Origin of the sequence: Pseudomonas sp. RIT-To-2, from assembly GCF_029623465.1 — a bacterium.
Taxonomy (GTDB): Bacteria; Pseudomonadota; Gammaproteobacteria; order Pseudomonadales; family Pseudomonadaceae; genus Aquipseudomonas; species Aquipseudomonas silvicola.
On sequence record NZ_JAPYKM010000004.1, the window covers coordinates 114317 to 229659 of the forward strand.

A 115343-nucleotide genomic window follows, 5' to 3' on the forward strand; every position below is an offset into this window, starting at 1 on the left:
TGGACACCTGGGTAGAGGTGATGTCCATGTTGATGTAGCCACGGTCCAGGTAATACGAGCGCAGCTTTTCCAGGTCGCCGGAGAGTTTTTCCCGGGCGTATTTGTCATCGTTCTTGAAGAACGACAACCAGTTGCTGGTCTTGAGCTGAAACTGGTCGGTCAGCTCTTCTTCGCTGAACACCGTGTTGCCCACCACGTTGATGTGCTTGATGGCAGCCACGCTGCCCTCGTCGATCTTGATCTTGAGGCTGACGCGGTTGCGCGGCTGGGGCACCACGTCGGCGTCCACGGTCGCCGAATATCGGCCTTGGGCCACGTACTGGCGTTGCAGTTCGTTGCGCACGCCTTCGAGGGTGGCGCGCTGGAAAATCTCGCCCTCGGCCAGGCCCGACTGCTTGAGGCCCTTCATCAGGTCTTCGGTGCTGATGGCCTTGTTGCCCTCGATTTCGATGGAGGAAATGGACGGGCGCTCCACCACGTTGATGATCAGCACGTTGCCGTCGCGGGCCAGGTTGATGTCCTGGAAAAAGCCGGTCTTGAACAGGGCCCGGGTCGACTCCACCAGGCGGCCGTCGTCAGCCTGGTCGCCCACGTTCAAGGGCAGGGCACCAAACACACTGCCGGCGGATACCCGTTGCAGGCCGTTGATACGAATATCGGAAATCTTGAACGCTTCAGCCTGTGCGAGCGTGGCATTGGCCACCAGCACAACCGAGCAGAGCAGGCGCGACAAATTCATCAGGATCGGTTCCAGGACGCTTCGACAGACAGCCCAGGCGCACCGCACGGGCTCGCGGTAAGGCAAGGCGCCAGGCGGTCGCTTGGCTTGGGGGGTGAAGCATAAAAGGCCGGGAAGTTCGGTGCGGTTAACCCAATGTCAAGTTAGGTAAAGGTTGTGCGCTTGCGGTGACGCGCGGCGGGACTAGGGTAATAATGGCCCGATGCCCCTTCACGAGTCCGCCATGATTTCCGTACTGCTTGTCGACGATGACGAGGAACTGACCGAGATGCTCAGCGAGTATCTGCAGCGCGAGGGCTTCCACGCCACCGCCGTGCACACCGGCGAGGAGGGCGAGGTACAGGCGTTGTCCGGGCGCTACAGCATCGTGGTGCTGGACGTGATGCTGCCGCGCCTGTCGGGCATCGAAGTGCTGCGCCGCATCCGCGCCACCAGCCAGGTGCCGGTGTTACTGCTGACCGCCCGCGGCGACAATATCGACAAGATCACCGGCCTGGAACTGGGAGCGGACGACTATGTGCCCAAGCCCAGCTCGCCCGGCGAGCTGGTGGCGCGCCTGCGGGCGATCATGCGCAGGGTGCAGCCCCAGGACGCGCCGGCCACCGATGCCATTCGCACTGGCCTGCTGGCCTTGTGGCCGGCCAAGCGCCAGGCCACCTGGCAAGGCAGCGAGCTGGACCTGACCAGCACCGAATTCAGCTTGCTTGAAGAGTTGGCGCGCCACGCCGGCCAGGTGGTGAGCAAACAGAACCTGTCCATCAACGCCCTGGGCAGGCCGTTGACGCGCTATGACCGGCGCATCGACGTGCATATCAGCAGCATCCGCCAGAAACTGGGGCCGCGTTCCGATGCCAAGGCCTGGATTCAGAGTGTGCGCGGCCTGGGCTACCTGTTGATCGCCGAATGATCAGGCCCAGCCGGCTATTCTGGAAGCTGTTCCTGGCGTTCTGGCTGGCCACCAGCCTGACGTTCCTGATGGGCCTGGCGATCTTGTTGCTGGGCCGCTTCTTTCCGGGCGACCCGCAGATCGGCACCGTATTCTTCAATACGCAGCACGTCATCGAGCGGTTTGGCGTGGACGCGGGCAAGCCGCTGTTGACGGTGTGGGCCGACGAACTGCACGGCAAGCAGGTGGGGCTGTATGACCAGCAAGGTCAGTTGCTGGCGGGCAAGCCGGTGCCGCCGGACGCCTTCAGCCTCGCTGTGACCGCCAGCGATGGCCAGCGGGTGACGCTGCGCACCCCCCAAGACCCTGGTGCGCCTGAAGGCAGGGGCCCTGGCCACGCCGTCCCGCTGCTGGTGGGCACGGTGATGAGCGCGCTGTTCAGCTGGTACCTGGCCTATTACCTGGTATGGCCCCTGGTGCACCTGCGCCGGGCCATGCGCAATGTCGCCCAGGGGCGGTTCGACACCCGGGTCAAACCGATCATGGGCCGGCGCCGCGATGAAATCGTCGACCTGGCCGAAGACTGCGACCGCATGGCCACCCAACTGAAGTTGCTGGTGGACGCCCAGCAGCACCTGTTGCATGACATTTCCCACGAATTGCGCTCGCCGCTGACGCGCATGCGCGCTGCCATTGGCCTGTTGCTGCAGGACCCTGACCGCCTGGAGATGCTGGGGCGCATCGAGCGTGAGTCGGAACGTATCGACACACTGATCGAGGAGCTGCTGACCCTGGCCCGGGTGCAGGGGCGCCCGGAGAGCCTGGGTAGCGAGCGGCTGGATGTGATCGAGCTGCTGGCTGATATTGTCGAGGATGCGAAGTTCGAAGCGGGCATCAAGGGCTGCCAGGTGATACTGGTGGCGCCGGCGACTTTTGTCAGTCAGGTGAATGGCGAACTGCTGTATCGCTGCTTCGAGAACGTGGTACGTAACGCGGTACGCTATACCGCGCCCGGCACACAAGTGTGCGTGACGGCCACCACCGGTGAGCCCTGGGACTGGTTGCATGTGCGAATCACCGACCAGGGCCCAGGTGTGGAGCCCCACCGCCTGCGCAGCATCTTCACGCCCTTCGAGCGTGGCGCGGAGCAGGCCCAGGCCGGCTTCGGCCTGGGGCTGGCCATTGCCCAGCGCGCAGTGGAGATGCATGGCGGGCAGATCGTCGCCAGCAACGGCGCCGAGGGTGGGCTGATCGTCGATATCGCCTTGCCCCGCAAGGCCTGAGCCAGGCCCGCGCAGTCCGTTGGCACCGCGATTCCCGTGGTTGATCTTTACCCAATATTACATCGCCTTGACCGCCTTGAACCTGCCCTCCGCGTAAGCTTTTCCCACGGCGCCAGTTGCGCAAGGAGAGCTGGATACGCTGGATACTCAGTGATCGAGGCGATGATGAAAGACCTGATACGTTCTGTTGGTTTGACCTTTCTGCTGGACCATAAAGTGATGCGCAGCCCCTGGTGCGTCGATCCGGTTACCCCGGTGTTCGTCAGCGCCTGTGACTTCAATGTGGTGCAAGGCCAGGTGGCTGCCTACACGTTCGCGTTCCCCCACCCGGTGGCGGTGCAACTGCCCTGGCAGGCCGTGGAGGGCGGGCGATGAAACTCAAGCGCAAGGCCCTTCGTGCCCGCCCGGCCAAGCCCCTGGCCGAAGAGGTGCCCGTGGCCATCCAGGATGCATTGCAAGACCAACTGCGCGCCTACCTGGGCCGCGGGTTCACCCCGGTGCTGCTGGGCAGTGGCGGACGCGACGGTTCGCGGCGCTACCACCTGCAGATCCATCACGACAAGAGCGGCCAGTTTCTGGAATTGCACGGCGACTTCAACAGCCGCTGCGCCGAGGATATCTTCAAGGTGGCCCACCAGATGAAGACGCTATTGGCGCCCGCGCCCAGCCCCCTGGGCGCCAATGTGCGGCTGATCGCGCGCATCACCGACCTGCCATGCCCCGACACGCTGAAGGCAATCGCCCGCCAGCTCACCGGCGACAAGCGCACCTTCCGGTTCGCCGAAGACTGACCTCGGCGAACTGGCACTGCGGTTCCAACCCGATAAACAAATCACATACCTGCTTAAGGAATACCCGGAGGCGCGCTTCGGGTATTCGCCCGTAAAGTCACGCTCATCGTAGTACCCCGATGGCCCGCAGAGGTCACGGCAACCTTACAAAAACAACAAGGTGATAAAACATGCGCAACACCTCCGTCGACATCAAGGCGTGGATCGACAATCGCCCTGTGGGTGCTTATCAATGGCTGATCATGGTGCTGTGTTTCCTGGTCGTCGTGTTCGACGGCCTGGACGTAGCCGTGATGGGCTTCATCGCGCCGTCGCTGACTCAGGAATGGGGCTTGAGCAAAGCCGCGTTCGGCCCGGTCATGAGTGCCGGTATGATCGGCCTGGCCATCGGTGCCCTGACCGCCGGCCCCTACGCGGACCGCCTGGGTCGCAAGAAGATCCTGTTGATTGCCGTCACCGGTTTCGCGGTACTGAGCCTGGCCTGCGCCTTCGCTCGCAACCCGTGGGAACTGGCCGGGCTGCGCCTGTTGTCCGGGGTGGCCCTGGGCGCGGCGATGCCCAACACCACCACGCTGCTGTCGGAGTTCCTGCCACAGCGCAACCGTTCGCTGTTCATCACCGTGATGTTCACCGGCTTCAACCTGGGCTCCGGTGGCGGCGGCCTGGTGGCAGCCTGGTTGATTCCGGCGCATGGCTGGCAGTCTGTGCTGCTGGCAGGCGGCCTGCTGCCGTTGGCGTTGCTGCCGTTCCTGTGGCTGTTGTTGCCAGAGTCGCCACGTTTCCTGGCCACCCGCAATGCCCCGGCCGCCAGCATCGCCAAGGTGCTGAACAAGCTAGGCGGGCGCTTCGATGCCGGTACCACCTTCACCCTCAGCGAGCCACCGGCGCAGAACAAGGCGCCCATCAGCCAGTTGTTCACCACGACCTACCGCACCGGCACCCTGGCGCTGTGGGCGACCTACTTCATGGGCCTGATGGTGATCTACCTGACCATGGGTTGGCTGCCGACCTTGCTGCGTGACGGTGGCCTGCCCATCGAGCGTGCGGCCACCATCACCGGGCTGTTCCAGATCGGCGGCACTGTGGGCGCCATTATGGTGGGCTGGATCATGGACCGTCGCAACCCCAACCGGGTCATCGCCACCTCGTACGCCTTGGGAGGGGTGTGCATCCTGTTGCTGGGCGCCTTCAGCCTGGAGTCGAGCTTGCTGGCGGTGGGCGTCATCGCCGCGGGCTTCTTCATGAGCGGTGCGCAAACCGGCCTCAACGCCTTCGCCCCCAACTACTACCCCACCGACTTCCGTGCCACGGGCGTCAGCTGGATGCTGGGCATCGGTCGCTTCGGCGCGATCTTCGGTTCGCTGATCGGCGGCGCCGTGCTCAGCATGGGCCTGAGCCTGCCGGCCCTGTTTGCCATGCTCGGCGTGCCGGCTTTCTTCGCCGCCGTGGCGATCCTGGCCAATGGTGTCGCCCGGCGTCGCGCCGCTCAGCCGCTGGCGGCCTGAGCCTCTGGCCGGGTAAGAGCCCGGCCAGCTCCCTCCTTATCGCTTCACCTCCGGCGCCCTGCCGCCTGGGCGCAGGGGCCCGCTTGTCCTCATGAAATGGAAAACAATAACAATGAAAATGACATTCAAGCCTCGTCTGGTCGGCACCCTGGCACTGCTCGCGAGCCTGCCGCTGGACGCCATGGCCGAAGGGTTTGTCGACGACGCCAGCGTCAACCTCAACCTGCGCAACTTCTACCTGAACCGCAACTTCACCAATCCCGGCTATGGCCAGAACCAGGCGGAGGAGTGGACCCAGAGCTTCATTCTCGACGCCCGCTCTGGCTTCACCCAGGGGGTGGTGGGCTTTGGCGTCGATGTGCTGGGGCTGTATTCGGTCAAGCTCAACGGCGGCGGTGGCAGCGGTGGTTCGCAGTTGCTGCCGGTGGACCATGACGGCGACCCGGCCTCCACCTTCGGCCGCCTTGGCGTGGCCGGCAAGATGAAGATCAGCCAGACCGAATTGAAGGTCGGTGAGTGGATGCCGGTGCTACCTATCCTTCGCTCCGATGACGGCCGCTCGCTGCCCCAGACCTTCCAGGGCGGGCAGATCACCTCGAAGGAAATCAGCGGCCTGACCCTGTACGGCGGTCAGTTCCGGCAAAACAGCCCGCGCAATGATTCGAGCATGACCGACATGTCCATGCAGGGGAACACCACCGGTACGTCAGACCGTTTCAACTTCGCCGGTGCCGAATACACCTTCAACGACAAACATACGCTGATTGGCGCCTGGAACGCGCAGCTCAAGGATGTGTACCAGCAGCAATACGTGCAGTTGCTGCACAGCCAGACGGTAGGGGCGTGGACCCTGGGTGCCAACCTGGGCTACTTCTGGGGCAAGGAGGATGGCAGCGCCCTGGATGGCGACCTCGACAACCGCACCATGTCCGGGATGTTCTCCGCGCGTTACGGCGGCGGCACCCTGTGGGTGGGCCTGCAGAAGCTGACCGGCAAGAACGCCTGGATGCGCGTGAACGGCACCAGCGGCGGCACCCTGGCCAATGACAGCTACAACTCCAGCTTCGACAGTGCCCAGGAGCATTCCTGGCAACTGCGCTATGACTATAACTTTGCGGCGCTGGGTATTCCCGGGCTGACCCTGATGAACCGCTACATCAGCGGCAGCAATGTGCACAGTGGCACCATCACCGATGGCAAGGAGTGGGGGCGCGAGAGTGAAATCGCCTACACCCTGCAAAGCGGCACCTTCAAGGACCTTAACGTGCGACTGCGCAACTCCAGCATTCGCCGCGACTACAGCACCAACGAGTTCGACGAAAACCGCTTGATCGTCAGCTACCCGTTGTCGCTGTTCTGACCTGAGGGCGCGGGTTGCGGTACCATGGGCGTTTTTCCTGCATCACGGAACCGCGCCCATGGCCGCCACCCACAAGCAAGACAAACGCGCCGCCCGCGCCAAGACCAAGGCCAAGCAGAACCGCGTCAAGCGCGCCGCGCCCGAAGTAGAGTTGGACCCCGACGACCAGCGCATCGACTTTGAGTCGGTGGATTTGACCGAGCTGTTCAAATTGATGCGCGACGCTGAACAGCAAAGCCAGCAGGCCTTGTGCGTGGCGTTCCTGGCCCACCCGTTGCTGACCCTGGTGTTCGAACAGGAAGGCGAGGAGGGCGCCATGGATTTCATCCTCGCCGCCTTGCTGGAATACCGCCAATGGTCGGCGGGCGCTGACGAAGCCCAGGCCCTGGCCTGGATCGAATCCGCGGCCTTCCAGGCCGATTACCTCGCCGCTTCCGAGCAGGTCGCGCAGCAGGGCTGAGTTGCCCTGTTCTCTGGGAACGAGGCGGCGCTGTGACCCGCGTCGGCAGCGCAGCCTAGAATTTCGGGTTCTGAGGCGCTTAGGGCAAGAATCGTCGCAGGACGGGTAGCACATTGCCATCCACGAGATGCTCCGCCACCATCAGGCACTTCCCATCATTCTGAATGGCGATGGCAGGGACATTATACGCACTGGGGAACAGGAGATATCCCTCATCGCCAAAGCTGCTATCGGGCCGTCCATCCGGCAAGAACCGGGCTAGTACCGCCTGGTAATTGCCGCGCGCCATCACTTCTCCTGTCACCCAACGCTCCCCAGCGGTGGGTGTGGCTGCGATGCTGCGAAACCGGAATGGGTGAGGGAGAAATGATTTTTGCGTGGCGGTGAAGGTGCCATCCAATTGGCCCGTTGCCGTGTAGCCAAGGATGATGCCCTCGGCGAGAGGCTCTTGAGTCTCAAGCCCGAATTTGCCGACGACAATGATTCGCTGGTCGGCTGTCACCATTACCCCGCTAATCCGGGTTCCGACCCCCTTGTCGATCACCGTCATGCCGTCTTCGCCGAAATCGGAGGCAGGGTTGCCTTGCTCGTCAATCACGGCCAGGATTGCCTTTCCGAGGCGCTCGCCGCTGATCACCCATCGGTTATTGGATAGCGGCACCCGTCTGGTGAAGTCCACCAGCTCACTACCGATACGAATCTCTGTATAGCCATCGCCATGAAAGTCCTTGTCATAGGAGCCATCGTGGTTGAGCCTGATCAGGTAGGTATGGGATCTCGGTCCGTTAATCTGCTGATGTTTGTAAAATAGAATGATCTTGTTTTCTTGCGTTTCCCAGGCCCCAATGAGCGGGTCCGCAGGTGGTGGGGAGTCCTTCTCGCTCGGTAGGGCAGCCAGGGGCGGGAGGTTCAGAATAAGCTTGCCGCCGTCGCTGAACGACGTGTCCCTGTTTCCATCAAGGCCATAGGCGGTACATCCCAAGAGGTATTGGTTGCCTTTGAGGTCCAGTATGAGCCATGACAAAAGCAAGCGGTCACCCAGCAGGCTCACCGCATAGGGAACGCCGTGATAGTAGTCGTTTCCGTTTTCGGTCACATCGTCCTGGATATAGCCCTTGCCCTGTCCAAACGTGGGGTCCAGTTTTCCTGCTGAAGTCAGCTTGAACAAGTACCCCCCGGTGGCCGCGGGCCCCAAATATGACTCTGCCGCTACCAGGATCGAGCCATCAGACAGCGGAAGAAGTGCGAGCACGTGACCCACGTTCGTAAGGCCTGGGGTGTCTTCCATCAGTTTGGTGACCCAGAGTTCGCCGTCAACGCCGAAGTCTGGGTCAAGGTGCGGGAACGGTAGCGAAGAGGAAGTGGTCATGGTCGGGCTCATTCATGGGGGGGGTGAATGGCCAGCTTAGGGGGAGGGCTTGACGCCATCTACTGTCATATTTGACAGTTTAATTTTTGTCACCGCTCCGCTTTCTGAAAGGAAAAGCCCAGTGCGTGGGCGTCACCTGTGCGTCCAGCCTCCTACCGCAACGTATCATTTCTGAAAAACAAGCAATTGCATTTGCGATTGTTATTGAGAGTTATTACCATCAACGCGCCGCGACAGGTTGCACCTCGTTGAACAGCGCTGAATAGCGCGGGCATCAGCCCTTTACGCCTCGCCCGATCGTTTCGCTCACGCCTGCAAAAGCTTGGCCGGCCGACGTTCGCCCATGAGAAGTGGTGGGGGCCACTGGCGACGCTTACGGGGCAGGGTGCCTGGAAAGACGATCTGCAAGGAGCGGTGCGAGTCATTCAAAGGCTGCGCTTCAAGGCGCAGGAAAAGACATCTGTCATCAACAGATCATGCAAAGGAAGTGGTATGAACGGAAGTAAACGTAGCGGTGCCCTGCGGCGCACCCATGGCTTGATCCTGGCAGGGCTGCTGGCGCCATTCCCGCTCAGCGCCCTGGCCGAGACGGTGGCCCAGACCGCCGCGCCGGTGGAGCTGGAGAGCCTGACCATCGAAGGCAACAAGCTCTACGACATGCCGCCGTCGGAACAGACCGGTGGCTACACCGTGCAAGGCGCCACCGTGGGCACCAAGACCCCGGCACCGCTCAAGGACATCCCGCAATCCATTTCCACCTTCACCAACGAGTACATCAAGGACCGCAAGTTCGTGCACCTCGATGACCTGGCCAAGTACACCGCCGGCCTGCGCGTGCTGACCAACGACAGCGGTCGGTCGTCCATCTACTCGCGGGGCTACGAGTACGACGAGTACCAGATCGACGGCCTGCCAGCGCCCATGACCAGTATCTTCGGCACCGTGCCATCGCTGGCTGCCTATGACCGCGTGGAAGTGATGCGCGGCCCCTCGGGCCTGTTCAGCAGCACCAGCGAGCTGGGCGGTATCGTCAACATGGTGCGCAAGCGCCCCACCGCCGACTTCCAGGGCAGCGTCGAGGCCAGCTATGGCACCTTCGACACCAACCACGAGCAGGTGGACGTTTCCGGCCCGCTAGACTCCCAAGGTCGCGTGCGTGGCCGCTTCATCGCCTCGCGTGACGATACCAACGGCATGGTGGACTACAACGCCAGCGATAGCGAAACCTACTATGGCGCTCTGGACATCGACCTCGACGACGCCACCCAGTTGTCGTTCGGGCTGAACCACGAGGTCAAGAACATCACCCCGAACAACGGCTACCCGACCGACCTGAAGGGCAATCTTCTGAACTTCAGTCATTCCAGGTTCCTGGGCGCCGATTGGAACTACTTCGACGGCAAGACTACCGACTTCACTGCCGAGCTGACCCACCATTTCGACAATGGTGGCAACGGCCGCATCGCCCTGCGCACCTCGGACCGCGACGCCGACTACCTGTACGCCTTTACCCGCGCTGGCGTATCGACCGCCGGTACGGCGACCGAAGGGTACACCGGGCGTGAATTCACCGAGAACACCGTCTCGATGGATGCCAGCTACAGCCAGCCGTTCGAGACCATGGGCAACGTCAGCGAGTTCGTGGTGGGTACGGACTACAAGAACTATCACAACTACTACAAGAACGCGGCCGGGGTGCTGGGCACCATCAACGTCAACACCTACGACCCGACGCAGTTCGCCAAACCAAGCAACATCTACGGCAGCAGCACGGCCACCATGGTCGGCACTCAGTCCGAAGAATACGGCCTGTACTCCAAGCTGACTTTCCGCCCCATCGCCGACCTGGCGCTGATCGGCGGCGCGCGCCTGAGCTACTACAAGGGCAGCGGCTATACCACCACCATCAAGACCGGTGCCCAGACGGACTACGACCAAACCATCAGCGCTCACGTGACCCCATACGGCGGCGCGGTCTACGACCTGGACCCGAACAACTCGCTGTACTTCAGCTACTCCCAGGTGTTCAAGCCGCAGACCGAAACCAACCAGGCGGGCAATGTGCTCAAGCCACGCACCGGCGAGCAATATGAAGCCGGTATCAAGGGCAGCTACTTCGGCGGCGACCTGAACACGCGCGTCTCCGTGTTCCAGCTGACCGACAAGAACCGTGCGACCAGCCCTGAAGACGACCCTACCGCCACCTATGACGTGGCCTCTGGCAAGACCCGTATCCGCGGTGCCGAGTTCGAGGTCAGCGGCAAGCTGCTGCCGAACTGGGACATCATGGCCGGCTACACGTACATGGACACCAAGATCCTCAGTGGCGACGCGGTCAGCACCTTCCAGACCATGCCCAAGCACTCGGCCTCGCTGTGGAACAAGTACACCGTGGCCAGCGGCCCACTGGAAGGTCTGGCGATCGGCAGCGGCGTGACGGCCATGAGCGACTTCTACATGACCACCAGTACCTATACCGTCGCCGCCCCCGGCTACGCCACCGTCGACGCCAAACTCTCCTACCCGATCACCAAGAAACTCACCGCCACCCTGGACGGCACCAACTTGCTCAACCGCGATTACTATTCGCGTGTAGGCTCGGCGGCAACGTTCAACTTCCTGGGCCAGTCACGTGCATTCAGCGTCGGCGCCCGGTACGAGTTCTAAGAGGACCCCATGCACGAGCTCCTGGCACGCAAGGACCTGGGCAGCGATACGTGGTGGCAGGCGCTGGCCGAGCAGGGTACCCCCCTGGTCGGCCCGGCGCAGGCCGGGGAGCACGCCGTGACGTTTGTCTGGCGTGACCCCCGTGGCAGCGCCGCGACATCGCCCACCCGCCGCGTCTGGATCAACATCACCGGTCTCACCGACCACCACCGCCAGTGCCCGCCGCAAAGCCTTGCGCGGGTCGATGGCACCGACCTCTGGCTGTGGCAGACGCGTATCGACGCGAACTGGCGCGGCAGCTACAGCTTCATGCCCAGTGACGAAGACCGCGACTACGACGGCTTCGACGCTCAGGGCAACCTCGATCTCAACGCCCTGCGCCCCTGGTGGCGCGCGACGTTTCCCCTGGCTGAACACGACCCCCTGAACCGCACCCGGCCCTGGACTGGCGGGCGAGGGCTGGGCGTGTCCGCCTTGCACATGCCCCAGGCGCCGGCTCACCCGGCCTGGGCTGCGGTGGACAGCGGCCTGGCCGCCGCCGCGACGTTGCAGTGCCACACGTGGGACAGCGCTCGGCTGGGTAACAGCCGCCGCGTGTGGCTGTTCAGCACCGGCCGCGACCAGGACCCCGGCCGGCCGCTGGCCGTGCTGCTGGATGGCGCCTTCTGGACGGGCGCCTTGCCCCTGGCTGCCCCCCTGCAAACCCTGACCGACGCCGGCCAGTTGCCGGGCGCGGTGTACCTGTTCGTCGACAGTATCGACACTGCCCACCGCAGCCGTGAGCTGGCCTGCAACCCTGAATTCTGGCTGGCCCTGCAGGATGAACTGCTGCCCCAGGTGGCGCAGTGGCAGGCGCACTCGACAGCGGCAGCGACCACCGTGGTGGCCGGGCAGAGCTTCGGCGGCCTGGCGTCGCTGTATGCCTGCCTGCAATGGCCACAGCGCTTTGGCTGTGTGCTGGCCCAGTCCGGTTCGTTCTGGTGGCCGCGTGGCGAGCTCGAGCAGCAACTTCCCCAGCGTGTGGCGGCAGGCCTCGGCCACGGCCAGGCACTGAAACTGTTCATGGAGGCCGGGCTGCGCGAGCCGGTCATCCATGCCGCCAACGACCACATGGTCGAGGCGCTGCGCGCCGCCGGGCACCACCCGCAATACCGCGTGGTCAATGGCGGCCATGACGCCCTGTGCTGGCGTCAAGGCCTGCTCGATGGTCTTGGCGCCCTGTGGGCCGATCTTTTGCCAGCGGCCTAGGCCGCTGGGTCATTCTTCAAAACAAGGAACACCGCGTGGAGCACCTCAACCCCTTCGACGACCCGCAGCAGGCTTGCCATGTGCTGATCAACGCCCAGAGCCAGCACAGCCTGTGGCCGGATTTCTGCGACGTGCCGCCGGGCTGGACCATCGTCCACGGGCCCGCCAGCCGCGAGGCCTGTGGCCACTGGCTGGAAGCCCATTGGCGTGAACTGCGTCCCGCTTCGCTGCGCCGCCTGCTGGCGGCCGACGCCTCTTGAACTGGAGCCACGCATGAACCTGTCAAACCCGAATTCGGTAACCCCCATGCCCACGTCCCTGCGTGAAATGCCGCTGGTGGCGGCCCAGTCCGGCATCTGGATGGCCGACCAGCTGTCCCCTCATCACAATGCCTATGCCGTGGCCCACTACGTGGAGCTGCAGGGCGAACTCGACAGCGCCTTGCTGATGCAGGCTATCGCCGCGGGCCTCGCCGAGGTCGACACCCTGCACATGCAGGTGGCGGAGCGCGACGGCCAGGCGGTGCAGTGGTTCGACCTGAGCCAGCCCTTGGCGGCCCCGACCTGTGCCGACCTGCGCAGTGAAACCGACCCCGTGGCCACCGCCATGGCCTGGATGCGCGCCGACCTGCAGGGCGACCTGCGGGTGGCCAGCGGCGGCCTGGCCTGCATGAACCACCTGATGCAGGTGGGCGAGGGCCGCTGGTTCTGGTACCAGCGCTATCACCACCTGGCCGTGGACGGCTACAGCTTCGCCGCCATCACCCGGCGCATCGCCGAACGCTATACCGCCCTGCGCCGTGGTGAAGACGCGGGGCCGTCGCCGTTCACGCCCTTCAGCCGCGTGGTGGAGGAATACCAGGCCTACCAGCAGAGCGCTGTGTGCGCCCGCGATGCCCGGTTCTGGCAGGACAAGGGCCGCCAGTTGCCGCCGCCGGTGACCCTGGCCAGCGCCCCCTTGGGGGGGCAGGCCGCCAGCAGCCGCGTGTTGCGCCATACCCTGAAGCTGGATGCCCAGGCGTTCGACCGGCTGATGGCGGCCCAAGCCGGCACCGTCAGCCGCGCCGACATGGCCCTGGCACTGGTCAACCTGTGGCTGTCGCGCCTCAGCGGCCAGAGCGCGTTCACCGCCGGCTTTATCTTCATGCGCCGCATGGGCTCGGCCGCCGCCAGTACCAGCGGCGCGGTGATCAACGTGCTGCCCCTGCAAGTGCAGGTGCCGCCCGAGGCCACCCTGGACGAACTGGCCCAAGGCATTGCCGTGGAGCTCAAGCGCCTGCGCAAGCACCAGCGCTATGATGCCGAACAGATCCAGCGCGACCTCGGCCGCCTGGGCGATGCCGAGCCGTTGTATGGCGCGGTGTTGAATCTCAAGTTGTTCGAGTTCGCCCTGGACCTTGACGGCATCGCCGGCATCACCCACACCTTGGCCTCGGGGCCGGTACGTGACCTTGAAGTGGCGTTGTTCCTCAATGACCGTGGCGAAGTCAGCCTGGAGTTGCTGGCCAACAGTGAACGCTATGACGACGCTACCCTGGCCCGCCACTTGCGCCGCCTGACCTTGCTGCTGGAGCAGTTTGCCGTCAACCCGCACCTGAGCTGCGAAGCGGCCAGCCTGCTGGACAGCGATGACCTGGCGCTGCTGGAGCGCGTCAACGCCACCGCTCACCCGCTGACCGACGACACCCTGGTCAGCCTGATGGCCGCCCAGGCGCTGCTCACCCCCCATGCGCCGGCGCTGTCCGACGCTCAATACCGTTTCGATTACCAGCAGGTGCGCGAGCAGGTCCAGGCCTTGGCCCAGCGCCTGGTGGCCCAGGGCGTGGTGCCGGGGGATATCGTCGCCGTGGCGCTGCCGCGTTCGGTGTTCCTGTCGCTGGCGCTGATGGCGATCCTGGAGGTGGGGGCCGCCTATCTGCCGCTGGACAGCGGCTACCCGGACGACCGCCTGCAGTTGATGCTGGAGGATGCCCAGCCTCGGCTGATCATCACCGAGCGCAGCCAGGCGCCGCGGTTCCCTGCCAGCTGCCCGGCGTTGCTGCTGGAAGCGCCGCTGGCCCTCGACCCCGCGGGGCCGTTGCAGTTCGCGGGCCCGAGCCCTGAGCACGCGGCCTACATCATCTACACCTCCGGCTCCACCGGCCGGCCCAAGGGCGTGGTGGTGGGCCATGAAGCCATCGTCAATCGTCTGTTGTGGATGCAGCACCAGTACCCACTGGGCGCCGATGACGTGGTCCTGCAGAAGACCCCGTGCAGCTTCGACGTGTCGGTGTGGGAGTTCTTCTGGCCACTGATCACCGGCGCGCGCCTGCACATGGCGCCGCCCGAGGCGCACCGTGATCCGGAAGCGCTGCAACGCCTGTTCAGTGAGCAGGGCGTGACCACCACCCACTTCGTACCCTCGATGCTGGCCGCTTTCGTCAGCGCCCTGAACGATGACGTGGCCATCGCCCATTGCCGTAGCCTGCGCCAGGTGTTCTGCAGCGGCGAAGCCTTGCCCACCGACCTGTCGCAACTGTGGCAGCGCCGTACCGGTGTGCCCTTGCACAACCTCTATGGCCCGACGGAAGCGGCAGTGGACGTCAGCTGGTACCCGGCCCATGGCGAAGCCCTGGCGGGCGTCGAGGGTGCCAGCGTGCCCATCGGTTTCCCGGTATGGAACACCGGCCTTCGCATCCTCGACCGTCGCCTGCGCATGACCCCGCCCGGTGTGGCCGGTGACCTGTACCTGACCGGCGTACAACTGGCCCACGCCTACCTGGGCCGCCCGGACCTGACCGCCAGCCGCTTCATCGCCGACCCCTATGGCAATGGCGGGCGCATGTACCGCACCGGTGACGTGGCGCGCTGGCTGGACAACGGCGCGGTGGAGTACCTGGGCCGCAGCGACGATCAACTGAAGATCCGCGGCCAGCGCATCGAGCTGAGTGAGATCGACCATGCGCTGCTGGCCCTGCCCGGCGTCGAGCAGGCGGTGACCCATGCCCGGGTGCTGGGCGAAGCCCAGGTGGGCGGCGGTGACGCACGCCAATTGGTGGGCTATGTGATCGCCCAGCAAGGTCGCGAACTCGACCTGGCGGGCCTGCGCCTGGCCCTGACCGATCGCCTGCCGGCGCACATGGTGCCGGTGGCCCTGGTGCAACTGGACAGCTTCCCCCTGGGCGCGACCGGCAAGCTCGACCGCAAGGCCTTGCCGATGCCTCAGGCCAGCGTCAGGAGCCAGGGGCGTGCGCCGCAACCCGGTCTTGAAAGCCACATCGCCGAGGCCTTTGGCGTAGTGCTGGAGCGCGAAGGCGTGACGGCCGAAGATGATTTCTTCGCCTTGGGCGGCCATTCGCTCCTGGCCATGAGCCTGGCGGCGGTGTTGCGGCGCGAGCTGCAACGGCCGGTGTCGGTGGGCCAGGTGATGATCGCCTCCACCGTGGAACGCCTGGCCGCGCTGCTGGCCAGCGAGCAGAGCGAAGACGCCAGCCGCCGTGCCGGTTTCGAAACCGTGCTGCCCCTGCGTCAAGCCAACGGCCCGACGCTGTTCTGCTTCCACCCAGCGTCGGGGTTTGCCTGGCAATTCAGTGTGCTGCAACGTTACCTGGACCCGCACTGGTCGCTGGTGGGCATTCAGTCACCGCGCCAGGGCGGCCCCTTGCAGGCCTGCGAAAACCTCGACGCCGCCTGCGACGCGCACCTGCGCACCGTGCGCGAACTGCAGCCCCACGGTCCGTACCATTTCGCCGGCTATTCCCTGGGCGGCACCCTGGCCCAGGGCGTGGCGGCGCGGTTGCAGGCTGCGGGTGAAGAGGTAGCCTTCCTGGGCTTGCTCGACACCTACCCGCCGGAGACTCAGAACTGGGACGAACGCCAAGGCCGCAACGTGCTCAAGCAAGAGGTACTGGACGAAGTGAACCGCGAGCGCGAGCTGTTCCTGGCGGCCCAGCAGGGCTTGCAGGACGCGGCGATGGCCGCGGGTGGCGGCGACATGTTCGACGACATCGAAGCCAACTATGCCGATTCCGTCCGTCTGCTGGCCACGGCGCGCAGTTCAGCGTTCAAGGGCGAAGCGACGCTGTTCGTGGCTGAAAACACCTTGCCCGAAGGCATGGACGTACGTCAGACCTGGGGGCCATTCGTGGGTAGCCTGAACGTCCACCGGTTGCCGTGCGCGCATGTGGACATCATCTCGCCGGCCTCGATGGCGCAGGTGGGGCCGTTGATCAATCGGGCGTTGAAGGGGCTGTAAAAAGCGAGCGCGTCACAGATCCGAAGCCGAAAAAACGGAGCTCGGGAAGCGCCGCGCGGGCGGCGCACGGTCTCAAGGGCGCCGAATATCTCCAGCCATGCACCTGGCGGCCCTGACCCAATCTCAAGCCAGACAAACAAGGCGGTCCAGGCAATGGCACAGGCATAACTGGCCCGAAACAGATGTAGGAGCGGGCTTGCTCGCGAAGCGCCGCGCGGGCGGCGCGCGGTCTCAAGAACGCTGTAGAAACCCAAGCCATGCACCTGGTGGCCCTGACCCAATCCCAAGGCGAACCAACAAGGCGGTCCAGGCAATCCCACAGACATAATTGGCCCGAAACAGATGTAGGAGCGAGGGGGGCGCCGAGCCCTTGCTCGCGAAGCGCCGCGCGGGCGGCGCACGGTCTCGAGGACGCTGGAGAAACCCAAGCCATGCGCCTGGCGGCCCTGACCCAATCCCAAGCCAAACAAAAAAGGCGGACCAGGCAATGGCCCAGACATAACTGGCCCGAAACAGATGTGGGACCGGGCTTGCCCGGGAAGCGCCGCGCGGGCGGCGCACGGTCTCAAGGGCGCTGTAGAAACCCAAGCCATGCACCTGGTGGCCATGATGCGATTTCATGACAGGCTTTCAGGGGCCCGCTAGAGATCTCATCATGGCCACCAAGCGCTAGTCGATGGTTTTGTAGCGCCCTCGAGACCGTGCGCCGCCCGCGCGGCGCTTCCCGAGCTTCGCCCGGTCCCACATCTGTTTCGGGCCAGTTATGTCTGTGGGATTACCTGGACCGCCTTGTTTGTTTGGCTTGAGATTGGGTCAGGGCTGCCAGGTGCAGGGCTCGGGTTTCTCCAGCGCCCTCGAGACCGAGCGCCGCCCGCGCGGCGCTTCGCGAGCAAGCTCTGCTCCTACATCTGTTTCGGGCCAGTTATGTCTGTGAGATTGCCTGGTCCGCCTTGTTTTTCCGGCTTGAAACCGTATCAAGGCCGCCAGGTGCATGCCTCAAGGTTTCCGGCGCCTTTGCGACCGTGCGCCGCCCGCGCGGCGCTTCGCGAGCAAGCCCGCTCCTACATTTGTTTCGGGCCAGTTATGTCTGTGCCATTGCCTGGCCCGCCTTGTTTTTCGGCTTTGGATTTACGGTGTCACCGGCGCCGTCATACCCGTCCCTCCTTCATTTCCTGCGCAATGTAATCCGCCTGCCGTATCGCCAGCGTCACTATCGTCAACGTCGGGTTCTCGGCTGCGCTGGTGGTGAACTGGCTGCCATCGCTGATGAACAGATTCGCTACCTCATGGCTCTGCCCATGTCCGTTGCATACGCCGTCCTCGGCCTTGGCGCTCATGCGGCAGGTGCCCAGGTTGTGGGTGGAGGGGTAGGGCGGGACGCGGTGGGTCTTGAGTGCACCGACCGCTGAATACAGCGCCTGGCCCTGGGTGAAGGCGTGCTCGCGCATGGCCAGGTCGTTGGGGTGGTCGTCGTAGTGGACGTTGGCCACCGGCATGCCGAACTGATCCTTGACCGCGTCGTTAACGGTCACGCGGTTGGTTTCGCGCGGCATGTCTTCGCCCACGATCCACAGGCCTGCCAGGTGCGTGTACTGGTCCATCACGCGGGTGAAGTCCGGTCCCCAGGCACCGGGGTTGAAGAACGCACCCAGGAACGATGGGCCAAGCGAGATCGTCTCCATCTCGTAGCCGCCGACGAAGCCCCGCTCGGGCTTGAACTTGACCTCGTCGCTGATGATGCCGGCCATGATGGTGCCGCGGTAGAAGTGCACCGGTTCGCTGAACTCGGCGAACACGGAGCCAGTGGTGTGCCGCATGTAGTGTTTGCCGACCATGCCCGCGCCGTTGCCCAGGCCTTGGGGGAACCGGCTGCTGGAGGAGTTGAGCAGCAGGCGCGGGGTTTCGATGGCGTTGCCGGCCACGGCCACCAGCCGGGCTGCCTGGCGCATCTGCTGGCCGGTGGCGTCGGCGTAGACCACGGCGCTGACCAGGCCCTTGTCATTGTGCTCGATGTGCAGCACCTGCGAGGAGGGGCGCAGGTCCAGGTTGCCCGTGGCTTCGGCCGCAGGAATCTCGGTGTACAGGGTCGACCACTTCGCGCCCATCTTGCAGCCCTGGAAGCAGAAGCCCAGTTGCTGGCACGAGGCGCGGTTGGCGCGCGGGCGGCTGTTGATCGCCATGTGGCCGGTGGAGCATTCGGTATAACCCAGTTTCTGCGCGCCGTTGTACAGCACCTTGAAGTTGTTGTTTCCCGGCAGCCCGGGGATGTCATGGGTGCGGGTCACGCCCATCTTGTCTTCGGCGCGGGCGTAGTAAGGCTCAAGTTCCGCCAGGGTCACGGGCCAGTCCAGCAGATTGGCGTCTTTCACCGCGCCATAGGTGCTCAATGCATGGAACTCATGTTCCTGAATACGCAGGCTGGCCCCCGCCCAGTGGGTAGTGGTTCCGCCCACGGTTTTGCAGATCCAGGCAGGCAGGTTGGGGAAGTCCTTGGCCACCCGCCAGGTGCCCGAAGTGGTGCGGGTGTCGCCCCAGGACAATTGGGCGAAGGAGGGCCACTCGTCGTTGATGAAGGTGCCCTGGTTCTGGCGCGCACCGGCTTCCAGGAGCACCACCTTGATGCCCTTCTGGCACAGTTCATTGGCCAGGGTGCCGCCGCCTGCGCCGGACCCGATGATCACTACCACCGAGTCGTCATCATGTTTGAAGTCAGCCATGTGCATGCATCCTCAGGAGAAGGGATTGGGGCTCGCGGAGGCGGGCGGGTTCGGTAACCAGGACAGGTCGTTGAACCCACGCATCAGGTAGCCACCCTTGGGAAAGGAGGCGCCTTCGTAGCCAAAGTGCAGGTAGGCCAGTTCGTTGCTGTACAGGGTGTTGACCGCGTTGCCGCGCACCAGGGCAAAGAACGGCGTGTCCTGGATGTCCTGGAGGATGGCGAACTGCTTGTCGGCGTCGATCTTGCGCCAGTCTCCGCCGGCCTTCTGGTCGAGCATGGCGACGCCTTGCCTGAGCGTATCGGCGACACCGGGGTCGGTACTGGCTTTCTGGTCCAGTGCCTTGACGGGAAAGGCGTAGACCGCGTCTTCCATGGTGTCGTGTGGAAAGGTGCGGCGCACCATCAGCAGCAGCTTGTCGCCGCTGTCACTGTCCAGGGTGGTCATGGGCAGGGCCCAGCTCAGGCTGGGGGCCATCAGGGCAATTGGACCGCTGGTAAACAGCAGCGTACCGAGCAGCAGGCCGCCGCTGCCCTGAAGAAACCGGCGACGGTCGAGTGTCAGGTTACTCATGGCGATGTCCTTCTTATTGTTGTTGTCACGCAACCCATAGTAGTAACGCCAGCAGGGGGCAGGTAATAGGCGCCTACTACGTTGGAATAAGCTTAGACGCGTAGTAGGCGCCTATTACCACCGCCGGGCGCGCGCTTCCTAGAATGGGTTCACTGCCCCCCAGAGAACCCTGTCATGTCCTTCATCAGCGAAACCCAGCCCGGCGTGTGCATGGCCCCCGATGCCGAAACCCAGGCCTACGTGTTCAACCACAGCATGATCCGCGTCAAGGACCCGCAGCGCTCGCTGGACTTCTACACTCGGGTGCTGGGCATGCGCCTGCTGCGCCAGGTGGATTTTCCCGAGGCGAAGTTTTCCCTGCTGTTCCTGGCGATGACCGCCGGCGAAACCGTGCCTGAAGAGCGCGGCGCCCGCCAGGTGTACACCTTCGCCCGCCAGTCGGTGCTGGAGCTGACCCACAACTGGGGCACCGAGAGCGACGACTCCCAGTACCACAACGGCAACAAGGACCCGCGTGGCTTCGGCCATATCTGCTTCAGCGTGCCGGACATCGAAGCCGCCTGCGCGCGGTTCGAGCGGCTGCAGATACCCTTCGTCAAGCGGTTGGACAAGGGCATGAAGCACGTGGCGTTCATCAGTGACCCGGATAATTACTGGATCGAGATCGTTCAGGCTGATCTGCTGGCTGATCTGGGGCAGTAACGCCGGTCCCAACCCTGTGGGACCGGGCGAAGCTCGGGAATGGAACACCACCGGTGGCGCGTCAGAACACCGACCAGTTGATCCGCTCGCTCAACAGCTCGAGCGCTTTCATGCCCACCAGCGAGTTGCCCGCCGGGTTGAGCTCCGGCGACCATACGCACACGGTGAACTGCCCCGGCACCACGGCGATGATGCCGCCACCCACGCCGCTCTTGCCGGGCAAACCGACGCGGTAGGCGAAGTTGCCGGCTTCGTCGTACAGGCCGCTGGTGGCCATGATCGAGTTGACCTGCTTGCTCTGCCGCGGCGTCAGGATCTGCTCGCCGCTGTGTTTGCAGAACCCGTCATTGGCCAGAAAGCAGAAGGCCTTGGCCAGGTCGATGCAGTTCAGGCGCAGGGCGCAGTGGCTGAAGTAGCTGCGCAGCACCGCTTCCACGTCGTTGTGGAAGTTGCCGAAGGACTGCATCAGGTAGGCCATGGCCGCGTTGCGCGAGCGGTGCTGGTATTCGGACTCGGCCACCTTGCTGTCCACCAGCACATTCGGGTTCCCAGACAACCGCCGCACGAAGTCGCGCATGGACAGTGCCGGGGCGGCGAAGCGCGACTGGTTGATGTCGCAGATCACCAGGGCGCCGGCGTTGATGAACGGGTTACGCGGCCGCCCGCGTTCGAATTCCAGTTGCACCAGGGAATTGAACGGCTGCCCCGAGGGCTCGTGGCCAAGGCGCTCCCAAATGGCTTCGCCGGAATGGCCGATGGCCTGGACCAGGCTGAAGACCTTGGAAATGCTCTGCACCGAAAATGGCGTGTCGGCGTCGCCAGCGCTGTACAGGCTGCCATCGTTGCCGTAAACGGCGATGCCCAGCTGGTTGGCGGATACATCGGCCAGTGCCGGGATGTAGTCGGCGACCTTGCCCTGGCCGATCAGCGGGCGGACTTCGTCGAGGATCTGGTTCAGCAGTGCTTGCATGGGTGGGCCTGTGCCTGTGGTGAGGGTGGCTGTTGCCTAGACGTCGGCGGGCAGCCCGGCATCACACCGGTGTATGATGGCGGCTCATGAACCGGAGCCAGTCCATCGCGATGCCCAGTATCACCCTGTTCCAGACCCCGCCCCCCGAGTCGTTCCAGAGCCAGATCCAGCAACTGGTGATCGACAACCTCACCACCATCAGCCAGGTGGCGCTACCGGCGTCCAACCGGCTGTACCCCTTGTACCAGTACGGCGTGGGCTATGAGGTGCACCTGTACCTGCAGGCCATGGACGGTTCGCGTGGTTTCCCTGTGGAAGTGGTGGCAGCACTGGACGACGATGACCCCTCGCAGGTGCTGGGTTTCGTGCTTTACCTGCCACTGACCAACGACCCCCAGGCGTGCACGCTGCTTTACCTGGCGGTGCAGGAAGGCCACCGTCGAAAGGGTATCGCCCGGGCGATGCTGGCCAGGGTACTGGAGCGCTACCCTCATGCGGAGTTGGGCTGCACCGTGAGCCAGGTGGCGTTCGGCCAGGCCCTGGGCTTCCAGGTGCTGGGCACCCGCGGTTCACAGGTGCTGATGAATACCCGTGACCACGCCAGCGCCGGCCTGACACCCGTGCTGGATACTGCGCCCATCTACCGCTCGGTAGAGGTACGGCAGATTCACGCCTACCTGCTCAAACAGCATGGCGAGCAGGCCATGGTGAATGCGGAAAGACAGCGTGACCGCCACCTGGACCAGTTGACGAACGACGCCCAGGCATTCGTCAAGGTGCACCTGGGGCGCTGAGCCGCGTTTTTCGAGGCCATCCAGCGAGCGTCCAAGCAGGAGAATGAAATGAACATGGAAGGACACCAGGCGCGCCTTCGCGCGCACTTGGTCGAGTTGCTCAAGGTCGACCCGCGCCTGGATGCGGTGTATGCGCTGGCGGGCGATTTTCCGCCACGGGTGCGCGAGCCTGGGTTCGCCGGGCTGGCCCGCATCGTCTGCGGCCAGCAAGTATCAGTGGCCAGCGCCGACGCCATCTGGAAGCGCTTGGCAGCGCTGCCCCACGCCACCACGCCACGCGGTTTTCTGGCCCTCGGCGAAGCCGGGTTGGCCGGGGTGGGGCTGAGCCGCGGCAAGTTCAAGACCCTGACGGCCCTGGCCACCGCCGTGGAACAGGGCGACCTGGACCTGGCCCACGTTGCCGGCTTGCCCGGCGAGGCGGCGCTGGCCGAACTCACCCGTCACCCGGGCATTGGTCCGTGGACGGCGGAAATCTACCTGATGTTCTGCGCCGGCCACCCGGATATTTTTCCTTCCGGTGACCTGGCCCTGCAAAAGGCCGTGGCCCACGCCCTGCAACTGCCAGCGCTGAATGCCCGACAACTGGCTGACCTGGCCCAGGCATGGGCACCGTACCGGGCCACGGCGGCGCTGCTGTTCTGGCGGTTGTACGCGGTGATGCGCGGCCGCCAGGCTTTACCGCTGTAGCCTGAGACTGGCCAGGGCCAGCAGCGCCAAGGTGGCGATCAGCGCGGCCAGTACGGTAACGCCGGTGGTGATGCCGTGCACATCGATCAGGTAGCCGGCCACCACCGGTAGCGCGCCGGCGGGCACATAGCCGCCCATGTTGAATACGCCGTTGGCTTCGGCGCGGCGGGCCGCTGGCACATGCAGGGCGATCAGGCTCAGCCCGCCCAGTTGCCCCATGCCCTGACCCGCCCCGGCCAGCAGCGCCGACACCACCAGCCACGCTACCGACTGGCTATTCAACGCCAACCACAGGGTGGCCATGGACAGCACGGTGGCAAGGCCGCTGAGCACGAAAATACGCGCCACCGCCAGACGCTGCACCAGCAGCTGCACGGCCACACCTACCATGAACATCGCAAACGCGGTGCCGCCGGCGATCAGCGGACTGCTGACGTGCACAAAGCTGGCGAACAGGCTGGGGCCCAAGCTGAGCACGAATGAAGTCGAGGTGATACCCGGCCCGAAGAAGGCGATGCCGCGCAGCACATGGCCGACACTGTCCCGGGGTACCGAGGGCAGCCGCAGCTTCAAGGTGCCCGGCGCCCGCGGTTGTGCAGGCTGTGCCAGCACCACGCCCAGTGCCAGGGCCAGCAGCGCCAGTTCCAGGTTGAAGACAATGGCCACCGGGTGCTCGCTGAACCGCGCGATGAGCCCCGCCAGCAAGGGGCCGGTGCCAGCGCCCAGGACCATGGCCACCGAGGCCAGCAAGGAGGCCTGGCGCTTGTGGGTGTCGGCGGCCTGATCGACCACGTTGGCCATGCCGGCTGACACGATGATGCCCACCGCAATGCCGGTGAGCAGCCGCGCCAGCATCAGCACCGTGACGCTGCTGGCCAGCTGGAACAGCACGGCGGCGCTCATCGCCAGCCCTAGGGCCGGCAGCAGCAGCGCCTTGCGGCCGAAGTGGTCGGCCAGTTGCCCGGCCACCAACAGCGTGCCGAGCAGGCCCAGAATGTAGCAGGTGAAAACAGTCGCCAGGGTCGCGGCGCTGAAGCCCATCTGTTGTTGCCAGTGCCCGTACAGGGGTGTGGCGGCATTGGAGAGGATGAACACTGCCGTCACGACCCAGGCGGCGCGCAGCACCGGCAGGGACGAGGGCGGGGTAGCCGTCAGGGCTGAAGGGGAAGGGGTCATGGGCGAGGTGCCATTGCAATCAATCGAGGGGGGTGATGCTAGTGCGGGCAGGCGCGGTTTTGAATTCCCCACGGGCGCAGGCCGCTTGTGCAAAAATTCACACCTCGCTTCAAGAGCGGGCGTTTGCGCCAGGAAATGGGGTCAGGCCGAGGTGACGCAGTCGGCGATAAAGTCCATCACGGTACGAATGGGGGCCGCGTTGCGCACGTCTTCGTGCACCGCCAACCAGACTTCGCGCACCAGGCAGGGACCGGCAGGGTCCAGCAACTGCAAGGGGTGCTGCGAGGCCATGAAGGCGGGGAGCGATACCACGCCAGCACCCCCAGCGGCGGCGATCGCCTGGATGCGCAGGTCGTTGCTGGTGAACGCAAGGGGCCGGCCGGCGGCCTGTTCCAGCAGCCAGTCCTGCTGCACCGAGCCCTCCATGCTCTCGTCGTAGCCAATGAAGCTGTAGTCGGTGGTGTGCGCCAGGTAGTCAGGGCTGGCGTACAGGCGAAACTCCATTTGGCCCAGGCGCCGGGCCACCAACGTCGGCTCACTGGGCCGTACCAGGCTGACGGTGATATCGGCTTCACGGCGTGTGAGGGAGGCGCGGGACTTGGTGCCCACCAGGCGTACTTTCAACAGCGGGTGGCGCTGCATCAGGGTGCCCAGCCGAGGGGCCAGCAGGGTGCCCGCCAGCGCGGGTGGCGACGACACCACCACCTCGCCCTGCACCTGGTCCTGCTCGCCACCGGCGAAGCGTTCCAGGGCGAAGGAGGCCAGGTTCATCTGCTCGCCGAACGCCGTCACCCGCAAGCCGTCCTCGGTCAGCACGTAGGCGCGCTGACGCCGGTCCACCAGCTTGAGGCCCAGCGCCGCCTCCAGTGCCGCGATACGCCGCGCCACGGTAGCGTGGTCGACCCGCAGCACCTTGGCCGCCGCCGACAGCGAACCGGCCTGGGCGAACAGGCAGAAATAGCGGAGGTCTTCCCAATCGAACATGATGTATCCCGTGCAGAGCGAGCAGGGATGATAGCGCCCCGAGGGGCGCAACGCACAGGGCAGGAGCTGGCGTGCCGGCAGGCCAGCTCCCGAGGGGGCAGGGTTATCGCAGGGTCAGTATTTCCAGGTCACCGAGGCCATCACGTTGCGTGGGTCGCCGTAGTTGCTCTGGGCGTAGCGCACGGTCTGCAGGTACTTGCGGTCGGTCAGGTTGTTGACGTTGACCTGGGTGCTCCAGTGGCTGTCGATGTCGTACTTGCCCATCAGGCCCACCAGCGCATAGGCGCCCTGGTCGGCGAGGGGAGTGTCGTCGTTGGCGATTTTGCTCTGCCAGGTCAGGTTGGCACCCACCTTGAACTGCGGAGCCATCGGCAACTGGTACGTTACCGACCCATTCATCTGGTGGCGAGGAATGAAGCGGCGGGCGCGGCTGTCGTCGGCATCGGTGATGTACACGTAGGTGTAGCCACCGCTGACCTGCAGCCCAGGTGCCAGTTCGCCGGAGACTTGCAGTTCCAGGCCGTCGCTCTTGTACGACATGCCGTTATACAGGTAGCCGCCCAGGCTGGCGTCATAACCGGCATAGGTCGCCACGTTATCCTGCTTGGTGTGGAACACGGCTGCTGAAACGTCGAGCTTGTTGTCCAGCAGGTGGCCCTTGATGCCCGCTTCATAGCTCTTGCCCTGCAACGGGTCCAGCACCTTGCCCTGGGGGTTAAGGGAATACTGCGGGTTGAAGATCTCGGTATAGCTGGCGTACAGCGCATACTGCGGGGTCAGGTCATAGACCAGGCCTGCGTATGGGGTCACCTTGCCATGGATGCGCACATCGCGCGGGCTGTCGTAGCTGTCGCCGTCGCTGTCGGCGCTGAGCATCCGCGCACCGGTGATCAGGTGCAGGTCATCGGCCAGGCTCCAGCGTGCCCCGGCGTACAGGCTTTTCTGCCGGTCGACGTAGTTGGAGGTGGCGGCGGCGCTGGCGATGTCCCAGTCTGTGGTGCGCGGAATGCTGCCGGCCAGGGCATCTTGCAGCGACACTGCGGTGTAATCCGACGACGTGCCGTACAGCGAGGTTTCCTGGTTGTGCGAGCGCGCCACGTTGGCGCCGAAGGTGAACTGGTGCTCGCGGCCGAACAGGGTGAGCGGGCCGCTGAACGACACGTCGCCGTCCAGCTCGCGGTTGTCGTCCTTGTATTTGGAAGCCAGGCCGGTGTACCCGGTGCTGGAAGCGGCATTGCTGTAGATGTAGAACATCTCGGTGTCTTCGCGGTGCTCCATGCCGGTCAGGGTGACCGTGGACTTCCAGTCATTGGCGAACTGGTGCTGCCACTCGGCGAAGGCGCGGGTGGTGTGCACGTTCCAGTACACCCACGGCTGCGAGATGTTGCTGGAACGGCTGCTGTAATGAATGGCGTTGCCATTGCGGTCCACCAGCGGCAGCGCGCCCCAGCTGGAGCCGTTGGCGTTGGTTTTCTGGTCTTCGTAGCCAACGGTCAAGGTGTCGCTATCGGTCAGGTCGAACGCCAGCGTGCCGGCGAACACGTTCTTCTCCCGGGCGTAGCGGTCCAGGTAGGAGTTGCCCTTTTCATAGGCGTAGACCAGGCGGCCGCGTACGTTGCCGGTCTCGGTGAGCGGGCCTGACACGTCGATGTCCACTCGCCGGTCGTCCCATGAACCACCGCTCACGGTAACCGACGCCTGCGGGTCATACGTCGGGCGCTTGCGCACGAAGTTGACCGTGGCCGATGGGTTGCCGTTGCCGGTCATCAAGCCGTTGGCGCCGTGCAGGATGTCTACCTGCTCGTAAGGCGCCATGTCATAGTCGCCCACCAGCAGGCCATTGGTCAGGGGCATGCCCATGCCGTCATACTGGAAGTTGGTGATATCGAAACCCCGGGCGGTGAAGTAGGTGCGGTCAGTCTCGACTTTCTGCACGTTGACGCCCGGGGTGTTGCTCAGCACATCGCGGATGCTGTTGAGTCTGAAGTCGTCCAATTGCTCGCGCTTGACCTCGGTCACCCCTTGCGGCGTCTGTTGGGCGGTGAGGTTCAGGCGGGTGGTCGTGCTGCTTGGCTTACCCTGGTAGCCCGGTGTCGGCGCGTCGTCCTGAGCGTCGGCGGTGGTGCTGATGGTGGTGGAAGGAAGATTCAGCGTGCTGTCCTCAGCATACGCGTGGTCAAGGATGCCCAGGGCGATCAGCGAAAGAGCCGATACGGCCAGGGGAGAGGGTTTACGCATGGACGACGATTGCTCCTACAGGTTTTTTTAAGTGATATTGTTTCTCAATCATGCCAGTGGAAACAAATGGTAATCAATATCATTCCGTCGTTTTGTTGACATATTTTTCACATCTGTTCAGGAAAGGTTCATGAGCGGCTATCGCGAGTTGTTTGAGAAGGGCTTGGGGTTCGCGGCGTTTGTCGCCACGGGGCTTGATGCCGAGCAGGAAGGCGTGGTGCGTGCAGGGCAAAACCTGGCGGCAGCCGGCTTGAGCAAGGTCACTCGTCAGCGCCTGGCTGCCTTGGTGGGCGACTATTACCTGCTGGTGGCGGGCGAAATGTGGTGCCCGGACTGCCAGGTGAACCTGGTGGCACTGGATGCCCTGTGCGCTGCCCAGCCCCGGGTGCGCCTGGCGGTCATCAGCAAGGCCCGGGCTGAACAGCAGTTGCGCGAGCGGTTGGGGCTGACCAAGGTCTCCATCCCGCTGGTGGTGGTGCTCGATGCCGGTTTTGAACCGGTCGGTCTATTCGTCGAACGCCCCCAGGTAGTGATCCAGGGCGATGAGCAAACCCTGGCCGCGTACAAGGCTGCCCAGCTGCTCGAAGCCACGGTGACCGATGTGCTGGCCCTCATGGAACGGGCCGAAAAAAGCCGATAGCCCGGCAAACGTAGGGGAAAAGCCGCCGGACGGTCTCACCCCGCGCAAAAGCTCGCCGATACTCTCCATACCACATGGAGGTCGTCGGTTTATGTTCAACAACCAACTGAAGAAGCAACTGGCTGATCAACACGCTGAACTGACCGAGTTGCGCCAACTGGTCGGCGGCTTGCAACAGGAAATGCTGACCCTGGATGTCGACCCCCACCTGCGCATCCTGGGGTGCAACGAGCGCTTCGCCAAGGCGCTGGGTTACAGCCCGGCGCAATTGGCCGGGCGGCCCATGGCCGAGATCGTCCCCAGCTACGTGTCGAAGCTGCCGTGCTACCACCAATTGATGGCGGCGATTTCCGGCGGTACCTCCATCACCGATGACTACCGTTTCCTGCGCGCCGATGGCGTGCTGGTGTGGATACGCGCCCATTGGCAGCCGGTCAAGGATGCCCAGGGTGTGCTGCAGCATGTGTGCTGCTTTGCCAACAACATCACGGTGAACGTCGAGAAAAGCGCGGAAAGCACCTCGTTCATGGAGGCTTTGCTGAGGTCAACCGCGGTGATCGAATTCGACCTCAAGGGCGTGGTGTTGTCGGCCAACGACCAGTTTCTGCGGGCCATGGGCTATAGCCTCAGCCAGGTAAAGGGGCAGCACCACCGTCTGTTCTGCACGCCGGAAGAAACCGGCTCAGCCAAGTACCAGGAGTTCTGGGCCACCCTCAACCGCGGGGAGTTCGTGGCCGGGCGGTTCAAGCGTGTCGACGCCCATGGTCAGGTGGTGTGGTTGGAAGCCACTTACAACCCGGTATACGACCCCGAGGGAAACTTGAGCAAAGTGGTGAAGTTCGCCACTGTGGTCAGCGACCAGGTGGCCCGGGAGGAGGAGGTCAATGCCGCGGCCCACACGGCCTATGACATCTCCCAGCAAACCGACGTCAGCGCCCAGCGGGGCGCCGTGGTGGTCAATGATACGGTGCAGACCATGCGCAAGCTGGCCGACGACATGCAGTCCGCCGCCAGCGGAGTTGAAGCGTTGGGCAAGCAATCGTTGTTGATCAACTCGATCATCCAGACCATCAGCAGCATCGCCCAGCAGACCAACCTGCTGGCCCTCAACGCCGCCATCGAGGCCGCGCGCGCCGGGGAGCAGGGGCGTGGCTTCGCCGTGGTCGCCGACGAAGTGCGCCAATTGGCCGGGCGAACCAGCACCGCCACCGAGGAAATCGCTGCGGTGGTACAGCAGAACCAGACCCTGGTGGAAGGCACCGTGCGCGAAATGGCCAACAGCAAGCACCAGGCCGAACAGGGCGTGCAACTGGCCAGCCAGGCGGGCGAGGTAATCGTCGAGATCCAGGAGGGTGCGCGCAAGGTAGTGGACGCCGTTGGGCGCTTCGCGAACCAGTTGGGCTAAGTGCGATGCCTGGCCTTGCTGGTGTGAACAAGCTTGCGGTCAGATCTCATCATGGCCACCAAGCGGTAGTCGATGGTTTTGGGGCGCCTTTGAGACCGCGCGCCGCCCGCGCGGCGCACGGTCTCAAGGGCGCCGGAAAAACCAAGACATGCAGATGGAGGCCCTGATGCGGTTTCAAGCCGGAAAAACAAGGCGGACGAGGCAATCCCCCAGACATAACTGGCCCGAAACAAACGTAGGAGCAGAGCTTGCTCGCGAAGCGCCGCGCGGGCGGCGCACGGTCTCAAGGGCGCCGGAAACCTTGAGCCATGCACCTGGCGGCCTTGATACGGTTTCAAGCCGGAAAAACAAGGCGGTCCAGGCAATCCCCCAGACATAACTGGCCCGAAACAGATGTAGGAGCGGGCTTGCTCGCGAAGCGCCGCGTGGGCGGCGCACGGTCTCAAGGGCGCCGGAAAAACCAAGACATGCACCTGGCGGCCCTAACCCAATCTCAAGCCAAACCAACAAGGCGTTCCAGGCAATCCCACAGACATAACTGGCCCGAAACAGATGTAGGAGCGGGCTTGCTCGCGAAGCGCCGCGCGGGCGGCGCACGGTCTCAAGGGCGCTGGATATCTCCAGCCATGCACCTGGCGGCCCTGACCCAATCCCAAGCCGGAAAAACAGGGCGGTCCAGGCAATCCCACAGACATAACTGGCCCGAAACAGATGTAGGAGCGGGCTTGCTCGCGAAGCGCCGCGCGGGCGGCGCACCGTCGCAAGGGCACCGGAGAACCCAAGCCATGCACCTAGAGGCCCTGATGCGATTTCATGACAGGCTTTTGGGGGCCCCGCTGGAGATCTCATCATGGCCACCAAGCGGTAGTCGATGGTGTTGTAGCGTCCTTGAGACCGTGCGCCGCCCGCGCGGCGCTTCGCGAGCAAGCTCTGCTCCAACGTTTGTTTCGGGCCAGTTATGCCTGTGCCATTGCCTGGTCCGCCTTGGTTGTTCGCCTTGGGATCGGGTTAGGGCCGCCAGGTGCATGGCTTGATGCTTCTGGCGCTCTTGAGACCGTGCGCCGCCCGCGCGGCGCTTCGCGAGCAAGCCCGCTCCTACATCTGTTTCGGGCCAGTTATGTCTGTGCCATTGTCTGGACCGCCTTGTTGGTTTGGCTTGGGATTGGGTCAGGGCCTCCATGTGCATGGCTTGGTTTTTCCGGCGCCATTGAGACCGTGCGCCGCCCGCGCGGCGCTTCGCGAGCAAGGGCTCGGCGCCCCCCCTCGCTCCAACATCTGTTTCGGGCCAGTTATGTCTGCAGGATCACCCTGTCCACCTTCTTTTCCCGCTGCAGATCAGTGAAAGCTGGCCTTCATCAAGGATTCACCAGGTTCTGCGGCCGCTCGCCCCGTAGCGCCGCCAGCAGGTTGTCAACCGCGCAGCGGGCCATGGCCTCGCGGGTTTCATGGGTGGCAGAGCCGATGTGGGGGGTGGCCACGACATTGTCGAGGGCGAGCAACGGCGAGTCCGTCTGCACCGGTTCGCGTTCGAACACATCAAGGCCCGCCGCGCGAATCTGGCCGGTTTGCAAGGCGTGGATCAAGGCCTTTTCATCGACCACCTTGCCACGGGAAATGTTGATGAAGATGCTGTCCCTGCCCATCAACTCGAACTCCCGCGCCCCGATCAGGCCGGTGGTTTCCTTGGTCAAGGGCAAGGTCAGGCAGATGAAGTCAGCCTCGCGCAGCAGTTCATCCAGCGTGCAGTGACGGGCCCCGAAACGCTGGTCCACGGCGGGCTTGGCCGAGTGGCTATGGTAGATCACCGGCATGTTGAAGCCGAAATGGCCGCGCTGGGCCAAGGCTTCGCCGATGCGGCCCATGCCGATGATGCCCAGGGTCTTGCCGTGCACATCGGTGCCGAAATGCCGGGGGCCGATACTGGCGGTCCATTGGCCGGCGCGTACCAGCGTCGCCAATTCGACCACCCGCCGGGCGGCGGCCAGCACCAGGGCAAAACCGGTGTCGGCGGTGGTTTCGGTGAGCACGTCGGGGGTGTTGGTCAGCATCACCCCGCGGCGGCTGAGGTCGGCGATGTCGTAGTTATCCACGCCTACCGATACGCTGGCCACGGCCTCAAGGCGCGGGGCCAGGTCCAGCAGCGCCGCGTCCAGCTTCAGGCTGGCGCCCAACAGGCCCTGGGCTTGGGGTAGGGCCTGGCGCAGGCGCGCCAGGCCGTCGCTGGCCGGGTCGTCGATGTAGGTCACGTCCACTTCGTTTTCCAGGCGGGCCAGCAGGGCCGGGGAGAGTTTCTTGTACAGCACCACATGCTTTTTCATCGGGAATGCTCGTGTTCAGGAATGGTGGGCGGTGAGCGGTCGGGCGCCGGCCTTGGGCAGCACCCGGTCACAACCACCGGGTGCCAGGAGAATGGTCAGCACCGCCGAAACCACCAGGGCGCCACTCATCAGCAAGTAGGAGGCGCCAGGGTTGCCGGTGGTGCTGTTGAGGTAGCCCACCAGGTAGGAGCCGGCGAACGAACCCAAGGCGCCCATGCTGTTGATCAACGCCATGGCGCCGCCGGCAACGTTGGCCGGCAGCACTTCGGGGACAATGGCGAAGAATGGCCCGTAGGGTGCATACATGCACGCGCCGGCCAACACCAGCAGGCCGTAGGACCACCAGAAATGCTCGGTGCCCAGGGCGTAGGAGCCGTAGAACGCCAGCGCCGCCAGCAGCAATGGCGGCCACACGAAGCGCTTGCGCCGCTGGATGCGGTCCGAGCCCCAGGACACCGCCAGCATGGCGATGGCCGCGGCGAGGTAGGGCAGCGCCGACAACCAGCCGGCTTCGACCATGTCCATTTCCTGGCCTTGCTTGAGGATCGACGGCAGCCACAGCACGAAGCCATACACGCCGATGCTCCAGCAGAAGAACTGCACTGACAGGATGATGACCTTGCCCGAGCGGAACGCCTCGGCGTAGTTCTTCACCGGCTTGATACTTTCCTGTTCAGCTGCCAGCGTGGCTTCCAGGTCTTTTTTCTGCTGGCCGCTGAGCCAGGTGGCGTTAGCCGGTTTTTCGTCGGCCAGGCGCCACCAGATGAACGCCCAGAGAATGGCCGGCAGGCCCTCGATGATGAACATCCAGCGCCAGCTGAAATGCTGCACCAGGTAGCCGGACACCACCGACATCCACAGCATGGTCACCGGGTTGCCCAGGATCAGGAAGGTGTTGGCCCGCGAACGCTCGGCGCGGGTGAACCAGTAGCACAGGTACACCAGCATCGCCGGCATCACCACCGCTTCCACCACGCCGAGCATGAAACGGATGGCGATCAGCCAATAGGCGCTTTCCACCATGCCCGTGAGGCTGGCCAGCGCGCCCCAGGCGATCAGGCTGACGAAGATCAGTTTCTTCACACTGCGCTTTTCGGCGTAAATGGCCCCTGGCACCTGGAAGAAAAAATAGCCGAGGAAGAACAGCGCCCCCAGCAGCGATGAGAGGCCCGGCGTCATGGCCAGGTCCTTGGCCATGCCGGAGGCCGCGGCGAAGCCATAGTTGGCCCGGTCCAGGTAGGCCAGGCTGTAGGTGATGAATACGATGGGCATGATCACCCACCAACGGCGGGTCGCCAATTTCAGGTTGTCCATGGCGTGCTCCTGAGCATTTTGTTGTTGTCGCAACAGGCCAGTCGGGTAAAGGATTCAGGCGCGGCGCAGGGCCACGGCATCGAGCAATTGGTCGCGGCTGGGCAGGCCCTCCATGTCGCCCTGGCTCTGCACCGCGCGGCTGCCGATCCAGTTGCCACGGTCCACGGCCTGTTCGATGGTCAGGCCTTCAAGCAGGGCACTGATCACGCCCACGGCGAAACCGTCGCCAGCGCCCACGGTGTCCACTACCCGGGCGACCGGGTGGGCGGCCACGAAACCTTCACCCAGGGCCGTGCGGTAGTAGGCCCCTTCGGCACCCAGCTTGATGGCCACGGCCTCGGCGCCGTGGTCCAGGTAGAAGGCGGCAATGTCGCCGGGCTCTTCATAACCGGTGAGCAGGCGGCCTTCGGACAGCCCCGGCAGCACCCAGTCGGCATGGCTGGCCAGGGCGTTGACCTCGCTGATCATGCGCGTCTGGCTGGACCACAGCGAAGGCCGCAGGTTGGGGTCGAAGGACACGCTGCGGCCCGCGCCGCGCATTGTTTGCATCAGGTGGCTGGACAGTTCCTGAGCGCTGGCCGACAGCGCCGGCGGAATGCCGGTGGCGTGCAGGTGTCGCGCGCTCAGCAGGTCGTCATTGAGGTCGGCGACGCTCAGGTGGCTGGCCGCAGAGCCACGGCGGAAGTACTCCACCACCGGGTCCTGGCCGTCGTCCTCGCGGGACTTGAACTGAAAGCCGGTCGGGTGGGCTGGGTCCACCGCGACATGGCGGCAGTCCAGGCCTTCACGCTGCAGGGTATTGACCACAAAGCGGCCCAGGGAATCATCGCCCACTCGGCTCAGCCAGGTGACGTCGAAGCCCAGGCGCGACAGGCCGATGGCGACGTTGCTGTCGGCCCCGGCAATGCGTTTGTGGTAGTGAGTGACGGCGGCCAGGTCGCCGGTCTGTTCGGCGACCAGCATCGCCATGGTTTCACCGAAGCACAGGACATCAGCCATGACGGGCAGCCTCCGAATGTGGTTGGCCCAAGCGGGCAAGGGTGGCCACATGGCCACGGGTTACCTGCAGTAGATCCTCACCTTGCAGCGGGAATTCCGCAGCGCGCATCACGCCAGGCGCCATGCGCAGGATCAGTTCATCCCAGGCTTGCAGGTCCTTGGCGCTTGGCGGTATCGCAACCAGCTTGCCCGCGCTGGTGCGCTCCACCGCCTTGCAGTGCACGTATTCCACGTACTGGCCCAATTGCACAGCGGCGCTGAACACCGATTGTTCCTGCCACTGCCAATTGCCGATGTCGAAGGTCATGGCCACGGGCACCTGATGTTCCTTGGCGCGGCTAAAGAAACGCACCAGCGGGTCGATGCGCCCACCCTGCACCGTCTGGTCGTTTTCAACCAGCAGGCGCACCGGCTGGTCGGCCAGGGAGCGGTTGAGGGCGTCGAAATCGTTGTGTGGGGCGAAAAAGCCGAGGGACACCTTCAGCCAGCGCGAGCCACAGGCTGCGGCGTTGGCCAAGGCGTCAATCAATGCCGGGTTGGGTTCGGCGCGGCCTTGTTCCCAGAGTTCCAGGGGGGCGGAGTACACGCTGCTCAGGCCTTGAGCCTGGGCGGCGTCACGCAGGTGTGTGGGTTCAAACGCAGTGAACAGCTCTTCGCGCCATTCAATGACGTCAGCGCCTGATTGCTTGAGCAGGCTGGCGAAGGGTGCTTGGCCCTTTTCGCGGATCAGGGTGGCGCCGTAGCTGGACAGGCTGATGGACACGGGGTAGAGATTCATTGTTATTGGTCCTCTGTAACCGGTTTCATTTTTGTATGAGTCAAAGACCCCTGGAAGCGGGGCGGGTTCATTTTTTCAACGGGGCGCAACGGTGCACGGCGAGGACGGCGCAGAAGGGCCGGCACCGGCAGGGATGAGCGAGGGCTGGGAAAATACCAATAGGTTTCATGGCCTGTTTTCCTTTTTGGAATTGTTGTTGCCAGGCGGCTGGACGTGCGGGTCTGAAATCGGTTTCAGCTGTGAGAACAGGAAACACCTTTGGTCGAGGCTCGTCAAGTTCCACAGCAGTTTCACCGCCGACGCGGCCCACGGCTGCCGCAGAGCCATGGCAACCTGCCGGACCGGGCGAAGCTCGGGAAAAGCCCTGCCAGATCGACCGCGTTGTCCGCTTCCCGAGTGTGCGCCCCGTCTTGCAACGGCGCGCTCTACAAGGCCTTTTGCCGGGTGGAGCCGCGTACGATCAGCTCGGCCGCGAAATCAAACCGCTGCGCCGGACCGGTGTCGCCGCGCAGGCGCTCCAGCAGGCATTCGAAGGCGCGTACGCCAATGGCGTGGGTAGGCTGGGCCAAGGCGGTGATGCCGCTGCCCACCAGCGGGTACCAGTCCAGGTCGTCGAGGGCGATCAGGCCCACGTCGTCGAACAGGATGCAGTTCAGGGTGCGCAGTGCCTGGGTTGCCGCCAGGGCGGCGAGGCCGTTGGCGCAGAACAGCGCCTTGGGGCCCGGGCCCGGCGCGTCGAGGTATTCCTGCAGGCGGCTTTCCAGATCGGCGCCGGTCTGCAGCAGGCTGCCGCGCAACTCGCGGTCCTGGGTAACCAGGCTATCGAAGGCGCTGATGCGTTCGTTGCGTGAGCTGGTGCCATCCTGAGGCTCGCTGACCAAGGCCACGTCACGGTAACCACGCGCCTTCAAGTGCACCAGGCCCATGCGCATGGCGCCAGCGTTATCCAGCCCGGCGATGTCGCTATGGAAGTCCTCCAGCTTGCGGTCCACCAGCACCATGGGCCGCTCACCCTGCAGTTCGCGCAGTTCGTCCATGTGCTTGCCCAACGTGTTCACGATCAACCCTTCGATGTTGTACGAACGCAGCGCCGCCAGTTGCTGGCGCTCCTGCTCGCCATCGCGGTCGGTGTTGCACACCACCAGGCTGTAGCCGTGGCGCCGGCAGGCGGTTTCCACGCCATGCATCACGGCGATCGAATAGGGGTTGCGGATATCGGCCATCAGCATGCCGATCAGGCGCGTGCGTCCGCGTTTCAGGCCGCGGGCCATCTGGTTGGGCCGGTAGCCCAGGTCATCGATGGCTTTCTCGATGCGCAGCGCGATGGCGTCGGACAGCAGGGCGCGGTCGTCACCGATGAAGCGCGATACGCTGGCTTTGGAAACGCCGGCGCGCTGGGCCACGTCCAGCATGGTCACGCGGTGGCGGGGCAGGGCGGTGGAACTGCTCACGGGCCTGTGGTCCTTTTGGAATTGTTGTCGCCAGGCGGCGTTGGCTCAGGCTGAAAACGGTTTCAGCGTGGGGATAGAGAACACTGTCGGCGAGGTGTCGTCAAGTGTACCGTTTGTCGGTGGGCAGGGGAAACGCGGCGCTGCCTGGCAGCCCGACACGTGTGTCGCCCGCTCAGTTGATCAGCCCTGCAGCGATGTTGATCGAGAAACCCAGGATGGCCGTGTTGAACAGGAAACCAATCAGCGAGTGCCCCAATACCACCCGCCGCAAGGCTTTGGTCGCCACCCCCACGTCCGAGGTCTGCACGGCGACGCTGATGGTGAAGGAAAAATACAGAAAGTCCCAGTAATCGGGTGCTTTTTCGCCATCGGCGAAGCGCAACGGCGGCTCATCGCCCCGGCTGAGGTAGAACAGCCGTGCGTAATGCAAGGCGAACACCATGCCGGTCATCAACCAGGAGCCCACCACGGTCACGCCGGTAAAGGCATAGTGCAGGCCGCGGATGCCCGGCGGCAGTTGTTTGCCCCCGGCGAGCTCGAACCCGATGGCCGCGAGGCTGGCGATGGCGGCGATGCACACGGTCACCAGCACGAGGCCGGCGTTTTCATCTTCCTGCTGGGCCGTCTGCTGCACTTTTTCCGGGCTGGCATGGGTGGCCAGCCACGCCATCAACAGCAGGTAACACCACACTCCTACGTTCCAGCCGATGAGTATGCGCATGACAGCGTCGGCAGGGGCCAACAGGCTAGCGACCACGCCGACGGCGACGGCGCTGGACAGGCGAGGATGGGTGCGGGGCAGGCTGGGCAGGGCCATGGAGATCCTTGATGGGGCTGTGCCAGGAACACAGCCGGAGAGTTTTCAGAGGGGCGTACGCTTTTTTTCAAAGCGTGTCACCTGTCAAATCTACCAGTAGCCAAGCGGTTTATTTCCCCGTTGAATGTAGGACGAATCCTACATGGAGCGTACGAAATGAACACAATAGGCACGTTTAAAGAGTCCTCGTTGCTGCTGGGGATGATGAGCCAGGCAAGGCTGTTCCAAGGTGCGCGCGATGCCAGCCGGCCAGCGAGCAACCAGGCGGCGTTCGACGCGCTGCCGGTTCCGGGCCCCAGCGAGCCCCGGCCCCTCCAGCCGCCCGAACCTCGATAAATACCCGGGTGACAACGCTTTGAGCGTCGACCGCTGGCAATGGTTCTTTCCAGGCGCTGCGCTTTTTACCAGTTACGTGGCGGGTGTCGAGGCCCTTCAATGACGATTCCCCCGTCTATTGGAGCGCTTCATGGATTTTTTCACCTTTACCCTCATTGGCCTGTTCACGGGTGCGATGGGCGGCTGGGCCGCCTTCGCGTTCGGCAGCAAGACCGGCAAATTCATCGCCGGCTCGGCGAGCCTCAGCGCGGCAGCCCTTGAGGCCGACTCGGCGCTCAAGGGTTTTATCGGTTCAGGTCACGACTCGGGCGAGCTGGTGTTCAGCCTGTGTGGTGCCTATATCACCGGATTCATCGCCACCATCGTGCTGCTGACCCGCATGCTATTGCAGCAGGACTCGCGCTACCGCATTACCCTGATCGACGTCGTGTTTGGCAATAACCGTGCGCTGGACGCTTACCATGAAGCCAAGCGTGTAGAGCTCGATAGCCTGCTGGAGCGGGAGCTGAACGTGGGCGCCCTGCAGCAGGAAAGCCAACTGCTGGAGGCACGCAAGCGGGCGCTGGATGAGCAGGCGCGTGCGTTGCAGCTGGAAACGGACGAGGCCAGGGCGGTACTGCAGGCACGTGATGAACTGGTGGGCGGCCAACCCAGCATCAGCCTGCCGCATGGCTATCGGCTGCCGATAAAATCCGTGTTCCTGCAACTGCTTCCGCATCATGTTGCCCGGGCGTGCCAATGCCACCTGGGGCTTCAGCAACTGAACGCTCGATTCCTCGCGGACGCGCCCGCAGCCGTCAACGGCATGGACCTGTTCGATGCCTACCTGATGGAGGTGGCGGGCTGCATCAAGCAACATTTGTTCGATCAACATGGGGCGGCCGTCGACGATGAGGTGCGGGTGCATTTTCGCCGCTTCGACCCCGGGGACCGGTTGTACAAGGGCCACGTGGTGCATGGGCAGGTGGGCCGCCAGCTGACCGCGCTGGCGGCGGGCAGCGGGCTGATCGGTTTGTCCCGCCAGACCGGCCGCAGCCTGGTTTATTCGGTCAACCGCCAGGCAGCGGTGAGCACCGCGAGTGCCCACTGGTGGCAGGACTACCTGACCTATGTGTTCGATGGCATCCTGGAACACGGCGAGCCGACCTACACCCTGGGGATTTCGGTGCGCCATGGCGCGGTGCATTCCGGCATGCTCTATTTTCTCAGCTTCAACCAATGGGAGCACGGCCTGCAGCAGGACCTGATCACGGTCCATCGGGCGTTGTGCCCCTCGCGTGCCGATGCACCTCAAGCGGCCGAGGTGCAGGGGTTGTTTTGAGAGGTATTACCGCAGGGAATCCACTACATAAAAAACATGAATTTTATTTATGCAGGGGCTGGCGGTAGCGTAGGGCGACCTGAGAGGAGAGCACTACATGGATTTCCCCGACAACGAACAACACTGGCAGCGCAACCTGGCAGTGTGCGTGTTTGGCGCCTTCACCACCATTGTTGCCATGACCCTGCTGCTGCCGTTCCTGCCCCTGTATGTGGAGCGCCTGGGTGTGACCGACCCCGCGGCCATCGTGCAATGGTCTGGCGTGGCCTTCGGCGCCACCTTTCTCTCCGCGGCGTTGACGGCGCCACTGTGGGGACGGTTGGGTGACCGCTACGGGCGCAAGCTGATGCTGATTCGGGCCAGCCTCGGCATGGCCATCGCCATGTCGCTGATCGGCCTGGCCGAGACTATCTGGCAACTGGTGCTGCTGCGGCTGTTGGCCGGGCTGCTGGGTGGTTACGCTTCGGGGGCGACGATCCTGGTGGCCACTCAGACACCCAAGGCCCGCTCGGGGTGGGCGCTGGGGGTTTTGTCGTCGGGCATCATGGCGGGCAGCCTGGCCGGGCCTTTGATCGGTGGGGCGTTGCCGCCGCTGGTGGGTATCCGCAACACGTTTTTCCTCGCCGGCGCGGTGATCTTCGTGGCTTTTCTGGCCACCACTTTTCTGCTCAAGGAAGTGCCGCGGCCCAAGCGTGAACCCGGGGCCAGGGCGAGTGCGCCGGTGGACCGCGTGGCCAACCTGGCGCCGGTGCTGGCGATGTTCGTGGTCGCTTGCCTGGTCACCTTTTCCAACATGTCCATCGAGCCCATCATCACGGTGTACCTGATGCAACTGGGCACCGCCAATGTCACTGTGGTGGCCGGGCTGGTGATGTCGGCGGCGGCACTGGGCAGTATCCTTTCGGCATCACGCCTGGGCAAGCTGGCCGACCGCGCAGGGCACTGGAAGGTGGTGATCGCCTGCCTGGTCGCCGCCGCGGTGTTGCTCATTCCCCAGGCGCTGGTGACCCAGCCTTGGCAACTGGTCGTGCTGCGCCTGCTGATGGGCCTGGCGCTGGGCGGGTTGTTGCCGTGCATCGCCAGTATCATTCGCCATTCGGTACCCGAAGGCGTGGCCGGGCGCATGCTGGGGTATTCCACGTCCTGCCAGTATGTGGGGCAGGTGCTGGGGCCGTTGGCAGGGGGCTACCTGGGGGGACATGTGGGCATGCGTGTCGTATTCATCGTTACCTGCGTGCTGATGGCGCTGGGGGCGGTGATCACCGCCCTGGCGCGCCCACGGCCTGCGGTATCAGAAGGACATGGCGACGGCGAAGAACACGCCGCAGGCCACCACCACGTAAAGTGAAAACCTGATCAGTTCCTTCACGCCGAACTCTTGCATCGCTTGAACTCCCGTATCGCTGTGCTGGTGAGTTCACTATGCGCTGCGAGAGGTAAAGGACACCAGATTCAGAAACGCGATAAAAAACCGGATCAGATGTCCCGCACCGGTTGCCGCTGCTGCAGGGCCATGGCAATCCTGAACTGCGGTAGCGGGGTTTGCCTGTGGGACCGGGCGAAGCTCGGGAAGGGGCCCGCCAGATCGACCGCGTTGCCGGCTTATCGAGCTTGCGCGTTGCCGGAGCGGCGCTTGTCCGATACTGGTTGCTGCTACGTGCTGCGTTACACCAGGCTGTCGACCACGCCGCCATCCACGCGCAACGCCGCCCCGGTGGTAGCGCTTGCCTGGGGCGACGCGATGTAGACGACCATGTTCGCCACCTCTTCCATGCTCGCCGCCCGCTGGATGATGGAGGTGGGGCGGTTTTTCATGACGAAGGCGGCCGCGGTTTTTTCCAGCGACTCACCACTGGCCGCTTGCTGGTCCTTGAGCATGTCCTGCAGGCCCTCGGAGAGGGTAGGCCCCGGCAGGATGGCGTTGACCGTCACCCCGGTGCCGGCCATGCGCTTGGCCAGGCCACGGGACACGGACAGGTTGGAGGTCTTGGTGAAACCGTAGTGAATCATGTCCGCCGGAATATTCAGCGCCGACTCCGAGGAAATGAACAGCACCCGCCCCCAGCCACGTTCGGCCATGCCGGGCAGGTAGGCACGTGACAGGCGGACACCGGACATCACGTTGACCTGGAAGAAGCGCTCCCATTCATCGTCCGGGGTCTCGAAAAAGTCCTGCGGCCCATACACGCCGACGTTATTGACCAGAATATCCACCCTGGGCAACTGTTCAATGGCCTGCCGGCAGCCTTCGGCGCTGCCGACGTCAGCCGTCAGGCCCTGTACCTGGGCGCCGCTGACGGCCTGTTGCAGCTTGGCCACGGCTGCGTCCACCGCCGGGGCCTTGCGGCCGTTGACCACTACATGGGCGCCGGCTTCGGCCAGCCCCAGGGCAATGGCGAAGCCAATGCCCTGGGTAGAGCCGGTGACGAGGGCAGTCTTGCCGTGCAGATCGATGTTCATGGGCTGTCTCCAAGCGAATGGGCGATAGCATCAAGACCGGTGATGGCCGCCAGCGTTCCCTCGGGAAGGCGAGTATCAGGCGGCGCGCAAGGTCTTGATGATGGCCTTGGCATTGGGGGTCAGGCGCAGTTCATGCAATTGCCGGCGGTGCTGCCAGCGGCATTCGGCGATCTCGTTCTGGGCCTTGGGCTGGGCGTTGTCCGCCAGGCGGGCTTCAAACAGGTGGTGCAGGGTGTCGTCGCTTTCATACGCACCCAGGAACACTAGTTCGAGCACGTTCAAGCCGGTTTCTTCCTGCAGTTCGCGGGCGGCGGCAGCGGCCGGGCTCTCGTTTTTTTCGATCTTGCCGCCTGGCAGGTTCCAGCGCGACTTGGCTTTGCGCACGTAGAGGATCTGGTCTTCACGGCGGCAGATGAGGGTGGCGCGCTCTTTCATGGTGCGGGTTTCCTTCTTGCCTCAACGCTTTGCCCGGTGATGGGCACTGGCGCTGTCACAAATTCGTCATATCCTTGACTCAAGCATTAAGAATGCCAAGTAATTATGACAAAGACTCGGTCGCCTGCCTGTCGTTCGGCCATTTGCCCAAAAAAAACCATGACCGGTGGGCCGCTGTCACACAATTTGCAGGTGCTCAGCGTTAAAGTTAAGAAAAACAACAAGAAGGAGGCCGCCCATGAGCTGCTTGATATGCGCGGGAAGCGCGGAAGATCTGCAGTGCGATGGTGAGTGGGAAGAGCGTCATTGCCCCGACTGCGGGCGCTACCGCATGTCCCATGAGTTGGTACTGACCCTGATGGAGCAGGGGCAGATATTCGACGTGCACAAGATGCGTGCCTGGTTGCAGGCGCAGCGGCACCATTGTCAGGTGCCGAGCGTGGAGATCCATGAAGCGTTGCTGGTGCCGTGACGTGGGAAAGCCAATAGCGGCTTTCCGGGCCTGTAGGCGGGACAGCGGGGTGCCTGGAAGGCGGCGTTCTTGACGCGGCCAGGTCCGCTGCGGGGTTCAGTCCTTTTTGCCGGGTAACAGGGCGCCCAGTACCTGCTTGGCGGTCTGGGTGATGATGCCGGCTTCGTCGGGGTCGCCCTTGAACAGCGTGGTGGCGAATTTCTTCGCCTGCTCCAGGGTGATGTGGGGCGGCAGTGGCGCCACGTTGGGGTCGGTCTTGAACTCGATCAGCACCGGCGTGTCCGAGGCCAACGCCTGCTCCCAGGCGGCGGCGACCTGGTCTTCACGGTCGACGAAAATACCTTTCAGGCCAATGGAGATGGCGAACAGGTGGTACGGCACGTCGGGAATGTCCTGAGAAGCGGCGAATTTCGGGCTGCCTTCCATCACGCGCTGTTCCCACGTGACCTGGTTGAGGTCTTCGTTGTTGAACACTGCGCAAATCCACTGGGGGCTGTCCCAGGTTTTCCAGTATTTGGCCACCGTGATCAGTTCGGCCATGTTGTTCATTTGCATGGCGCCATCGCCCACCAGGGCGATCACCGGCTTGTCCGGGTGGGCGAACTTGGCGGCGATGGCATACGGGACTGCTGCGCCCATGGAGGCCAGGCCGCCGGACAGCGAGCATTGCATGCCTTTGCGGATCTTCAGGTCGCGGGCATACCAGTTGGCGCACGAGCCCGAATCGCTGGTGATGATCGCCTGATCGGGCAGGCGCGGTGACAGTTCGTAGACTACCCGCTGAGGATTGATCGGTTTGGCACTGGCCAGGGCGCGCGCGGTCAGTTTTTTTTCCCAATCGTCACGCCAGCCCTCGACCTTGTCACGCCAGGCACCGCCGCTTTTTTCGTGCAGCAGCGGCAGCAGGGCGCGCAGGGTTTCGGTGGCGTCGCCCGTCAGGTTGACTTCCATGGGGTAGCGCAGGCTGAGCATGTCGGGGGCCAGGTCAATCTGCACGCCCCGTGCCTGGCCCTCCTTGGGCAGGAATTCGGCATAGGGGAAGCCCGAGCCGATCATCAGCAAGGTGTCGCACTCGGTCATCAGTTTGTAGCTGGGCTCGGTGCCCAGCAGGCCAATGCTGCCGGTGACCCAAGGCAAATCATCAGGCAACACCGCTTTGCCCAGCAACGCCTTGGCCACGCCGGCGCCCAGCAGTTGCGCCACCTGGATGACTTCGTCCGCGGCGCCCAAGGCGCCGGCCCCCACCAGGATGGCGACCTTCTTACCCTCGTTGAGCACATCGGCGGCCCGTTGCAGGTCGGGCGGGTAAGGCAGCACGCGCGGTTTGCTGTAGCCCACACCGGAATGCACGGTGCCGTGAGCGCGGGCCGGTTCCTGGTAGGGCAGTTCCTGCAGGTCGTTGGGTAAAATCAGCGCAGTGACCCGCCGTTCACCCACCGCCGAGCGCACCGCGCGGTCGAGCAGGTGACGCACCTGGGACGGCACGCTGGCTTGCTCGACAAAGGTGCCGGCGACGTCCTTGAACAGTGACGCCAGGTCGACTTCCTGCTGGTAGTGACCGCCCAGCGCGCCCCGGGCCTGCTGGCCGACGATCGCCAGCACTGGCATGTGGTCCAGGCGTGCGTCATACAGGCCAGTGACCAGGTGGGTGGCGCCTGGGCCGGACGTGGCGATGCACACGCCCAGCTCACCGGTGAACTTGGCGTGGGCCGAGGCCATGAAGGCGGCCATTTCCTCGTGGCGGGCCTGGATGAACTGGATCTTGCCGAAGCGCTGCAGTGCCCCGAACACCCCGTTGATGCCGTCGCCAGGGTAGCCGTAGATACGGGTCACGCCCCATTCGTGCAGCCGTTGAACCAGGAAGTCGCCTACTGTCTGAGCCATGTGAACCTCGCCTGTCTAGGGATCTAAGGTTCTGGACCCGGCGCCTGGCGCGATAGTTTCATCGCATCCCGGTGGGGGGGCTCAGCGTAGCGGGCGGAAGAACGCGCGGATGTCTTCGGCCAGGGCGTGGGGGCATTCCATGGCGGCGAAGTGGCCGCCGCGGTGCATGTGGGTCCAGTGCTGCACGTTGTAGCAGCGCTCTACCCAGCTGCGCGGCGGCATGGGCAGTTCGGCGGGGAACCGGGCCACCCCCAGGGGGGGCAGCACGCGTTGGCCGGGGCTGAAGTGCAGCGGCTTGCGGCGGCTTTCCAGGTACAGGCGAAACGAGGCACCAATGCTGCCGGTGAACCAGTACAGCGCGATATTGGTCAGCAGGGCATCGAGGCCGAAGGCCTGTTCCACGTCGCCCTGGCAATCGCTCCAGGCCTGGAACTTCTCCAGGATCCACGCGGCAAGCCCCGCGGGCGAGTCGTTCAGGCCCACCGCGAGGGTTTGCGGGCGGGTGCCCTGGATCTGCCCGTACGCACCGTGCATCTGGCTCCAGGCGCTGGCCTGGTCGAGAAAACGCTGTTCTTCACTGCTGACCGGCGCCTGGTCCGGCCCCAGCGGTGGGCGGTAGGAGCCTGGCAGGAAATTCAGGTGCAGGCCTTTGACCCGTACCGGGTAACGGTAGGCCAGCCAGGTGGAGACGCTGGCGCCCCAGTCCCCCCCCTGAGCGCCGAAGGTGTCGTAGCCCAGGGCGGTCATCAACTGCGCCCACAGGCCGGCGATTTCAGACGGGCCCGTGCCCTTGCTGACGGGGGCCGGCGAAAAACCATAGCCGGGCAAGGACGGTACCACCACGTGGAAGGCGTCGGCGGCGTCGCCGCCGTGGCTGGCAGGATCGGTCAGCAGCGGCAGGATGGCTTCCATTTCCACGAACGAGCCAGGCCAGCCGTGGGTCAGCACCAGGGGCAACGGCGCCGGCCCCTGGCCGCGCTGGTGCAGGAAGTGGATGCGTTGGCCGGGCATGTGCGCCATGAATTGCGGCAGGGTGTTGAGCCGGGCCTCCTGGGCGCGCCAGTCGAAATCCCGTTGCCAGTACTGCACCAGCCGGTGAAGGGTGGTGCTGTCGGTACCCTCGCTCCAGCCATTGCCTTCCACGCCCGTGGCCCAGCGCGTGGCGCCCAGGCGCTGGCGCAGGTCCTGCAGCGCCTCGTCGCTGATGGCAATGCTGAAAGGCTCGATCCTCATCCGTCCTACTCCCTGGCGCTGGCGGTGGCATGGGGATGATAAAGGACTACGCTCAGAAATGGTAATACACCCCCACCGACAGGTTCTGCGGGTCGTCGCCCGTCTGTTCCACCGGGGTACCTGCATACGTCACCGCCGAGTTGCGCTGGTTGCTGATCATGCCCAGGTGCACGTAAGTCGCCAGGCGAGGCGTGAAGAAGTGGTCGTAGCCGATCATGGCACCGTAGGCATCCTTGGCGCCAAACTCCACGCTGCGCTTGACCAATACCAGGCGGGTCAGGTCGCGCTTGCCCAAGGGCATGATGAAGCCTGCGGTGACTACCGTTGTGCTGGGGGTGGCGCTCTGGTCCACGTCCTGGCGCTGCCAGGTGAGACTGCTGGAGAATGGCCCGAAGTCGTAGAACGCCGACAGGCTCTTGTAGTAGTTGGCGGTCTGCTTGAGTTGGCCGTCGTCTTCCCAGGGGTCGCTGAGGTAGCGGTTGAACGATGCCAGCAGAATGAGGCGTTTATCCGTGTACTGCAGCTTCGCGCCGGCACCGCGCAGGGTGCGTCCTTCGCTGGCATGGTCGTCCAGGCCGAGGCTGGCGGCGGTGGCGATGCTCCAGCCATGGAAGGTAGGGGTGGTGTAGGCCACGGTATGCTTGGGGCGCAGGTCCAGGTAGTAAGCGCCTTTGCCCGCCGCTGGCACGGCCAGGTAGGTGTAGGGCGAGCCATAACTGGCCAGGAACGGGTCGGCAAAGGTGGGGGTGCCCATGCCGTAGGTCTTGCCGACCTCGAGTTTGCCGTACTCCCTGGAGCGCAAAGCCGCGACGGCCAGGCGCAGGGTACCGATGCTGCTCCAGTTCTTCCCTACGGTGTTGCCATTGACGTTGAAGCCTTCCTCGACGTCCATTTCCAGCACGGTATCGGTGGCCACCGGGGTGCGTGCATACACCCCGAGCTTGTTGGTCCACGCGCCGCCACCGCCCAGCTGGGTACCGGTGGAGTGGCCTGAGTCGTGGTAGCTGGCGAAGGCGTCGAGGGTGCCGTAGGCCTTGAGTTTGCTGTCAAAACCGCTGTCGATGCCGTAGTAGCCGAAGCCGGGGGCGATCATGGCAATACCGGGAAAACCATCGGCCTGGGCGGTAGATGCCAAGGCAAAGCCCTGGGCGAACACGGCCAGTGACGCGGCGGTAGCATAACCTTTGTTCATCGACGACTCCTTGGGCAAGACCGGGAGCGTCAGGGTCGCGGACGACGGGCCGCGAGGGGAATTGCCGATTGGTGCAGGCCATGCGTTTTGCGCAAGGACGGCCTGGGCCCGTGAATGCATCGGGCCAGAGCCCGCGCCGCTGCAGGAAGCAGGGCTGCAGGGTGCAAGCGCGGTGCGCCATCGTGGGTCAAGGGCAGGGGAATCGCGTAGCAACCCGGCGGTGCTGGGGCAGGCCGTTGTGCGCAACGGCCAGGGCATCAACCGATGGTCAAGCCCTTGCCCAATTGGCACGGCGGGCGCGCATTTGCGACGTCGCTTACAGGCACTCGCGCACGGCTTTGTTCAGCGCGCCGCGGTTGAAGCTCAGCGGTTCGCGCTGGTACCAGGAGACTTCGCTGCCGTTCTGGGTCTTGTAGATATCCAGGATTTCATCGGCGGCCATCTTGCTGCTGACGGTCAGCCGGTAGTGGCGCTGGTTGCCGGTGTTCTCGGTGTCCGGGCGCAGGGCCTGCCATTTGGGCAGGATGCAACTGCCCACTTCCTCGGGGGACTTGCTGCTGGTGAATGTCTTGGAAGGGGCGTTGGGTGCCGACGCACAGCCGGCCAGGCCGATGACACAGAGCAGGGAAAACAAGGGTAGTCGCATTGAACGGGATCCTGAAGCGCGGGCGCAGCCGCGGGACGGCGTGAGGGTATAAGCACGCAACGTTCAATTATATCGAGAAAGTACGATATGGGCATATTTTTTAAGCGTGGTTCAGCGCTGCGACAGCTCCCGCAGCTGCTGCACCTGTCTGTCGCTGCGTCCTGGACGCCGGGTCATGGCTGGCGGCCAGGTGGCTCGTCCCAGGGCGCGGGCACACGTATCCAGCCTTCCATCAACACCCGTGCGCTACGGCTCATGATGGCCTTGACCACCGCCCACTGGCCGTCGACGAACTCGGCCTGGGCGCCGACGCGCAAGGTGCCCGAAGGGTGGCCGAAGCGCACGCTGTGGCGTTCGCCACCCCCTGCCGCCAGGTTCACCAAGGTGCCGGGGATGGCGGCTGCCGTGCCGATGGCCACCGCCGCGGTACCCATCATGGCATGGTGCAGCTTGCCCATGGACAAGGCCCGCACCAGCAGGTCGACGTCTGCGGCCCCCACCGCCTTGCCGCTGGAGGCGGTGTAAGCGGCGGGGCCGGCGACGAACGCGATCTTGGGGGTGTGCTGGCGGGTCGCGGCTTCGTGCAGGTCCTTGATCAGGCCCATGCGCAGCGCCCCATGAGCCCGAATGGTTTCGAACCGGGCCAGGGCCAGCGGGTCGCCGTTGATGGCGTCCTGCAGTTCGGTACCGGTGTAGCCGATCTCGGCGGCATTGAGGAAAATGGTCGGGATGCCCGCGTTGATCAGGGTGGCTTTGAAGGTGCCGACGCCGGGTACCGGCAAGTCATCGACCACGTTGCCGGTGGGGAACATGGCGCCGCCACCGCCGTCCTCCTCGGCGGCGGGGGCCATGAACTCCAACTGCACCTCGGCAGCGGGAAAGGTCACGCCGTCCAGTTCGAAGTCGCCGGTTTCCTGTACCGCGCCCTCGGTGATCGGCACGTGGGCGATGATGGTCTTGGCGATGTTGGCTTGCCAGATGCGCACCGTGGCCACGCCATTGCGCGGCATGCGGCTGAGGTCTACCAGGCCATTGCTGAGGGCGAACGAGCCTACGGCAGCGGAGAGGTTGCCGCAGTTGCCGCTCCAGTCGATGAAAGCGGAGTCGATGGACACCTGGCCGAACAGGTAGTCCACGTCGTGCTCGGGCCGTGTGCTCTTGCTCAGGATCACCGTCTTGCTGGTGCTGGACGTGGCGCCGCCCATGCCGTCGATCTGCTTGCCATAGGGGTCGGGGCTGCCGATCACGCGCAGGAGCAGCGCGTCACGGGCCGGGCCTGGCAGCCGGGCTTCCTCAGGCAGGTCATCGAGCTTGAAGAACACGCCCTTGCTGGTGCCGCCACGCATGTAGGTGGCGGGTATTTTCAGTTGTGCGGGGTAGCTCATGGGGTGAAGTCCTCAGGCGGCGGGCGCTTGTTCAAGGAAGTCCTGGGCAAAGCGCTGCAGCACGCCACCGGCTTCGTAGATGGACACTTCCTCCGCCGTGTCCAGCCGGCAGGTCACTGGCACCTCCACGCGTTGGCCGTCGCGGCGGGTGATCACCAGGGTCAGGGTAGCGCGCGGCGTGCGCGCGCCCAACACGTCGTACATTTCGCTGCCGTCGATGCCCAGGGTGTGGCGGTTCGTGCCCGGCAGGAACTCCAGCGGCAGCACGCCCATGCCCACCAGGTTGGTGCGGTGAATGCGCTCGAAGCCTTCGGCAGCGATGGCTTCCACGCCGGCCAGGCGTACGCCCTTGGCCGCCCAGTCGCGGGAAGAGCCCTGGCCGTAATCAGCCCCGGCGATGATGATCAGTGGCTGCTTGCGCTGCATGTAGGTCTCGATGGCCTCCCACATGCGCATCACCTGGCCTTCAGGCTCGACGCGGGCCAGGGAACCCTGTTTCACCTTGCCATCCTCCAGCACCATTTCGTTGAACAGTTTCGGGTTGGCGAAGGTGGCGCGCTGGGCGGTCAGGTGGTCGCCACGGTGGGTGGCGTAACTGTTGAAGTCTTCCTCGGGCACACCCATTTTCGCCAAGTATTCACCGGCGGCGCTGTCGAGCATGATGGCGTTGGACGGCGACAGGTGATCGGTGGTGATGTTGTCGGGCAGCACCGCCAGCGGGCGCATGCCCTTGAGGGGACGGGCGCCGGCCAGGGCGCCTTCCCAGTAAGGAGGGCGGCGAATATAGGTGCTTTGCGGGCGCCAGTCATACAACGGCGCGACCTTGGGCCCGGTGTCTTCGTGGACGGCGAACATGGGAATGTAGACCTGACGGAACTGCTCCGGCTTGACTGACGTTTTGACCAGGGCGTCTATTTCGTCATCACTGGGCCAGATGTCTTTCAGGCGGATTTCCTCGCCGGCAGGGCCATGGCCCAGGACGTCCTTCTCGATGTCGAAGCGGATGGTGCCGGCGATGGCGTAGGCCACCACCAGGGGCGGCGAGGCCAGGAATGCCTGCTTGGCGTAAGGGTGAATACGCCCGTCGAAGTTGCGGTTGCCTGACAGCACGGCGGTGGCGTACAGGTCGCGGTCGATGATTTCCTGCTGAATGGCCGGGTCCAGGGCGCCGGACATGCCATTGCAGGTGGTGCAGGCGAAAGCCACCACGCCAAAGCCCAGTTGTTCCAGTTCCGGCAGCAGGCCGCCTTCCTCCAGGTACAGTTTGACGGTCTTGGAGCCGGGGGCCAGGGACGTTTTCACCCACGGCTTGCGGGCCAGTCCCAGACGGTTGGCGTTACGCGCCAGCAGGCCCGCGGCAATGACGTTGCGCGGGTTGCTGGTGTTGGTGCAACTGGTGATGGCAGCGATGATCACCGCACCGTCGGGCATTTGCCCCGGCGTCTCGGTCCATGGTGCGGCGATGCCCTTGGCGGCCAGGTCGCGGGTGGCCAGGCGAGCGTGAGGGTTGCTGGGGCCAGCCATGTTGCGCACCACGGTGCTCAGGTCGAAGCTCAGGCTGCGTTCGTATTCGGCGGTCTTCAGGCTATCGGCCCACAGGCCGGTTCGCCGCGCGTAATCCTCGACCAGCTGCACCTGCTGGTCTTCTCGGCCGGTGAGCTTGAGGTAGTCGATGGTCTGCTGGTCGATGTAGAACATCGCCGCGGTGGCGCCGTATTCGGGGGCCATGTTGGAAATGGTGGCGCGGTCGCCCAGGGTCAGTTTCGAGGCGCCGGCGCCGAAGAACTCCAGCCAGGCCCCCACCACTTTCTGTTGGCGCAGGAATTGGGTCAATGCCAGCACCATGTCGGTGGCGGTGATGCCGGGTTGCAACTGGCCGGTGAGTTCCACACCGACGATGTCCGGCAGGCGCATCCATGAGGCACGGCCCAGCATCACGCTTTCGGCTTCCAGGCCACCGACGCCGATGGCGACCACGCCCAGAGCGTCGACATGGGGGGTGTGGCTGTCAGTGCCCACGCAGGTGTCGGGAAAGGCCACGCCGTTCTGCACCTGGATCACCGGTGACATTTTCTCCAGGTTGATCTGGTGCATGATGCCGTTGCCTGGGGGGATCACGTCGACGTTCCTGAAGGCTTTTCTGGTCCAGTCGATGAAGTGGAAGCGGTCTTCGTTGCGACGGTCTTCGATGGCTCTGTTCTGTTCGAACGCCTGGGGGTCGAAGCCGCCGCGCTCCACGGCCAGGGAGTGGTCGACGATCAGTTGCGTGGGCACCACCGGGTTGACCTGGGCCGGGTCGCCGCCTTGCAGGGCAATGGCATCGCGCAGGCCGGCCAGGTCCACCAGGGCGGTCTGGCCGAGAATGTCATGGCACACCACGCGGGCAGGGAACCAGGGGAAGTCGAGGTCGCGCTTGCGCTCGATCAGTTGCGTGAGCGACGCCGTGAGGGTGGCGGGCTCGCAGCGGCGCACCAGGTTCTCGGCCAGCACCCGCGCCACGTAGGGCAGGGTGGCATAGGCGCCTGGCGTGATCGCGTCCACGGCGGCGCGAGTGTCGAAATAGTCCAGGGCAGTGCCTGGCAGGGGCTTGCGGTACTGAGTATTCATGGTGCTGGACTCGATCACGGTTAAGTCGCAGATCTGGGCCTGCTCAATTCCCTGTGGAACCGGCGGCGAGGCGAGGTGTGGTTGTTCAACGCTGCTCTATCGGCACATACGCGCGCTGTGCTGCGCCCACATACTCTGCACTGGGCCGAATGATGCGGTTGTTGGCCCGCTGTTCGAACACATGCGCGGCCCAGCCAGTCAGGCGTGAACACACGAAAACAGGCGTGAACAGCTCAGTGGGCAGGCCCATGAAATGGTAGGCCGAGGCATGATAGAAGTCGGCGTTGGGGAACAGTTTCTTCTGCTCCCACATGGTCTTGTCGATGGCCTCGGAAACGGGAAAGATCACGGTGTCGGCGACTTCCTGCGCGAGCTTTTTCGACCAGACCTTGATGACCTCGTTGCGCGGGTCATTGTCCTTGTAGATGGCGTGGCCGAAGCCCATGATCTTGTCCTTGCGCTCGAGCATGGCCAAAGTACCGCGAACCGCTTCTTCCGGGCTCTTGAACTTCTCGATCATGGCCATGGCCGCTTCGTTGGCCCCTCCGTGCAGCGGCCCGCGCAGGGTGCCAATGGCGGCGGTGATGCAGGAATGCAAGTCCGAGAGGGTCGAGGCGCACACCCGGGCCGTGAAGGTCGAGGCGTTGAATTCGTGCTCGGCGTAGAGGATCAGCGATACGTTCATGACCTTGCGGTGCAGCTCGCTCGGGGTCTTGCCATGCAGCAGGTGCAGGAAGTGCCCGGCGGTGTCTGGCTCGTCAGTGCGGCAATTGATGCGCACGCCATGGTGGCTGAAGCGGTACCAGTAGCACATGATCGCGGGGAACGCGGCCAACAGGCGGTCGGTGACATCGTGCTGCTGGTCGAAGTTTTTCTCCGGTTCCAGGTTGCCCAGGAACGAGCAACCGGTGCGCATCACGTCCATGGGGTGGGCATTGGCCGGAATGCGTTCCAGCACTTCCTTCAGCGCCTGGGGCAGGTCGCGCAGGGTGGCGAGCTTGTGCTGGTAGTGGTCCAGGTCCGCGTGGTTGGGCAACTCACCGTACAGCAGCAGGTAGGCCACTTCCTCGAACGTGGCCTGTTCGGCCAGTTCGCGCACGTCATAGCCACGGTAGGTCAGGCCGGCGCCGGCCTGGCCCACCGTGGACAGGGCAGTCTGCCCGGCCACCTGGCCACGCAGGCCAGCACCACTCAATACTTTTGCTTCGGCCATGGTTCTCTCCATTCTTGAATTTATTGTCTGGATTCACGGTAAAAAACGTTGTGAGCACTTCCGGCACGCGGCGTGGCGGCCGCTGCTAAAGGGCTGTCTTCGTCTGGGCAAACAGCGCGTCAAGCTTCTGTTCGAACAGGTGGTAGTCGATGGCGTCATACAGCTCCATGCGAGTCTGCATGGTATCGATGACGTTTTTCTGCGTGCCATCGCGGCGGATGGCACCGTAGACGTTCTCCGCGGCCTTGTTCATGGCCCGGAAGGCCGACAGCGGGTAGAGCACCAGGGCCACGTCCACGCTGGCCAGTTCCTCGGTGGTGTACAGCGGCGTGGCACCGAACTCGGTGATGTTGGCCAGGATAGGCGCGCGCACTCGCTCGGCGAACTGCTTGTACATGGCCAGTTCGGTGATGGCCTCGGGGAAGATCATGTCGGCACCGGCTTCCACGCACGCCTCGGCGCGGTCCAGGGCAGCCTGCAGGCCTTCCACTGCCAGGGCGTCGGTGCGTGCCATGATCACGAAACTGTCATCGGTGCGGGCGTCCACCGCGGCCTTGATACGGTCGACCATTTCCTGCTGGCTGACGATTTCCTTGTTCGGCCGGTGGCCGCAGCGCTTGGCGCCCACCTGGTCCTCGATGTGGATGGCGGCGGCGCCGAACTTGATCATCGACCTCACCGTGCGCGCCACGTTGAACGCCGAAGAACCAAAGCCCGTGTCCACGTCCACCAGCAAGGGCAGGTCGCAGACGTCGGTGATGCGGCGCACGTCAGTGAGCACGTCGTCCAGGCCACTGATGCCCAGGTCCGGCAGGCCCAGGGAACCGGCCGATACCCCGCCGCCCGACAGGTAGATGGCCTTGAAACCGGCCCGCTTGGCCAGCAGGGCATGGTTGGCATTGATGGTGCCCACCACTTGCAATGGGTGTTCGCTGGCTACGGCATCGCGGAAACGCTGGCCTGGGCTGTTCTTGTTATTCATGACTCACCTCGAGGGTTGGTGGCGGCGTCCGGGTAGTGACGCTCGATATTGCGGCGGGACGCGCCGATATGGCGGCGCATCAGCAATTCGGCCAGTTCGCCGTCGCGGTCGGCGATGGCGTCCAGAATGCGATGGTGCTCGGCAAACGCCTGGCGCGGGCGGTTGGGCGTGGTGGAAAACTGGATGCGGTACATGCGCACCAATTGATACAGCTCGCCGCACAGCAGTTGCGCCAGCGTGCGGTTACCGCTGCCCTGGATGATGCGGTAGTGAAAGTCGAAGTCGCCTTCCTGCTGGTAATAGCCCAGCCCGGCCTGGAACGCTGCGTCGCGCTCGTGGGTGTGCAGCACCTGGCGCAGTTCGTCGATCTCGGCCTCGCTCATGCGTTCGGCGGCCAGGCGGCAGGCCATGCCCTCCAGTGACTCGCGAATCTCGTACAGTTCGATCAGTTCGGCGTGGCTGAGCGACACCACGCGCGCACCCACATGGGGTACGCGCACCAGCAGGCGTTGGCCTTCCAGGCGGTGAATGGCCTCGCGCAGCGGGCCCCGGCTGATGCCATAGGTGCGCGCCAGCTCGGGTTCGGAGATTTTGCTGCCTGGGGCGATCTCGCCGCTGACGATGGCGGCCTGAATGCGCCGGAAGACATTTTCCGAGAGGGTCTCGGTGTCTTCGCCAGTAACGATGGTGGAGGAGTCCGCGAGCATATTGTCGACACAATGTTGGGTTGTGGGCTAAAAAATAGCGCCGTACGCCAGATTGGTCAATTATGAAATTGGTATTGTCGACAATCGTCGAATGTCACGGCAACGTTGCCGTCCGGGTGGGCGCTGCTGTGGCCGGATGCTTTACACTGATGCCTCATGAACCGCCCAGGGGGCCCCATGCCGTACACCTGCACACTGATCGATTCCCCCGTCGGCATGCTCACCCTGGTCGCCCGCGGCCCCAAGCTGGCCGCCATCCTCTGGCAGGATGACCGCCCTGGCCGTGTGCGCCTGGGTGAGGTGCGCGAGCAGCACGACCACCCGATGCTGGTGCGTACCGCCACGCAGTTGGACGAATATTTCGCGGGGCGCCGGGAAACCTTCGACCTGGAGCTGGATTTTGCCGGCACAGCGTTTCAGGTGCAGGTCTGGCAAGCGCTGCTGCGCATTCCCTTTGGCGAAACCCGCAGCTACCTGGATATCGCCCTGCAGTTGGGCAACCCCAAGGCCGTGCGGGCGGTGGGCGCCGCCAATGGCCGCAACCCCATCTCCATCATCGCACCCTGCCACCGGGTGATCGGCAGTTCCGGCAGCCTGACCGGGTTTGCCGGCGGCCTGGCCGCCAAGCAGTACTTGCTGAACCTGGAGCGCCGGGATCTGTTGTTCGGCTGTTAAAGGCGCAGCCCTTCAACCTGCGCCTTGGCGCGAATCAGGTCGGCGTCGACCCGGTCCAGCCCGTCCAGAAAGGCCGGCAGGAACGAGCCGGGGCCCTGGGCCAGGGGCTCGGCATATTCGGCGGCCAGGGCGAAGTGCACATGGGCGGCGGCCACGGCGCAAAAACCATCCCGGGTAGCGGCGGCATAGGCCGCCACCAGCGCGCCCAGCGAGCAACCCGAGGCCGTGATACGTGGCAGCAGGGCGCTGCCACCGGCGATGCGCAGCAGGTAATGGCTGACCTCGCCGCGGTCGTCCCGCACCTTGCCCACCACATGGTCGATGGGCCCCGACGCCGATACGCAAGTCGCGTGCTTGAGCAAGGTGATCGCCGCGGGCATGGCATCGGCCGGGTCGCTGGAGCTGTCGAAGCCTTTCGCCTGGCTATTGCCCAAGCCTGCCAGGCCGATGATTTCCGCCGCGTTGCCGCGGATCACCGTGGGCCGCAGGGCCAGCAGCTCGGCCGCTACCTGGCCACGCCAGGGAAGCACGCCGGCCCCGATAGGATCCAGCACCCAAGGGCGGCCAAGGCTGTCGGCGGCCTGCACAGCCAGGCGCATGGCCCGCACCTGGGCGTCGGTGGGTGTGCCCAGGTTCACCAGCACGGCCCCGGCGATGGCGGCGAAGCCCGCAGCTTCCTCCGGGTTGTCGACCATGGCCGGCGAGGCCCCGGCGGCCAGCAGTACATTGGCCATGAAATTCACCGATACGCTGTTGGTCAGGCACTGCACCAGCGGGCCCTGTGCGCGCAGCGCCGCGTGGGCGGTGATGATGGATTCGACGGTGGGCGGCTGGCAGGGGATGAGCGACATGGGGAACGTCCGAAAAGGCGGGGGTTGATCAAAATACTCTCTTCTTTTGTGGTTGGCGCCAAGGCGCTCGGAAAACCTTGAATTGAGCAATATCATTCAAGACCCACCCAGTCCCCTCTGCGACACTCACCGTCCGTTCCAGCCATTTCAATAAAACATGCCGACTACCCTGCTCCCTCGCCACGCCTTTCTACGGGGCGCCGCTGCCATCGTGCCACTGTCCCTGGCCACCGCGCCGTGGGGGCTGCTGGCCGGCTCCATGGCCATCGAGGCCAACCTCACCCCGTTGCAGGGCCAGGGCCTGTCGGCCATCGTCTTCGCCGGTGCCGCGCAACTGGTAGCCATTGGCATGCTCAAAGGCGGAGCGGGGGTGCTGTCGATTCTGTTGACCACCGTGTTGCTGACCTCCCAGCACCTGTTGTACGGCATGAGCCTGCGGCCGATGATCGCCGGGTTGCCAGGGCGCTGGCGCGCAGGCCTGGGCTTTCTGCTCACCGATGAACTGTTTGCCCTGACCAGCCGCTACGACCAGCAGACCTTCAGCCGGTGGTACGCCCTGGGTGTGGGGCTGACCTTCTACGTGGCCTGGAATTTCTTTACCCTGCTGGGCATCCTGTTGGGCCGTAGCCTTCCGGGCCTGGAACACCTGGGCCTGGATTTCTCCATCGCGGCCACCTTCATCGCCTTGATCACACCCGTGGTGCGCAACATCCCCGCCCTGGTGTGCGTGGTGGTGTCGTTGTTCTGCTCGGTGCTGTTCAGTTATTGGCAGTGGGGGTCCGCCCTGGTGCTGTCAGGCCTGGCAGGCATGACGGCAGGTTTTGTGTGCAGCAAACTTCAAGGAGCACGTTCATGATCTGGGTCGTCATCATCGGTATGGGTACCCTCGTATTCCTCAACCGCTACGTATTCCTGGAACCGCGCTTGCCAGTACGGTTGGGCAGCAATGTGCGGCAGTTTCTGGGGTTCGCCGTGCCGGGCATGCTCACGGCCATCTGCGGGCCGATCGTGTTCATGCCGGACCGGCAATTGAACCTGCACCTGGACAACCCTTACCTGATCAGTTCGGCGGTAGCGGTGGGGCTGGTACTGTTCACCCGCAATACCCTGCTGAGCATGGGCTTGAGCATGGCGTTCTTCTTCCTGCTGCGCGCCTGTACCGGCCAGGTCTAACGATTTGACCGGCGCACATGGGCGGCAAAACCCTGCACCCCTGGCGCGATATCCTCACGCAAGGTCAACTGCGGAATGGCATAGTCCCCGCCATTCTGCGGCCTGAACGCGATGGGCGCGTCGCTCCACAGGGCGTCCAGTCGCTGCCCCAGCGCATGGGCCACGGTAGCGTAGCGGTCATCATCCATGCGGCCGGTGCGGTGAATGACCATGGCCGGCAGTACGTCGAAGCCGGGGTAGTGGAGGATGCCGTGCTGGATGGGAAACAGCAGGTCGTCCATGGGGCCGTTGATGCCTCGGGCGCTGTAGTGTGAGTCCCAGCCCCCCGTGGTAACCAGCAGCATGGCGCGCTTGCCCGCCAAGGTACCTTCGCCGTAGCGCTCGCCCCAGCGCGCTTCGGAATGTTCACCTACGCCGTAGGCAAAGCCATGGGCGTACACCCGGTCGACCCACCCTTTGAGAATCGCTGGCATCGAGAACCACCACAGTGGGAACTGCAGGATCACCGCGTCGGCCCATAGCAACTTCGCCTGCTCGGCCGCAATGTCCGGGCTTTGCAGGCCATGTTCCAGGGCGTGGCGGGATTCGCTTGAGGGTGAAAAGCATCGCGGGTCCAGGCGCCCCAGGGTGTCGCCGGCGTCCAGGGTGGCTTTCCACTGCATGGCGTACAGGTCGGATACCCGTACCTGGTGGCCGGCGCGTTGCAGGTGGGCCACCGCAAAATGCTTCAGGGAGCCGTTCAGCGATTGCGGTTCAGGGTGGGCATACACAATCAGGACGTTCATCGTTGGCACCTCGTGGTCAGTGAATGGCATCAGCGTGCGCGGTGCTAAGGTATAGTGGAAATGAATAACTGATATTCCAGGTATAGCCATGGTTAATCTCAGGCAGTTGGACCTGAACCTGCTGGTGACGCTGGACGTGCTGCTGGCCGAACAGAACGTCACCCGCGCCGCCCAGCGTTTGAGCTATTCCCAGCCGTCCATCAGTGTGCACCTGGCCAAGTTGCGCGACCTCTTCGACGACCCCCTGCTGTTGCCAGGGCCGCGGGGCATGCGCCCGACCGCGCGGGCACAGGCCTTGCGCGAACCGCTGCGCCAGGCCTTGGCGGGGCTTGAGGAGGCCGTGGCGCCGCTGGCACCCTTCGACCCCGCTCAGGCACGCGACACCTGGCGGGTGGCGGCGTCCGACGGCAGTGCTTCGTCCCTGGTGCTGCCAGCGTTGCAGGGGGTGCGCCAGGCCGCGCCGCACACTCGCCTGGCACTGCTGCAACTGGTTCCAGCGCGCCTGGCGCGGCAAGCCGAGGAGGGGGAGGTGGATATGGCGTTCCACACCCGTGACGAGGCGCCGCAAAGCCTGCGCAGCCGCGTCCTGTTCACCGAACGCTATGTGCTGGTGGGCCGGCAGGATCATCCGCGCCTGCGCCGCCGGCCCACCCTGGCGCAGTTCTGCAAATTGGAACAGGTAATCGTGTCACCCGATGGCGGCGGCTTTTCGGGGGTGACCGACAGCGCCCTGGCAGCCGTGGGCCTGAGCCGCAAGGTGGTGTTGTCGGTAGCGCACTTTCTGCTGGTGCCCAACGCCCTGGCCAGCACCGACCTGGTAGCGCTGCTGCCCGAGCGGCTGGTGCGCGGCAATCCGGCCTTGCGCGTGGTCGAACCGCCGTTGGCGTTGCCGACGTACCAGATGACCCTGTTGTGGCCGGAGCGTTGCCACCGCGACCCGGGGCATCGCTGGTTGCGCGAGTTCATGGTGCAGGCGCTGGGCGAGGGGTGAGCGCACGCTAAAGCCGCCCCTGAACCGAATTTCATCCTGTGGCAACTTGACGCACCCCCGTCAAAATTGCGCTAATTCGTTTTTTGACGTGAAAAGAGAAGCCGTCGCCCACCCTGTCACGCCCGCGCAGCCTGCGCGCGCTACAGTGCGTGGTGCGCCCTAGCCTATGACGGATAAAGAGATGAAAAACGTGCCTAACCAGTCCCGCCCGCTCTACATCGCCTACGCCGGCCCCTCGCTGCTGGAGATGCCGCTGCTCAACAAGGGCAGCGCCTTCACGCCTCAGGAGCGTATCGACTTCAACCTGATCGGCCTGCTGCCGCAGAACGTCGAGACCATCGAAGAACAGGTCGACCGGGTGTACCGCCAGTACGAGCAGTGCGCCAGCGACCTGGACAAGCACATCTACCTGCGTTCGATCCAGGACAACAACGAGACCCTGTTCTTCCGCCTGCTGGAATCGCATCTGGACAAGATGCTGCCGATCATCTACACCCCGACCGTCGGCCAGGCCTGCCAGGAATTCTCCAAGATCTACCGCACCCACCGCGGCCTGTTCATCTCCTGGCCGGACCGCGACCGCATCGATGACATCCTGCGCAGCGCCACCAAGGACTCGGTGAAGATCATTGTGGTCACCGACAGCGAGCGCATTCTCGGCCTGGGCGACCAGGGCATCGGCGGCATGGGCATTCCGATTGGCAAGCTGTCGCTGTACACCGCGTGCGGTGGCATCAGCCCGGCCTACACGCTGCCGATCGTGCTGGACGTAGGCACCAACAATCAGGAACTGCTGGACGACCCGATGTACATGGGCTGGCGCCACCCGCGCGTGACCGGCCAGGAGTACGCCGAGTTCGTCGACCTGTTCATTCAGGCGGTCAAACGCCGCTGGCCGGGCGTGCTGCTGCAGTTCGAAGACTTCGCCCAGACCAACGCCATGCCGTTGCTGGAGAAATATCGCGACGAACTGTGCTGCTTCAACGATGACATCCAGGGCACCGCTTCGGTGGCCGTGGGCACGCTGCTGGCGGCCTGCAAGGTCAAGAACCAGAAACTGGGCGAGCAGGTGGTGGCCTTCGTGGGGGCCGGTTCCGCAGGGTGCGGCATTGCCGAACACATCGTCGCCGCCATGCAACTGGAAGGGCTGTCGGAAAGCGAGGCGCGTCAGCGCATCTTCATGGTCGACCGGTTCGGCCTGCTGACCGACGACATGAGTGGCCTGCATGATTTCCAGATGCGCCTGGCGCACAAGGCCGGCGCCGTGCAAGGCTGGCAGCGCGACGACAATGGCATTGCGCTGCTGGAAGTGGTCAAGCAGGCCAAGCCGACCATCCTGATCGGGGTTTCGGGCCAGCGCGGCCTGTTTACCGAAGCGGTGGTGCGTGAGGTGTACGCTCATTGCCCGACACCGCTGATCATGCCGCTGTCCAACCCCACCTCGCGGGTCGAGGCCACCCCGGCCGAAGTCCTGGAATGGACCGACGGCAATGCCCTGGTCGCCACGGGCAGCCCGTTCGCTCCCGTGGAAATCAACGGCCGCACGCTGCCGATCGCACAATGCAACAATGCCTACATCTTCCCCGGCATCGGCCTGGGCGTGGTGGCCGCCAAGGCGACGCGCATCACCGACGCCATGCTCATGGCTGCCTCCAATGCCCTGGCAGAGTGCTCGCCTGTGGTCACCGGTACTGGCGATGCCGTCCTGCCGCCGCTCAAGGACATTCAGGCGGTGAGCAAGAAGATCGCCGTGGCGGTTGCCAAGCAGGCTCAGGCCGATGGCGTGGCCCTTGAAACCCCAGAGGAACTGCTGTTGCAGGCCATCGAACGCAACTTCTGGTTCCCGCGGTATCGTTTCTACCGCCGCTCGGCGGTGTAAGCGGCACGACGGGCCTGGTTGCCAGGCCCGTTTTCCATCGCTTTTTTTCGCGCTTTCGCCTATTACTGTGTGTCTTCCATGACACAGGATTGTCGGCGTGAACCCACCTCCCAAACACCCCCGGCGTTTCTCGCTGGTATGGCTGCTGCCCTTGGCCGCGGCCATCGCTGCCGTGCTGGTGTTGTCCGGACATTTTCGCGGCCTTGGCCCGCGCATCACTGTCAGCTTCCAGACGGCCGAAGGGCTGGAGGCCAATCAGACGCCAGTGCTGTACAAAAGCGTGCCTGTCGGCAAGGTGGTGAGCATCAGCATCGACAAGGCCCGCGACCGGGTGGACGTGGATATCCAGTTGCAGGCGGACGCTAGCGCATTTGCCGACAAGGGCACGCGTTTCTGGGTGGTACGGCCCCGTATCGGCCTCAGCGAGATTTCCGGGGTCAAGACGCTGCTCACCGGCAGCTTCATTGGCGCCGACGCGGGGCGTGCGGGGGAGACTGCCGAGCGTTTTCGCGGCCTGGAACACCCGCCGGCCATTCGCTTTGGCGAAGTGGGTACCCGTTTCGTGTTGCATGCCGATAGCCTGAATTCCCTGAACATCGGCTCGCCGGTCTATTACCGCCGCGTGCAAGTGGGCAGGGTGATCGGCAGTGGGTTGAGCAGCGAAGGCAAGGGGGTGGATGTGACCGTGTTCATTGCCGCGCCCAATGACCGTTTCGTGACCCAGAACACCCGCTTCTGGAATGCCAGCGGCGTGGACATCAAGGTGGGCGTGGGCGGCCGTCAGGTCAATGTCGAGTCCATGGCCGCAGTGCTCAACGGCGGCGTGGCGTTCCAGGCGCCGGCCTACCCGCCAGATTCGCCAGTGGCCGAGGCCAACAGCCGCTTTACCCTGTTCGACGAGCGGGACGATGCGCTGTCCCGGCCCTTGGGCTACGCCCGCTACCTGGTGATGCATTTCGATGACTCGACACGTGGGCTGGCGGTGGGCGCGCCGGTGGAATTCTTCGGTATTGAAATCGGCCGCGTGGTGTCCGTGCAACTGGACTACGACCCGCGCCGCCAGTGGCTCAGCAGCCGGGTGGGCGCGGTGATCTACCCCAACCGCCTGGGCGCCGTGCATGACAAACTGCACAAGGACATGGGCCGCGATGACGAGTCCACCACCGCCCTGCTGATGGGGCGCTTCATCGAGCACGGCCTGCGCGCCCAGGCGCGGGTGGGCAACCTGCTGACGGACCAGAAATACATTCAATTGGGCTTTGTGCCGGGGGCGCCGGCGGTGCCGTTCGACTATGACGCGCGGCCCATCGAAGTCCCGACCGTGGCGGGTAGCTTCTCGGTCATGGAAGACCAGATCAAGCGCATCATGGCCATGGCAGGGCGCGTGCAGGGCAGCGAGCTGTCGCGCAACCTCACCCGCAGCCTCGAGCAATTGCCGCTTGTGGTGAATCAGGTGAACCAGCAGGTGGTGCCGCAACTGCGCGATACGTTGCTGGAAGCGAACCAAACCTTGCATGGGGTGGTCGATAGTGTCGCCGAGGGTTCGTCCCAGCGTGACCAGCTGGACCAGACCACCACACAGCTCAAACAGGCCTCGCGCTCGGTGCAGGCGCTGCTGGACTTGTGGAACCGCTACCCGGAACTGTTCCTGCGCGGGCGCTCGGCCGAAGACCCGGCGGCGGCCGCGTCGTTGCCACGAAACTGACCGTTAATTTACCTTTTGCAGACGTTGCCGGCGGTTTTTTCGCCGATACTGAAGGTGCACGGGCCGAATGCCCCATGGAGCTTTACATGAAGAAAATCATTGCCGCCAGTTGTGCCTGCCTCATGCTGCTGACACCGCTGGCCAGCTTTGCCCAGCCTGGCCCCGATAACGGCGGCCCGGACCGCGGCCACCAGGGCCAACAGCAAGGCCGCCCGCCACAGGATAACGGTGGGCAGCACGGTGGGCCGCAGCACGGGGGCCAGAACCGGCCACCCCAGCAGCATGGTGGGCCCCAGCGCCCCGGCGGCCATGGTGGTGGCCAGGCCTACCAGCCGCAACCGAACATGCCGCGCCCTCACAGCGAGTGGCACCGTGGCGGCTTCGCTCCCCCGCAATACCGCAGCGACCGTTACTGGGTCACCGACTGGCGCGCCCGTCACCTGCGTCAGCCGCCGCGTGACCACCGCTGGTTGTACGTGAATGGTGATTACGTGCTGGTCGGTATCGCCACCGGTGCCATCGTGCAGATCCTCAGCGGTTACTGACGCCACCGGATCCGCCGCCATGTCCTTGTGGGGCCGAGCTTCGCTCGGTCCCGCAGGGAATGCCTTCGCCACGGGGTGGGGCGGTCAGCCGTTGGCCAACGCGCCGTCGAATTCGCGGCCGCGCTTGTTCAAAGGCGGCAACAGCGAACCTGCCAGCATCCCCAGGGCACTGATCAGCAACCCGGCCAGCTGCGGCGGCCACAGGTCACCTTCCTGGTGGGTGAGCTCCAGCAGGCCCCACGACGTCAACCCGAAGATGATCGCGGTGATCGCCCCCTGGTTGGTGGCGCGCTTCCAGAACAGCCCGGCGAACAACGGCACCACGGCCGCCACCAGGGTGACCTTGTAGGCGTTGCCGACCATCTCGTAGATGCTCGAATTGGAGTACAGCGCGAACAGGCACGTCAGCCCCGCGCCCACGGCGATGGTGATACGCATGGCCAGCAGGAATTGGCGGTCGGTCATGTCCGGGCGCAGGCGCTTGAGCACGTTCTCGGTGAAGGTCACCGACGGCGCCAGCAAGGTGCCGGAAGCCGTGGACATGATCGCCGACAGCAGTGCACCAAAGAACATGATCTGCGCGAACAGCGGGGTGCGTTCCATGATCAGCCGCGGCAGGATCATCTGTGCGTCACTGTCCAGCAGCTCGCTGACCATCTGCGGGTCGATCATCGACGCCGCGTAGGTCAGGAAGATCGGCAGCATGCAGAAGGTCAGGTAGCAGCACGCACCCGCGACGGACGCGCGGGCGGCGACTTTTTCGGTCTTGGCCGACATCACGCGGGCATACACGTCCTGTTGGGGAATGGAACCGAACATCATGGTCACCGCCGCACCCAGAAACGCCAGGATGTCCTTGGCCGAGGTGCTGTGGACCATGGTGAACTTGCCCGCCTGCGCCGCGTGTTCGATCACATGGGTGGGGCCGCCCGCCATGTTGCCCAGCAGCCAGGTCAGGTAGGCCAGGCCGCAGACGATGATCAGCATTTGCATGGAGTCGTTCATGGCCACCGACCACATGCCGCCGAACAGGGTGTAGACCAGCACGATGAACGTACCCAGCAACATGCCCTGGGTGGTGCTGATGGCGCCGTCGGAGAGCACATTGAAGACCACGCCCAGTGCGGTCAGTTGCGCGGCGATCCAGCCTAGGTACGAGCCGATGATCACCAGGCTGACGAACAGCTCTACCTTGGGCCCGTAGCGTTTACGGAAGAAGTCACCGATGGTCAGCATGTTCAGCCGGTATAGCGGCCGGCAGAACACCAGGCCTACCAGCATCAGGCAGCCGAAGGAGCCGAAGGGGTCTTCGATGATGCCGGAGAAACCGTTCTTCATGAACGCGGCGGGAATGCCCAGCACGGCCTCGGAGCCGAACCAGGTCGCGAAGACCATGGCCGTCACCACCGGGAATGACATGCTGCGGCCAGCGGCCGCGAAGTCCTTGGAGTTTTTGACACGAGTGGAGGCGTAGAAACCTACACCTACGGTGATCAGCAGGTAAACCGCGACAAACCAGATCAGCATGTGTTCTTCCCGTTCGCACGCCTGGCCTGGCCAGGGTGAGACCCTGGGCGCGGGGGGCGTTGCGCTAGACAATTGTTTTTTTTGGACGCGTACGGGGCGCTCAAGCGGGGCGTGGCAACCTGGGCAGGTTGGCCGGCGGCCCGGTGATCTCCGGTACAACGGGTCGGCAGTGTGCCAAACACGTCAAATATGTCAAACGTTTACAGCGTCGAATGTGCAAAATAACGACCCATGTTTTTTCTGAAACGATATAACTATCTGAAAATAAACAGGATTTATGGGTGGCGCGAGAAACGGCACGTCAATAATTATGAACCGCTTGAGCCTTGACCTGCCAAGGCCGGGGGCCAAGAATGGGCCACTCGACTGACAAGGATTTCTCATGATTTTCAGCGTGGCTGCCGATGGAGTGGTGCTGTTCCATGGCCTGTTCATTATTTTTGTACTGCTGGGTGGGCTGCTGGTACTGAAGTGGCGCGCGGTGGCATGGCTGCATGTGCCAGCGGCGGTCTGGGGCGTGGTGGTAGAGGTGTTTCACCTGACCTGTCCACTGACGCACTGGGAGAACCTGTTGCGGCTCATGGCCGGGCAGCAGGGGTACACGGGGGGGTATGTGGAACATTACCTGTTGCCAGTGATCTACCCGGCCGGGCTCACGGCGGGTATCCAGCTGGTGCTGGGCAGCGTGGTGCTGCTGATCAATGGCACGGTCTACTGGCGGTTGTGCCGCCAATGGCGCGGCGGGACGAAGCAGGCTATTCCTTGACGTCCATGAACTCGCGCGCCCAGACAATGTAGCTTTCGGGCAAGGTGTAGGTGTGTGTCAGTTCCGTGGCACTCAGGTTCTGGGTGCTGCGGGTCAGCTTGCGCTGTTCGCGCAGGGAGTCGTAGGTCGCCTTGATGGCCGCGAAATACGCCCCGTGGCCATCGACGCTGATGCGCACGCCCAGTTTCGCCAGGCGCTCGTCGTCCTGCAGCGCGGGGTTGCCATAGGTCACCAGCATCAGCGGCACGGTGAGGTGCTGGGCAATCTCTTCCAGGTGGTCGAAATCACGTACGCCTACCATGCAGATGCCGTCGGCGCCGGCCTCCTGGTAAGCCTTGGTGCGGGCGATGACATCTTCGGTGGACAGCACGCCGGCGTGGGTGCGAGCGATGATGGTCAGTTCCGGGTCCACGCGTGCTTCCAGGGCGGCCTTGATCTTGCCGATGCCTTCGGCCACCGAGATCAGGTCGGTGGACTTGCGCCCGAACTGGGCCGGCAGCAGGGTGTCCTCGATGGTCAGCGCGGCAACGCCGGCGCGTTCCAGCTCGGCCACGGTGCGCATCACGTTCAAGGCATTGCCGTAGCCGTGGTCGGCGTCGGCGATGAACGGCAACTGGGCGACACGGCCGATGCGGGTAGCCTGTTCGACGAACTCGCTAAGGGTGATCAGGGCGAAGTCAGGGGCGCCCAGCACCTGCAGCGAGGCGACGGAACCGCCGAGGATACCGACTTCAAAGCCCAGGTCCGCGGCAATGCGTGCCGACATGGGGTCGAAGACGGAGGCTGTGTGGAAGCAGGCATTGGAGGCGAGCAGTTGCCGAAACGCGCGACGCAAACCTTGATGGGAAATTCTGGGCATGACCGCTCCTCAATATGGCATGAATCGGTGGTACCTTGCGGGCCGATAGGAAAATGGTGGGAGACTATCACAGGCCACCCGGCCATTGATGTCGTTTTCGCATCACTCGATGCGTGTGCGTTATCAGCAGCTTAAACGTTTCAGGTGCAAGAACTCCCCCACCACCGGCTGGCGATTATACAGCGTGGGATCAACGACTTGGGAGTTTCTGCAGGCTGGCGAAGCGACGGTTTACAGGAGCCTACCCCGCTGCGAGCGCTGGCGTACCAGCGAGCTTCCACAGTAGGTGCCGCGCCGGAAAAACTCGGCTGCCGACCAGCTCCCACAAACCCGTAGCGGCCTTGGTCGAATTCCAGGTGTCGGCTAATTCAGGCGCACTGGGTGTGCCGCCGACGAGGTGAAGGCTGCTGTTGAACCAACTGCTCAGTGGCCTCGTGCACTCCTGATGAATGCCTCATCCAACGTGGCCTCAGCAAAATGATCCAGAAACTCCCGAGCCCCGGCAAACTTCAGAAAACGCCGCTTGTGAATCAGATGGAACACATCACAGTGCTCAGTGATTTCATGGATATTATGAGACGACACCACAATCGTTGCTCCCTCGTCCCTGGCTTTATGCAGGACCTGCCAGATGTAATGCCTCGACTCGGGATCTACGCCTGCCGTAGGTTCATCCAGGATAATCAACTTATTAGGTAGCGACAGAAGCGACAGGGTGAAGAAAAATCGGATTTCCCCGTAGCTGCAATGACTCGGCCGTTTTTTCAGGGTTTCGGCGTATTTACCGGCCAGGTACGGGTCCCAGCGTTTAAGCTTCGTCAGGGTGTTTTCCGTCGATATAGAACGTTTGGAAGACAGCACCGCCAGCAGCCCATGAATTTCCCGCATCGTAAGATTGGCTGGCATCCCTAACGTCTGCGATAGATAAGAGCGCGCCTCGCACGCTACCTTCAAGGTGCCGGAGTCCGGCCGCCGAACGGAACAGAGCAAATCAAAAAAGGTCGTTTTCCCAGCACCGTTCGGCCCGATGATGCCGGTTATCTGCTGTCGATCAATATCGATGCTCGCACCGTCGAAAATGGGCTTGCCGGCGATACGAAGGTTAATGTTCCTGGCGCTGATCATCAGTAACGGCTCCATACGGGGTTAATCCGGAGGGTTTTTATCGTCAGCAGTACGGTGCCTGACAAAAGCGCAGCGCTGCCGGCCAGCGCCATGAGCGGGATCTGAGCATTCTCCATGACCTGTTTGGCAATCACGAACGGGTTTAGCGCAGTGAGCCACTGGAAAGAGGGGCTAACGGCTTGCGTACCCCTTAATGCCGTCATGATCCCGCAAAACAGCAAGACAGAGATCAAGGTATTGGCGGTCTGGAACTTGAGCCGAGCGTTGGCCAGTAGCAAGGCCGGCGTGCAGAAACCCAGGAAGCAGACGTAGAAACGGAGGGCGAGGGCGATCGCCTCGCGTGGGTCGTAAGGCCCAAACGAGGGTTTGGTGATGAGGTAAAACGTACAGGCGTAAAGCAGTGAAACGAGGGAATAGCTTAGAAAATGGCTGGTTAGAAATACGACTTTCGCAGAGCGCGTGTGCATGAAGGAGCGCACGAAACCGCTTTCTCTTCGGCCGATGAGGTAGAAGCAGAACCCGAAAAAGGCGACGCTTGAGGCTATGTAGGCATAGAACCAAGAGGTGGCGTGGGAGTAACCAAGCGCTACAGCAGTTTCGCGATTGTGGGATAGCAGATAAAAAAGTGCCGCAGGGGAAATGATTGTCCATATCAGTGAAAGAGGCTCTCTGATTTGTTCGAGGGTAAAAATCCAGGTGAGAGACAAGACGCGGCGTGGTAGGGATGCTGTCATGGGAATGGCACCATTGTTTTTGAACGGTTCAGGTTTATTTTTGATGAAAAAGTGGCGGAGTACGCGTTGTGTAAGTTTATGCTTGTGGCGTTATTCATACGTGTACGCGTTCTGGGTTATACGTATCCAGAGGTAAGTGCTTTTTAATTTTAAATTTTGGATACGTCAATCAGGAGGCGAGCAAAGAGGCGGGTGTTGGAGTGTCCGGTTTTTCAAAGTTGTAGGAATGGTCTGGCGGACACTTCCTAGGGGGACGTAGGGAGAAAATGATAAGCTGTATGTCGTGGCTGTTATTTGTATCTTTCTGTAATACTAAGTAGGGGGGTTCTTGAATTAGCGTAGGATAGTTCCGAAAATAGCTGAGAAGAGTATTTTTAAACGCTATGAATTATTGATTCGTTTCCGATGAGCGGTCGTGAGGCGAGGAGGGATTTTTTGCCACGGAGGAATTTTCCTCAAAACGGGGGGAGCTCGCCCCAGGTACGGATGTACGGCGCGTGACACAAGTTTATGGGGTTTGTTCGGGGCACCCGCATGCGGCTGGATGCGTGTGGCGCTCCCAAGACCAGCTCTACTCGCACCGAGCTCGATGTTGGGAACGCCGAAACATAGAGGCTTGCACCTAGCAAGCCGTATCGGCTAGTCCTACCTCCTGAACCAAGACCCGACGCCCCGGTATCGCGTCCAGCAAATCCCGCGTGTACCGATCCGACGGCTGCCCCAGCACTCGGCTCGCCGGCCCTTGCTCAACCACTTCCCCACGCCGCAGCACCACTACCTCGTGAGCCAGGCTGGCAACCACGGCCAGGTCATGGGATACCAGCACATAAGCAACGCCCAACTCAGCCTGCAAGCCGCGCAGCAGTTCGAGGATCTGCGCCTGCACCGACACGTCCAGCGCCGACACCGGTTCGTCCAGCAACAGCAGGTCAGGCTTCAGCGCCAACGCGCGAGCGATGGCCACGCGCTGGCGCTGGCCGCCGGACAGTTCCCGGGGCAGGCAGTCCAGGTAGCTGGCCGGCAGTTGCACTTGATCCATCAGTTGCCGCGCCGCCTGGCGCAGTGGCTCGCCCTTGAGCAGGCCGAAGGACACCAGGGGCTCCACCACGCTCTCGAAAATCGTGAAGCGCGGGTTGAGCGAGGCGAAGGGGTTCTGCTGCACCAGTTGCATGCGTTGGCGCAGGGGACGGAATTGCTGCCAGGTGAGGTGGGTGAGGTCCTGGCCGTCGAAGCGCACCTTGCCTTCGCTGGCGGTTTCCAGGCCCAGGGCGATGCGCAGGCTGGTACTTTTCCCCGAGCCGGATTCCCCGACGATGGCCACGGTTTGCCCTCGGTGCACATTCAGACTCAGCCTCTGCAGGGCCTGGAAGCTTTGCGCCTCGCCGTTGCGGGCGGGCAGAGCGTAACGCTTGCCGACGTTTTCCAGGGTGAGCAATGGCCGCGAGGCGCCGGAAGGCAGCGGCACGGGGCCCTTGCCCTGGCCAAAGGCCGGCGCCGCGGCGAGCAGGGCGCGGGTGTAGGCCTGGGTCGGGGCGCCGAGCACCTGGCGCGCAGGCCCCTGTTCCACCCGTTGGCCGTCTTTCATGACCAGTACGCGGTCAGCGCGGTCAGCGGCCACGCCCAGGTCGTGGGTGATGATGATCAGTGAAATGCCGCGCGCCTGTACCAGCTGTTCCAGGTGGTCGAGGATGCGTCGCTGCACGGTGACGTCCAGGGCACTGGTGGGTTCGTCGGCGATGATCACCTTGGGGTTGCCGGCCAGGGCGATGGCGATCAGCACGCGCTGGCGCATGCCGCCGGAGAGTTCGTGGGGGTATTGCCGCGCGCGCAGGGCGGGGGTATCCAGGCCGACCTGGGCCAGCAGTTCGAGCACGTCGGCATCCAGCGCCGGGTAGCGGCGGCCGTGGGCCAGGATCAGGCTTTCACCGATCTGCCGGCCGATGGTCAGCGTCGGGTTGAGGCTGACCATGGGGTCCTGGGGTACCAGCCCGATGACGCGGCCGCGTAGCTGACGCTTGACCCGCTCGCTGGCGTGGCTGATATCGGTGTCGGCGACCCGCAGGCTGCCGCCGCTGATGCGCGCGCTAGCGGGCAGCAAACCGAGCAGCGCGCTGGCCAGGGTGGTCTTGCCGGAGCCCGACTCGCCCACGATAGCCAGGGTTTCGCCCTGCTTCAGGCTGAAGGACACCTGGCGCACAGCCTCCTTCACGCGCCCGGCGGTGTGGTAGCTCACGCTCAAGTCACGTACTTCGATCAGGGCACTCATGGTTGAACCTCCTCGAGGGTGCGGGCAATGTGGTTGAGGCTGAACACCACCAGTACCACCACCAGGCCAGGCAGCAGCGAGACCCAGGGCGCGGTGATCAGGAACTGACGGCCGTTGGCGATCAGCGTGCCCCACTCGGCGGCCGGTGGTTGTGCGCCGAAACCGAGGAAGCTGAGGCCTGCGGTGGCCAGGATGGCCGCGCCGAAGTCCAGGGTCGCCAGCACCGCCACGGGGCCCCAGGCGTTGGGCAGAACGTGGCGCAGCAAGGTGCGGCGCCAGCTGGCACCCCCCAGGCGGGCGGCTTCCACGTAGGGCAAAGTCTTGACCCGCAGCACTTCGGCGCGGGTGGTGCGGGCGAAGCCGGGAATGATCCCCACGCCCACCGCCACGGCGACCGGCAGGGTGCCGAAGCCGATGGCTGTGACGATGGCCAGGGCCAGCAGCAGCCCAGGCAAGGCCAGCATGACGTCGATCAGGCGCATCACCACTGCGTCAACCCTCCCGCCAAGGAAGCCAGCCACCACGCCCAGGCCCAGGCCGGCGACCAGCGCCAGGCCTACCGCCAGCAACGCGGCGAGGATTGACAGCCGTGAGCCATACAGCACCCGGGTGTACAGGTCGCGGCCCAGTTCGTCGGTGCCGAACCAGTGCCCCGCGCCCGGTGGCAGCAACTTGGCCACCGGCACCGTGGCATAAGGATCGACGCTGGTGAACAGCCACGGCGTCAGGGCCGCCAGCAGGCTCGTAAGCACCAGCACCACGGCCAGGACGAAGCCGGGGCGACGGAGCAAGGGCAGTGCCACGTCCAGCGTGCGGCGCAGACGGCCGCGGGGTTGCCAGTGGGGGCGTGGCAGGTCGGCGGGGGCGAGGGTGGTATCGGTGGCGGTCATGTCAGGTCACCTTGGGCGCGTGGCTGATGCGCGGGTCGAGAATGGGGTACAGCAGGTCCACCAGCAGGTTGACCAGGACGAAGGCGGCGGCCGAGACTGTGACCACCCCCAGCACCACGGGGATGTCCTGGCGCAGCACGGCTTCCTGTACCAGGCGGCCGACGCCGTTGCGGGCGAAGATGGTTTCCACCAGCACCGCCCCGGACACGGTGTTGCCCACCTGCAGGCCCACCAGGGTCAACAGCGGCAGCGCGGCATTGCGAAAGCCGTGCCGCGCCTGCACCTGGCCACGGCTCAGGCCCTTGGCCTGGGCGGTGAGGATGTAGGGCTCGCGCGACACGTCAAGGAAGCCTCGTTGCAGCACCTGGGCGTAGACCGCGGCGCTGGGGATCGCCAGGGTCACCGCTGGCAGCACCAGGCTTGCCGCACCGATACTGCCGGTGGAGGGAAACCAGCCCAGGCTGAAGGCGAACACCTGGATCAGCAGTAGCCCCATCCAGAACACGGGCACCGAAAACCCCAGGGCCGGCAGGCGTGACAGGGCAGTTTTCAACGGCCGCCAGCGCACGTACGCGGCCAGGTAGGCCAAGCCAATGCCACCGGCCAGCGACAGCGCGATCGCGCTGGCGGCCAGGGCCAGGGTCTGCGGCAGGCGCTCGGCGAGAATCGCCGTCACCGGCCGGTTCAGGGTCAGTGACTGGCCCAGGTCACCGTGCAGCACGCCCCACAACAGGTGCCCGTAGCGTACCAGCAGGCTCTGGTCCAGGCCGTAGTAAACCTTGGCCTTGGCCAGCTGTTCGGGCGTCAGGGCATCGATCTCCATGCCCGAGGCGTTGAGCATGATCGACAACGGGTCGCCCGGCAGCAGGTACAGGATGAAGTAGGTGATGGTGAAAGCGCCCCACAGCACCAGCAGCGCCTGGCCGATGCGGCCCAGCAGGTAGCGGCTCATGGGCTGACCTCGATGTCGTTGAGGAAGGCAAAGCCCTCGGCGCTCCAGCGGAAGTTGTGCACCCGTGGCGCGGTGGCGGCCTGCCACACGCGTTCGAACACCGGAATGGCCACGCTCTGGTCGATCAGGAAGTCCTGCAGGTCGCCGTAGGCCTTGGCGCGCTGGTCACTGGCAGTCGCGGTCAGGCCCGCGTCGAACAGCCCTTGCGCGTGGCCGAGGATGGCGGGCGGATACGTATTGGTGGCCATGGTCGGGCTGATGGCGCTGCGCGGGTCGAGAATGGTCTGCAGCACGATCGGGTCGGCGCGGGTCATGTAGGAGAACGTCAGGTCATAGTTGCCCGCGGCGTTGGCGGTGAACCATTCGGCCGTGGTGCGCACCTTCAGCGCCAGGTCGATGCCCACTTTGCGCAGTTGGTCCTGGATCAGCACATCGCCGGCCGTTTCCTTGGTCGGCACGTTGTACGACAGGCTCAGGCGCTTGCCGTCCTTCTGCCGGTAGCCATCGGCCCCCAGTTTCCAGCCGGCCTTGTCCAGCAGCGCGGCAGCGCCCTGAGGGTCATAGCCGAGCTTGGGGCCCTGGCTGCGAAAGTACGGCGTGGTCACGTCATAGACCCCGTCCACCACGGGGAACTCGGGGCTGTACACGGTGCTGGCGTAGGTCTTGCGGTCGATGGCCTTCTGCACGGCCAGGCGCACGTCGGCATCGGCCAGGATGCGGTCGCCGTGGGTGTTGGGGTAGAGGTTCCAGGCCGGGCCGGGCAGCGAGCGGCTCTGGATGGTGGCCTTTTTGCTTTGCAGCAATTTCAGGTCGACGTCGGCGAACGGGTTGCGCGGCCACAGGATGTCCACCTGGCCCTGCAGGAACTGACCATTGCGCACGCTTTCTTCCGGTACGTAGGTCACCTCGACGGCGGCGACGTGGGACTCGCCCTTGTTCTGCACGTTGGCCGATGCCCAGGCATAACCGCTGCGCTTGACCAGCTTGAGGCCCGACTCGGGGGTGTAATGGTCGAGCACGAACGGCCCGGTGCCGATGATCGCGCCCAGGGAGCGCTCCTTGGCGGTGTGGCGGTAGGATTCCGGCGCCAGGATGGCCAGGTTGGTGGTGGACGTGGCTTGCAGGAAGCCAGCGTTGGGCGTGCTCAACACCAGCTTGATGGTATGCGGGTCAATCACTTCGGCGTGGTCGTAGCCGGTCAGGTAGGTGGCGCCGAATGCACTGGGCACCTCTGCCGTGAAGGCCTTGTCGCTGTCGAAGGCGGTCTTCACGGCCTGGGCGTCGAAGGCCTCGCCGTTGCTGAAGGTCACGCCTTGGCGCAGGTGGAAGGTGTATTCGCGGGCATCGGCACTGACGTCCCAGCGCTCGGCGAGCCAGGGGATGATCTGGCCGGTCTGCGGGTCCTGGTCGGTGAGGGATTCGACCACGTTGCGCAGCACCACCCGGTGCTCCAGCCAGTACACTTGGAAGGGGTCCAGGCTGACCAGTTGCGTGTTGTCACCGAAGAAAGCGATTTTCAAGGTGCTGGCCGCCTGGGCGTCAGGGTGCGAGGGCGAGCAGCCCGCCAGGCCCAGGGCCAGGAGGATGGCCGCGCTGGCCAGGGTTCGTTGTAGCTTCAAGGGCTGTTCCTCATGCAAAAAGGCCGCACGCCGGTGGGGGCGATGCGGCCGCTGGGTCAGAAGTCGTAGGCGAGCTTGGTGTACCAGGAGCCACCACCGGGGTAGAACGGCGGGTTGCCGTACGGGGCCAGGCCCAGGCTGCTGTACACCGCGTTCTTGTCGGGGCGCACATCGAAGATGTTGCTGCCGCCCAGGCTCACGGTCAGGTGGTCGAAGAAGGTGTAGCTGACGTCCAGGTCGGTCAGCCACTTGGCGCCGAAGCTGCGGTCGCCGCTTTCGTTCACCGCCAGGGTCGACACCGAGCCGTAGCGGGTGGTGGTCAGGTTGGTGTTCCAGTTGCCCACCTTCCAGTTGGCCCCCAGAATCCATTTGGTCTTGGGCAGCGCGTCGGTCAGGTCGCCTTCGCGGTTGCGGCCCACCAGGGTCACGCCGGCATTGGCCAGCGAAGCCGGGGTGTCCTTGGCGTCAGTGATGGTGGTCTTGTTGTAGTTGAAGGCGGCGCTCCAGCGCACATCGCCAAACTCGCCGAACGGCGTGGTGTGGTCGGCCACCACGTCCAGGCCGCGGGTGCGGGTGTCGAAGGCATTGGTGTAATAATCCACCCAGGTGCCGGCGGTCACGCCCTGGGCGGCCAGGATGCTGTTGACCACGCCGTCGCCGTGGTCATAGATGGCACTGGTGAGTGCGATGCGGTTCTGGATGTCCACCAGGTAGGCATCGGCGGTGACGCTGGTGCGCGGCGCCGGTTGCCAGGTGATGCCCAGCCCCAGGTTCTGGGATTTTTCCGGCTTCAGCGCGCTGCCGCCCAGCGCCTGGGCCAGGCTGCTGTCCGACGGGGTCAGGCGGGTGGTGGCAGGCACCACGTTGCCGTTGACGTCGGTGTTCACGCGGCTGTCGGTGGTGGTGTAACCGGTCTGGGTCAGGGACGGTGCACGGACGCCAGTGCCGATGGTGCCGCGCACGGCCACTGTATCGGTCAGCTTGTAGCGGCTGTTGAATTTGAGGCCCAGCTTGTTGCCGTTGTAGTCGTCGAAATGCTCCAGCCGCGCGGCCACGTCCGCGTACCAGCGGCTGGTCAGGTCAAAGCCCAGGTCCAGGTAGGTGGCGTAGGTGTTGCGGATCAGGTCCACTTCGTCTTCGGGGCGGATGATGACGGACGCCTGGGCACCGCTGGCCGCGTTGTAGGTACCGGTTTCGTAGGAGTCCGCAGAGCCTGCGAAGGTGCTGAACCGCTCCCATGTATGCTCGATACCCGTGGACACGGTCACCGGCACCCCCAGGTTGAACGGGTTCTCGAAGCGGCGGCTGAAGTCCAGGTTGTTCACCCACTGGTCGGAGCGGAAGGTCGCCAGGTTGCTGAAACTGGTGGGCGACGCATCGCCAAGCGACGGGTTGAGGTTCAAGTCGCTGGAGTACTTCAGGGTGTCGCGACCGTAGCTGGTGCTCAGGTCATAATTCCAACCGCCCACATCACCCTTGCCACCGAACACGAACTGGTAGTCGATGTCGCGCAGGTTGTTCACCGGGTAGTAGCCGTCGGGGAAAATCGACGGCACCGAGGCCGTGCCATTGGGGAAGCGGTAGTAGTTCTGGATCACCGCCTTGCGTTCGCCATAGGTGCCGAAGGAGTACAGGGTCACGTCGTTCAGCGGCAGCTCGGCGTTATAGCCCACGTTGTAGGCCTTGAGCTCGGGGTCGCCGTTCTTGATCGCTACCCGGTCCCAACTGGCTTCCTTGGCCGGGTCGTTGTAGGCGGTGACAGTGCTGTCGGCCTTGCCGTCCCACGAGGCGTAGCCGCGTTTGCGGGCGTCGGCGGAAAGGTGCAGGAACCCGCCGTTGTCGCCGAGCTTGAAGCCTTCGTCGGCGGCGATTTTCTTGGTGGCGCCTTCGCCGGAAAACAGCTCGCCATAGCTGGTTTCCACATGGCCGCCCGAGTCCTGGGACTTGAGAATGATGTTCACCACCCCGGCCACGGCGTCGGAGCCATAGCGCGCGGCCGCGGCGTCCTTGAGCACCTCGATATGGTCGATGGAGCTGATGGGGATCATGTCGATGTCCACGACATTGGCGCCGCTGTTATCGGTGGAGCCTTGTTGAATGGCCGCACCCAGGTGGCGCCGCTTGCCGTTGACCAGCACCAGCGTGTACTCCGGGCCCATGCCACGGTTGCTCAGCGGCCGGGTGGTGGAGTTGAACCCGGCAATGTTGCTTCCGAAGGTGAAGGAGGGCAGCAGTTTGGCAATGGCCTCGGACAGCTCCGCCCGGCCGGTCTTGACCAGCGCATCGTTGCTGATGATGTCGGTGGGCGTGGAGCTGTCAACGATGGTGCGCTGCTGCGCACGGGCGGTTTCGGCGGTGGTGGTCACCGTCACGGTCTTGAGCTGCGTGTCAGGGGCGGCGGTATCGGCGTTGGCCAGGGGCGCGGCGGTGGCCAGCAGCATGGCAACGCTCAAGGCTGAGAGCGGGAAAGTCCGGGGCTGCTTGACTGAAGACGAATACGGCATGTCGGGCGTTGTCCATTAAAGCTGACACTGGCCCGTGGTGGGGGTACAGGTTCCATTTCCTGAAGGCAATCGTTTGGGACGGCAAGAGTGGCGTCTTGGATTGATAGTATTTTCATAACAACTTCATTGGAAATTCTTTTTTGGAATAACGATATTATTCAAAACATGCATTAAATAAAAGTTAATTATGCGGTCAGGTTATGTTGTGGCGACTACTTCGCTACGTAATGCATACCGAAAAGGTATGGCTGAAAAGGTATTGGAGGGCCGCGGCAGCGCGGCCCTAACCTGGGGGCACTTCAGCAATCGACAGGAAGCGACCCCATGCACTACCTCAACCTCGGCACCACCGGCCTCAAAGTCAGCAAGCTCTGCCTGGGCTGCATGACCTACGGCTCCCCCACCTGGCGTGACTGGGTACTGGACGAGGCCGGCAGCCGCCCCTTCATCAAACAGGCGCTGGACGCCGGCATCAACTTCTTCGATACCGCCGACATGTATTCCCTGGGCGCCGGCGAACAGGTGCTGGGCAAGGCACTGCTCGATTACGTACCCAGGGACGAAGCCGTGATCGCCACCAAGGTGTTCCACCCCATGGGCGACAAACCCAACGCTCGTGGCTTGTCGCGCAAGCATATCCTGGCCAGTATCGATGGCTCATTGCAGCGCCTGGGCACCGATTACGTGGACCTCTACATCATTCACCGCTTCGACCCCGAGACCCCCATCGAGGAAACCCTCGAAGCCCTGGACACCGTGGTGCGTTCGGGCAAGGCCCGCTATATCGGTGCGTCCTCCATGCATGCCTGGCAGTTCATGCGCATGTTGGGCCTGCAAAAGCAGCATGGCCTGGCGCAGTTCGTGTCGATGCAGAACCACTACAACCTGATCTACCGTGAGGAAGAACGGGAAATGCTGCCCTTGTGCCGGGAAATGGGGATTGCGGTAACGCCGTGGTCGCCGCTGGCCCGAGGGTTGTTGGCCGGCACCCGCAAGGCGCCTACGGTGCGGGCGGCCAGCGATGCGCCGGCACAGGTGTGGTATGACCACCACGCGGAGGAGGACGCCATCGTGGCCGCGGTCGAGCAGGTGGCGGCGCGCCGCGGCGTGCCCCCGGCCCACGTGGCGCTAGCCTGGGTGGCCAGCCGTGATGGGGTGACGTCGCCGATCATCGGCGCCAGTAAACCCCGGCACCTGGAGGACGCGATCGCGGCACTTGAGCTGGTGCTCGACGCCGACGACATAGCGTGCCTGGAGCAGCCCTACCGTGCGCGCCCCGTGGCCGGTCACGACTGAGCGGCGCGGGCACGCACCAGCGTGAGGAACGCGGCCAACAACGGCGAGGCGTTGTCCGGCGCATATACCACGGCAATGCCCGCCGTCAGTGGCCCGTGCAAGGGCTTGAGCGGCCTGAACACCACCCCTTGGCGCCTGACCTGTTGCAGCGATGCGGGCAGCAGGGCCATGCCCTGGCCCTCGGCGATCAGGCCCAGCAGGATGTGATGGTCGTCGGGCTCCGGCAGGCTGTTAGGGGTGAACCCGATGCGGTCGAAGTACGCCTGGCAATGGTCATGAAAACCGGGGTTCAGCCGCCGTTCGAAACGAAACAGCGGCTGCTCGCGCATGTCTTCGAAGGATAGGCGGCGTTTGCGCGCCAACGGGTGCGAAGCGGGCAGGGCGGCCACCATGGGCTGTTCCACCAGGGTTTCACAGGCCAGGCCACGGGTATCGGTATGCAGGCCAACGAAGGCGGCGTCCAAGGCCCCATTCTTCACCTCACGCACCAGGCTGATGGAATGCTTGCCCTTGAGGGACACCTGGCAGTCGGGGTATTGCAGCGCCAGTTGGGCCGTCACATCGGGGATGGCGCTGCGGTCGAACACGGTAGTGTAGCCCACCCGAAAGGTCTGGCCCTGGGCGTCGCCCGCTGCCCTGGCGGCGGCGATGGCCTGTTGCGCCTGGCCCAATGTGCGCCGGGCCAGGGGTAACAGCGCGCTGCCAGCGGCGGTCAGGGTGACACCTGTGCGGGTACGGAGAAACAGGGTCACGCCCAACTGCTCTTCCAGCTGGCGTATCTGCCGGCTCAATGGCGGCTGCGAGATAAACAGGCGCTCGGCGGCCCGGCCGAAATTGAGGGTCTCGCACAAGGTGACGAAATAGCGGAATTGGCGCAGGTCGATGGCATCGGTCATGCGCAAAAGGTATCACGAAAACCAGAAACACAGGTTGTCGCTGCCGCTGCCGCAGGCGTAGCAAGATGAGGGAACAGTAATATCACTTTAACATTGGTTCGCTAGCATCGCGCATTCACCACGGGTTGGTCCTTGAGCATGCACGCCGAACACTTCCCCTTCATGCGTCCCAAACTCCTGCGCGATCACCGCTGTGCCGGTGATCTGTGCAAGCAGATGCCCACCGTCGAGTCCAGCGCCACCAATGCCCTGGTCATGGACATCTTCAGCTCGCAGAAGGACATGGTCTGCCTGGCCGTGGTAGAAGGCGCACGGCCCATTGGCTTGATCAACCGCAACATTTTTCTGTCGCAAATGAGCCGCCCCTTCCACCGTGAGCTGTACGACAAGAAAAGCTGCATTGCCTTCATGGACAAGGAGCCCTTGATCGTCGACGCGCAGATGAGCATCGAAACCCTGACGTTCAAGACCGTCGAATACGGCGAGAAAGCGCTGTCCGATGGCTTCATCGTCACCCATCAAGGGCGCTTCGCCGGCCTGGGCAATGGCCTGCAGTTGATGTCGGTGGTGGCCGAGATGCAGGCGCAGAAGAACCGTCAGATGATGCAGAGCATCGAGTACGCCAGCGTTATTCAACGAGCGATGTTGCGCGCCTCTCGCGACGCCCTGAAGTCGACCCTGGATGACGCGGCGCTGCTGTGGGAGCCACGTGACGTGGTCGGCGGTGATTTCTACCATTTCTGCGCCTACCCCGATGGCTGGTTCGGTGCCATCGCCGATTGCACCGGCCATGGTGTGCCGGGAGCGTTCATGACCCTGATTGCCTCCTCGTCGTTGACCCAGGCCCTGGCCCGGTGCGGGCCGCGTGACCCGGCGCGGCTGCTGTCGGCAGTCAACCGCAGCGTCAAGGAGCTGCTGGGCCAGGTCCAGGGCGTGGCCGAAACACCGGAGTCGGACGACGGCCTGGACGCGGCATTTTTCTGGGTCGACACCGCCAGCCAAACGCTCAGCTTCGCGGGTGCGCGCTTGTCCCTGGCGCTGCTGCACCCCGGCGCCGAGCAGGTGGAGACACTGGCCGGCCAGCGCATGGGCGTGGGTTACGTAGGCAGCGCCCTGGATTATCAATGGGCCAGCACCCAGGTGGCGCTGCAACCCGGCAGCCTGCTGTTCGTGGCCACCGATGGCCTGACGGACCAGATCGGCGGCCCCCGCAACATTGCGTTTGGAAAGCGCAAGGCATTCGACACGCTGCTGGCTCACCGCCAGGCGCCGGCGAATGAAGTCTGCACGGCGGTACACCAGGCACTGGCCGGGTGGCAAGGATCGCAACGTCGACGTGACGACCTCACTCTATTCTGTGCCCGACTCAGGACCCCCCATGGCTAACCCACACACCGCCCAGGATTGCACCTTTTTCGAACTGGCCCAGCAGCGCAATGTGATCTTCTATCACATGGGCTATTTCTCCCACGGCATCATCACCACCATGGCCGAGGTGGTGAAGGTGCAGCTGGAAGTGGCTGGCGTCAGCGGGCCGACGCGGCGCAAGCTGTTTTCCTCGTTCATAGAGCTGTCGCAGAACATCATTCATTATTCGTCCGACTGGCTGCGCCCGTCCGTGGAGGATGGTACCGCCCTGCGCCAGGGAGCGGTCTGCATCAGCGCCGAGGGCGACCGTTACCTGATGCAATGCGCCAACCCCATCGCCACCGACGACGTGGAGCGCCTGCGCGAAAAACTGGTGTCGCTGTGCAAGATGTCCATCGACGAGATCAAGCAGGCCTACAAAGTGGTCCTGCGCAGTGAAACCCCCGAGGACAGCAAGGGCGCCGGCCTGGGGTTCCTGACCATGGCCCGCGACGCCAGCGCGCCACTGGAATTCAGCTTCCACCCGCGCGCCGATGAACCCGGTACCTCGCTGTTCTGCCTTAAAGCCACGATCTGACAAGAGTGACGCAGTGAAAATGGATAATTTCTACGTAGAAGCCACCGCCACCTCCCCGGAAGTCGACCTGCGTTTCGACCAGCGGCTGCTCAGCCTCAAGGGTGAGTCCTACCCCGAGAACGCCGCCGCGTTCTACGCGCCGGTAGTCCAGCAGTTGCGTGCGTTCCTCGACACCTGCCAGGGCCAGACCCTCACCGCCAATATCGCCCTGGCCTATTTCAACAGCTCCAGCACCAAGATGTTGTTCAGCCTGTTCGATGCCCTGGACCAGGCGGCCCAGGCCGGCAACCAGGTGATCGTCAACTGGTACCACGATGAAGAGGACGAAACCATTTTCGAGTTTGGCGAAGAGCTGCAGGCGGACTTCACCGCCATTGTCTTCCACGACCACGCCATCGCCAGTTGATGAGGACCGCCACCATGCCCGCTGCCGTCAGTGACCCGCTGCCCGATCTGTTCAAGAGCGAGTTCGACGCCCTTCAGGAGGCGCGCGAGATTCTCGCGCTGCCCCAGGCCGAGGCCCAGGTGTACAAGCACTCGCTGGCGCAGATGAGTGCCCACTTCGAACGCCTGGTGCGCGAGACCAGACGCCTGATCGGCCGCAGTGACCGCGCCGAGCGCGAGATGAATACACTCAACGCGCAGCTGAGCATCCTTGCTCGACAATTGGAGCACCGCGCCACCCATGATGCCTTGACCGGCGTGCTGAACCGAGGTGCGATCATCGAGCAGACCACCAACACCCTGCTCAAGGTGGGCGTGGCGATGATCGTGCTGGACATCGACCATTTCAAGCGGGTGAACGACGAATTCGGCCACCCGGCCGGTGATGCCGTGATTCAGGGCATTGTCGGCTGCCTGCGGCGCATCGTCGGGGAGGGCGGCCTGATTGGCCGGGTAGGCGGTGAGGAGTTCACCGTGCTGCTGCCGGGGGGCAACCTGGAGGAAGGGCTGGAAGTGGCGGAGGCCATGCGCGCGGCCATCGCCACCCAAGTGTTCATGCGGCCGGTGAACCGCCAGGTCACGGCCAGCTTCGGCGTCAGTGCCCACCCCGCGGGTACCGGTTTCGACCTGGCCTATGGGTCGGCCGATGCGGCCTTGTACCGGGCCAAGCGCAGCGGGCGCAACCGCGTGGTCGCCGATGGGGCGCCGTAAAGGTCTGAAAAAGAATTACAGTTCTGATATTGCCATGTTGGAATTTATATTCCATAACTAAGGCCATCAAAACAACAATTCAACAGGCACTTCTCATGCGTGAACTTGGCATCGGGCTCATCGGCACAGGTTTCATGGGGCGTGCCCACGCCCTGGCTTTTCGCAACGTCAGCGCGGCGTTCGAGCTGCCGGTCAGCCTGCACCTGGCGGCGCTGGCCGACGCCGACCCTGAGCGCGGCAGCCAGTGCGCCCGGGCCTGGGGGTTTGCCACGGCCCACAGCGACTGGCAGCGGCTGATCGACGACCCGGCGGTGAACCTGGTGGCGATCACTACCCCCAACCACCTGCACTTTCCCATGGCCATGGCGGCACTGGCGGCAGGCAAGGCCGTGTACTGCGAAAAGCCGCTGGCGGTGAGCCTGGAGCAGGCCGAGCAGATGCACCATGCGGCCCAGGCGGCCGGGGTCGTCACGCGGGTGGGCTACAACTACCAGCACAACCCCATCATCCAGCAGGCCCGACAGATGATCCAGGGTGGCGAGCTGGGGCGGATCATCAGCTTTGACGGCGAGTTCTGCGAGGACTTCATGGCTGACCCGGCATCGCCCTGGTCGTGGCGCTGCGAGCCCAGCCACGCCGGTGGCGCCCTGGCCGACCTGGGCAGCCACCTGCTGGCCATGGCGCGCTTCCTGATCGGCGACGTGCAGGCCGTCTGTGCCGACAGCCAGACCGTGCACTGCGAACGCCCGGCCACCGCTGGCAGCCCTGAACGCAAGGCCATCGCCATCGACGATCACACCCAGGCATTGCTGCGCTTCGCCAATGGTGCGCGCGGCACGTTCAGCAGCAGTTGGCTCAAGCACGGCTACAAGAATCACCTGAGCTTTGAGGTCAGCGGTACGTTGGGCACGTTGGCGTTCGACCAGGAGCGGCTAAACGAACTGCGCCTGTGCCGTGCCGGGCAGGCGGGTTTCGAGCGCATCCTGGCAGGCCCGTCACTGCCCGGTTACGCCGCCTTCAGCCCGGCGCCGGGGCACCAGCTGGGCTACAACGAGCTCAAGACGCTGGAAGTGCATGAACTGATCCAGGCGGTAGCGGGGCAGGGGCAGGCGGGTACCGATTTCGCCGAGGCGCTGGCGGTGGAACGGTTGGCGGCGGCGATTCGTTTCGCGGCGCGTGAGCAACGGTGGGTGCAGGTGCAAGGGGGCTGATCGGCGGTGCTCCTTGCCCGAGCGTCGGCCGGTCCCGCACGCCGCAGGACCGGACGACGCTCGGGAAGCAGGCGCCGCGGTTAACCCTGCTGGCTACTGCGCCCCGAACATCCCCGTCCAGTAGATCCCCGCGTCGCTTTTCGGGTCGGTGGCATAGGCAGCCCCCAGATCGCGAAACTGCGGGTTCATCAGGTTCGCACAATGCCCAGGGCTGGCGAGCCACCCGGCCACCACCTTGGCCACGCTGTCCTGCCCGGCGGCGATGTTCTCACCCAGTGCCTGGGCGTTGTAACCCGCGAGTTCCGCCCGGTCGCCCGGGGTATGGCCGTCGCGGTCCAGGTGGTCGAAATAGTTGCGGTTGGCCATGTCCTGGGCGTGGGCCTGGGCTACCGTGGCCAACGTCGCGTTCCACGCCAGCGGTGGCGCCGGGTTGAACGCCTGGGCGCCGCAGGTGTGGGGTTGGGCGCGGGCCGTGTTGAGCTGGGCCAGCAGCTTCTGGCCTTCTGCCTGGGCACTGCCCAGGTTGCTGGGCAGCAACGGCCGCGCCACCACGATCCGCCAGTCCTGGCCCTGGTGGCTGACACCGATGTCGATGAACTGCGGGTCGAGCACCACCTTGCAGAAGCTTTCCTGCACGGCCGCCATGGCCGCCTGTGCGTCCCGCGGGCCTGACAGGCTGATGGCCTGCACGCTGACCATCGGGTAACCCGCCCGCGCCATGCTGTCGCGCAGGTCGCCACTGCCACTGGCCGGCAGCACCAGGCGCGGGTCGACGTTGAGCGGCGGCAACTCATGGGAAGCCTGGCCGTCACAGCGTTGCACCTGGCCACGGAACTGGTTGATCGAGTCAATCAACGGCGACTCGTCACTGGCGGCGGCGTGGGCGGCCAGCGTCAGGCCCAGGGAACAGGCGGCCAGGCGCAGGAAGGGGGGCAAAGCGGGCATGGCGGTCTCCAGGGGGCACACGACTGAGGGACGTTTCTAGGGTATCTGCAAACCGTGTACGAATGCACGCTTAGCGCAGGTATCTCGAGTTTGAATGAGGTGAAGCCAGGAAATTCCCTGGCGAAGATGAAAGTCTTGCTCTATCGGCGCCCAATACCGCGGCTATTAGCCCTATCCGCCAGAGCGGTCTAGGCTGTCTCTACCGCCATCGCGCGTCGGTCGGCGGGAACCTGACAAGGAGATAATAATGACCTTCACGCCTGTCCAGCCTGCCGAGGATCGTGGTCCCGGCACCCTGATTGTCGCCAATCGCCATTGCCCCGTGGCCTCGCCGACCCGCTGATCACGTCGCCGGCCCCGCACCCTATGTCCTTGAAATTGCCCATCCTGCTTCGCGCCTTCGCGGCTCGGGGCAGTTGCACGCAGATGACCATAAGGTAATCAATCATGGCAACCGAATCGAAATGCCCGTTCAACCATGCTGCTGGCGGCGGTACCACCAACCGTGACTGGTGGCCGAACCAGCTGAACCTGAAAATCCTCCACCAGCACTCCGGCCGCTCCGACCCCATGGGCGAGGGCTTCGATTACGCCAGGGAATTCAAGAGCCTGGATTTCGCGGCAGTGAAAAAAGACCTCCTGGACGTGATGACCCATTCGCAAGACTGGTGGCCCGCTGACTTTGGCCACTACGGCCCGCTGTTCATCCGCATGGCCTGGCACAGTGCCGGTACCTACCGCACCGGGGATGGCCGGGGCGGCGCGGGGGCCGGGCAACAACGCTTTGCCCCGCTCAACAGCTGGCCCGACAACGTCAGCCTGGACAAGGCCCGTCGGCTGATCTGGCCGGTCAAGCAGAAATATGGCCGCAAGATTTCCTGGGCCGACCTGATCGTGCTCACCGGCAACGTTGCCCTGGAGTCCATGGGCTTCAAGACGTTCGGCTATTCCGGCGGCCGCCCGGACGTATGGGAGCCGGACGAAGACGTGTACTGGGGCTCGGAGAAGACCTGGCTGGGCGGCGACGTGCGCTACGGCAACGAACAACTGAAGGCGCAACCCCCCGGTGACGGCACCCTGGTGGCCGAACCCGACCTGCACGGCAGCGAGACCAGCCGCACCGACAATGGCCGCCACCTGGAAAACCCCTTGGCGGCGGTGCAGATGGGGCTGATCTACGTCAATCCGGAAGGGCCGGACGGCCATCCCGACCCGGTCAAGTCCGGCCTCGACATCCGTGAAACCTTCGGCCGCATGGCCATGAATGATGAAGAAACCGTCGCCCTGATCGCCGGCGGCCACGCCTTCGGCAAGACCCACGGCGCCGGCCCTGCCGACAACGTCGGGGCAGAGCCCGAAGCCGCCGGGCTGGAGGAGCAGGGCCTTGGCTGGCGCAACAGCTTTGGCACTGGCAAGGGCGGTGACACCATCACCAGTGGCCTGGAAGTGACCTGGACCTCGACGCCCACCCGCTGGAGCAACGAATACCTGGAAAACCTGTTCGGCTTTGACTGGGAACTGACCAAGAGCCCGGCGGGCGCCCACCAATGGACGCCGAAGAACGGTGCCGGTGCCGGCAAGATCCCGGACGCCCACGACCCGAACAAACGCCGTGCGCCCACCATGCTGACCTCGGACCTTGCCCTGCGTTTCGACCCGGTCTATGAGCCCATTGCCCGGCGTTTCCTGGCGAACCCAGATCAGCTCGCCGACGCCTTCGCCCGCGCCTGGTTCAAGCTGACCCACCGCGACATGGGCCCATTGGCTCGCTACCTGGGCCCGGAAACGCCCACCGAAGAACTGCTGTGGCAAGACCCGCTGCCCCAGGCCGGGCAAGCCGTGCTCAGTGACCAGGATGTGGCCGCGTTGAAGGCCAAGGTCCTGGCGTCGGGCCTGAGCGTGGGCGAGCTGGTGTCTACCGCCTGGGCGGCGGCCTCCACGTTCCGCGGTTCAGACAAGCGCGGCGGCGCCAACGGTGGGCGCCTGCGCCTGGCCCCCCAGAAAGACTGGGAAGCCAACCAGCCGGCGCAGTTGGCCAAGGTGTTGCAGACCCTGGAAAGCATCCGCAATGAGCACGGCGCCAAGGTATCCCTGGCCGACCTGATCGTGCTGGCCGGTAACGTGGGTGTCGAGCAAGCCGCCAAGAACGCCGGGCACACGGTCAGCGTGCCGTTTTCGCCGGGCCGGGTCGATGCCTCGCAAGAGCAGACTGATGTGGAGTCCTTCGCTTTCCTGGAGCCCATCGCCGATGGCTTCCGCAACTACCTCAAAGGCAAGTACACGGTCTCCGCCGAAGCGCTGCTGGTGGACAAGGCGCAGTTGCTGACCCTCACGGGGCCCGAGATGACCGTGCTGGTGGGTGGCCTGCGGGTGCTGGGCGCCAACGTCGGCCAGAGCCAGCACGGGGTGTTCACTGACCGTCCGGGCAGCCTGACCAACGACTTCTTCGTCAACCTGCTGGACATGGCAGTGGAGTGGAAGCCGACGGCGGGAGGCACCGACACCTTCGAAGCGCGCGACCGCAAGAGCGGTGAAGTGAAATGGACCGGCACCCGGGTTGACCTGGTGTTTGGTTCTCACGCGCAGCTACGGGCGTTCTCGGAAGTGTACGGCAGCGCCGATGGGCAGCAGAAGTTCGTCACCGACTTCGTCGCCGCCTGGGCGAAAGTCATGGACCTGGACCGCTTCGACCTCGCCTGACCCGGTTCACTGCTACAGGCCGCGAGCACCTGTAGCAGCAACTGCCTGGATGGACTCAGAGGATAAACCGCGCCACCTTGCCGTTCAGGTCGCTGGCATGTTCCTGCAGCGACCTGGATTGCTGCTCGGCATCCAGGGACCCTTCCACCAGGTCCTCGCCCAGGCTCTTGATGGTCACCACGTTACGGGTGATTTCCTCGGTCACCGATGACTGCTCCTCGGCCGCGGAAGCGATCTGCTGGGACATCCCGGAGATCTCGCTGGCCGCTTCGGTGATTTCCTCCAGCGACGCATACGCCAACTGCGCATCGGCTACGCTGCGCTCGGCCAGGCCGGTGCTGTTGGCCATGCGGTTCACCGCATCGAGGGTAATGCGCTGGATGTTGTTGATGGTCACCTGAATCGACTGGGTCGACTCCTGGGTGCGCTGGGACAAGGTGCGTACCTCATCGGCCACCACGGCGAAGCCGCGTCCCTGTTCACCCGCGCGCGCCGCTTCGATGGCGGCGTTGAGGGCCAGCAGGTTGGTCTGCTCGGCGATGCTCTGGATACTGGTGAGCACACTGCTGATGGACTGCGAGTACTCGCTCAGCTCATTGACCACCTGGGTGGCGGCACTGATCTCGCTGGACAGGTCGACGATCGAACCCTGGGTCTTGCGCACCAGGTCCAGGCCCTTGAGGCTGCTGACCGACGACTGCTGGGCCGACACGGCGGTGCGCTCGGCGTTGCCGGCGATTTCCTGGGTGGCCGAGGCCATTTCGGTGACGGCGGTGGCCACCAGGGTCAGTTCCTGCTGCAGGCGTTCCAGGCTCTGGGCCGAGTCGCTGCTGCGGTTCAATACGCTGGTGGACTCCTGGCCGATCTCCACCGCCTGGTGGCGCACGTGGCTGATCAGGGTGTGCAGGCTGCCGACGAACTGGTTGAAATGGCGGCCCAGTTCGCCCACCTCATCGTCGGACTGCTGGACGATGCGCTGGGTCAGGTCGCCGTCGCCGCTGGCGATCACCTGCAGGCCGCGGGACATGGCCCCCAGGGGTTTGAGCAGCCACACGCACAGGGCGTTGACCACCAGCAGTGACAACACCAGGATCACTGCCAGGGTGCCCAGGGCCACCCACAGGCTGCGGTGCAGCGGGGCCAGCAACACATCGTTATCCAGCACCAGCACCAGTTTCTCGTGCTGGTGCTCGATGGGAATCACGTACAGACGCTGCCCCTGGTCGTTGAGCAGAAAGCGTGCGCCATCGCTGGCGGCCAGGCTCTGCAAGGCAGTGGTCGTGAGGGCGGGGTAAAGGCTGTCGACCGGTTTGTCGAGGGCATTCTTGTCGTTGTGGCCCAGGATGATGCCGTCGTGGTCGATGAAGAATGCCGAACCGTTGCCCGGCAGCTTGATCTGTTTCAACTGGCTCAGGATCTCGCTCATGCTCACGTCAGCGCCCAGCACCCCCAGGGTCGCGCCATTGCGGGCCAGCACTTTGCCCAGTGACAGCACATAGCTCTGGGTGGCGGCGGCCACTGAAGGCGTGGAGAAGTACACGTCGTTGGGGGCCAGCAGCGCCTGCTGGTACCACTTCCACTTGCGCGGGTCGTTGTTGTCCGGGGGCAGGGTGGCGCCGTTGGCGTTGACCTCGCTGCCATCGGGGCGGGCCAGGAATACGTTGTCGAAGCCACCGGAAACCTTGGCCTGCTGCAACTGTGCCAACAGCGTGTCATCGCTGGCACCGGCGGTCACGGCGGCCATGGCCATCTGTTTGCTGGTCAGCCAGTAGCTGACGTTGGCGGCAAAGACCTTGCCGGTGTTGCTGACCTGCTGGGAAATGCCGGTCTCGATGTTGTCGCGGCTCTCGATGTAGTGCAGCGCTGTCAGGCTGCAGCCAACCAGCAGCAGTGCGACGCTGGCCGACAGAGCCAGTTTTTTACCTAGGGTCAACTTCATAAAGCACCTTGCTTGGCAGTGCGAACGTGAAGGCGAAACGCATTCAGGGGTTCGTTGCCATGCTATCGGCGCAGGTGTTCAAGGCTGGAGGTCATTGGTCGTGAAAGATTAGTTACCTGGCACCGTTGAACGTCTGGCCGCGCCGCAGGCCACCGGCGCACGTCTATCATCAGAGGGTCTAGCGATTGCACGTGCCGCAGGAGTCGACCATGACCGCAGCCACACGCACCCTCGTCAGCCGTGAGCCCTGGTGGGCAAAGCCGCCCGCACCGGGGCAGGACGAAACCACCTGTGAATGGGGCTGGCTGGAGATCTACTCCGACGGCACCTTCCACTTCGACCGCACCCGGCCCACCGACGAAGAAATTCGCCACCGCAAGGGCTGCCGGGTAGCGGCGGAGCATTGACCCGCCAACGCCTGGCCCATCACGGCCCCAGCACCAGGTGTTCGGCCAGGAAGTCCACGAACGCCCGCAGCTTGGGTAGCGGCTGGCGGCTGCCTGGCCACAGCAGCGAGAAGGTCCCACCTGCCACCAGCCGGTCATCGAGGATGCTCTGCAATTGCCCGTCGCGCAGGTACTGGCCCACGGCGAAGTCCGGCAGGTAAGCAATGCCCAGGCCGCTGATGGCGGCGCCGATCAAGGCTTCGATGTTGTTGAAGGTGAGGGTGCCCGGCAGTTCCAGCGCCGGCAGCCCCTCGCGCCCCTCGAACGTCCACGGCTGAACCTGGCCGTTGCTGTGAAACCGGTAGAACAGGCATGCATGGTTGCGCAGTTGTTCAGGTGTTCCGGGCGTCCCATGCTGGGCGAAATACGCGGGTGCACCTACCAGTACCAGGCGGAAGCTCCCCAGCGTGCGGGCCTTGAGCCGGGAGTCGACGACATCGCCACTGCGGATCACCGCGTCCATGCCTTCGGCAATCACGTCGACCATGCGGTCACTGAAGTCCAGGTCCAGTTCGATCCTGGGGTAGCGACGGGTGAATTCCGGCAGGATGGGCACCAGCATGCGGTAACCCAGCGCCGGCGAGCTGATGCGCAGCCGGCCCTGGGGAGCCTCGCGCTGGGCCAGCAGCTCGGTCTGGGCTTCCTCCAGTTCCTGCACCACGCGCCGGCCGCGGGCATAGAACAGCTCGCCGGCCTCGGTCAGGCTCAGGTGCCGGGTGCTGCGGTTGAGCAGGCGAACCCCCAGGCTTTCCTCCAGCCGCGCCACGCTCTTGCCAATGGCCGAGGGCGATACCCGCAAACGTTGGGCCGCCCCGACAAAGCTGCCCAGCTCCACGGCGCGAACGAAGGCGGTCAGGCCGCCAAGGCTTTCCATGCACACTCCTTTATGGACAATCTGTCCGCTCAGACGGGACTCATGGCCTGTTTTTCCGCGATAGGAGACATCCTATCCTCATGGCCTCGAATCTGGCCACAGGATGTTGCTCATGACCTCTGCACCTGCTCCCCGTTACGGTTTGCTGGCCGTGTGCCTGGCCGCCGTTATCCTGCCGTTGAGCTTTTCCGCCGGCGCCATCGCCACCCCGGCCATTGGCCGTGACCTGGGTGGCAGCCCCCTGGCCCTGGCCTGGATCACCAACGCCTTCATGCTGACGTTCGGCAGCCTGCTGCTGGCCGCCGGTACCCTGGCCGATACCTATGGGCGCAAGCGCCTGTTCGTCACGGGCGTGGGCCTGTACATACTCGTTTCCCTGGCGCTGGGCATCGCCCCCAGCGTGCTGTGGCTGGATACCTTGCGGGCCATGCAGGGTGTCGCCGCGGCGGCGGCACTGGCCGGTGGCTCGGCGTCGCTGGCCGAACTGTTCGACGGTCACGCCCGCACCCGTGCCTACAGTGCCCTGGGTAGCAGCTTCGGGGTCGGGCTGGCCCTGGGCCCGATTTTATCCGGTTGGCTGATCAGTCAGTTGGGCTGGCGCGCGGTGTTCGTCACCGCGGCACTGATCGGTGCGCTGGCACTGGTGCTGGGTGTACGCCACTTGCGCGAGTCCCGTGATCCGGCTGCCGGGCGCGTGGATGGTGTGGCCACGGTGCTGTTCAGCGCCGCGCTGGGGCTGCTGACCTGGGCGATCATGCAAGTGCCGGTCGATGGCTGGGCCAACTCTGCCGTCTGGGGCAAGCTGTTGGCCGCGGCACTGCTGCTGGCCGGTTTCGTGATCAGCCAGCAACGTGCCGCGCGGCCAATGCTGGACCTGTCCCTGTTGCGCTACCCACGGTTCCTGGGCGTGCAATTGCTGCCCATCGCCACCTGCTATTGCTTCGTGGTGCTGCTGGTGGCGCTGCCGTTGCGCTTTGTCGGCATCGAAGGCCGTAGCGAAGTCGACGCCGGCTTGGCCATGCTCGCCCTGTGCGGGCCCATGCTGGTGGTGCCCAGCGTGGCTGCCTGGCTGGTACGGTTTGCCTCCGCCGGGGTGATTTGCGCATTGGGCCTGGTAGTGGCAGCGTTTGGTTTGTGGTGGCTGGGGCGCATCGACGCGGGGGCCCACCCCTTGGCCTGGGTGGCACCGATGCTGGTGATCGGGGTGGGCACCGGCCTGCCCTGGGGCCTGATGGACGGGCTGTCGGTCAGCGTGGTGCCCAAGGAGCGTGCGGGCATGGCCACGGGTATTTTCAGCACCACGCGGGTGGCGGGCGAGGGCATTGCCCTGGCGATCGTCACCGCGCTGAGCAGTGGTCTGATCGCCCGGCAGCTGGGCCTGGCGCTGCCACGTTTGCCCGCGGATCAAGTCGCGCAGGCCGCGCAATACCTGGGCGCGGGGGAAATGACCCAGGCCCGGGCGCTGCTGGGCGCGGCACCGCGCGAAGTGTTGGCCGCTGCTGTCGCCAGTGCCTTTGCCGAGGTCACCTGGGCCCTGATCGCAATCACTTTGGCATCGGCAGCGGTGGTGCTGCTGTTCCTCGCGGAACGGCCGGTGACCGCACAGCAGACGAGCCTGGCAGCCGAATCCGACTGAACCCGTGGCAACGCCTGGCGGTCACTTGCATGTTGCCACCGACCCGACAAGGAGTCCGCCATGCGACCTTTGCACTTCACCAGCCTGACCTGCGCCGCCCTGCTGGTAGCGGCGTGTTCCAGCCACCCACCGGCCATGTGGGGGGCGGGTGACCCCGCCAGTCTGCAGGCACTGCCGCCTGACCAAGCCTACCCGGAACTGTTCGAAGCCGTGCAGCGTGACAAAGTGTTCACCGACCAGAAACACTTCGTCGATGCCTTGCCCAAGCGCGATCCGGCGCGCATCCGCGCCGACTACCTGGCCCAGCGCGAGCGCTCGGGCTTTGACCTGAAAGCCTTCGTGACCGCCAACTTCGTGGAGTCCGGCGAAGCCGAAAGCCCGGCGCCCAGGCCCGGGGCGCCGATCAAGGAACATATCGACAACCTGTGGCCGGTGCTGAGCCGCAGCTACAGCCAGGTGCCCCAGTACAGCAGCCTGCTGCCGTTGCCACAGCCCTATGTGGTACCCGGCGGGCGGTTCCGCGAGATGTACTACTGGGATTCGTACTTCACCATGCTCGGCCTTGAACAAAGTGGCGATAAAGCCCAGGTTCGCCAGATGGTCGACAATTTCGCCTACATGATCGATACCTACGGGCACATCCCCAACGGCAACCGCACCTACTACCTGAGCCGCTCGCAGCCGCCGTTCTTTGCGTACATGGTGGACCTTGAAGCGCGCATCGAAGGCGACCAGGCCTACAGCCGCTACCTGCCGCAGTTGCAAAAGGAATACGCCTACTGGATGGACGGCGCGCAAACCCTCAAAGCCGGCCAGGCCATTCGCCATGTGGTGAAGTTGCCCGACGGTAGCCTGTTCAACCGCTATTGGGACGCCAGCGCCACGCCCCGGCAGGAATCCTGGCTGCAAGACGTGAACACTGCTGAACAGGTGCCCACCCGACCGAAAGAAGAGGTGTGGCGCGACCTGCGCGCGGGTGCCGAAAGCGGCTGGGACTTCAGTTCACGCTGGCTGGGTGACAGCAAGAGCCTGACCAGTATCCGCACCACCTCGATTGTGCCGGTGGACCTCAACAGCCTGATGTACCACTTGGAAAAAACCATCGCCAAGGCCTGCCAGGCCGCGGCCGACAGCGCCTGTACCCAGACCTTCGACCAGCGTGCCCAGCAGCGTCAGGTGGCCATCGAGGCCCACCTGTGGAACAGCGCTGGTGGCTATTACGTGGACTACGATTGGCGTCAGGCCCGGCAGCGCCCGGCGCTGACCGCTGCCACGGTGTTCCCGCTGTACGCGGGCGTGGCGTCCCCGGACCACGCCAAGGCAACGGCCGACGCTGTGCGCAACGGCCTGCTGCGTCCCGGCGGCCTGGCCACCACCCAGGTCAGCAATGGCCAGCAGTGGGATGAGCCCAACGGTTGGGCGCCGTTGCAGTGGGTGGCTGTGCAAGGCCTGAGCCGTTACCAGGAAACCGGGCTGGCGGCGCAGATCGGCACGCGCTTCCTGCACCAGGTGCAGAACCTCTACAGCGTGCAGGACAAGCTGGTGGAGAAATACGACCTGTCCGGCCTGGGCCAGGGCGGGGGTGGTGGAGAGTATGAGTTGCAGGATGGCTTCGGCTGGACCAATGGCGTGACGCTGAAGCTGTTGCAGAAGTACTCGACACCCTACACTGCCGGTAAATAGACTGCATGGTCCAAACGGTACACCCCGCGTAGCAGCGGACCTGGCCGCGTCAGGCCCCACCTGCGGTATACCTGACACCGCGCGGCGTTCATGACGCGGCCAGGTCCGCTGCTACGAGTCCCGTGCAGTAAAATTTTCAATCGGGGGCATAGGGCCTTTCAATTTACGATTTCGGGTTAACCCTCTCTAGGCTTGAAAAGGCAAGCACATCATAAGATCCATGAGGGATTAACTTTGAAAATCAATACCTTATCTGGCCATGCGCTCAGCCTGGCTGCCTGCGGCCTGCTGGCCTGCAGCTCGGCATTCGCCGCTACCCTGACCCGCGACAACGGCGCCCCGGTGGGCGACAATCAGAACTCCCAGACGGCCGGTGCCAACGGCCCGGCCCTGTTGCAAGACGTGCAACTGCTGCAGAAACTCCAGCGCTTTGACCGTGAACGCATCCCCGAACGCGTGGTGCATGCCCGTGGCACCGGGGTGCATGGTGAGTTCGTGGCCACCAGCAACATCAGCGACCTGAGCAAGGCCACCGTGTTCCGCCAAGGCGAGCACACCCCGGTGTTCGTGCGTTTCTCCTCGGTGGTGCATGGCAACCATTCGCCGGAAACCTTGCGTGACCCGCGTGGTTTCGCCACCAAGTTCTATACCGCCGATGGCAACTGGGACCTGGTGGGCAACAATTTCCCGACGTTCTTCATCCGCGATGCCATCAAGTTCCCGGACATGGTTCACGCGTTCAAGCCGGACCCGCGTACCAACCTGGACGACGATTCGCGCCGCTTCGACTTCTTCTCCCATGTTCCAGAAGCCACCCGCACGCTGACCCTGCTGTACTCCAACGAAGGCACCCCCGCCAGCTATCGCTTCATGGATGGCAATGGTGTGCACGCCTACAAACTGGTAAACGCCAAAGGCGAAGTGCACTACGTCAAGTTCCACTGGAAGAGCCTGCAAGGCATCAAGAACCTCGACCCGGTCCAGGTTGCCCAGGTGCAGTCCAAGGACTACGCGCACCTGACCCATGACCTGGTCGGTGCGATCAACAAGGGCGACTTCCCGAAATGGGACCTGTACATCCAGGTGCTCAAGCCTGAAGACCTGGCCAGGTTCGACTTCGACCCGCTGGACGCTACCAAGATCTGGCCGAATGTGCCGGAACAGAAAATCGGCCAGATGACGCTGAACAAGAACGTCGACAACTACTTCCAGGAGACCGAGCAGGTGGCCATGGCGCCCGCCAACGTGGTGCCCGGCATCGAGCCGTCGGAAGACCGCCTGTTGCAAGGCCGGGTGTTCTCCTACGCTGACACGCAGATGTACCGCCTGGGCGCCAACGGCCTGAGCCTGCCGATCAACCGGCCGCGGGTGGCGGTGAACAACGGCAACCAGGACGGTGCGCTCAACACTGGCCATACCACCACGGGCGTGAACTACGAGCCCAGCCGCCTGAACCCGCGCCCGGCCGACCCGGACGCTCGCTACAGCCAACTGGCCCTGAGCGGCACCACCCAGCAGGCGAAGATCCAGCGCGAGCAGAACTTCAAGCAGACCGGCGAGTTGTACCGCTCCTACAGCCCGAAAGAGCAGCAGGACCTGATCCAGAGTTTCGGCGAGTCGCTGGCTGACACCGACACCGAGAGCAAGCAGATCATGCTGTCGTACCTGTACAAGGCGGATCCGGCCTACGGTACCGGGGTGACCAAGGTGGCCAAGGGCGACCTGGCGAAAGTCAAGGCATTGGCTGCGCAGTTGCAGGACTGATCCACGCTGCTCCTGGTAGAACCGGGCGAAGCTCGGGAAGCGGCCTGTGCGTTGGCTGTCAAACACCGCGTTGTCCGCTTCCCGAGCTTCGCCCGGTCCTACCGAAACGGTGCTTCCGGGAGGCTTTCAAGGGTGAGAATTTTTCTTCTGGGCCTGCTTCTGGCCCTGTACACCGGCGCCGTAAGCGCCGACCCGCGCACGCAGTTGCGCGAACTGTTTTTCGACGCCGCCCGCGAAGGCGACCAGCCGCGGCTGGCGACGTTCATCGAGGCCCATTACGACCTGAACATCCAGGACGAAAAGGGTTACACCGGCCTGATTCTGGCCGCCTACCATGGTCAGCAGGCAGCGGTGGAGCAACTGTTGCAGGCAGGGGCCAACCCCTGCGTGCAGGACAATCACGGCAACACGGCGCTGATGGGGGCTATTTTCAAAGGCGAGTTGAGCATCGCCCACCGCCTGGTCAACGCCGACTGCAACGCCGACCAGCGCAACCATGCCGGGCAGACCGCGGCGATGTACGCCGCGCTGTTCCACCGCCAGGACATCCTGCAAGCGCTGAAGGCCAAGGGCGCCGACCTGGATGCCAAGGACGACCTGGGCAATGACGTTCAAGGGCTGGCTCAAGGGCAGTTCCAGGCGCCCCCTGCGCGATGACTAGGAAAAAAAGGGCTGTGCGGTGTACCTGGCGGACCGCGTTGTACCCTTCGCCAGCAAGCTGTGCTCCTACAGGTTTTGCGGGGTCTGCGTGGTACTTGCACGGCCTGGTGGGAGCGTAGCTTGCTAGCGAAAAGGGCCGTGCGGTGTACCTGGCGGACCGCGTTGTGCCCTTCGCCAGCGAGCTGTGCTCCTACAGGTTTGCGGGGTCTGCGTGGTATTGGCGCGTCCCGGTGGGAGCGTAGCTTGCTAGCGAAAAGGGCCGTGCGGTGTAGCTGACGGACCGCGTTGTGCCCTTCGCCAGCGAGCTGTGCTCCTACAGGTTCGCGGGGTCTGCGTGGTACTTGCACGGCCTGGTGGGAGCGTAGCTTGCTAGCGAAAAGGGCCGTGCGGTGTAGCTGACGGACCGCGTTGTGCCCTTCGCCAGCAAGCTGTGCTCCTACAGGTTTGCGGGGTCCGCGTGGTACTTGCACGTGCTGGTGGGAGCGTAGCTTGCTAGCGAAAAGGGCCGTGCGGTGTAGCTGACGGACCGCGTTGTGCCCTTCGCCAGCAAGCTGTGCTCCTACAGGTTTGCGGGGTCTGGGTGGTACTTGCACGGCCTGGTGGGAGCGTAGCTTGCTAGCGAAAAGGGCCGTGCGGTGTATCTGATGGACCGCGTTGTACCCTTCGCCAGCAAGCTGTGCTCCTACAGGTTTTGCGGGGTCCGCGTGGAACTTGCACGTCCCGGTGGGAGCGTAGCTTGCTAGCGAAAAGGGCCGTGCGGTGTAGCTGGCGGACCGCGTTGTGCCCTTCGCCAGCAAGCTGTGCTCCTACAGGTTCGCGGGGTCTGCGTGGTATTTGCACGTCCTGGTGGGAGCGTAGCTTGCTAGCGAAAAAGGGCCGTGCGGTGTACCTGGCGGACCGCGTTGTGCTCTTCGCCAGCGAGCTGTGCTCCTACAGGCTGCGTCAGCCCGGCAACTGCAAGCGCGCGCTGAGGCCGCCGCCTTCGCGGTTGCTCAGCGTGAGCTGGCCACCAATGGCCAGGGTCAGTTGCTGGGCGATCGCCAACCCCAGCCCGGTGCCCCCGGTCGAACGGTTGCGCGAGTTCTCCAGCCGGTAGAACGGCTTGAACACGGCCTGCAGCTCTTCCTCGGCAATGCCAGGGCCTTGGTCCAGCACTTCGATGGTGATGCTGCCATCGCTGGCGCGGGTGCTGCCCAGGCTGACGTCGCCGGCGAATTTCAGTGCGTTGTCCACCAAATTGGACAGAATGCGCCGCAAGGCCTGGGGCCGGGTGTCGACCTGCGCCTGGCTGTTGCTGGCCAGGGCCACGGGCTGGTTGACGTCCTGATAATCGAATACCAGGCTCTGCAGGAACGCGTCCAGGTCGATACGGCAACTGGCTTCGGTGGCGCCGTGCAGGGTGCGGGCATAGGCGATGCCTTCGCGCACCAGGTGCTCCATTTCGCTCAGGTCATGCCACAGCTTGTCCTTCTCCACGCCATCGTCCATGAATTCGGCGCGCAGTTTCATGCGCGTCAGCGGCGTCTGCAGGTCATGGCTGATGGCGCCCAGCAGTTGCATGCGCTCCTTCAGGTAGGTGGCGATGCGATCCTGCATGGCATTGAACGCCGAGGCCGCGTGGGTCACTTCGCTGGGGCCGCTGAGGTCCAGACGCTGGCCGGCGCTGTTGGGGTCCAGGGCCTCGGCGGCGCTGGCCAGGCGGGTCAGGGGGCGGGTGGCCATGCGTACCGCGGCCCACGTGCAACCCCAGACCACCGTCAGCTGAATCAGCAGCATCACCGGCAACCATTGGGGAATGGGCATGGAGGAGGGGTGCACGTCGATGGTCACCGGGGTGCCATCGTTCAGGCGCAGGTGTGCCTGGAAGCGGTCGCGCGGGTCGACGGAGTGGGTGAAGTTCAGGCCATGACTGTTGTTCAGCCCCGTGAGAATAGCCTGGCCGGCATGGGGCAACTCGGCGATGGGCAACGGTTGGCCCGGCGCGCCGTCGCCCAGCTCGAACTTGTATACCTGGCGCTCCAGGCGCGGGATCCAGGCATCACGCTGGTCGGCGGGCAAGTGGTCGAGAATCGCCACGCCGGTGGCCACGTCGCGCTCCATGGTCTTGTGCATCATCGACTCGGAACTGAGGTAGCGCTCCCAATATTGCGCGCCGAACGACAACCCATAAGCCAGTACCAGGCCGGCGAGAAAGATCAGCGACAAGCGTGAGGCCAGGGTGCGTGGCCACGGGAACCAGGGCTTCATGCTGGCGCCCCGAGCACCTGTACCGGCATGGAGAACACGTAGCCTTCGCTGCGCACTGTCTTGATATAGGCCGGCTCGCGGGCGTCATCCAGCAAGCGCTGGCGCAGGCGGCTGACCAGCAGGTCGATGGAGCGGTCGAACAGGTCGGCATCACGCCCCTGGGTCAGGTTCAGCAACTGGTCACGGTTGAGCACCCGCTGGGGGTGGTCGAGAAATACCCGTAGCAGCCGGTACTCGGCGCCGCTCAGCGCCACCAGGGTGTCATGGGCGTCCAACAGGTGGCGGGCGCTGGTGTCCAGCCGCCATTGGCCGAAAGCGAGCAACCGGCCACTGTCGGTGACCTGCAGGTTGGGCGGCAGCATGCGTGTACGGCGTAGCACGGCGTTGATGCGCGCCAGCAGCTCGCGGGCGGCGAAGGGCTTGGTCAGGTAGTCGTCGGCGCCCATTTCCAGGCCGACGATACGGTCGGTCTCGTCGTTGCGGGCCGTCAGCATCAGTACCGGAATGGCCTTGTGCTTGCCGGCGCGCAATTCCCGGCACAGCAGCAAGCCGTCGTCACCGGGCATCATGATGTCCAGCACGATCAGGTCCACCGGGGTGTCTTCCAGTGCCGCGCGCATCTGCCGCCCGTCACCGGCCACCGTGGTGCGCAAGCCATTCTTTTTCAGGTAGTTGCCCACCAACTCGCGAATCTCGCGGTCGTCGTCGACGATCAGGATATGGTCCACGTGCTCCATGACAGCTCCTCTCTGGCGGTTGCGCGCATTCTACCCAGCAGGCGTGGGTTTGCCCGTCTCGCTTTGTATTCCAGTGTATCTGCGGCGCCACAGATACACAGTGGTGCAAAACCGCCGTTTTCAGGCCTCGGGGTGACACATTGGAGATACCCGCCCGGCATTCAATAGCGTCACGGCCACGCAGTTGCAGCGGCCACTTCGATGATTGAATTGCTTGAGGGCACCACCATGAACATCAAAACCATCAGCGCCATCGCCGTCTTCGCCCTGGCCAGCACCGGGGCCGTGCTCGCCCAGGCCGATACTATCCATGACAGCTACCACTATGGCCAGCACCTGGATATCCAGAAAGTACTGGCCGACAACGCCGACGCCTCCCAGACCTGCAAAGTGGTGGGCGCGCACATGACGTACCTCGATTCGCAACACCAGGAACACGTGCTTGATTACCGCCGGATGGCCGAAGTCTGCAACCTGGGTGAATGAACCCCAGCTGAACGACCCGGCGAACGGGCGTAAAGACTCGGTAAAAGCGGTTGCCAGGCCTGCGTCCTTGGGGGGATTCTTGCGTTATCACCCAGCCTGGCAGGGATTGACCATGAACCATTCGACTATAGGCCTGATCGCGCTGGTCGTGATTGCGATACTGGGCCCGGCTACTGTGCTCTATGACCTGTTGCGCGACGGCGAAGACAAGCGACGCGCGCACGTAGACAAGGAGGAGGGCGGTTCCCTATAGTTGCAAGCCTACTTGTTAGGTTGCTATCTATATGTCCGCTCCGCTGTCTGCCGTCAAACCGCGTGCCCCCCTTTGGCTGTTGGTGCTGATCACCATCAGCGGCACGCTGGCCATGCACATGTTCGTTCCGGCGCTGCCGGCCGCCGCCCAGGCGCTGGGGGTAGACAGCGCCGCCATGCAGCGCACCATCAGTGTGTACATCCTGGGCCTGGCGTTCGGGCAGCTGGCCTATGGGCCGCTGTCCGATGGCCTGGGCCGCCGGCCTTTGCTGCTGGTGGGCCTGGCGTTGTACACGGTGGCGGGGTTCTGCGCCGCGTTTGCCGGTGATGTCCATACCCTGGTGCTGGCGCGGCTGGTGCAGGCATTGGGTGGTTGCGCAGGCCTGGCGCTGGGCCGGGCCATTGCCCGCGATGGCGCCGGCCTGGAAGACGCCGTGCGCGACCTGGCGCTGCTCAACCTGATGATGATGGTCGGCCCTGGCTTCGCGCCCCTGATCGGCTCGCTGATCAGTGAGCACCTGGGCTGGCGGGCGATCTTCTGGGTACTGGCCAGCCTGGGCACGGTGACCTTGCTGTGCACCTGGCGGTTGTTGCCGGAAACGTCCACGCCCAGCGGCCAGGTCAGCCTGCGGGCGCTGGCGCGTGACTACGGCCAGTTGCTGCGGTCTCCGGTGTTCCTGGGGTTCGCCGTGGGCGGTGGCTGCATGACCACCGCCATCTATGCCTTCATTGCCGCCGCGCCGTTTATCATCGGTACCGAACTGCACCGGCCCTTGAGTGAGGTCGGGTTGTACCTGGGCATGCTGATCGTCGGCATGTCGGTGGGCAATGCGCTGACGCGTCGGTTGATTCGCACGGTATCGGCAGACCGCCTGCTGCTGCTGGGGGCCTGGCTGAGCATCGCCAGCGCCCTGGGCTTGCTGGCGGTGGTAGCGTCGGGCTTGGGCTCGGTGGCCTGGATCGTCGGCCTGGTCAGCCTGTTCGCGGTGGGCGCGGGGCTGGCCAGCCCGGCGGCCTTGAGCCGCGCGTTGAGCGTGGATGCGCACCTGGTGGGGTCGGCGGCGGGTTTGTACGGGTTCGGCCAGATGGCGGTGGGCGCGCTCTGCACCTACGCCGTGGGCTTTGGTCAGGACCCCGCCTTCGCGGCGGCGTCGGTGCTCAGCGTGGCGTCGCTGCTGGGGCTGACCGGCTTCTGCCTGGGCATGGCGGCCCGTCGTGCCGACAGCGGACAACTTCAGCCCAGCCGCTGAGGGGGCCGAGTGGACGCTGGCGTGCACCCGGCTAATTAAACCGTTAGCGGAAAAAGACTATTGCGTTAGTTGCAATCAAAGATAGATAAACAGCAAAACAAAGACCGCCACTACTGCCCACTTCTCCGCGTAATAACGCATACGGTTGCGTTTTTTCAATGCCTTGCCGCGTTCACGAATGGTGTAGATACGGCTGAACAGCCGGTTGATGCCGCCGGTCTTGTCACCTTCATTGTTGGGCGCGGCGGCAGCCGCCATGACCTTGTAGCTGAACCAGCGGTTGAAGGCGGTGGCCCAGCGGTATTTCAGCGGTCGCTCGATGTCGCAGAACAGGATGATGCGGTTCTGCTCGGTGGTGTTTTCGGCGTAGTGGATATAGGTCTCGTCGAACATCACCGGTTCGCCATCGCGCCAGTGGTAGTTCTCACCGTCCACATTGATGTAGCAGCCAGGATCGTTGGGGGTTTCCAAGCCCAGGTGGTAGCGGTACGAGCCGGCGTAAGGGTCGCGATGGCGCACCAGGCGCGAGCCTGGGGGCAGGGCGGCGAACATCGCGGCCTTGACCGAGCCGATGCCGGCCAGCAGCTCCGTGGTGCGCGGGCACAGGGCACTGGCCGACGGGTGGCTATCGCCATACCACTTGAGGTAGAACCGCTTCCAACCGGTCTTGAAGAACGAGTTGAAGCCGACATCGTCGTGGCCGGCCGACCTCTTGATCTCGCCCATTTCCATCAAGCGCACGCCTTCTTCACGAATCTCTTGCCAGTGCGCTTGCAGTGGCGCCAGGTCGGGAAACTCGCGCACGTCCAGGTAAGGACGTGCCGGCAGGCGGGAGAACAGATACAGGAACGCGTTCACCGGCGCCAGGAAACTGGAATGGTCACTCAGTTGGCGGGTGAATCTGTGGCGCACACGTCCGCGAAAATGAACGAAGGCAATGGAACACATGAACAGGGCAAGGATTATATATTTCATGACGGATCGTTTAGAGAGGACCGAATACCAGAAGCCTGGCCACAATACAGAAGGAAAAGCCGAAATCAGGGCGAAGAAAGCGTCGCCCAGTATAACCGATCAATATGTCGGGGGAAGTAGTGGGCGAAAGTCGCACCGCTGAATTCATCCGCTGTTGACCTCGATCATGGGTGACGTGGATCAGGAAGCGCCGGCTGAAGATGAAGAAAAGATCAGGTATTCCTTCAGGGTCCAATTGTTTCTGTTTTGCGCGTTGTGCGAGCGACCACAGCGGGTGGTACGCCGCCCGCCTGAAGCCGCTGCCGATATTCTTGTCGAAGCAGGGGGGCAGGATCAGTATCATGGCTGCTGCCTGCCCTGTACCCGTCCTGGAGCCCCGATGCCTACCGAGTCCCCCACGCCCAGCAACGGCGCGCCGATGATCCCCGAACAGCGACGCGAACTGATGCTGCGCCAGTTGCGCAAGCACCAGGTGCTCAGCGTGCATCAGTTGATGGAAATGTTCGACTGCTCGCACATGACTGTGCGCCGCGACATCGCCCTGCTCGAACAGGAAGGCCGTGCCTATTCGGTCACGGGCGGGGTGCGCATCGCCAGCCAGGTGCACAGTGAACCCAGCCACGAGTCGAAGGCCGTGCTGGAACTGCCACAGAAGCAGGGCATGGCTCGCCTGGCCGCAGGCCTGTTGAAAGCCGACATGACCCTGTACCTTGACGCTGGCACCAGTACCCTGGAAATCGTCCCGCATATCATCGCCCTGTCAGGCATGACCGTGGTCACCAACGACTTCGGCATCGTTCACGCCTTGGAAGCCGCCGCTCACATCGACGTGATTCACACCGGGGGGCTGCTGGACCACCCCAACCGCTCCTGCGTCGGCGGCCTGGCCGCCGCTACCCTGCGCCAATTGGCCACCGATATCGCCTTCATCTCGACCAGTGCCTGGGACCTGCAACGTGGCCTGACCACGCCGTCGGCCTTGAAGGTGGAAGTGAAACAGGCGGCCATGCAGTCGGCCTCGCAATCCGTGCTGGTCGCCAGCAGCTCCAAGTACGGCAGCTTCGGCATGTACAAGATCGCCGGGCTAGAGCAGTTCGACACCATCATCAGTGACAGCACCCTGACGCCGGGTGCGGTGGAGAGCGTGCGCAAGCTTGGGGTGGATCTGCTCCTGGCTTGACCGAGGGGGCTTGTCCGAAATTTAACCTTTTTTAACATCGGATGCGCTTTTTTGCGTAGGTCGACCCGTTCCTGTTGCAAATATGGTGTTAAAAAATGTTAAATACTGAAAACGCTTAACAAGATTCGATCATGAGCGCATGATCGGGACAGCGCATTCACCCCAGGAGTACTGCCATGAATAACAACAACGTCGGTGTCATTGGCCTGGGCGCCATGGGGCTGGGCATTGCCCGGTCGCTGCTGCGCGCCGGCTTCAAGGTCCATGCCTGTGACGTGCGAGCCGCCGTCACTGAACAGTTCGCCAGCGAAGGCGGCGTTGCCTGCGCCAGCCCCGCGGCCATGGCTGCGGCCTGTGATGTGATCATCACCGTGGTGGTGAACGCCGAGCAGACCGAAACCGTGCTGTTTGGCGACAACGGTGCCGTTGCCGCGTTGCGGCCCAGCAGCCTGGTGATCGGCTGCGCCACCGTGGCCCCGACCTTCGCCGTGGAGTTGGGCAAGCGCCTGGCCGCCCAGCACCTGCTGTACCTCGACGCGCCGATCTCCGGTGGCGCGGCCAAGGCCGCCGCTGGCGAAATGACCATGATGACCTCTGGCCCCGCCGAGTCCTACGCCAAGGCTGAAACCGTGCTGGCCGGCATGGCGGGCAAGGTCTACCGCCTGGGCGACGTTCACGGCCTGGGTTCCAAGGTCAAGATCATCAATCAGCTGCTGGCCGGTGTGCACATCGCTGCCAGCGCCGAAGCCATGGCCCTGGGCCTGCGCGAAGGTGTGGATGCCGACGCCCTGTACGAGGTCATTACCCACAGCGCCGGCAACTCCTGGATGTTCGAAAACCGCGTGCCACACATCCTCAAGGCTGACTACACGCCGCTGTCGGCGGTGGACATCTTCGTCAAGGACCTGGGCCTGGTACTGGATACCGCCCGCGCCAGCAAATTCCCGCTGCCGCTCTCGGCCACCGCCCACCAGATGTTCATGCAGGCTTCCAGCGCCGGTTTTGGCCGCGAAGACGACTCGGCCGTGATCAAGATCTTCCCGGGCATCGAGTTGCCCACGGCCAAGGCCGAGCAGGAGTAAGCCGACCATGAGCCCTACGCCGAACCGCCCGTTGCTGGGCTGCATCGCTGACGACTTCACCGGTGCCACCGACCTTGCCAACATGCTGGTGCGCGGTGGCATGCGCACGGTGCAGAGCATCGGTATTCCCGAGGAAAGCCTGGCCGCTGGCCTGGACGCCGATGCCATCGTCATTGCCCTCAAGTCCCGTACCGTGCCGGTCGCCGACGCGGTAGAAGAATCCCTGGCGGCCCTGGAATGGCTGCGTGCCCGGGGCTGCGAGCAGATCTTCTTCAAGTACTGCTCCACCTTCGACTCCACTGCGGCCGGTAACATCGGCCAGGTCAGTGAAGCCTTGCTGGCCCGCCTGGGCAGCGATTTCACCCTGGCCTGCCCGGCGTTCCCGGAAAACGGCCGGACGATTTTCCGTGGCCATCTGTTCGTCCAGGACCAGTTGCTGAACGAGTCGGGCATGCAGCACCACCCGCTGACCCCTATGGGCGACGCCAACCTGGTGCGCGTGCTGCAAGAACAGACAACCCTCAAGGTCGGGCTGCTGCGCTATGACACCGTGGCCCAGGGCGCTGAACCGGTGCGCCAGCGCATCGCGCAGCTGCGTGCCGAGGGCATCGGCATGGCCATTGCCGACGCCGTCTCGGACGCCGATCTATACACCCTGGGCGCGGCCTGCGCCGACCTGCCACTGCTGACCGGCGGATCGGGCCTGGCCCTGGGCTTGCCGGAGAACTTCCGGCGCGCCGGCAAACTGCGCGACAGCGACGCCGCGCAGCTGCCCGCCGTCAGCGGCGGGGACGTGGTGCTGGCCGGCAGTGCCTCGGTGGCCACCAACGGCCAGGTCGCCGCCTGGCTGGAAGCGGGCCGCCCGGCCCTGCGAATCGACCCGCTGGCCCTGGCCGCTGGCAAACCGGTGGTGGAGCAGGCCCTGGCTTTTGCCCGTGATGCCGGGCAGACCGTGCTGGTCTACGCCACCAGTTCGCCAGACGAAGTCAAGGCGGTGCAGGCCCAGTTGGGCGTCGAGCGCGCCGGTAGCCTGGTGGAGAAGGCGTTGGGTGATATCGCCAAAGGTTTGCTGCAAGCGGGCGTACGCCGCTTCGTGGTGGCCGGTGGGGAAACCTCGGGGGCCGTGGTTCAGGCCCTGGGCGTGCGACTGCTGCAGATTGGCGCGCAGATCGACCCCGGCGTGCCCGCCACGGTCAGCAGCCAGGGCGAGCCCCTGGCCCTCGCGCTCAAGTCCGGTAACTTCGGCGGTCGCGATTTCTTTACCAAGGCCCTCAAGCAACTGGCGGGGGGCGCGGCATGAGCCAGGAAAGCGCACTGCGCGAGGAAATCTGCGACATCGGCCGGCTGCTGTTCGGCCGTGGCTACACCGTGGGCAGCGCGGGCAACATCAGCGCCCGCCTGGACGACGGCTGGCTGATCACCCCCACCGATGCCTGCCTGGGCCGCCTGGACCCGGCGCGCATCGCCAAGGTCAACCTGGCCGGTGACTGGGTGTCCGGTGACAAACCGTCCAAGACCCTGGCCCTGCACCGCCAGGTCTACGACCGCAACCCCGGCGTGGGCGGCGTGGTACACACCCACTCCACGCATCTGGTCGCCCTGACGCTGGCCGGCGTGTGGCGCCCGGACAGCATCCTGCCACCCATCACCCCTTACCAGGTGATGAAGGTGGGGCCCATCCCGCTGATCGCCTATGAACGTCCCGGCTCGCCCTTGGTGGCCGACCAGGTGGCCTTGCTGGCCAACAGCGTGCGCGGCGTGATGCTCGAGCGCCTGGGCCCGGTGATCTGGGAAGCCTCGGTGGCCAAGGCCGCCTACGCCCTGGAGGAGCTGGAAGAGACGGCCCGCCTGTGGCTGATGACCGAACCCAAACCCGACGCACTGGACGCAGCGGCCCTTGAAGCCTTGCGCGTGACATTCGGCGCGCGCTGGTAGCGCGCCGCCTCACCGCTAGCCCTAACAATAACAACAGGAAACCAGAAAATGACTGATTCCTTCTGCCGTTCGTACGGGAGTGCCCGGCCATGAGCCCTCTGTTGCTGATGACCATTGCCGGCGCCGGCATTGCCGTGCTGTTGCTGCTGGTGCTCAAGTTCAAGTTTCAGCCGTTCGTGGCGCTGATGCTGGTGAGCATCGTCGTCGCCCTGGTCGCCGGGGTGAAAGCCCAGGACCTAGTCGCCACCATCGAAGGCGGCATGGGCAAGACCTTGGGCCATATCGCTATCATCATCGCCCTGGGTGCCATGATCGGCCGTATCATCGAGCTGTCCGGGGGCGCCGAGGCCTTGGCCAGGACGCTGATCGCCCGCTTCGGGAACCGGCGCACGCCCCTGGCCCTGACGGTGGCGGGCTTCATGGTCGGTATCCCGGTGTTCTTCGAAGTGGGAGTAATCATCCTCATGCCGCTGGCCTATGGCGTGGCACGTGCGGCCCGCAAGCCGCTGCTGATTTTCGCCTTGCCCATGTGCGCGGCGCTGCTCTCGGTGCACGCGTTTCTGCCGCCGCACCCCGGTGCCGTGGCCGCCGCCGCGCAACTGGGTGCTGACCTGGGGCGTGTGCTGATGTTCGGCCTGCCGATCGTCGGTGTGCTGTGCGTGCTGGGTTATTTCCTCGCCGGGCGCATGACCCGCCGGGTGTACCCGATGACCGATGACATCCGCGCCGAAGTGTATGGCCCGCACGTCAGCAACGCTGACCTGGTGGCCTGGGCCAAGGGCGACTACACCCACACCAGCGAGGCGGCCCACGCCAAGACGCTGGGCCTGGAGGAGAGCGCCAGCAGCCTGGCCGCGCGCCTGCCGGCTGCACCGGCCCCGGGCTTCGGGCTGATCATCGCTCTGATCCTGCTGCCGATTCTGCTGATCCTGCTGGGTACCCTGGCCACGACGCTGCTGCCGCTGGAGTCCGGTTTGCGCAGCGTCATGACCGTGCTCGGCGCGCCGCTGGTGGCGCTGTTGCTGGACACCCTGCTGTGCGCCTGGTTGCTGGGCTCACGCCGTGGCTGGAGCCGCGGTCAGGTGTCCGATGTGATCGGTTCGGCCTTGCCGGGCGTGGCCATGGTGATTTTGATCGCAGGTGCCGGTGGCGTATTCGGCAAAGTACTGGTGGACACCGGCATTGGTGCGGTAGTGTCCGAAGCGCTGCGCAATACCGGCTTGCCGGTGTTGGCCCTGGGCTTCATCCTGACGCTGCTGTTGCGGGCCGTGCAAGGCTCCACCACGGTGGCCCTGGTGACCACCGCCGGCATTCTGAGCCCGTTGATCGCCACCCTGAACCTCAGCGCCAACCACCTGGCCTTGCTATGCCTGGCCATGGGCGGTGGCGGCCTGGCCATGTCGCACATCAACGACGCCGGCTACTGGATGTTCACCAAGCTGGCCGGGCTGAACGTGGGCGATGGCCTGCGCACCTGGACCGTGCTGGTGACGGTGCTGGGCACCCTGGGCTTTTTCATGACGCTGCTGCTGTGGCCGTTTGTCTGACCTGTCGAATACCGGAGTTAACATGCCTCGTTTTGCCGCCAACCTCAGCATGCTGTACCCGCAACATGACTTCCTCGACCGCTTCGCCGCTGCCAGCGCCGATGGGTTCGAGGCGGTGGAATACCTGTTTCCCTATGACTACAGCGCTGCTGACCTGAAGCAGCGTCTGGATGACAACGGCCTGGTCCAGGCGCTGTTCAATGCGCCGCCCGGTGAGTGGGCCAAGGGTGAGCGCGGCACCGCCAGCCTGCCTGGCCGCGAGGCCGAGTTCCGCGCCGGTTTCGAGCGCGCGCTGGACTATGCCGCGGTGCTGGGCAACACGCGCGTGCACGTCATGGCTGGCTTGCTGCCCTCGGAAGCCGACCGCACTCGTCACCACGGGGTGTACCTGGAAAACCTGGCGTTCGCCACCGCCCAGGCGGCCAAGGCCGGGGTCACGGTGCTGCTGGAACCGATCAATACCCGTGACATGCCCGGCTTTTTCCTCAACCGCCAGGACCAGGCGCAGGCCATCTGCCGCGAAGTGGGCGCGGCGAACCTCAAGGTGCAGTTCGATTTCTACCATTGCCAGATCGTGGAAGGCGACCTGGCCGTCAAGCTGCGCCGTGACATGGCTGGCATCGGCCATATCCAGATCGCCGGGGTGCCGGACCGCAACGAGCCGGACGTGGGCGAGGTGAACTTCCCCTACCTGCTTCAATTGATCGACGAACTGGGCTATGACGGCTGGGTAGGGTGCGAATACCGGCCCAAGGGCGACACCAGCGAAGGCCTGGAGTGGCTGCGTCGCTGGCGTGCGCTATAGCGGTCTAGCCGCCCGGGTCTGCTACGAGGTAACTCAGTAGGACCAGGCGCCAGCTCGGGAAGCGGACGCCGCGGTGGGCAGGGTTGTACGCGGTGCTGCCTTCCCGAGCTTCGCCCGGTCCTACAGTGGACCATGTTCGGGCACGTTCCGCGGCCCCCTGTAGGACCGGGCGCCAGCTCGGGAAGCGGTCGCCGCGGTGGGCAGGGTTGTACGCGGTGCTGCGTTCCCGAGCTTCGCCCGGTCCTACAGTGGACCGTGTTCGTGCAGGTTCCGCGGCCCCCTGTAGGACCGGGCGCCAGCTCGGGAAGCGGTCGCCGCGGTGGGCAGGGTTGTACGCGGTGCTGCGTTCCCGAGCTTCGCCCGGTCCTACAATGGATCGTGTTCGGGCAGGTTCCACGAACCCCTGTGGGACCGGGCGCCAGCTCGGGAAGCGGTCGCCGCGGTGGGCAGGGTTGTACGCGGTGTTGCCTTCCCGAGCTTCGCCCGGTCCTACAATGGATCGTGTTCGGGCAGGTTCCACGAATCCCTGTAGAACCGGGCGCCAGCTCGGGAAGAGGACGCCGCGGTGGGCAGGGTTGTACGCGGTGCTGCCTTCCCGAGCTTCGCCCGGTCCTACAGTGGACCATGTTCGGGCACGTTCCGCGGCCCCCTGTAGGACCGGGCGCCAGCTCGGGAAGCGGTCGCCGCGGTGGGCAGGGTTGTACGCGGTGCTGCGTTCCCGAGCTTCGCCCGGTCCTACAGTGGACCGTGTTCGTGCAGGTTCCGCGGCCCCCTGTAGGACCGGGCGCCAGCTCGGGAAGCGGTCGCCGCGGTGGGCAGGGTTGTACGCGGTGCTGCCTTCCCGAGCTTCGCCCGGTCCTACAATGGATCGTGTTCGGGCAGGTTCCACGAACCCCTGTGGGACCGGGCGCCAGCTCGGGAAGCGGTCGCCGCGGTGGGCAGGGTTGTACGCGGTGTTGCCTTCCCGAGCTTCGCCCGGTCCTACAATGGATCGTGTTCGGGCAGGTTCCACGAATCCCTGTAGAACCGGGCGCCAGCTCGGGAAGAGGATGCCGCGGTGGGCAGGGTTGTACGCGGTGCTGCCTTCCCGAGCTTCGCCCGGTCCTACAGTGGACTATGTTCGGGCACGTTCCGCGGCCCCCTGTAGGACCGGGCGCCAGCTCGGGAAAAGGACGCCGCGGTGGGCAGGGTTGTACGCGGTGCTGCCTTCCCGAGCTTCGCCCGGTCCTACAGTGGACCATGTTCGGGCAGGTTCCGCGGCCCCCTGTGGGACCGGGCGCCAGCTCGGGAAGCGGACGCCGCGGTGGGCAGGGTTGTACGCGGTGCTGCCTTCCCGAGCTTCGCCCGGTCCCACAGTGGACCGTGTTCGGGCAGGTTCCGCCAACTCCTGTGGGACCGGGCGCCAGCTCGGGAAGCAGGCAACGCAGTTGATCTGGCAGACCCCTTCCAGAGCTTCTGTCGTTAGCGGCTGTGAGGCGTCGTTTGCACGGCGTATGTGCCGCGGCCAGGCCCCCTGCTGGCGGAGCGATACCGGGTCATGTCGCCGTCTGGTTGTGTAGCTCGGTGCTGGCCTGCAGCCACGCAAACCCGCCATCACGGACGACCAGCACGCGGTCCTGGGGAATCTCGATCAACGGAATCCGCGCTGCGTCCACGCCGCCTCGCAGCGCCAGCACGCTGCGCAGGATACCCGCATGGGCGACGATCACCGTGTCACCGGTCAGGCCTTGCAGCACGGCCTCGACCCGGTCGAACACCATGGGGTAATTTTCCCCGCCCGGCGCGGGGTAGTTCAATGGGTCGGCCCAGCGTTCCTCATAGTGGTGGGGCGCCTGTTCGCGAATCTGCTCCCAGCTCAAGCCTTCCCACTCGCCGAAATGAATCTCCACCAGACGTTCGTCCTGGCGGTAGTCGGCCGCCGTCAGCCCGGCGCCGCGGCGCACGATTTCCATGGTCTCGCGTGTGCGCGCCAAGGGGCTGGCGACAAAGTCCCAGGTCGTCAGATCCAGGGGCAAGGCCTTCAGGCACAGACCGGACCGGGCCGCCTGGCCGCGGCCCGTGTCGTTCAGGGGGATGTCGCGGCGGCCTTGCAAAAGGCGTTGGGCGTTCCAGGCGGTTTCGCCATGGCGGATCAGCAACAGGGTAGGGGCAGGGCGGGACAAGAAAACCTCCACTGAATATCGGGCCGAATGAAGTCGCCCGTATCCTAACGCGGGTGAACCGCCGGCAGGCCACTTTCTGCTACGGTGAGGTCTTTTTGCCCGTGAGGCCGCGTCGAAATGGGGGGTATGCCACGCCTCAATCACGCTCGCGCATGAAGAACCCGGCCACGTACTTGCGGAAAGTGTCCAGGCTCTTGAAGTCGGCCAGGCGCTTGAAGGTATCGCTGCTGGGTTCCGGCCCCAGGGGCTGGTTCATCAGCGACACCGACAGCACCCGGTCCAGGTCGGAGCTGAGTACCAGTTCGTCCATCACGTCGCCGCCGATCACCGGCCGGCGCATGATCACCTTCACGCCCTTGCCTGCCATCCAGTCGATCAGCGAGACGAGCATCTTCAACGGCTCGCGCTCTTCCTCGCGCAGCACCGGGAACAGGTGCGCACGCGACAGCACCGGCACCGTGGCCACATGGATCATTTCGTAATACTGGCTGCCGGCCGTGGTCGGCGAATACAGCGCCAGGGCCAGCAGCGGCCCGTTGGTGCGCTCGCCGCCCCATAGCCAGTGGTAACCCTGAAAGTCGAAGCCGTTGTCGCTGCGGCCATTGAACACCTTGCGCGTGCGCACTTCGTTGACGCAATCGAGCAACAGGCCGTAGCGGCGCTGGTTGCCGAACACCGTGGACTCCTTGAGGCGTGCCTTGAGCATCATCATGTGCTTCATGTCGATGCGCGTTTCCAGGTAGTTGCTGGCCGGAACGCGCTCTACCAGCGGGTAGCGACTGGCGACGCCGCGCAATTCGGCGAACTGCTGGGTCAGGTCCTTTTTCAGGTGGCTGGCATACACGTTCAGCCCCGACGCCTCGATGAAGGTCACCAGCAGCGACAGCAGGCGATGCTGTTCCTTGCGGGTACCCACGCCGCTGCCACTCCCGGTGCCCTCAACGGTGCCCGCGGGGCGAAACTCACCGATCAGCTTGAGCGGCACGTCCGGCGCCAGCCAGGCGGCCGGTGGCTCGTCACGCTCACCGGCGCTGCCTGGCTCGCGTTCGTCCTTGATGAACGGGCAGTCTGGCGCATGTTCGGCAGTGCCCGGGTTGTTCTTCAGGAACAGTGTGCCAGTGCTGCTGTTGAGGGTCACGTTCATGACCGGCAGGGCCGTGGCCTGGCAGTCGCACGCCAGCCACTGGCCGGCGCCGCGCACCTTCATCAGCCACTGGTTGGCCTGCAACAGCCGGTGGCCGTCGAGCTGGTTCAGGACAAAGCCTTCGACCAGCACCTGCTCGGCCGCGGTAAGGGTGCGCACCAGGGCGCCGTTCTTTTCGATGATTCGCATAACGGGTCAGGCAAGTCCCTGGCCAAAATGGCCGCTGCACGTTGATGGATTGCTCGGGGGCAGGTCGTCTCTGCGCAGTGTACCTGAGCGCTACACCGGCGTTCAGTCTGCTTGAGCCGAGCATGCCGTCGGCCACTAGATACGGTGTGATGGATTAAATTGCGGAAAATGCATATTAACTTATGCCTAAAATGAATTTCACGGTTCTAAAGGGGGCTGTTAGCTTATGTGCAAAGGTTGTTAGCAACCTTACGCATATAACCGAATTCTAGGAGATTGCCGCCGTGCGTACCTTTCTGCAACTGGCCGCCGCCGTGCTGGCCGCCTCCGTCAGCCTCGGCGCCTCGGCACTGACCCTGACCGTGGGCGACCAGAGCTACAACACTCGTGCGGTGATGGACGCCGCCGGGGTGCTGGACAACCTGCCGTACACCCTGGAGTGGAAGCAGTTCACCGCGGGCTCGCCAGTGGCCGAAGCACTGAACGCCGGCAGCCTCGACCTGGGCTTGCTGGGCGATGCGCCGCCGCTGTTTCTCGGCGCCCTGGGCGCACCGATCAAGGTCATCGCGGTGACCCAGCAAAACCTCGACGGCGTCGCCATCGTGGTAGGCAAGCATTCGCCCATCAAGCGCATTGCCGACATCCGTGGCAAGCGTGTGGCGATCTGGAAAGGCTCCTGGAGCCAGCAACTGTTGTTCACTGCCCTGGACAAGGCCGGCGTACCCCGTGACTCGGTGGATGTGCGCTACCTCAGCGCCCTGGACGCCTCCCACGCCCTGGACGGCGGTTCGGTGGACGTGATCGCCACCTGGGAACCCTACGTTACCCAGCAGGAGCGCCAGGGCGGCCGCGTGATCGCCTCGGCCAAGGGGCTGATTCCGGCGCAGAGTTTCGTGGTCGCCAACAACCGCTCGCTGGACGACAAGCGCGCCGCCATCAGCGACTTTCTGCAGCGCCTGAAAAAGGCCCGAGAATGGACCGTCACCGACCCGGCTCACAACGATGCCTACGCCGACGCCTGGGCCGCACGTACCCGCGCCGACCGCGAAATCGCCCGCGCCTGGTTCGGCCGGGCCAAGACCGATGTCGGCCCGGTCACGCCGCAGAGCATCGCCGATGCGCAGACAACCATCGATTTCTTCAGCGGCCTGGGGCTGATCAAGTCCTACCCGGCTGCCAGCCTGTTCGACACTTCCTTCAACGCTGCCCTGCAGCAGCCCGCCACGGCCCAGGCCGCGCCATAACCGACAAGGACCGTTGCCATGAGCACACGTCAACTGAAACTGGGCGCCCTGACCATGGGCGTCGGTGGCCCCGGCCGCCACAACCTGTGGCTGGACCCCGAATTGCCCAGCGACGCCAGCGTCAATATCGACTGGTACATCGACATCGCCCGACAGGCCGAAGCGGCGCTGTTCGACCTGGTGTTCATCGTCGACAGCCAGTTCATCACCCCCGGCTCGCCACCCCATTACCTCAACCGCCTGGAGCCGTTGACGCTGCTGTCGGCGCTGGCCGTGACCACCCGGCACATCGGCCTGGTGGGCACCCTGACCACGTCCTACAACGAACCCTTCAACGTGGCCCGGCGCCTGGCCTCGCTGGACCTGATCAGCAAAGGCCGCGCTGGCTGGAACGTGGTCACCAGCGGTGATGCCGGCACCGCAGGCAACTACGGTCGCGATGAGCACTATGACTACGACACCCGCTACGGCCGTGCCAAGGAACATGTGCAGGTGGTGCAGGGCCTGTGGCAGTCCTGGGAAGACGATGCGTTTGTCCGCGACCGCGCCACCGGGCGCTATTTCGACCCGGCCAAACTGCATGCGCTGAACCACAAGGGCGAGCACTTCTCGGTGGTGGGCCCGCTGAACCTGCAGCGCTCCCCCCAGGGCCAGCCAGTGATCTTCCAGGCCGGCGATTCGGAGCAGGGCAGGGAGCTGGGCGCGGCCATCGCCGACGTGATTTTCACCCACGCCCCAAGCCTGGAGCAGGGCCAGCAGTTCTACCGCGAAATCAAGGAGCGCGCCGTGCGCCAGGGCCGCGACCCCGAGCAGGTGCTGGTGCTGCCGGGCGCCGAGGTATTTGTCGGCGACACGGACGAGCACGCTCGCGAACTGGAGCGTCAGTACCATCAGGCCGACCACAGCTTTGAACAGGCCCTGGTAGAGTTCGGCCGCTCCTTTGGCTGGCATGATTTCCGCCAGTACGACCTCGACGCGCCGTTTCCGGCCCAGGCACTGGAATGGGCGCGCAGCAGTTTCTTTACCGCCGCCAAGCGCATCACCGACCGCGCGGTGAGTGAAAACCTGACCCTGCGCCAGGCGGTGGAAGCATCACGGCAACTGCGCCCGGGTGCTTTCGTCGGTACGGCCGAGACCGTGGCGGCGAAAATGGCCGAATGGTTCGACGCGCGTGCGGTGGATGGTTTCAATATCTACATCGGCCACCCGGGGCAGTTCCGCCGCTTCACCGAAGAGGTCGTGCCGTTGCTGCAGGAAAAGGGCGTGTACCGGCGCGAGTACCCCGGCACCACCCTGCGCGAGAACCTGGGCTTGGATATCCCGCGCAACGTGCGCTGACGCCTCACACGGTGGGACCGAGCTTCGCCCGGTCTCACAGGTTGGCGGCGGGGCGTTGCACGCCGCATATCGCGTCAACACTGTCGTCAATGGGCAAAACCCTTGGGCGTGTACGGGCTATCATCAATCCGCCAAGTGCCACCAGAGCACCCGCCAGGAGGAACGCCCCATGACCCGCCCCGCAACCTGCAGCGATACCGAGTGGCAAGCCCGCTGCGACCTCGCTGCGCTGTACCGCATGATCGCCCACTTTCGCATGACCGACCTGATCGACACGCACCTGACGTTGCGCGTCCCGGGTCCTGAACATCACTTTCTGATCAACCGTTACGGCGTGCTGTTCGACCACATGCGCGCCAGCGACCTGGTACTGATCGACCAGCACGGCAAGGCGGTGGACCCCGCGTGTGCGCACATCCCGGTGAACGCCGCAGGCTTCGTGATTCACTCCGCCATCCACATGGCCCGCCCGGACCTGGCCTGTGTGATCCACACCCACACGGCGGCGGGTATCGCGGTGTCTGCCCAGGAACAGGGGCTGCTGCCCATCAGCCAGCATGCGCTGAAGTTCTACGGCAAGCTGGCTTACCACACCTACGAAGGCATCGCCTTGTCGCTGGACGAACGCCAGCGGCTGATCGCCGACCTGGGCCCGCACCGGGCGATGATCCTGCGCAACCATGGCCTGCTGGTGGGCGGGGGCAATGTGGCCGAGGCGTTCCACGAAATCCATTTCCTTGAGCGTGCCTGCCAGGCCCAGATCCAGGCGCTGGCCGGGGGCGGCAAGCTGATCTATCCGTCGGCGGACGTGTGCGCCCACACGGCCAGGCAGTTCGAAAGCGACGGCGTCGAGCAGATCATCGACCTGGCCTGGGCCGCCGCCTTGACGCTGATCGAGGGCCAGCGCGAGGCCTGGTGTTCCTGAAGGTTTTGGCAACACAATCCCAGGCAGGGCGGGGTGGTGGAATCAGGTAGGGTGCCCATTCGTCTGGGTTTACCGTGCAGGATGGTGTTCGATGAAACGCTTTACCCCCATCGCCGGGCTACTGGCCTGCCTTTCATGGCCCGCCGCGGCCGCCGACCTGATCGGGTTCTGGGACAGCCCCCGCCACGGCGGCAACAGTTTCAACCGCCTGCCGCCCTCGGCTGAGTATTACCAGGCCTTGAGCGACTACGGTGCCAGTTGGGTGCGCCTGTCGTGGGACAAGTGGCGGCCGGCCCGTCGCGACTTTCTGCTCGGTGACGCCGACCAGTACACCGGCCTTGCCCAGGACGATCTGCGCACGCTGATCAGCAACCTGGACCGCGCCCATGCCGCGGGCTTGAAAGTGGTGATCACGCCGTTGTCCCTGCCGGGCATGCGCTGGTCGCAGAACAACCAGGGCCGTTTCGACGACCGCCTGTGGCAGGACAAGCGTTGGTGGGCGCAATCGGCCGCCTATTGGCGCGACCTGGCCGCGGCCCTCAAGGACCATCCGGCGGTGGCCGCCTACAACCTGATCAATGAACCGGCGCCGGAAAAACACGGCGGCCTGGCCGAGCACGCCGATGCCCAGGCCATGCACGCCTGGTACGCCACCCACCGGGGCACGGCCCGCGACTTGCCGGCGTTGTATACGCAACTGGTGGCCGCGGTGCGTGAGGTGGACCCACGCACGCCCATCATGCTCGACGCCGGTTGGTACGCTGCTGCGGACGCCTTTACCTACTGGCCCCACGCCCTGGCCGACCAGCGCCTGCTGTACAGCGTGCACATGTACGAGCCCTACGCCGCCACCAGTGCCCCGAACCTTTCGC

Annotated in this window: 97 protein-coding genes and 4 pseudogenes (2 of these 101 running past the window's edge); 53 read left to right on the forward strand and 48 right to left on the reverse strand. The window is 64.4% G+C overall.

The annotated features are described in order from the left end of the window. Positions 1–739, reverse strand: partial view of an outer membrane protein assembly factor BamA gene (bamA, locus tag QBK88_RS05265; RefSeq protein WP_277961211.1) — the start only. Its footprint begins 1628 nt before the window's first position; only the first 739 of its 2367 coding nucleotides appear in the window; it begins with the start codon at positions 737–739; the stop codon falls past the left edge of the window. 223 nt (positions 740–962) lie between these two features. Here bamA and QBK88_RS05270 point away from each other — a divergent pair, with 223 nt between their 5' ends. The 7 genes from QBK88_RS05270 to QBK88_RS05300 all read left to right on the forward strand — a co-directional run bounded on the left by QBK88_RS05270 (position 963) and on the right by QBK88_RS05300 (position 7024). Next, positions 963–1646, forward strand: coding sequence for a response regulator transcription factor (locus QBK88_RS05270; RefSeq protein ID WP_268141827.1), 684 nt, complete (start codon positions 963–965; stop codon positions 1644–1646). Continuing rightward, positions 1643–2908, forward strand: a complete 1266-nt coding sequence (locus tag QBK88_RS05275) for an ATP-binding protein (RefSeq protein WP_277961212.1) — start codon at positions 1643–1645, stop codon at positions 2906–2908. The genes QBK88_RS05270 and QBK88_RS05275 overlap by 4 nt, the downstream gene beginning before the upstream one ends. A gap of 165 nt (positions 2909–3073) precedes the next feature. Continuing rightward, the gene (locus QBK88_RS05280; protein WP_277961213.1) at positions 3074–3283 is read left to right on the forward strand and encodes a hypothetical protein; all 210 of its coding nucleotides are present in this window, start codon (positions 3074–3076) and stop codon (positions 3281–3283) included. Then, positions 3280–3699: a hypothetical protein gene (locus tag QBK88_RS05285; protein ID WP_277961214.1), complete on the forward strand. Its 420-nt coding sequence runs from the start codon at positions 3280–3282 to the stop codon at positions 3697–3699. The genes QBK88_RS05280 and QBK88_RS05285 overlap by 4 nt, the downstream gene beginning before the upstream one ends. A gap of 170 nt (positions 3700–3869) precedes the next feature. Next, positions 3870–5204: an MFS transporter gene (locus QBK88_RS05290; protein ID WP_277961215.1), complete on the forward strand. Its 1335-nt coding sequence runs from the start codon at positions 3870–3872 to the stop codon at positions 5202–5204. A 112-nt stretch (positions 5205–5316) separates the two neighbouring features. Further along, positions 5317–6564, forward strand: coding sequence for an OprD family porin (locus QBK88_RS05295; protein WP_277961216.1), 1248 nt, complete (start codon positions 5317–5319; stop codon positions 6562–6564). Positions 6565–6622: 58 nt separating this feature from the next. Further along, positions 6623–7024 (forward strand): hypothetical protein, encoded by a 402-nt coding sequence (locus QBK88_RS05300; protein WP_277961217.1) that lies wholly within the window; start codon positions 6623–6625, stop codon positions 7022–7024. Between the two features lie 79 nt (positions 7025–7103). Here the strand turns inward: QBK88_RS05300 and QBK88_RS05305 are convergent, their stop codons facing one another. Beyond that, positions 7104–8393 carry a hypothetical protein gene (locus tag QBK88_RS05305; protein ID WP_277961218.1) on the reverse strand — a complete coding sequence of 430 codons (1290 nt, stop codon included), beginning with the start codon at positions 8391–8393 and terminating at the stop codon, positions 7104–7106. Positions 8394–8885: 492 nt separating this feature from the next. Between QBK88_RS05305 and QBK88_RS05310 the strand changes: the two genes are divergently transcribed. Genes QBK88_RS05310 through QBK88_RS05325 form a run of 4 tightly spaced genes read left to right on the forward strand, consistent with a single transcriptional unit; the run spans position 8886 to position 16541 of the window. Continuing rightward, a complete protein-coding gene (locus QBK88_RS05310; RefSeq protein WP_277961219.1) occupies positions 8886–11060 on the forward strand; it encodes a TonB-dependent siderophore receptor in 2175 nt (724 codons plus the stop codon). Between the two features lie 9 nt (positions 11061–11069). Beyond that, positions 11070–12308 carry an enterochelin esterase gene (gene fes / locus QBK88_RS05315; RefSeq protein ID WP_277961220.1) on the forward strand — a complete coding sequence of 413 codons (1239 nt, stop codon included), beginning with the start codon at positions 11070–11072 and terminating at the stop codon, positions 12306–12308. 35 nt (positions 12309–12343) lie between these two features. After that, entirely contained in the window at positions 12344–12568 is a 225-nt protein-coding gene (locus QBK88_RS05320) for an MbtH family protein (protein WP_277961221.1), read from the forward strand. 13 nt (positions 12569–12581) lie between these two features. Further along, a complete protein-coding gene (locus QBK88_RS05325; RefSeq protein ID WP_277961222.1) occupies positions 12582–16541 on the forward strand; it encodes an enterobactin synthase subunit F in 3960 nt (1319 codons plus the stop codon). A gap of 1148 nt (positions 16542–17689) precedes the next feature. On the opposite strand, the gene QBK88_RS05330 is transcribed toward QBK88_RS05325, so the two are convergent. Together QBK88_RS05330 and QBK88_RS05335 are read right to left on the reverse strand one after the other, a co-directional pair. Next, on the reverse strand, positions 17690–19258 hold the full coding sequence (locus tag QBK88_RS05330) for a GMC family oxidoreductase (protein WP_277961223.1): 1569 nt from the start codon (positions 19256–19258) through the stop codon (positions 17690–17692). Between the two features lie 12 nt (positions 19259–19270). Continuing rightward, positions 19271–19831: a tat (twin-arginine translocation) pathway signal sequence gene (locus QBK88_RS05335; RefSeq protein ID WP_277961224.1), complete on the reverse strand. Its 561-nt coding sequence runs from the start codon at positions 19829–19831 to the stop codon at positions 19271–19273. 174 nt (positions 19832–20005) lie between these two features. Here QBK88_RS05335 and gloA point away from each other — a divergent pair, with 174 nt between their 5' ends. Continuing rightward, entirely contained in the window at positions 20006–20533 is a 528-nt protein-coding gene (gloA, locus tag QBK88_RS05340; RefSeq protein ID WP_277961225.1) for a lactoylglutathione lyase, read from the forward strand. Positions 20534–20594: 61 nt separating this feature from the next. On the opposite strand, the gene glsB is transcribed toward gloA, so the two are convergent. Then, entirely contained in the window at positions 20595–21503 is a 909-nt protein-coding gene (gene glsB, locus QBK88_RS05345; protein WP_277961226.1) for a glutaminase B, read from the reverse strand. A 110-nt stretch (positions 21504–21613) separates the two neighbouring features. Between glsB and QBK88_RS05350 the strand changes: the two genes are divergently transcribed. Next, positions 21614–22297, forward strand: coding sequence for a GNAT family N-acetyltransferase (locus tag QBK88_RS05350; RefSeq protein WP_277961319.1), 684 nt, complete (start codon positions 21614–21616; stop codon positions 22295–22297). Positions 22298–22345: 48 nt separating this feature from the next. Then, entirely contained in the window at positions 22346–22984 is a 639-nt protein-coding gene (locus QBK88_RS05355) for a DNA-3-methyladenine glycosylase 2 family protein (RefSeq protein WP_277961227.1), read from the forward strand. On the opposite strand, the gene QBK88_RS05360 is transcribed toward QBK88_RS05355, so the two are convergent. The 3 genes from QBK88_RS05360 to QBK88_RS05370 all read right to left on the reverse strand — a co-directional run bounded on the left by QBK88_RS05360 (position 22973) and on the right by QBK88_RS05370 (position 27382). After that, positions 22973–24160 carry an MFS transporter gene (locus QBK88_RS05360; protein WP_277961228.1) on the reverse strand — a complete coding sequence of 396 codons (1188 nt, stop codon included), beginning with the start codon at positions 24158–24160 and terminating at the stop codon, positions 22973–22975. The genes QBK88_RS05355 and QBK88_RS05360 overlap by 12 nt on opposite strands. Positions 24161–24301: 141 nt before the next feature. Next, on the reverse strand, positions 24302–25144 hold the full coding sequence (locus QBK88_RS05365; RefSeq protein ID WP_277961229.1) for a LysR family transcriptional regulator: 843 nt from the start codon (positions 25142–25144) through the stop codon (positions 24302–24304). A gap of 114 nt (positions 25145–25258) precedes the next feature. Then, on the reverse strand, positions 25259–27382 hold the full coding sequence (locus QBK88_RS05370; protein ID WP_277961230.1) for a TonB-dependent siderophore receptor: 2124 nt from the start codon (positions 27380–27382) through the stop codon (positions 25259–25261). A 130-nt stretch (positions 27383–27512) separates the two neighbouring features. Between QBK88_RS05370 and QBK88_RS05375 the strand changes: the two genes are divergently transcribed. The 3 genes and pseudogenes from QBK88_RS05375 to QBK88_RS30805 form a co-directional block, all read left to right on the forward strand. After that, a complete protein-coding gene (locus tag QBK88_RS05375) occupies positions 27513–28022 on the forward strand; it encodes a thioredoxin family protein (protein ID WP_277961231.1) in 510 nt (169 codons plus the stop codon). Between the two features lie 181 nt (positions 28023–28203). Next, positions 28204–28890: pseudogene (locus tag QBK88_RS30800) on the forward strand (PAS domain-containing protein); the annotation flags it as partial. 99 nt (positions 28891–28989) lie between these two features. Beyond that, positions 28990–29427 (forward strand): annotated as a pseudogene (locus QBK88_RS30805) (methyl-accepting chemotaxis protein); the annotation flags it as partial. 1355 nt (positions 29428–30782) lie between these two features. On the opposite strand, the gene QBK88_RS05385 reads toward QBK88_RS30805, so the two are convergent. The 6 genes from QBK88_RS05385 to QBK88_RS05410 form a co-directional block, all read right to left on the reverse strand. Next, positions 30783–31745, reverse strand: coding sequence for an NAD(P)-dependent oxidoreductase (locus tag QBK88_RS05385; RefSeq protein ID WP_277961232.1), 963 nt, complete (start codon positions 31743–31745; stop codon positions 30783–30785). Positions 31746–31760: 15 nt separating this feature from the next. Next, complete coding sequence (locus tag QBK88_RS05390) at positions 31761–33059, reverse strand: MFS transporter (RefSeq protein ID WP_277961233.1); 1299 nt, start codon at positions 33057–33059, stop codon at positions 31761–31763. Positions 33060–33113: 54 nt separating this feature from the next. Then, positions 33114–34058 carry a sugar kinase gene (locus QBK88_RS05395; protein WP_268141852.1) on the reverse strand — a complete coding sequence of 315 codons (945 nt, stop codon included), beginning with the start codon at positions 34056–34058 and terminating at the stop codon, positions 33114–33116. Continuing rightward, positions 34051–34836: an AP endonuclease gene (locus QBK88_RS05400; protein WP_277961234.1), complete on the reverse strand. Its 786-nt coding sequence runs from the start codon at positions 34834–34836 to the stop codon at positions 34051–34053. Before QBK88_RS05400 ends, QBK88_RS05395 begins: the two co-directional genes overlap by 8 nt. 425 nt (positions 34837–35261) lie before the next feature. Further along, positions 35262–36248: a LacI family DNA-binding transcriptional regulator gene (locus QBK88_RS05405; protein WP_445764894.1), complete on the reverse strand. Its 987-nt coding sequence runs from the start codon at positions 36246–36248 to the stop codon at positions 35262–35264. Positions 36249–36459: 211 nt separating this feature from the next. Beyond that, positions 36460–37104, reverse strand: coding sequence for a DUF1345 domain-containing protein (locus QBK88_RS05410; protein WP_277961236.1), 645 nt, complete (start codon positions 37102–37104; stop codon positions 36460–36462). A 466-nt stretch (positions 37105–37570) separates the two neighbouring features. On the opposite strand from QBK88_RS05410, the gene QBK88_RS05415 reads away from it, so the two are divergent. Next, the gene (locus QBK88_RS05415; RefSeq protein WP_277961237.1) at positions 37571–38761 is read left to right on the forward strand and encodes a hypothetical protein; all 1191 of its coding nucleotides are present in this window, start codon (positions 37571–37573) and stop codon (positions 38759–38761) included. 97 nt (positions 38762–38858) lie between these two features. After that, complete coding sequence (locus QBK88_RS05420) at positions 38859–40109, forward strand: MFS transporter (RefSeq protein ID WP_277961238.1); 1251 nt, start codon at positions 38859–38861, stop codon at positions 40107–40109. Positions 40110–40426: 317 nt separating this feature from the next. Here QBK88_RS05420 and QBK88_RS05425 read toward each other — a convergent pair whose 3' ends face one another. Together QBK88_RS05425 and QBK88_RS05430 are read right to left on the reverse strand one after the other, a co-directional pair. Then, the gene (locus tag QBK88_RS05425) at positions 40427–41221 is read right to left on the reverse strand and encodes an SDR family NAD(P)-dependent oxidoreductase (protein WP_268141859.1); all 795 of its coding nucleotides are present in this window, start codon (positions 41219–41221) and stop codon (positions 40427–40429) included. A gap of 75 nt (positions 41222–41296) precedes the next feature. Continuing rightward, positions 41297–41656: an NUDIX domain-containing protein gene (locus tag QBK88_RS05430; protein WP_277961239.1), complete on the reverse strand. Its 360-nt coding sequence runs from the start codon at positions 41654–41656 to the stop codon at positions 41297–41299. 238 nt (positions 41657–41894) lie between these two features. Here QBK88_RS05430 and QBK88_RS05435 point away from each other — a divergent pair, with 238 nt between their 5' ends. Continuing rightward, entirely contained in the window at positions 41895–42128 is a 234-nt protein-coding gene (locus tag QBK88_RS05435; protein ID WP_268141861.1) for a hypothetical protein, read from the forward strand. A gap of 96 nt (positions 42129–42224) precedes the next feature. On the opposite strand, the gene QBK88_RS05440 is transcribed toward QBK88_RS05435, so the two are convergent. From QBK88_RS05440 to QBK88_RS05480, 9 genes are all read right to left on the reverse strand, one after another. Continuing rightward, positions 42225–44012 (reverse strand): thiamine pyrophosphate-requiring protein, encoded by a 1788-nt coding sequence (locus QBK88_RS05440; RefSeq protein WP_277961240.1) that lies wholly within the window; start codon positions 44010–44012, stop codon positions 42225–42227. 81 nt (positions 44013–44093) lie between these two features. Continuing rightward, on the reverse strand, positions 44094–45245 hold the full coding sequence (locus QBK88_RS05445; RefSeq protein WP_277961241.1) for an epoxide hydrolase family protein: 1152 nt from the start codon (positions 45243–45245) through the stop codon (positions 44094–44096). Positions 45246–45297: 52 nt separating this feature from the next. Further along, positions 45298–46437: a porin gene (locus QBK88_RS05450; protein ID WP_277961242.1), complete on the reverse strand. Its 1140-nt coding sequence runs from the start codon at positions 46435–46437 to the stop codon at positions 45298–45300. A gap of 316 nt (positions 46438–46753) precedes the next feature. Then, positions 46754–47083 (reverse strand): hypothetical protein, encoded by a 330-nt coding sequence (locus QBK88_RS05455; RefSeq protein ID WP_268141865.1) that lies wholly within the window; start codon positions 47081–47083, stop codon positions 46754–46756. A 173-nt stretch (positions 47084–47256) separates the two neighbouring features. After that, positions 47257–48468, reverse strand: coding sequence for a 2-methylaconitate cis-trans isomerase PrpF (gene prpF / locus QBK88_RS05460; RefSeq protein WP_277961243.1), 1212 nt, complete (start codon positions 48466–48468; stop codon positions 47257–47259). A 12-nt stretch (positions 48469–48480) separates the two neighbouring features. Continuing rightward, the gene (acnD, locus tag QBK88_RS05465; RefSeq protein ID WP_277961244.1) at positions 48481–51075 is read right to left on the reverse strand and encodes a Fe/S-dependent 2-methylisocitrate dehydratase AcnD; all 2595 of its coding nucleotides are present in this window, start codon (positions 51073–51075) and stop codon (positions 48481–48483) included. Between the two features lie 85 nt (positions 51076–51160). Next, on the reverse strand, positions 51161–52288 hold the full coding sequence (gene prpC, locus QBK88_RS05470; RefSeq protein ID WP_277961245.1) for a bifunctional 2-methylcitrate synthase/citrate synthase: 1128 nt from the start codon (positions 52286–52288) through the stop codon (positions 51161–51163). An 85-nt stretch (positions 52289–52373) separates the two neighbouring features. Next, the gene (gene prpB, locus QBK88_RS05475) at positions 52374–53270 is read right to left on the reverse strand and encodes a methylisocitrate lyase (protein WP_277961246.1); all 897 of its coding nucleotides are present in this window, start codon (positions 53268–53270) and stop codon (positions 52374–52376) included. Next, positions 53267–53977, reverse strand: coding sequence for a GntR family transcriptional regulator (locus QBK88_RS05480; protein ID WP_277961247.1), 711 nt, complete (start codon positions 53975–53977; stop codon positions 53267–53269). The genes prpB and QBK88_RS05480 overlap by 4 nt, the downstream gene beginning before the upstream one ends. A 177-nt stretch (positions 53978–54154) precedes the next feature. Here QBK88_RS05480 and QBK88_RS05485 point away from each other — a divergent pair, with 177 nt between their 5' ends. Beyond that, positions 54155–54652: a methylated-DNA--[protein]-cysteine S-methyltransferase gene (locus tag QBK88_RS05485; protein ID WP_277961320.1), complete on the forward strand. Its 498-nt coding sequence runs from the start codon at positions 54155–54157 to the stop codon at positions 54650–54652. Here QBK88_RS05485 and thiM read toward each other — a convergent pair. Then, the gene (thiM, locus tag QBK88_RS05490) at positions 54649–55503 is read right to left on the reverse strand and encodes a hydroxyethylthiazole kinase (protein ID WP_277961248.1); all 855 of its coding nucleotides are present in this window, start codon (positions 55501–55503) and stop codon (positions 54649–54651) included. The genes QBK88_RS05485 and thiM overlap by 4 nt on opposite strands. Positions 55504–55660: 157 nt before the next feature. Between thiM and QBK88_RS05495 the strand changes: the two genes are divergently transcribed. Both QBK88_RS05495 and QBK88_RS05500 read left to right on the forward strand, forming a co-directional pair. Beyond that, a complete protein-coding gene (locus tag QBK88_RS05495) occupies positions 55661–56359 on the forward strand; it encodes an AzlC family ABC transporter permease (RefSeq protein WP_277961249.1) in 699 nt (232 codons plus the stop codon). Continuing rightward, entirely contained in the window at positions 56356–56676 is a 321-nt protein-coding gene (locus tag QBK88_RS05500; RefSeq protein WP_277961250.1) for an AzlD domain-containing protein, read from the forward strand. The genes QBK88_RS05495 and QBK88_RS05500 overlap by 4 nt, the downstream gene beginning before the upstream one ends. On the opposite strand, the gene QBK88_RS05505 is transcribed toward QBK88_RS05500, so the two are convergent. Then, the gene (locus QBK88_RS05505; RefSeq protein WP_277961251.1) at positions 56673–57461 is read right to left on the reverse strand and encodes an NAD(P)H-dependent oxidoreductase; all 789 of its coding nucleotides are present in this window, start codon (positions 57459–57461) and stop codon (positions 56673–56675) included. The two genes, QBK88_RS05500 and QBK88_RS05505, sit on opposite strands and share 4 nt — an antisense overlap. Positions 57462–57549: 88 nt before the next feature. On the opposite strand from QBK88_RS05505, the gene QBK88_RS05510 reads away from it, so the two are divergent. The 4 genes from QBK88_RS05510 (at position 57550) to QBK88_RS05525 (ending at position 62581) form a co-directional block, all read left to right on the forward strand. Continuing rightward, the gene (locus QBK88_RS05510) at positions 57550–58452 is read left to right on the forward strand and encodes a LysR family transcriptional regulator (protein WP_277961252.1); all 903 of its coding nucleotides are present in this window, start codon (positions 57550–57552) and stop codon (positions 58450–58452) included. Between the two features lie 181 nt (positions 58453–58633). Then, positions 58634–60331 carry an NAD-dependent malic enzyme gene (locus QBK88_RS05515; RefSeq protein WP_268141877.1) on the forward strand — a complete coding sequence of 566 codons (1698 nt, stop codon included), beginning with the start codon at positions 58634–58636 and terminating at the stop codon, positions 60329–60331. A gap of 97 nt (positions 60332–60428) precedes the next feature. Next, positions 60429–62036 carry an MlaD family protein gene (locus QBK88_RS05520; protein WP_277961253.1) on the forward strand — a complete coding sequence of 536 codons (1608 nt, stop codon included), beginning with the start codon at positions 60429–60431 and terminating at the stop codon, positions 62034–62036. A gap of 86 nt (positions 62037–62122) precedes the next feature. Next, positions 62123–62581: an RcnB family protein gene (locus QBK88_RS05525; protein WP_277961254.1), complete on the forward strand. Its 459-nt coding sequence runs from the start codon at positions 62123–62125 to the stop codon at positions 62579–62581. 84 nt (positions 62582–62665) lie between these two features. On the opposite strand, the gene QBK88_RS05530 is transcribed toward QBK88_RS05525, so the two are convergent. After that, positions 62666–64108, reverse strand: coding sequence for a sodium:solute symporter family protein (locus QBK88_RS05530; RefSeq protein WP_268141881.1), 1443 nt, complete (start codon positions 64106–64108; stop codon positions 62666–62668). A 382-nt stretch (positions 64109–64490) separates the two neighbouring features. Here QBK88_RS05530 and QBK88_RS05535 point away from each other — a divergent pair, with 382 nt between their 5' ends. Further along, positions 64491–64874 (forward strand): DUF2784 domain-containing protein, encoded by a 384-nt coding sequence (locus tag QBK88_RS05535; RefSeq protein WP_268141882.1) that lies wholly within the window; start codon positions 64491–64493, stop codon positions 64872–64874. Here QBK88_RS05535 and QBK88_RS05540 read toward each other — a convergent pair. The 9 genes and pseudogenes from QBK88_RS05540 to QBK88_RS05575 all read right to left on the reverse strand — a co-directional run bounded on the left by QBK88_RS05540 (position 64864) and on the right by QBK88_RS05575 (position 75823). Further along, entirely contained in the window at positions 64864–65733 is an 870-nt protein-coding gene (locus tag QBK88_RS05540) for an isocitrate lyase/PEP mutase family protein (RefSeq protein WP_268141883.1), read from the reverse strand. The genes QBK88_RS05535 and QBK88_RS05540 overlap by 11 nt on opposite strands. Before the next feature lie 423 nt (positions 65734–66156). After that, the gene (locus QBK88_RS05545; protein WP_277961255.1) at positions 66157–66858 is read right to left on the reverse strand and encodes an ABC transporter ATP-binding protein; all 702 of its coding nucleotides are present in this window, start codon (positions 66856–66858) and stop codon (positions 66157–66159) included. After that, the gene (locus tag QBK88_RS05550) at positions 66858–67592 is read right to left on the reverse strand and encodes an ABC transporter permease (protein WP_277961256.1); all 735 of its coding nucleotides are present in this window, start codon (positions 67590–67592) and stop codon (positions 66858–66860) included. Before QBK88_RS05550 ends, QBK88_RS05545 begins: the two co-directional genes overlap by 1 nt. Positions 67593–68214: 622 nt before the next feature. Beyond that, the gene (locus tag QBK88_RS30810) at positions 68215–69027 is read right to left on the reverse strand and encodes an ABC transporter ATP-binding protein (RefSeq protein ID WP_445764895.1); all 813 of its coding nucleotides are present in this window, start codon (positions 69025–69027) and stop codon (positions 68215–68217) included. Further along, positions 69004–69858: pseudogene (locus QBK88_RS30815) on the reverse strand (ABC transporter ATP-binding protein); the annotation flags it as partial. The gene QBK88_RS30810 and the pseudogene QBK88_RS30815, both read right to left, overlap by 24 nt. Next, on the reverse strand, positions 69855–70748 hold the full coding sequence (locus QBK88_RS05560) for an ABC transporter permease (RefSeq protein WP_277961258.1): 894 nt from the start codon (positions 70746–70748) through the stop codon (positions 69855–69857). The gene QBK88_RS05560 and the pseudogene QBK88_RS30815, both read right to left, overlap by 4 nt. A 1-nt stretch (position 70749) precedes the next feature. Next, positions 70750–71700, reverse strand: coding sequence for an ABC transporter permease (locus QBK88_RS05565; protein ID WP_268141896.1), 951 nt, complete (start codon positions 71698–71700; stop codon positions 70750–70752). Then, positions 71697–73319: an ABC transporter substrate-binding protein gene (locus QBK88_RS05570; protein ID WP_277961259.1), complete on the reverse strand. Its 1623-nt coding sequence runs from the start codon at positions 73317–73319 to the stop codon at positions 71697–71699. The genes QBK88_RS05565 and QBK88_RS05570 overlap by 4 nt, the downstream gene beginning before the upstream one ends. 56 nt (positions 73320–73375) lie before the next feature. Further along, a complete protein-coding gene (locus QBK88_RS05575; protein WP_445764890.1) occupies positions 73376–75823 on the reverse strand; it encodes a TonB-dependent receptor plug domain-containing protein in 2448 nt (815 codons plus the stop codon). Between the two features lie 324 nt (positions 75824–76147). On the opposite strand from QBK88_RS05575, the gene QBK88_RS05580 reads away from it, so the two are divergent. Further along, the gene (locus tag QBK88_RS05580; protein ID WP_277961261.1) at positions 76148–77119 is read left to right on the forward strand and encodes an aldo/keto reductase; all 972 of its coding nucleotides are present in this window, start codon (positions 76148–76150) and stop codon (positions 77117–77119) included. On the opposite strand, the gene QBK88_RS05585 is transcribed toward QBK88_RS05580, so the two are convergent. Continuing rightward, positions 77110–78015, reverse strand: a complete 906-nt coding sequence (locus QBK88_RS05585; protein ID WP_277961262.1) for a LysR family transcriptional regulator — start codon at positions 78013–78015, stop codon at positions 77110–77112. The genes QBK88_RS05580 and QBK88_RS05585 overlap by 10 nt on opposite strands. Positions 78016–78153: 138 nt before the next feature. On the opposite strand from QBK88_RS05585, the gene QBK88_RS05590 reads away from it, so the two are divergent. The 5 genes from QBK88_RS05590 to QBK88_RS05610 all read left to right on the forward strand — a co-directional run bounded on the left by QBK88_RS05590 (position 78154) and on the right by QBK88_RS05610 (position 82326). Next, complete coding sequence (locus QBK88_RS05590; protein WP_445764891.1) at positions 78154–79401, forward strand: SpoIIE family protein phosphatase; 1248 nt, start codon at positions 78154–78156, stop codon at positions 79399–79401. After that, a complete protein-coding gene (locus QBK88_RS05595; RefSeq protein ID WP_268141900.1) occupies positions 79394–79960 on the forward strand; it encodes a SiaB family protein kinase in 567 nt (188 codons plus the stop codon). The genes QBK88_RS05590 and QBK88_RS05595 overlap by 8 nt, the downstream gene beginning before the upstream one ends. A 19-nt stretch (positions 79961–79979) precedes the next feature. Continuing rightward, positions 79980–80366, forward strand: a complete 387-nt coding sequence (locus tag QBK88_RS05600) for a DUF1987 domain-containing protein (RefSeq protein WP_268151543.1) — start codon at positions 79980–79982, stop codon at positions 80364–80366. 14 nt (positions 80367–80380) lie between these two features. Further along, the gene (locus QBK88_RS05605) at positions 80381–81115 is read left to right on the forward strand and encodes a GGDEF domain-containing protein (protein WP_277961263.1); all 735 of its coding nucleotides are present in this window, start codon (positions 80381–80383) and stop codon (positions 81113–81115) included. Between the two features lie 95 nt (positions 81116–81210). After that, on the forward strand, positions 81211–82326 hold the full coding sequence (locus QBK88_RS05610) for a Gfo/Idh/MocA family protein (protein ID WP_277961264.1): 1116 nt from the start codon (positions 81211–81213) through the stop codon (positions 82324–82326). Positions 82327–82419: 93 nt separating this feature from the next. Here QBK88_RS05610 and QBK88_RS05615 read toward each other — a convergent pair whose 3' ends face one another. Then, positions 82420–83271, reverse strand: coding sequence for a CAP domain-containing protein (locus tag QBK88_RS05615; protein WP_277961265.1), 852 nt, complete (start codon positions 83269–83271; stop codon positions 82420–82422). A 447-nt stretch (positions 83272–83718) separates the two neighbouring features. Here QBK88_RS05615 and katG point away from each other — a divergent pair, with 447 nt between their 5' ends. Continuing rightward, on the forward strand, positions 83719–85971 hold the full coding sequence (katG, locus tag QBK88_RS05620) for a catalase/peroxidase HPI (protein ID WP_277961266.1): 2253 nt from the start codon (positions 83719–83721) through the stop codon (positions 85969–85971). Positions 85972–86026: 55 nt separating this feature from the next. Here katG and QBK88_RS30820 read toward each other — a convergent pair whose 3' ends face one another. After that, positions 86027–86731, reverse strand: a complete 705-nt coding sequence (locus tag QBK88_RS30820) for a methyl-accepting chemotaxis protein (protein ID WP_445764896.1) — start codon at positions 86729–86731, stop codon at positions 86027–86029. Between the two features lie 153 nt (positions 86732–86884). After that, a pseudogene (locus QBK88_RS30825) lies at positions 86885–87910 on the reverse strand (HAMP domain-containing protein); the annotation flags it as partial. 209 nt (positions 87911–88119) lie between these two features. Here QBK88_RS30825 and QBK88_RS05630 point away from each other — a divergent pair. Then, positions 88120–88317, forward strand: coding sequence for a hypothetical protein (locus QBK88_RS05630; RefSeq protein ID WP_277961268.1), 198 nt, complete (start codon positions 88120–88122; stop codon positions 88315–88317). A gap of 19 nt (positions 88318–88336) precedes the next feature. Here QBK88_RS05630 and QBK88_RS05635 read toward each other — a convergent pair whose 3' ends face one another. Further along, positions 88337–89230, reverse strand: coding sequence for a LysR family transcriptional regulator (locus QBK88_RS05635; RefSeq protein ID WP_268141909.1), 894 nt, complete (start codon positions 89228–89230; stop codon positions 88337–88339). Between the two features lie 103 nt (positions 89231–89333). Here QBK88_RS05635 and QBK88_RS05640 point away from each other — a divergent pair, with 103 nt between their 5' ends. The 4 genes from QBK88_RS05640 (at position 89334) to QBK88_RS05655 (ending at position 94970) form a co-directional block, all read left to right on the forward strand. Continuing rightward, complete coding sequence (locus QBK88_RS05640) at positions 89334–90866, forward strand: MFS transporter (protein WP_277961269.1); 1533 nt, start codon at positions 89334–89336, stop codon at positions 90864–90866. 60 nt (positions 90867–90926) lie between these two features. After that, on the forward strand, positions 90927–92549 hold the full coding sequence (gene treA / locus QBK88_RS05645; RefSeq protein WP_277961270.1) for an alpha,alpha-trehalase TreA: 1623 nt from the start codon (positions 90927–90929) through the stop codon (positions 92547–92549). Between the two features lie 270 nt (positions 92550–92819). Continuing rightward, positions 92820–94313 carry a catalase KatB gene (gene katB, locus QBK88_RS05650; protein WP_277961322.1) on the forward strand — a complete coding sequence of 498 codons (1494 nt, stop codon included), beginning with the start codon at positions 92820–92822 and terminating at the stop codon, positions 94311–94313. A 138-nt stretch (positions 94314–94451) separates the two neighbouring features. Further along, on the forward strand, positions 94452–94970 hold the full coding sequence (locus tag QBK88_RS05655) for an ankyrin repeat domain-containing protein (RefSeq protein WP_445764897.1): 519 nt from the start codon (positions 94452–94454) through the stop codon (positions 94968–94970). 945 nt (positions 94971–95915) lie between these two features. Here the strand turns inward: QBK88_RS05655 and QBK88_RS05660 are convergent. After that, positions 95916–97220, reverse strand: coding sequence for a sensor histidine kinase (locus QBK88_RS05660; RefSeq protein ID WP_277961272.1), 1305 nt, complete (start codon positions 97218–97220; stop codon positions 95916–95918). Next, positions 97217–97957 carry a response regulator gene (locus QBK88_RS05665; RefSeq protein ID WP_268141914.1) on the reverse strand — a complete coding sequence of 247 codons (741 nt, stop codon included), beginning with the start codon at positions 97955–97957 and terminating at the stop codon, positions 97217–97219. The genes QBK88_RS05660 and QBK88_RS05665 overlap by 4 nt, the downstream gene beginning before the upstream one ends. A 228-nt stretch (positions 97958–98185) precedes the next feature. Here QBK88_RS05665 and QBK88_RS05670 point away from each other — a divergent pair, with 228 nt between their 5' ends. The 3 genes from QBK88_RS05670 to QBK88_RS05680 all read left to right on the forward strand — a co-directional run bounded on the left by QBK88_RS05670 (position 98186) and on the right by QBK88_RS05680 (position 99945). Then, the gene (locus tag QBK88_RS05670) at positions 98186–98443 is read left to right on the forward strand and encodes a DUF2790 domain-containing protein (RefSeq protein ID WP_277961273.1); all 258 of its coding nucleotides are present in this window, start codon (positions 98186–98188) and stop codon (positions 98441–98443) included. A gap of 112 nt (positions 98444–98555) precedes the next feature. Next, positions 98556–98696, forward strand: a complete 141-nt coding sequence (locus tag QBK88_RS05675) for a hypothetical protein (protein ID WP_277961274.1) — start codon at positions 98556–98558, stop codon at positions 98694–98696. A gap of 31 nt (positions 98697–98727) precedes the next feature. Further along, positions 98728–99945, forward strand: coding sequence for a multidrug effflux MFS transporter (locus QBK88_RS05680; RefSeq protein WP_277961275.1), 1218 nt, complete (start codon positions 98728–98730; stop codon positions 99943–99945). 75 nt (positions 99946–100020) lie between these two features. On the opposite strand, the gene lpxO is transcribed toward QBK88_RS05680, so the two are convergent. Both lpxO and QBK88_RS05690 read right to left on the reverse strand, forming a co-directional pair. Further along, a complete protein-coding gene (gene lpxO, locus QBK88_RS05685; RefSeq protein ID WP_268141918.1) occupies positions 100021–100920 on the reverse strand; it encodes a lipid A hydroxylase LpxO in 900 nt (299 codons plus the stop codon). Between the two features lie 10 nt (positions 100921–100930). Next, on the reverse strand, positions 100931–101263 hold the full coding sequence (locus tag QBK88_RS05690) for a hypothetical protein (RefSeq protein ID WP_277961276.1): 333 nt from the start codon (positions 101261–101263) through the stop codon (positions 100931–100933). Positions 101264–101299: 36 nt separating this feature from the next. On the opposite strand from QBK88_RS05690, the gene QBK88_RS05695 reads away from it, so the two are divergent. The 6 genes from QBK88_RS05695 (at position 101300) to otnI (ending at position 107469) form a co-directional block, all read left to right on the forward strand. Further along, positions 101300–102100 (forward strand): DeoR/GlpR family DNA-binding transcription regulator, encoded by an 801-nt coding sequence (locus QBK88_RS05695; protein ID WP_277961277.1) that lies wholly within the window; start codon positions 101300–101302, stop codon positions 102098–102100. Positions 102101–102255: 155 nt separating this feature from the next. Then, the gene (gene ltnD / locus QBK88_RS05700) at positions 102256–103182 is read left to right on the forward strand and encodes an L-threonate dehydrogenase (protein ID WP_445764898.1); all 927 of its coding nucleotides are present in this window, start codon (positions 102256–102258) and stop codon (positions 103180–103182) included. Between the two features lie 7 nt (positions 103183–103189). Then, on the forward strand, positions 103190–104482 hold the full coding sequence (gene otnK, locus QBK88_RS05705) for a 3-oxo-tetronate kinase (protein WP_277961279.1): 1293 nt from the start codon (positions 103190–103192) through the stop codon (positions 104480–104482). After that, positions 104479–105117 carry a 3-oxo-tetronate 4-phosphate decarboxylase gene (gene otnC, locus QBK88_RS05710; protein ID WP_158158246.1) on the forward strand — a complete coding sequence of 213 codons (639 nt, stop codon included), beginning with the start codon at positions 104479–104481 and terminating at the stop codon, positions 105115–105117. The genes otnK and otnC overlap by 4 nt, the downstream gene beginning before the upstream one ends. 89 nt (positions 105118–105206) lie before the next feature. After that, on the forward strand, positions 105207–106664 hold the full coding sequence (locus tag QBK88_RS05715; RefSeq protein WP_268141927.1) for a GntT/GntP/DsdX family permease: 1458 nt from the start codon (positions 105207–105209) through the stop codon (positions 106662–106664). 22 nt (positions 106665–106686) lie between these two features. Then, positions 106687–107469, forward strand: a complete 783-nt coding sequence (gene otnI, locus QBK88_RS05720; protein ID WP_277961280.1) for a 2-oxo-tetronate isomerase — start codon at positions 106687–106689, stop codon at positions 107467–107469. 1535 nt (positions 107470–109004) lie between these two features. Here otnI and QBK88_RS05725 read toward each other — a convergent pair. Both QBK88_RS05725 and QBK88_RS05730 read right to left on the reverse strand, forming a co-directional pair. Next, positions 109005–109631 (reverse strand): histidine phosphatase family protein, encoded by a 627-nt coding sequence (locus tag QBK88_RS05725; protein WP_277961281.1) that lies wholly within the window; start codon positions 109629–109631, stop codon positions 109005–109007. Between the two features lie 136 nt (positions 109632–109767). After that, positions 109768–110964, reverse strand: a complete 1197-nt coding sequence (locus QBK88_RS05730) for a hypothetical protein (RefSeq protein ID WP_277961282.1) — start codon at positions 110962–110964, stop codon at positions 109768–109770. Between the two features lie 284 nt (positions 110965–111248). Between QBK88_RS05730 and QBK88_RS05735 the strand changes: the two genes are divergently transcribed. The 4 genes from QBK88_RS05735 to QBK88_RS05750 form a co-directional block, all read left to right on the forward strand. After that, complete coding sequence (locus tag QBK88_RS05735; RefSeq protein WP_277961283.1) at positions 111249–112208, forward strand: ABC transporter substrate-binding protein; 960 nt, start codon at positions 111249–111251, stop codon at positions 112206–112208. Between the two features lie 18 nt (positions 112209–112226). Then, a complete protein-coding gene (locus tag QBK88_RS05740) occupies positions 112227–113546 on the forward strand; it encodes an LLM class flavin-dependent oxidoreductase (protein WP_277961284.1) in 1320 nt (439 codons plus the stop codon). Positions 113547–113601: 55 nt separating this feature from the next. Continuing rightward, the gene (locus QBK88_RS05745; protein WP_277961285.1) at positions 113602–114471 is read left to right on the forward strand and encodes a class II aldolase/adducin family protein; all 870 of its coding nucleotides are present in this window, start codon (positions 113602–113604) and stop codon (positions 114469–114471) included. Between the two features lie 160 nt (positions 114472–114631). After that, on the forward strand, positions 114632–115343 hold the 5' portion of the coding sequence (locus QBK88_RS05750) for a cellulase family glycosylhydrolase (protein ID WP_277961323.1). The gene runs 413 nt beyond the window's last position; only the first 712 of its 1125 coding nucleotides appear in the window; it begins with the start codon at positions 114632–114634; the stop codon falls past the right edge of the window.

Coding starts and splice junctions, on each gene's coding strand:
- QBK88_RS05410 (WP_277961236.1), bottom strand. CDS start 37,104: ATGGCCCTGCCCAGCCTGCCCCGCACCCATCCTCGCCTGTCCAGCGCC.
- QBK88_RS05575 (WP_445764890.1), bottom strand. CDS start 75,823: ATGCCGTATTCGTCTTCAGTCAAGCAGCCCCGGACTTTCCCGCTCTCA.
- katG (WP_277961266.1), top strand. CDS start 83,719: ATGGCAACCGAATCGAAATGCCCGTTCAACCATGCTGCTGGCGGCGGT.
- QBK88_RS05330 (WP_277961223.1), bottom strand. CDS start 19,258: ATGGCTGACTTCAAACATGATGACGACTCGGTGGTAGTGATCATCGGG.
- QBK88_RS05375 (WP_277961231.1), top strand. CDS start 27,513: ATGAGCGGCTATCGCGAGTTGTTTGAGAAGGGCTTGGGGTTCGCGGCG.
- QBK88_RS05305 (WP_277961218.1), bottom strand. CDS start 8,393: ATGACCACTTCCTCTTCGCTACCGTTCCCGCACCTTGACCCAGACTTC.
- QBK88_RS05495 (WP_277961249.1), top strand. CDS start 55,661: ATGCCGACTACCCTGCTCCCTCGCCACGCCTTTCTACGGGGCGCCGCT.
- QBK88_RS05355 (WP_277961227.1), top strand. CDS start 22,346: ATGAACATGGAAGGACACCAGGCGCGCCTTCGCGCGCACTTGGTCGAG.
- QBK88_RS05450 (WP_277961242.1), bottom strand. CDS start 46,437: ATGAACAAAGGTTATGCTACCGCCGCGTCACTGGCCGTGTTCGCCCAG.
- QBK88_RS05730 (WP_277961282.1), bottom strand. CDS start 110,964: ATGCGAATCATCGAAAAGAACGGCGCCCTGGTGCGCACCCTTACCGCG.
- otnK (WP_277961279.1), top strand. CDS start 103,190: ATGAGCCCTACGCCGAACCGCCCGTTGCTGGGCTGCATCGCTGACGAC.
- QBK88_RS30820 (WP_445764896.1), bottom strand. CDS start 86,731: ATGGCCTCGGCCACCCAGGAAATCGCCGGCAACGCCGAGCGCACCGCC.
- QBK88_RS05660 (WP_277961272.1), bottom strand. CDS start 97,220: ATGAAGCCCTGGTTCCCGTGGCCACGCACCCTGGCCTCACGCTTGTCG.
- QBK88_RS05610 (WP_277961264.1), top strand. CDS start 81,211: ATGCGTGAACTTGGCATCGGGCTCATCGGCACAGGTTTCATGGGGCGT.
- otnC (WP_158158246.1), top strand. CDS start 104,479: ATGAGCCAGGAAAGCGCACTGCGCGAGGAAATCTGCGACATCGGCCGG.
- QBK88_RS05630 (WP_277961268.1), top strand. CDS start 88,120: ATGACCGCAGCCACACGCACCCTCGTCAGCCGTGAGCCCTGGTGGGCA.
- QBK88_RS05275 (WP_277961212.1), top strand. CDS start 1,643: ATGATCAGGCCCAGCCGGCTATTCTGGAAGCTGTTCCTGGCGTTCTGG.
- QBK88_RS05280 (WP_277961213.1), top strand. CDS start 3,074: ATGAAAGACCTGATACGTTCTGTTGGTTTGACCTTTCTGCTGGACCAT.
- QBK88_RS05395 (WP_268141852.1), bottom strand. CDS start 34,058: ATGGCTGATGTCCTGTGCTTCGGTGAAACCATGGCGATGCTGGTCGCC.
- QBK88_RS05565 (WP_268141896.1), bottom strand. CDS start 71,700: ATGAGCCGCTACCTGCTGGGCCGCATCGGCCAGGCGCTGCTGGTGCTG.
- QBK88_RS05600 (WP_268151543.1), top strand. CDS start 79,980: ATGGATAATTTCTACGTAGAAGCCACCGCCACCTCCCCGGAAGTCGAC.
- prpB (WP_277961246.1), bottom strand. CDS start 53,270: ATGAATAACAAGAACAGCCCAGGCCAGCGTTTCCGCGATGCCGTAGCC.
- QBK88_RS05390 (WP_277961233.1), bottom strand. CDS start 33,059: ATGGACAACCTGAAATTGGCGACCCGCCGTTGGTGGGTGATCATGCCC.
- QBK88_RS05435 (WP_268141861.1), top strand. CDS start 41,895: ATGAGCTGCTTGATATGCGCGGGAAGCGCGGAAGATCTGCAGTGCGAT.
- QBK88_RS05370 (WP_277961230.1), bottom strand. CDS start 27,382: ATGCGTAAACCCTCTCCCCTGGCCGTATCGGCTCTTTCGCTGATCGCC.
- QBK88_RS05640 (WP_277961269.1), top strand. CDS start 89,334: ATGTTGCTCATGACCTCTGCACCTGCTCCCCGTTACGGTTTGCTGGCC.
- QBK88_RS05480 (WP_277961247.1), bottom strand. CDS start 53,977: ATGCTCGCGGACTCCTCCACCATCGTTACTGGCGAAGACACCGAGACC.
- fes (WP_277961220.1), top strand. CDS start 11,070: ATGCACGAGCTCCTGGCACGCAAGGACCTGGGCAGCGATACGTGGTGG.
- QBK88_RS05365 (WP_277961229.1), bottom strand. CDS start 25,144: ATGTTCGATTGGGAAGACCTCCGCTATTTCTGCCTGTTCGCCCAGGCC.
- QBK88_RS05285 (WP_277961214.1), top strand. CDS start 3,280: ATGAAACTCAAGCGCAAGGCCCTTCGTGCCCGCCCGGCCAAGCCCCTG.
- QBK88_RS05590 (WP_445764891.1), top strand. CDS start 78,154: ATGCACGCCGAACACTTCCCCTTCATGCGTCCCAAACTCCTGCGCGAT.
- QBK88_RS05500 (WP_277961250.1), top strand. CDS start 56,356: ATGATCTGGGTCGTCATCATCGGTATGGGTACCCTCGTATTCCTCAAC.
- QBK88_RS05485 (WP_277961320.1), top strand. CDS start 54,155: ATGCCGTACACCTGCACACTGATCGATTCCCCCGTCGGCATGCTCACC.
- QBK88_RS05270 (WP_268141827.1), top strand. CDS start 963: ATGATTTCCGTACTGCTTGTCGACGATGACGAGGAACTGACCGAGATG.
- QBK88_RS05605 (WP_277961263.1), top strand. CDS start 80,381: ATGCCCGCTGCCGTCAGTGACCCGCTGCCCGATCTGTTCAAGAGCGAG.
- QBK88_RS05540 (WP_268141883.1), bottom strand. CDS start 65,733: ATGCCCAGAATTTCCCATCAAGGTTTGCGTCGCGCGTTTCGGCAACTG.
- QBK88_RS05615 (WP_277961265.1), bottom strand. CDS start 83,271: ATGCCCGCTTTGCCCCCCTTCCTGCGCCTGGCCGCCTGTTCCCTGGGC.
- QBK88_RS05300 (WP_277961217.1), top strand. CDS start 6,623: ATGGCCGCCACCCACAAGCAAGACAAACGCGCCGCCCGCGCCAAGACC.
- QBK88_RS05400 (WP_277961234.1), bottom strand. CDS start 34,836: ATGAATCTCTACCCCGTGTCCATCAGCCTGTCCAGCTACGGCGCCACC.
- QBK88_RS05525 (WP_277961254.1), top strand. CDS start 62,123: ATGAAGAAAATCATTGCCGCCAGTTGTGCCTGCCTCATGCTGCTGACA.
- QBK88_RS05505 (WP_277961251.1), bottom strand. CDS start 57,461: ATGAACGTCCTGATTGTGTATGCCCACCCTGAACCGCAATCGCTGAAC.
- QBK88_RS05510 (WP_277961252.1), top strand. CDS start 57,550: ATGGTTAATCTCAGGCAGTTGGACCTGAACCTGCTGGTGACGCTGGAC.
- QBK88_RS05335 (WP_277961224.1), bottom strand. CDS start 19,831: ATGAGTAACCTGACACTCGACCGTCGCCGGTTTCTTCAGGGCAGCGGC.
- QBK88_RS05665 (WP_268141914.1), bottom strand. CDS start 97,957: ATGGAGCACGTGGACCATATCCTGATCGTCGACGACGACCGCGAGATT.
- QBK88_RS05440 (WP_277961240.1), bottom strand. CDS start 44,012: ATGGCTCAGACAGTAGGCGACTTCCTGGTTCAACGGCTGCACGAATGG.
- QBK88_RS05580 (WP_277961261.1), top strand. CDS start 76,148: ATGCACTACCTCAACCTCGGCACCACCGGCCTCAAAGTCAGCAAGCTC.
- prpF (WP_277961243.1), bottom strand. CDS start 48,468: ATGAGCTACCCCGCACAACTGAAAATACCCGCCACCTACATGCGTGGC.
- treA (WP_277961270.1), top strand. CDS start 90,927: ATGCGACCTTTGCACTTCACCAGCCTGACCTGCGCCGCCCTGCTGGTA.
- QBK88_RS05595 (WP_268141900.1), top strand. CDS start 79,394: ATGGCTAACCCACACACCGCCCAGGATTGCACCTTTTTCGAACTGGCC.
- gloA (WP_277961225.1), top strand. CDS start 20,006: ATGTCCTTCATCAGCGAAACCCAGCCCGGCGTGTGCATGGCCCCCGAT.
- QBK88_RS05680 (WP_277961275.1), top strand. CDS start 98,728: ATGTCCGCTCCGCTGTCTGCCGTCAAACCGCGTGCCCCCCTTTGGCTG.
- otnI (WP_277961280.1), top strand. CDS start 106,687: ATGCCTCGTTTTGCCGCCAACCTCAGCATGCTGTACCCGCAACATGAC.
- QBK88_RS05425 (WP_268141859.1), bottom strand. CDS start 41,221: ATGAACATCGATCTGCACGGCAAGACTGCCCTCGTCACCGGCTCTACC.
- QBK88_RS05695 (WP_277961277.1), top strand. CDS start 101,300: ATGCCTACCGAGTCCCCCACGCCCAGCAACGGCGCGCCGATGATCCCC.
- QBK88_RS05385 (WP_277961232.1), bottom strand. CDS start 31,745: ATGAAAAAGCATGTGGTGCTGTACAAGAAACTCTCCCCGGCCCTGCTG.
- QBK88_RS05550 (WP_277961256.1), bottom strand. CDS start 67,592: ATGACAGCATCCCTACCACGCCGCGTCTTGTCTCTCACCTGGATTTTT.
- QBK88_RS05715 (WP_268141927.1), top strand. CDS start 105,207: ATGAGCCCTCTGTTGCTGATGACCATTGCCGGCGCCGGCATTGCCGTG.
- QBK88_RS05690 (WP_277961276.1), bottom strand. CDS start 101,263: ATGATACTGATCCTGCCCCCCTGCTTCGACAAGAATATCGGCAGCGGC.
- QBK88_RS05310 (WP_277961219.1), top strand. CDS start 8,886: ATGAACGGAAGTAAACGTAGCGGTGCCCTGCGGCGCACCCATGGCTTG.
- QBK88_RS05290 (WP_277961215.1), top strand. CDS start 3,870: ATGCGCAACACCTCCGTCGACATCAAGGCGTGGATCGACAATCGCCCT.
- QBK88_RS05585 (WP_277961262.1), bottom strand. CDS start 78,015: ATGACCGATGCCATCGACCTGCGCCAATTCCGCTATTTCGTCACCTTG.
- QBK88_RS05675 (WP_277961274.1), top strand. CDS start 98,556: ATGAACCATTCGACTATAGGCCTGATCGCGCTGGTCGTGATTGCGATA.
- QBK88_RS05295 (WP_277961216.1), top strand. CDS start 5,317: ATGAAAATGACATTCAAGCCTCGTCTGGTCGGCACCCTGGCACTGCTC.
- lpxO (WP_268141918.1), bottom strand. CDS start 100,920: ATGAAATATATAATCCTTGCCCTGTTCATGTGTTCCATTGCCTTCGTT.
- QBK88_RS05360 (WP_277961228.1), bottom strand. CDS start 24,160: ATGACCCCTTCCCCTTCAGCCCTGACGGCTACCCCGCCCTCGTCCCTG.
- QBK88_RS05405 (WP_445764894.1), bottom strand. CDS start 36,248: ATGCTGGACGTGGCCCAGCGCGCCGGCGTTTCCAAAGCCAGCGTATCG.
- QBK88_RS05545 (WP_277961255.1), bottom strand. CDS start 66,858: ATGATCAGCGCCAGGAACATTAACCTTCGTATCGCCGGCAAGCCCATT.
- glsB (WP_277961226.1), bottom strand. CDS start 21,503: ATGCAAGCACTGCTGAACCAGATCCTCGACGAAGTCCGCCCGCTGATC.
- QBK88_RS05635 (WP_268141909.1), bottom strand. CDS start 89,230: ATGGAAAGCCTTGGCGGCCTGACCGCCTTCGTTCGCGCCGTGGAGCTG.
- QBK88_RS05560 (WP_277961258.1), bottom strand. CDS start 70,748: ATGACCGCCACCGATACCACCCTCGCCCCCGCCGACCTGCCACGCCCC.
- acnD (WP_277961244.1), bottom strand. CDS start 51,075: ATGAATACTCAGTACCGCAAGCCCCTGCCAGGCACTGCCCTGGACTAT.
- QBK88_RS05535 (WP_268141882.1), top strand. CDS start 64,491: ATGATTTTCAGCGTGGCTGCCGATGGAGTGGTGCTGTTCCATGGCCTG.
- QBK88_RS05420 (WP_277961238.1), top strand. CDS start 38,859: ATGGATTTCCCCGACAACGAACAACACTGGCAGCGCAACCTGGCAGTG.
- QBK88_RS05530 (WP_268141881.1), bottom strand. CDS start 64,108: ATGCTGATCTGGTTTGTCGCGGTTTACCTGCTGATCACCGTAGGTGTA.
- QBK88_RS05740 (WP_277961284.1), top strand. CDS start 112,227: ATGAGCACACGTCAACTGAAACTGGGCGCCCTGACCATGGGCGTCGGT.
- QBK88_RS05415 (WP_277961237.1), top strand. CDS start 37,571: ATGGATTTTTTCACCTTTACCCTCATTGGCCTGTTCACGGGTGCGATG.
- prpC (WP_277961245.1), bottom strand. CDS start 52,288: ATGGCCGAAGCAAAAGTATTGAGTGGTGCTGGCCTGCGTGGCCAGGTG.
- QBK88_RS05430 (WP_277961239.1), bottom strand. CDS start 41,656: ATGAAAGAGCGCGCCACCCTCATCTGCCGCCGTGAAGACCAGATCCTC.
- QBK88_RS05445 (WP_277961241.1), bottom strand. CDS start 45,245: ATGAGGATCGAGCCTTTCAGCATTGCCATCAGCGACGAGGCGCTGCAG.
- QBK88_RS05455 (WP_268141865.1), bottom strand. CDS start 47,083: ATGCGACTACCCTTGTTTTCCCTGCTCTGTGTCATCGGCCTGGCCGGC.
- thiM (WP_277961248.1), bottom strand. CDS start 55,503: ATGTCGCTCATCCCCTGCCAGCCGCCCACCGTCGAATCCATCATCACC.
- QBK88_RS05325 (WP_277961222.1), top strand. CDS start 12,582: ATGAACCTGTCAAACCCGAATTCGGTAACCCCCATGCCCACGTCCCTG.
- QBK88_RS05670 (WP_277961273.1), top strand. CDS start 98,186: ATGAACATCAAAACCATCAGCGCCATCGCCGTCTTCGCCCTGGCCAGC.
- QBK88_RS05515 (WP_268141877.1), top strand. CDS start 58,634: ATGAAAAACGTGCCTAACCAGTCCCGCCCGCTCTACATCGCCTACGCC.
- QBK88_RS05350 (WP_277961319.1), top strand. CDS start 21,614: ATGCCCAGTATCACCCTGTTCCAGACCCCGCCCCCCGAGTCGTTCCAG.